The sequence below is a fragment of the Phreatobacter sp. AB_2022a genome, from assembly GCF_026847585.1.
Lineage (GTDB): Bacteria > Pseudomonadota > Alphaproteobacteria > Rhizobiales > Phreatobacteraceae > Phreatobacter.
In genome coordinates this window covers 1-107,648 of the sequence record NZ_JAPSET010000008.1, presented here as the reverse complement: position 1 = coordinate 107,648, position 107,648 = coordinate 1, and the positions used below count along the sequence as shown (strand labels likewise).

The following is a 107,648-nucleotide window of genomic DNA, read 5'->3' as shown; positions in this document are numbered from 1 at the left end:
GAGGCGCGGGCGCTGCTGACCGCCGAGGCGGCAGCCCGGCTCGGTGCCGAGCCCGCCGGCCTCGGCGTCGAGGACGGGGCCTTCACTCGTGACGGCCGGCCGACCAACCTCGACTACTGGTCGCTGGCCGATGCGGTCGACTGGACGCGCCCGCCTACCGGCACGGCGCCGGTCAAGGCGGAGGCCGACTACCGGCTGGTTGGCACCAGCCTGCCCAGGCTCGATCTCGCGGCCAAGATATCGGGCGCGCCATTCATCCACGACATCGCCGAACCCGGCATGCTGCACGGCTGGGTGCTGCGGCCGCCGCGGCGCGGCGCGGCCTTTGCAGGCCTCGACCGGGAGCGGCTGGCGCGCTTCGGAGAGCGGGTTCGATGGCATCGCGACGGCGCCGTGCTGGCGCTCGTTGCGGACAGCGAGACGATGCTGCGCGCGGCGCGCGAGATGCTGCGCGCCGATGCGCGCTGGACCGGCGGGCACACCATTCCCGATGACGCGGGAACGCCGGACTGGCTGATGGCGGCGCCGAGCCGCGACCGGGTGATCGAGACTGGCTCACCGGCGTCGGATGGCGAGCCCATGATCACGGCGACCTATGCGCGGCCTTTCCTTGCCCATGCCTCGATTGGCCTGTCCTGCGGCCTTGCGCGCTGCGATGAGGGACGGCTCACGGTCTACAGCCATTCCCAAGGGGTCTTCGCACTGCGCGGTGCCATTGCCCGCAGCTTCGGCCTCGATCCCGCCAACGTGATGGTCCTCCACCACCAGGGCGCGGGCTGCTATGGCCATAATGGCGCCGATGACGCCGCCTGCGACGCTGCATTTCTCGCCCTGCGCCATCCGGGCCGCCTCGTCAGAGTGCTGTGGACGCGCGACGACGAGTTGGGATTTTCGCCGGTCGGCGCGGCTCAGGTCGTTCGCCTGTCGACGCGGCTCGATGCGACCGGGCGGCCCGGCCATTGGACGAGCGAGATCTGGAGCCCACCGCACGCGGCCCGGCCTGGCACCAACGGCAATGTCAACCTGCAGCTCGCCGAGGCGCTGTGCACGCCGCCCGAAAGGGGGGAGGTTGCCGACATTCCCGATGCCGCCGGCGGTGGCGGCGTGCGCAATGCCGCGCTGTCCTATACGGTGCCGGGCCAGCGCATCGTCCATCATCTCATCGTCGGCCAGCCCGTGCGGGTCTCCTCGCTGCGCACGCTCGGCGCATTCGCCAATGTGTTCGCCATCGAATGTTTCATGGACGAGCTCGCCGAGGCGGCCGGGCGGGATCCCGTCGACTATCGCCTTGAGCTTCTGCCGGATCCGCGGGCGCGTGCCGTGGTCGACGCCGTCGCCCGGTCCGCCGGCTGGCGGCGGGAGGCCGCGATCGGGCTCGGGCATGCCCAGGGCATCGGCTTTTCCCGCTACAAGGGACGCGGGGCCTATTGCGCGGTGGTCGCGGAGATCGAGGTGGACGAGGCGGTCAAGCTCATCGGTCTTTGGGCCGCCGTCGATGCCGGCCTCGTCATCAATCCGGACGGTGTCCGGAACCAGATCGAGGGTGGGCTCGTGCAGGGCGCGAGCTGGACCTTGAAGGAGACCGTGGGCTTTGCCGACGGCATGATCGCCAGCCGCGACTGGTCGCTTTATCCGATCCTGCGCTTTTCCGAGGTGCCGCCGGTCGCCGTCGAGCTCGTCGGCGCGGTCGGCAACCCGTCGCTCGGCGTCGGCGAGGCGGCACAGGGGCCGGTGGCCGCGGCCATCGGCAATGCAGTGGCCCGCGCGCTGGGCGCGCGGATCCGGACCTTGCCGCTCAACCGCGAGCGGATCATGGCGAGCCTGCTCGCAAGCTGAGGCCCGTCAATTCTCGGGGCCCGCATATTTGCCGGCTGTCGCCGGGAACATGGTCTTGATGATCTTCATCCGGCTGACGTCGACGGTAGCGTCCATGTGCAGGAAGATTGCCGCGTCGCGGAACAGCTTCTCGATGCCGAATTCCAGCATGGCGCCGTTGCCGCCGTGCAGTTCCAACGCATGCTGGGCCACTTTCATGATCTCTTCCGAGGCATAGACCTTGGCCATGTTGCACAGCACGTCCATGTCGGGATGGCCCTCGTCGACCGCCTGGGCGGCCCGTTCGACCAGTGCACGCACGGCTGTGATGCGGGTCGCCATGTCGGCGAGCCGCAGTGCCACCGCCTGGTGCTTGATCAGGATGCGGCCGCCCTGCACGTAGTTCTGCACATAGTCGGCGGTGCGCTCGAAGCAGGCGACGCCGACGCCGAGATTCTTGGCCGCCTGGATGATCTTGCCAGCGCGGAAATAGACGCCTGCCTTGCCCAGCGCGTCGTTCTCCACCAGGAGGTGGTCGGCCGGCACCCGGCAGTCGTCGAAAACGAGCTCGCCGTTGTTCATGAACCGGCAGCCGAGCGTCTCGTTGCATTTGGCCACCGTCAGGCCGGGCGTGCCGCGCGGCACGAGAAAGCTGGACGTGCCCTGCAGCATGCCGACCGCCGGATCGGTGTTGGCATAGACGACGTAGAGCCCGGCGTCGTAGCCGTTGGAGATGAACTGCTTGCGGCCGTTGATCACCCAGTGATCGCCCTTGCGCACCGCGCGGGTCTGCATGGCCGCTTCCGGCACATTGTAGGGCAGCCAGCGGTCGGATGCGCCACGAGGTTCGGTGAGGCAATGGGCGAGCAGGAATTTCGGATCGGTGGTCAGGCGCTCGAACCAGATCCTGGCAAGATGGGATGGCGCCAGTTCCCGCAACAGGATCGACACCTTCCAGTTCTGCACCAGCTTGTCCGCGAGGCCCGAATCGCCGCGCGCGATTTCCTCCGCGATGAGCGCGAAGGTCCTGACCTCGGTGTCCGGCTCGAGTTCCACGCCGCCATCGGCCTCCGGCACGCCGAGCGTACGGATGCCGATCCGGTCGGCGCCTTCGAGGATCGCGTCGGGCAGCCGCCCATCCGGATCCATGTCCCACTCGCGTTTCCAGTTCGTGCGGATGAACGGGGTCACGAGGTCGTCGACGAAGGCGCGGCAGCTCCGCCGCATCAGCCGCTGCTCTTCGGTCAGGGCCGTGTCTTGGGCGTGGATCATGGTCTCGTCTCCCGGTGACTGGACGCGCCGCCATCGGGGCACGTCGTCATCGGAGGCTAGCCATGGCGCCGTCGCGCGACAGGTGCTTTCGTCCCGATCTGGTGGACAATCGTCCACCCGGGATCGTGGCTTCAGGCGCCGAGCTCCTGCTTCAGCTCCGGATATTTTTCGGTCAGCAGCGAGCCGTGATAATAGGTCGGCGCATAGGCGGGATGGGCACGGATGGCGTCGAGCCACTCTGCGACCCGCGGCTTGTCCTGCCACATCGCCACGAGGTTGATGTCGGCGAGGCGTACCAGCACCGGCATGACCGCGACGTCGGCGAGGGTGATGTCGGCGCCCATCAGCCAGGGGCCGCCGCTCGCCGCGATCGTCTCGTCCATCCGCTGGACGCCGCGGGCAAGACGTGCCAGCGCGGCGTCCATCTCCTCCTTCGGAAAGCCGGTGCGGCCCATCTTCAGGAGGAATTCCTTGCGCAGCGGCTTGGAATTGGCGAGCGCCAGGAACTCCTCCTCGCTCATCCCGCGGAAATGCCGGAGGAAGGCGAGATTGTAGGAGGGGACGCGCACTGCCGGGGTCGGAACCTCGTCGATGAAGCGCATCAGCGAGCGCATCTCGGCGCGCTTCAGCGGCGCCGCCGGCGTGAACCGGCAGGGCTCGGGAAAGACCTCGTCGAGATATTCGATGATGACGGCGGAATCGACGATGGGCGTGCCGTTGTCGATGAGCGTCGGCACGACGCCGTTCGGATTGATCCTGAGATAGGCCGGCTGCAGCTGATCGCCGGAGAAGAGGTCGAGCTTTTCCTCGGCGAAGGGCAGGCCCTTGGCGTTCAGCACGAAGCGGACGCGCTGGCTGCAGGTGGATTGCGGGGCATTGTAGAGCGTGAAGCGGGACATGGCGGCCTCGGTGGGACGGACTTGTGTCGAGGAGCCGATCAGACGATCGGCAGGCTGAGGCCGGCATCGGCGATGATGCGCTGCACCGAGCCGATGAGCGCCTGCTTCTTCGCGCGGAGCACGTCCTGCGGGAAGGTCAGCTTGCCGCGGCGCTTGCGGGCGATGCCGTCGATATAGACGCTGTCGACGTGATGGCCGCAGGCATAGCCGACAATGGTGACGACCGGATCGAAGACCGGGAACAGGTCGAGGTCGCTGGTGTCGAGAAGCACGAGATCGGCCTTCTTGCCCACCGTGAGCGAACCGATCCGATGGTCGAGCCGCATCACCTTGGCGCCGCCCATGGTCGCCCAGCGGAGCACCTCGCGGGCGCTGACCGCGATCGGCCCGGCCGGCTCGCCGCGTGCCGCCCGGGCGACGTTTTCGTAATGCCGGCAGTGCATCCAGGCGGCCCGCATCTCCGCGAACATGTCGCCGGCGCAGAGCGGCTCGGTATCGATGCCGAGCGACAGCACCGCACCGCGGTCGCGCGCCCTGACCGTCAGCGGCGGGTCCGCCTTGGCCTGCAGCTCCAGCATGACGGTCGGGGTCAGCGTCACGCCGTGATCGAGGATGAAGGCGAGGTCCTCGTCGGAGAGCGCATTGCCGTGGCAGATGTTGTGATCGGGGCCGAGCAGGCCTGCCGTGGCGAGCGCCGGCCAGCCGTTTTCCTGGACGCGCTGGCCGCTCGGATAGGAAACGTGGCAGGTCGAGACGAGGCCGAATTCGCGGGCCAGGCGATAGTCGGCAAGGCAGACCTCGGCGGTCGAGATTTCCGGTCCGAGAATGGCGAGCGCCAGGGTCACGAGACGATCGTCGCTGGCGAGCCGGCCCCTGCGAAGCGCCTCGACGCGCTCGCGCGGATGCGGGATCTGCGAGTGGTGCGTCTCGCCCGGCTTCGGCAGCGGCTTGGCGGTGCCGTGGCCGAAGACGGCGCGGATGCCGCTCTCCTCGAGCGCGTCCACAGCCCGCTCGGCCATGGCGAGATCGCGCAGGATATGGCACCAGTCGAACAGCGTCGTGACGCCGTTGTCGATCTGGTTGAGGGCGCCGACGAGATTGCCGATATAGGTGTCCTCGGCGGTGTAGCGGGTCGCCATATTGGCATGGACATGCCGGTGATAGGCGCCCGCCGGCCATTGCGCCCCGATGCCGCGCAGGCCGGCCTGCCAGGTGTGCATGTGGGCGTTGACGAGACCGGGCATGACGATCATGCCCGACGCGTCGACCACCTCGTCGGCCTGCGCCTCAAGCGCTCGGCCGACCGCGGCGATCCGGTCGCCCTCGATCAGCACATCGCCGTTTTCGATGTCGCCGATGGTGTCGTCCATCGTCACGACCCAGCCATTGCGGAACAACGTTCGTTTCATGGTCTTGCCATTGCTTGTCGGGAGGGGAGGCCGGTGCTGCCGGCGCTCACAGGAAGGGATTCTTGTCGTCGAGGCGCTTCTTCGCCTCCTCGGCGATGTCGAGCTCGAAGATCTCGGCCGGCGTCGGCACTTTCGGGATCATCTCGGCCTGGTGCCAGAAGGCCGCCTGCTCCATCACGGACTCGCGGTTCGGCATGCCGTCGGGCGCATAGCCCGACCAGCGCGGCCGCGACCGTTCGATGATGTCGGGCGGCAGCTGGGTCGCGTCCGCGAGGATCCTGATGATCTCGGGATTGCCGTCCTGGGCTGCCTGCATGAAGTCCTGCGCCGCCTGGCGCTGGACCATGGCGAAGCGCACCAGCGCGGAGCGGCGGCGGGCGCGCGCGTCGCCGCTCGCGGCCCACAGCGCGATCTGCGTGTCGGCGGCGGCCTCGTCGCCCCAGAACAGGATCTTGCCGAGGCCGCGCTTCTCGGCCGAGAAGCACATGGGCACGGGCAGGTTGGTGATGCCGATGCGATTGGCGCTCAGCATCTGCGGCGAGATATTGCTGCCGACGCCCCACTGCCATTCCACGTCGGAAGGCTTGAGCCCGCCCTTTTCCAGCGCCTTGCTGTAGAGGTACTGCGAGATCGAGCCGCGCACGCTGATGCCGATGGTGGAGCCCTTGGCCTTGGCCATGGCGGCGATCCCGGTCAGGCCCTGGGCGTGCAGTGCGTTGCTGACCATGAAGCACTGCGAGCCGACCCCCGGCCGCTCGCGGCTGCCGCCGGTGAACAGGCGAAACGGCGCCCCCTTGGCGAGCGTGTTGAACAGTCCGGCGGAACAGGTGGAGATGGTGATGTCGAGCTCGCCGGCGGTGAGGACGGGAATGGCCAACCCACCGTCGACGAAGGTCTTCACATCGACCTTGAGATTGACCTTGTCGAAATAGCCTCTGGCCAGGGCGATGAAGGTCGGTCCGGCCGAAATATAGGGGACCGAACCGATCCTGAGCGTCTCGGGAGCCATGAAATCCTGGGCCCGAAGGTTCGGGGCCGCGACGAAAGGCGCACACAGGCCCGTCGCCCAGCCGAAGCCGGCGCCGATCGCGCCCCGCCGTGTCAGTCGCATGGCCGTCATGGCCGTCCTCCCTTTGGGTTCGTCATGCAGGTCCGCGCTTCTACCGGCGCCATTGGTGTAATGCAATCGGTTGCACAATCGCGCCCGCGCGCGGCCGAGTCAAGCGTGGCGGCGTTGCGGTCCTCATGTGCGCGGTCGGCGCCCGTCCCCGGCCGCGGCCGGCCGGATGTCGCGCAGGCGGAAGGCGCGCGGCGTCGTGCCAACATGCTTTCTGAAGGCGCGCAGGAAATACTTCTCGTCGTGATAGCCGACCGCATGGGCGATCCGCCCGACCGGCTCGTCGGTCAGGATCAGCCGTTCGCAGGCGTCCTCGATGCGCATCTGCGCGACCAGTGTCTGGAACGTTCGTCCGGTATGACGGCGGATCAGCGCGCAGAGGCGGCTGCGCGACAGGCGGGTTGCCGCTGCAAGGGCCGAGAGGCTGACCGGGCGTGCATAGTTCTCGCCGATGAAGTCGGCGATCCGGCGCATATGGTCGCCGTCGCGGCCGGGCGCCGGCCGGCTTTCGGCGAGGCGTTCGACATCGCTCGCGCGATCACGGCAGATCTCGGCGAGCAGCAGGGCGAGCTCTGCCCGCAGGACGGCCTGCGTGCAGAGCCGCGGGCGATCGTGTTCGGCGCACAGGGCATCGAGCCGTCGTTCGAGCCGCAAGCGTTGCGCCTCGTCCAGGGCGAGCTCGACCTGGCTCTGCCAGACGAAGGGATAGAGTTCGGGCGCAAGGCGGGCGAGCTCTTCAGCCGGATAGGCTGCGGTCAGATCCGGACGCAGGAAGTCGAGATCGAAATAGAGCACGACGCAGCGGGTCGCGGAATCGAAACGCACCTGATGCGGCACCATCGGGCCGATGAAATAGATCGATCCCGGTTTCGGCCTGTCGCTGACGAGGCCGACGCGCAGGGCCGGCGCCTGGGTCCGGAAATAGATGATCTGGAAGTAGTCGTGCTTGTGGGTGGGATAGAAGCCGGCCACGTGGTCGGACCGCCTGATATGGAAGCGCGGCTCCCTGCCGCGCTCGCGGGCATAAGAGCGGAACGGTACGGCCGCACTCCAGGACCGGCTGCGGGGGTCGGCCGTATGGCGCGGCGCCAGAGCGGCCGCCGCTCGGTCCGCCAGGGGCTTCGACCGGCCGGTCATGCCTCACCGAGGATGTGGCGGCGCGAGGCGGCGAGCATGGTGCTCGCTTTCGCGGCATCGAAATCCTTCAGCCGTCCGCCGCGCATCCTGATCCGCCCGTCGACGATCACCGTGTCGATGTCGCGCGGGCTCGTCTGCAGCAGGACATGGGCGCATGGATCGCCGGCCACCGAGCTGCCGAACGGTCCCTTGCGCACCATGACGAGGTCCGCCCGTTTGCCTGTGGTCAGGCTGCCGACCCGCTCGTCGAGCCCGAGCACCTGGGCGGCGCCGATGGTCGCCATCTGGATCAGCCGGCGCGGCGTCAGCAGCGGCATGTCCGGGCCGACCGGCGGCCGTCGCCCGGCGACCGAGCCGAACGAGCGGGCCATGGCACCGTCGATGAAGCCCTGCACGTTGAACATGACGCGCAGCTGGCCGATCGGGTCGGAGGCGACATGGCAGGGCACGTCGCAGCCGAAGACGACCGGGACGCCGCGATCGACGGCCCGGCGCACGACATCGGCGGGTGTGCCCTGGACGTCGGCCGATGGCGTGAAGCAGATCGGCATGCCGACGGCGGCCATCCGGTCGAGTTCGGCATTGGTCAGCTGGTTGCCGTGGATCACCATGAGATCGGGCCCGATGAGGCCGCGCGCGTCGAGCGCCGTCACCGCATCGGCCTGATGCAGATGGATGCAGCTCGGTGCGCCGAGCGAGCGTGCGAAGGCGATCTGGGCATCGAGGCCGGGCGAGCCTGGCGATACCACGCCGAAATTGATGGTCGTGAGGCTGGCCGGGTCGTGAAACGCGGCGTGGATCCGCCGGGCATCGGCGAACCGGTCCTCGAGGCTTGCGAAGCCGTCGGGCTCGGCGCTCATGAAGGAATAGCTGAAGACGTGGCGGATGCCGGTACCCTGGAGAGCCCGGATCGAGGCTTCGGCATAGCCGGGGCCGCGTACATTGTGACAGTAGTCGACAACTGTCGTGGTGCCGTAGGACAGCATTTCGAAGCCGCCAATATAGGCTGCGTTGAAGTTGTCCTCGGGCCGGAAGCGTGAGCGGAGCGGCAGGAACTCGGTGAAATAGGTACCCGGCCAGAGGTCGGGCACCGCCCCCCGCAGCACGGTCTGCCATAGGCAGTTATGGGCGTCGATGATGCCAGGCAGGACGATGCTGCCTCGCCCGTCGATGACCTCGGCGCCGGGGGCGACAAGCCCGGGTCCGACCGCGGCGATCGCCCCATCCTCGATGAGGATGTCGGCTTCGGTGAAGTCGCCGAGCCGATCGTCCATGGTGACGATCTCGGCGTCCTTGACGATCAGTCGCGTGGCCATGGCGCTTCTCCAGAAGGTTCGTCGGGGCGGAAGGCTGGATGTTCACAGGAAGGGGTTGTCGGCGGCAAGGCGCTGCTGGGCTTCCGCGAGCACGCTCGTCTCGAAGAGTTGCTCGACCGGCGCCGGCCGCACCAGCAGGTCGGTGCGTTCATGCCAGAACCGCTGCTGGGCGAGGATCGCGTCCCGGTTCGGCGCGCCGTCCTCGGCCATGGTCGACCAGCGCGGCCGGGTCCGCTGCAGCAACTCCTCGGGCAGGCGCGTCTCGGCCGCAAGCAGCTTGATGATGGCGGGGTCGCCGGATGCCGCTGCGGCGTTGAACTCGCGATAGCCCTGCAGCGTCGCCATGCAGAAGCGCACGGCCGCCGAGCGGCGCTCCTTCAGGAAGCGTTCGCCGGCAGCGAAGGTCGAAAGCTGCATGCCCGGCGCGATCTCGTCGCTCCAGGTCGCGATCCGGCCGATGCCCCGGGCTTCGGCGACATGGCCGCCGGGCATCGGATCGAGGACGATGTCGACCCGGCCGCTGGCCATGAGCTGCAGCGCCGTGCTGCTGTTGAGCCCGGTGCGCAGTTCGAGATCGGCAAAGGACAGCCCGACGCGCTGCAGTGCCTGGGCATGCAGGTAATGAGCGACGCTGCCCATCACGGCGATGCTCAGCACCTTGCCTTTCGCCAGGCGATAGCCGTCGAGATTGGTGAAGCCGTCGGCATGAAGGCTGTTGCTGACCAGGATTGCCTGCGAGCCGCGGCCGCGGGCCTCGTGGCCGCGGTCCATGAAGATGCGGACGGCCGCACCCTTGGCGACCAGGTTGAAGAAGCCGGCATTGCAGGGCGCGGTGGAAATGTCGATCTCGCCCGCGGCCAGCGCCGGCATGGCGAGGCCGCCGTCGACAAAGTTGCGCACGTCGATGTCGAGGGCGAGCTTGCGATAATAGCCCTTGGCGAGCGGCACGAAGAAGCCGCCAGAGGAGAGATAGGGCACCGAGCCGCAGACGATGCGGGCGGGCGCGAGGAACGGATCGGCGCGGATGGAGGCGGGCAGGGCGATTGCGCCCGCCGCGAGCGAGAGAGCCTGCCGCCTGTTGATGCTCTGCTTCGCCATCGCGTCCCCCCTCGGATCTGCCGGTGGCCGGCCTTTGGCTTCACCTGTCGGGCAGAACCGCGACGGCCTGGATCTCGATCATCATGTCGGGATGGGCGAAGCCTGCGACGGTGATCGCGGCGCTCGCCGGGAAATCGCGTTTCAGGATGTCCTTGCGCAGATCGGTCATGGCGCGTGAATGGCGCGCGTCGATCAGGAACACCGTCATCGAGACGAGATCGGCGAGAGTGCCGCCGGCAGCGGCGAGCGTCCTTTCGATGTTGCGGAAAGTCTGGCGCGTCTGCGCTTCGAAATCGCCGGCAAGCGAGCGGCCGTCCTCGTCCTTCTGGCCGGTATGGCCGGCAAGCCAGACCGTGCGGCCGCCACGCGTCACAACGGCGGGGGAAAATGAAAAGTCCTCCTGCCAGCTGCCCTTGATGAGGCTCTTGTCCATCGCGCCGCCCTCCTGTCGATATGCTTGCAACCGATTGCACAAATTGCAAGCCCGATCTTCGGCAGCCTGTCATCGCCTCGATGCGCGACTGGGCTCAGCCGGCGCGGCTCTTGAGCCAATGGACGAGCCGCCACGATCGCCTGAGTGCGGTGACGGCAGCGCCGATCGCGACCGTCCAAAGAGCGGCTCGAGGAATTTCGTCGTGCCAGCCCCAGAGCACCGACGGGATGGAGAGGACCGCAGCGGCGGTGACGACTGCCATGCGATGCTGCTTGGCCATCGGCCCGCTGAAGTCGCTCGGCGCGCCGCAGGCGCGCCCGAGTTCGCGCACATAGGCGGTGAGAATGGCCGCGGCGGCCGCTGCCAGACCGAGCGCAGGCGCATTCGCGCCGAACCCGAGCCCGGCCAGGATCAGGATGTCCGCGACGCGATCCGGGAATTCGTTCCAGAAAGGTCCGTCCGGCTCGGCCTTGCCGCCTTCCATGGCGACCATGCCGTCGAAGAGGTTGCAGAGCAGGCGTAACTGGCAGAACAGCGCGGCTGTGGCCAGGAGAAGGGCACGCCCGAGCCCACCCGTCTGGCCGGCGAGCCAGAATGCCCCGCCCGCGAGGAACGCCGCGATGACGCTGGCCTGCGAGATCTGGTTCGGCGTGATCGTCTGGCTGGACAGCGTGCGCGCGATCGCCTGCGCCCAGGCACTGTCGCGGCTGGACAAGGGGCGCCGGTCGCCGGCGAGGGGGCTTTCATCGGTCATGGCCGTGGCCTCTTCCTGATCGGCATGGGCAGGCTGCGCGGGGCAAGCGCTGAAGGATCACGTCAGCGACCACCAGTAGCGCGTCAGATGGAAGAAGATCGGCGCGGCGAACACGACCGAGTCCAGCCGGTCGATCAGCCCGCCGTGCCCGCCGATCATGTGGCCCCAGTCCTTGACGCCCCGGTCGCGCTTGATCGCGGACATGACGAGGCCGCCGAAGAAGCCCATCATGGTGATCACGAAGGCCATGATGCCGGCCTGGACCGGCGTGAAGGGCGTGATCCACCACAGCAGAGCGCCGATGCCGGTCGCGCTTGCGACCCCGCCGACGAAACCCTCGACCGTTTTCGACGGCGACAGCTTCGGCGCGATCTTGGTGCGGCCGAACAGCTTGCCCCAGACATATTGGAGCACGTCGCTCAGCTGAACGACGATCACCAGGAAGGCGATGAGCAGCACGTTGCGGCCCTCATAGCCGGGGATCTGGAGGGTCAGCAGCGCCGGAACGTGAGAGGCGCAGAACACCGCTATCATCAAGGCCCACTGCACCTCGGCGATGCGGATCAGAAAGCCCTGCGTCTCCCCGCGCAGGACCGCGATGATCGGCATCAGCAGGAAGGCGTAGACTGGAATGAAGATCGAATAGATCCCATACTGTTCGGCCCAGATCAGCCCGTACTGGACCGGCAGCACCACGAAGAATGCGGCGGCGAGCGCCCAGTGGTCCGCCCGGCGCGTATTGGTCAGGGTCACGAATTCGCGCAGAGCGGCGAAGGAGCAGAAGGCGAACAGCAGGATGACGCCGGCCCGTCCGGCCAGGAAGGCGAGGCCGACCAGGAGCACCATCACCCACCAGGCCTTGATGCGGGCGTTGAGGTTCTCGATCGTGGCATTTTCGCCGTTGGGCGAGAGCTTGCGTTCCAGGGCGAGGCCGGTGAGCGAGGCGACGGTCAGCAGCCCGCAGGCTCCCGCCAGAAGCTTGATCATGTCGGGATCGACCATGTCAGGCGCCTCGCTCCTGGGTTTTCGGGGCGAGCGCAAGGAGCGCCTGGCGGGCTCGGTCGAGGAAATCGTCTCTCGCTTCGTTCTCCTTCAGCCGCAGCGGTTCGCCGAAGCTGACCGTGCAGATCAGCGGGATCGGGATGATCTCTCCTTTCGGCAGGACCCGGTTGAGATTGGCGATCCAGACCGGAACGAGATCGACGCCCGGCCGTCGGCCGGCAAGGTGATAGAGGCCGGTCTTGAACGGCAGGAGGAGATCCTCGGTCAGGTTGCGCGTGCCTTCCGGGAAGAGGATGAGCGAGGATCCCTCGTCGAGCGCCTCGACCATCTGCGTCACCGGGTCGGTGGTGCGCGAGCTGGCATCGCGCTCGATCAGGACGGCATTGAACACGTCGCGGCCGATGAAGGTGGTGAGGCGGGAGCGGCGCCAATAGTCCGCCCCGGCAACGGGCCGCAGCCGGCGGCGCTGGCGTGGCGGCTGCACCGCCCAGATCAGGATGAAATCGCCGTGGCTGGAGTGGTTGGCGAAGTAGACCGCCTGTCGGCGCCAGGGCCCGCTCTCCGGCCAGAGGCCGCGGACCGCGGTGATCGCCCGGGCGAACAGCAGAACCGCAAGAGCGAAGGGCCGTGCCAGCAGGCGTTCGACGACGCCCCCGCCCGGTTGCAGTCGATCGATGGACACCTCGGGCGCTCCGCGCGCTCAGTTCGCGCCCGACCGGGCGCTCGCCTGCTCCGCGTCGAAATCGAGGCCGTCGCCGATTTGGTCGAGGGTCAGCCCGCGGCGGCCCGGCGCCTGGCGCCAGACCGAACGCTCTCCTCGGCCCGATATGGTGCCGGTCGTGATCTTCATCCGGCCGGAGACGTAGTTGATCGAGACGTCGCGGGTCTCGCCGCTGTTGCGCTGCGTGCTGGTGCGGTCATAGCCGATCATCTCGATCAGGTCGCCGCGCGGCTTGAACGTATAGGTGACCGTCTCGACGCCCCAGGAACCTGCGGATGCGAAGCGGCGCAGGCGGACCTTGAAGGAGCCGTTGCCCATGCTGACGCCGCCGCCCTCGATGAAGTCGTCGAGCACCGGATCGGTCTCACGCGGGATCAGCGTGTGGTTCTGCAGCACGAGCCGGAAGCCGCCGGCATCCGCATAGGCCACGGCCAGCATGCGCGGGTTGGTGTTGAGTCGGCGCCGGCCGAGCCCGCTATTGTCGACGATATTGGCCGCGTTGGTGTCGCGCAGCACCAGGACGAGGTCCGGCCGGCCGTCGCCGTTGAGGTCGCCCGACTGGCGCTGTTCGATGGTCCAGCCGGCCGGCGCGAAGCCTTCGGCGGTGGCGGCGGTGCGGGCAAGGGGCGGATAGGTGACCGGCGGAATGACCGGCGGGGCGGCGGCCGCCGCGGTCGCGAGGCCAGTGAGGATGACGAAGGTCGGAAGCAGCGTGCGCATGCGGTTGGAATCCGGTGAGGAGCGTCGGATCGGTCTCGCGGGACCACGTTTCGGCACCATGTCGCGGAAAGCACGCGGGATTTCAATGGCTGCCGCGGATGGGCCCGCCGCCCTCCCATCGCCTCAAGCCAGGCCCGCCGATCCGCGCGGCGGGTCACGTGCAGCCGTACCGGCGCCGAAAGCCGACAAAGGCCGGCAGGCCCGGCGCTTGGCCGGAACCGGACGGGGCGACACGTCCGAACATCATGAGCATCGCGTTGCGGCCGCTTCCGTGCCAGTGTCCGGCCGTTCCATGAATCGTGACCGGCATTTGGGGAGGACCGGCATCGTGAGCCGCGGCTCAGACAACGCGAAACGGCGGGTTCTGATCGGCCTCGTCGGCGCGCCGATCGCAAGCTCGGCCTCGCCCGCCCTGCATGAGGCGGCGGCCAGGGCGGCAGGCATCGAAGCCTGGTACCACCTGATCGAGATCGCCGGTGCGGATCGCACGACGCTGCGTGCCGTTCTCGATAGCGTCCGCCTGCTGGGTTTTGCCGGCGTCAATGTCACCTATCCCTACAAGGAGGCTGTCGTCGACCTGCTCGATGAGCTCGAGCCGGGGGCTGCCGCCATGGGCGCGGTCAACACGGTCGTGGTGCGCGGGGGCAGGCTGATCGGCCACAATACCGATGCGAGCGGATTTCGGGCTGCCTACGACCGCATGGTCGCAGCCTGCGGCTCTTCCGGGGGGCCCGCGTCGGTCGCCCTGATCGGCGCGGGCGGGGTCGGCCGGGCCATCGCCTTTGCGCTCGCCCGTCCGGGCGGCCCGGAGCTCCGGCTGTTCGATGCGGAACCCGCGCGGGCCGAGGATCTCGCGCGCCGGCTCGGGCCGGACGGCCGGGCCTGCGTCGCCGGATCGGTCGAGACGGCGGTCGAAGGGGCGGGGGCGATCATCAATGCGACGCCGCTCGGCATGGCGCCCGATATCCGCAGCCCGGTCCCGGCCGGCCTGATCGCGGCCGGCCAGATCGCCGTCGACGTCGTCTATTCGCCGCTGATCACGCCGTTCCTCCGGATGGCGCGGGAGCGGGGCGCCCGCCTGATGACCGGCCGCGAATTGGTGATTCATCAGGCATTGGATGGTTTTCGCCTGTTCACCGGGCTCGAAGGATCGGAAAGTGCGATGACCGCGGCGTTCGACGCGGTGATGGCGGCGCGGCGCGCCGCCGTCGATGACATGTCTGCCGAACGAGACAAAAGCCGGCTGAATTCATAAAGAGGGGACAAGCCCGGCCAACGGGCCTTGCATCCGACACCGGGAGGAACCGACATCATGGCATCCTTGAAGTTTGCATCCTGGCTCGCGGGCTTCGCCCTTGCGGCCGCCCTCGCGCTGCCGGCCAAGGCGCAGCAGGCCGGGCAGACGGTCCGCCTCGTCAATGTCTCGGAACTGTCGGGCGCGGGCGCGACCGCCGGCACCAACTGGCGCAACGGCATCGACTTGGCGGTCAGCCAGATCAATGCCCGTGGTGGCATTCTCGGGCGGCAGATCCAGATCGTCCACTACGACACCCAGACCAATCCGGGCGCATCGCGCGCAGCGGTCCAGCGCGCGATCGACGAGGACGCCTATGCCGTGCTCGGCCCGGTCTTTTCCGGCCCGATCAGCGCCTCCATGCAGATCGCGCAGCGCGCCGAGGTGACCCAGATCGTCGGCGGCGAGGCGGCCAACCTCACCCGCCAGGGCAATCCGTTCATTTTCCGCACCTCGCTGTCGCAGGCAGCGGCCATGCCGAAGATCGCCGCCTATCTGCGCGACACGGTCAAGGCGACCAAGATTGCCGTGATCTTCGTCAACAATGATTTCGGCAAGGGCGGCCGCGACGCGATCATTCCGGAACTCACCTCGCGCGGCATGCAGGTGGTCGCCGACATTTCGACCGAGCAGGGCCAGACCGATTTCGCCGCCGATGCCATCCGCATCAAGAATTCAGGCGCCGATGCGGTCTTCGTCTACCTCAACGAGGACGAGAGCGCGCGCTTCCTCAGGGCAGCGCGCCAGCAGGGTATCAGCGTGCCGCTGGTCGGCGAGACCACGCTGCTCGGCCAGAAGGTGATCGAGCTCGCCGGCGATGCGGCCAATGGCGCGCGCGGCCATGTCGGCCTGTCGATCGACGCGCCGGTGCCGGCCTTCCAGGAGTTCGGCCGCCAGTTCCGTGAGCGCTTCAACACCACGCCCGACCACAATGGCCTGAAGGGCTACATGGCGGTGTTCATGATCAAGTGGGCGACCGAGAAGATGGGCCGCTTCGACCGCAAGGGGCTTGCCGCCGCCCTGCGCGGCGCGACCATCACGCCGGCCATGGAGCCTGGCATCCTGATCACCACCCGCATCGAGCAGAACGGCGACCTCGACCGCGAAAGCTTCCTCGGCGAGGTGGTCAACGGCCGGCAGGTGATCAACGTCACCTTGCCGATGCTGCGGCCGGCCGGCACGCAGTAAGGACCGCGGATCGACCGGCGGCGCGACCGCCGGAACCGCCGCCTTCCCGGAACCGGCGAGGCGGGCGAGGCGGCGCCTTGCGGCCGCATCCTTCCGTTGGTGCCGGGCCAAGTCCCGGCCTGTTCTTCCCGGGTTGTCCGCCATGGCCGAACTCGTCCAGATCCTCATCGCCGGCCTTGCCACGGGCGCCATCTATGCGCTTGCGGCCATCGGCTTCACGCTCGTCTGGCAGACCTCGCAGACCATCAATTTCGCCCAGGGCGAATTCGTCATGCTGCCGGCCATTCTCGTGCTGGTCTGCACCATGACCTTCGGCCTGCCGGTCTGGCTGGCACTGATCGTCGGCACGGCCGTTTTCGTGCTGCTGTTCGGTTTCGGCTTCAAGCGGTTCCTGGTCGATCCGATGATCGCGCAGGGCGTGCTGCCGCTTGCCTTCGCCACCATGGCCCTGTCGATCCTGATGAAGGAGGGCGCGAAGGACTTCTTCTCGCCCGAGGCCCAGGTTTTTCCCTCGCTCGCGCCGTCGGGCACTTTCGACCTGCTCGGCACGGCCATTTCCTGGCAGAACATCCTGGTGATCGTCGTCGCCTTCGCGGTGATCGGCCTGCTGCAATGGTTCGTCGGCGGCACCCGCACCGGCCGGCAGATGCAGGCGACCGCGCAGAACCCGCAGGTCGCGCTGCTGCTCGGCATCCCGGTCCAGCGGATGATCCTCTACACCTTCCTGATCAATGCCGGCCTTGCCGCCATGGCGAGCTTCCTGGTCTCGCCGATCTATCTCGCCAAGTTCTCCAACGGCGACGTGATCGGCCTTTCCGCCTTCATCGCCGCCATCGTCGGCGGCTTCAACCAGGTGCGCGGGGCGCTTTGGGGCGGCCTCCTCGTCGGCATCGTCGACGCGCTCGCCGCCTCCTATGTCTCGACCAGCTATCGCTCGGCGGTGCCGCTGGTGCTGCTGGTGGTCATCATCCTGGTCAAGCCCGAAGGGCTGTTCGGCTCGAAGGAGGAGCGGCGGGTATGAGCGGCATCGGCAGCTCGGGCCGTCCGGCCTCCCGCCTTGGCCAGCTCCTCGCCGGTCGTGACGCCGCGCTCGCGACCCTTCTCGTCGGCGCGGTGGTGCTCTGGTTCGCGCCATCGGGCATGGGGCGCTACGGCACCTATGTCCTCTCGCTCTGGCTGGTGACGGCGATCGCGGCCATGGGGCTCAATCTCATTCTCGGCTACGCCGGTCTCAAGGCGCTCTGCCAGGCGGCCTTCCTCGGCATCGGCGCCTATGTGACGGCGTTGATGACCAAGGCTGGCATTCCCTGGATCGCGGCCTTCGGCCTGTCCGGCCTTGCCTGCTTTGTCGTCGGCATCGTCATCGGCTTTCCGGCGCTGCGGGTCCGCGCCCACTATCTCGGCTTCGTCACGCTGGCTTTCGCGACCGTCGTCTGGCTGGTCATGCGCAACGAGCAATGGCTGACCGGCGGCACCTTCGGCCTCTCCAACATTCCGCGCCCGGTCGTTTTCGGCTTTTCGACCGACGGGGCGCTCGCCTTCCACCGCTTCGTCGTCGGCATCACGCTGGTCCTCGCGCTGGCGCTCTGGTGGCTTGTCAGGAGCCCGTGGGGGAGGGCCTTCCTGGCGCTGCGCGAGAACCCGGTGCGCGCTGCGAGCCTCGGCATCGACACGCGGCTCTATACCCTGCTCGCCTTTGCCATCGGCTCGGCCTATGGCGGGTTCGCCGGTGCGCTCTATGCTCCGCTTGTCGAGTTCATCGATCCCTCGCCCTTCTCGCTGTCGGCCTCGTTCTTCCTGGTCCTGATGGTGATCTGCGGCGGCGCCGGCACCATGATCGGACCGTTCATCGGCGCGCTGCTCGCCGTCGCCCTGCCGGAATGGCTGCGCTTCACCGGCGGTCTCTACCTCCTGATCTTCGCGGCCTCCGTGCTGGTCCTGCTCGTGCTCTGCCCGGGCGGCATTCTCGGTCTTGCCGAGCGGGCGCTGAACGCGTTGAGGAGGCGGCCATGAGCCCGGTCCTGTCGGTCCGCAACCTGACCCGCCGTTTCGGCGGCATCACCGCCGTGTCCGACGTCTCCTTCGACGTCGCGCCGGGCGAGGTGCTCGGCCTGATCGGGCCGAACGGCTCGGGCAAGTCGACGCTGTTCAACTGCATCCTCGGCCAGATCGCGCCGAGCGAGGGCGAGGTGACCCTCGACGGGCGGACCATTACCGGCCTGAGGCCGTCCGAACTGAACCGGCGCGGGGTGAGCCGGACCTTCCAGCTTCTGCAGGTGTTCCCGCAGCTGACCGTCAAGGAGAACCTGATCCTGGCCGGCCAGGAGCATGTCGGCTCGCTGGTCTCGCGGCTGTTCGGCGCGCGCGACGCCGGGCTCGGCGGCAAGGCGGAGGCCATGATCGGCTTCTTCCGCCTCGGCCATCTTGCCGATGAGAAGGCCGGGCGGCTCAGCTACGGCCAGCAGAAGCTGCTCGACGCGGCCATGGCGTTCATGGCCGGGCCGCGCCTCGTCCTGCTCGACGAGCCGGCCGGGGGTGTCAATCCGACCATGCTCGAAGGCCTGAAGGAGCGGCTTGCCGCCTATAACCGCGAGGTCGGCACGACCTTCGTGGTGATCGAGCACAACATGGACTTCGTCATGAGCCTGTGCACGCGCGTCATCGTGCTGGCCGAGGGACGGATCATCGCCGAGGGCCGGCCGGAAGACGTGCGCCGCGACCCGGCCGTCGTCGACGCTTATCTTGGAGGCTGACATGGCTGCCAGCGGCGGCGCGGCCGATGCCGTGCTCATTCTCGATCAGGTGGTGGCCGGCTACGGCCCGATCACCATTCTCAATGGCACCAGCTTCGCCGTCCGGCCGGGCACGATCACCACGGTGATCGGCCCGAACGGCGCCGGCAAGTCGACCGTGTTCAAGGCCATTTTCGGCCTGCTGAAGGTGCGGTCGGGGCATATCCGTTTCGATGGCGAGGACGTCAGCGGCCAGCCGCCGGCGCGCCTCATCGCCCGCGGCATCACCTATGTGCCGCAGGGCCGCAACGTCTTTCCGGAAATCTCCGTCCGGCACAATCTGGAACTCGGCGCGGTCGCGATCCCTGGCGTCACCGATCTCGACGGCCGCATCGAGCGGGCGATGGACCGGTTTCCGATGCTCAGGGCCAAGGCCGATGCCCAGGCCTCGACGCTGTCGGGCGGACAGCAGAAGATCCTGGAGGTCGCCCGCGGCCTCATGCTGGAGCCGAAGCTCGTCCTGATCGACGAGCCGTCGATCGGCCTGTCGCCGCTGATGGTCCAGGAGGTGTTCCAGATCCTGAAGGATCTGCGCGCGCGCGGTGTCACCATTCTGCTGATCGAGCAGAATGCCCGCAGCGCGCTGTCGATCTCCGACGAGGCCATCGTGCTCGAGCAGGGCCAGACGCGCATGCACGACACCGCGCAGGCGATCCTTGCGGATCCGCGCGTGGGCCAGCTGTTTCTCGGCGGCCATGCCGAGCCGGCCTGATCGCACGGCCGGCGCTGCCCTGGCTCGGCCCTGGACCTGCCGCGGTGCCACGCACGTCAGGGGCGCCCGGCGAGCTCCGTTCCGGCCGTCAGCCAGGCGAGATAGTCGGGCGAGCCGGCACTGACCGGCACCATCACGATCTCCGGCGTCTCGTAGCCGTGATGCGCGCGGATGAAGGTTTCGAGCGCCACGTAATGTTCGCCGCGCGTCTTGATCAGCAGCAGCCATTCCGCGTCGCGCTGCGGCTTGCCGCGCCAGACATAGAAGCTGCGGATCGGCATGACCTGCACGCAGGCGGCCAGGCGGCTCTCGACCATGGCCGAGGCCAGGCTTTCGGCATCCGCCTCGCTGCCGGCGGTGGTCATCACGATGGCCGCTTCGGCGGGCGCGGCTTTGGTCATGGCGGGCTCCTCACGGCGGCGATGGTCCATCGGCGCCGCCCGGCTCGAGCGGATAGATCGCCCGATACCAGATGGCGGTGATCTCGCGCGCGAAGGCGTCCGGATCCTCGCGCGCTTTCGCAAGCGCCGGATTGCCGATGACGAAGGCCTCGCGCAGGACGTCGTCGACCATGCATTCCAGGCACACGATGCGCAACTCGATTGCCATCTGCGGGGCGATCAGCGGGCCATGCCGGCGGACATTGGCGAGGATCCGCCGTGCCCAGGAGGCATTGATGCGCTGGCGTTCGCGCAAGAGCTCGGGGACGGCATCGCGCAGTTCGCGCACGCGCTCCATCAGCACCGCGTTGCGGGCGAAATAGTCGATGTAATAGCGGTTGGTCCGATAGATCGCGTCGAAGGCCGAGACGCTCTGCGTCGCCCCCTTCGGAAAGGCGATGGTGCGGTCGTGAAAATCGGTCAGGACGTCGCGAACGGCATCCTCCTTCGAGCGGAAATACTGATAGAGCGCGGCGCGCGACACGCCGGCGGCGCTTGCGATCTGGTCCATGCTCAGAAGCGCGAAAGGCGTCTGTTCCAGGCAGCGGGCCGTGGCGTGCCGCACCTGCCGGCGCGTGCGCTCGCCCTTCCGGAGGTCCGCGGCGCGGGCTTCCATGTCGAGGAGATCGACGAAACGCGGTGCCGCGGGTAGCGGGGCGTCGTCGGTGCGCGCGGCGGGCAGGGCGGCTGTCGGCATCGGGGCTCCATTCTCGGCCGATCCGGCCGCCGGCGATACCCGATGCACGATCTGCGTCTGAATCGGGCTTGCATATTTCTGACACACGTGTCACGTTTCAGCAAAACTGACACAAGCGTCAGAAATTTGGAGGCGACGCCATGTCCATACGATCCGACCGCCGGGCCCTGCTTGCCGCCGCCTGTGGCGCCGTCCTGGCCGCCCCCTTCGCCGTGACCGCGGCCCGCAGCCAGGCGCGGCGCATCGTGGTGCGCGATCTTGGCATCGGCACGTCCTTCCTCGACGCCTACGCGCGCCCGTTCGAAGCGGCGACCGGCATCAAGGTCGTGCCGGTCACGGCCCAGCACGAGCCGGCGGGCCTGATCCGGCAGATGGTGGAGACGCGCGCCTATACCTGGGACATGGCCATCGTCAGCCGTGCCACGGCCGACCAGCTCGCCAGCGAGGGGGGAGGCCATATCGAGCCGCTCGGCATCGAGGCCGCCGCCGGTTTCCAGGCCATGCCCGCCATGTTCAAGGCGCCCTACTATGCCGCCAACGACGTGGTCGCGACGGTGCTGGCCTATCGCACCGACAAGGTGCGGACGCCGCCGCGCAGCTGGACCGATTTCTGGGACGTGCGTGGCCGGCCGGGCGCGCGCGCCATGCGCCGCTTCCCGTTCGACACGATCGAGCAGGCGCTGCTCGCCGACGGCGTCGAACCGGCGAAGCTCTACCCTTGTGACTTCGACCGGGCCTTCAAAAGCCTCGATCGCATCAGGCGCGACGTCGCCGTGTGGTGGACCTCGGGCGCGCAGAGCTCGCAGCTCCTGCAGTCGGGCGAGGTCGACTATTGCCCGACCTGGAACGGCCGGGCCCAGGTGGCGATCAATGGCGGCGCGCCGGTCGCGCTCATGTGGGAACAGGCGCTCTGGCAGACGGAGGGCTGGGTGATCCTGAAGGGCACGCCGAACGCGGCGCTGTGCCGCGAGTTCATCGCCTTCGCGCTCGATCCCGCGCGCCAGGCCGTCTTCGCCGCGGCGACCGGCTACGGGCCCTCGCTCGCCAAGGCGATCGATCTGCTGCCCGAGGCGACCGCCAAGGCCATGCCGACCCATCCGGACAACAGCCGGTCGGCGCAGCTCATCGACGTCGCCTTCTGGGCGAAGAACCGCGATCGCGCGGCCGACCTCTTCAATCGCTGGGTGGTCGGCTGAGCCGGCGCCCGCCGCCGGCCTGGCCGCCCCTTCTTCGCTCGAAAGCCCCGCCATGCTGATGACCAATCCGCCATCCGCCGCCGACATCAAGCTCGCGATCGACGGCATCGCCAAGCGCTACGGCCCGACGGCTGCGCTCGAGCCGACGACGCTCGACGTCCGCCGCGGCGAGTTCCTGACACTGCTCGGGCCGTCCGGCTCGGGCAAGACGACCCTGCTCATGATGATCGCCGGCCTCGTCGAGCCGTCCGCCGGCCGCATCTGGCTGGACGGCGAGGACATCACCGCCCGTCCGGCCTATCGGCGGGATATCGGCCTCGTCTTCCAGAACTACGCGCTGTTTCCGCACCTGACGGTCGCCGAGAACGTCGCCTTTCCGCTGGAGATGCGGCGGCTGCCGCGCGTGGAGATCGCCAGAGCCGTGGCCGAAGCGCTCGAACTGGTGCGCCTGCCGCATCTGGGCGCTCGCTATCCGCGCGAGCTTTCCGGAGGTCAGCAGCAGCGCGTCGCCTTCGCCCGCGCCATCGTGTTCAAGCCGCGCCTCGTGCTGATGGATGAGCCGCTGGGCGCGCTCGACAAGAAGCTGCGCGAGGAACTCAAGCTGGAGCTGCGCAGGCTGCACCGCGATCTCGGCGCGACCATCGTCTACGTCACGCACGACCAGGACGAAGCCATCCTGCTTTCCGACCGCATCTGCCTGATGGCCAATGCGCGTATCGCCCAGGTCGACGCGCCCTCCGATCTCTACAACCGCCCGCGCTCGCGGTTCGCCGCCGAGTTCATCGGCGAATCGAACGTCCTGCCGGGCCGCCTGCGGCGCGCCGCCGCCGGCGCCTGGCAGATCGCCCTGGACGGTGGACCGGAGCTCGCCTGCCTCCCGCCCGATCCGCCGGGCGAGGGCAGGGTGCCCGTGCTGATCCGTCCCGAACGCATCCGTCTCGCTCCGGCTGGGGCGGCAGAGGGGTTTGCCGCCACGGTCGAGACCGTGCTCGATCTCGGCGGCATCCGCCGCATCGGGCTCGCGACATCGGGAGGCTTGCGGTTCGAGGCGATCGCGCTCGGCAGCGCCACGGGTGGCTTTGCCGTCGGCGAGGCGGTCGCCTGCGCGGTCGCGCCGGCCGATGTCGTGCCGCTCGCGCCGGGAGCGGCGTCATGACGACGACGATCCTGCGCCGGCGCGCGTCGACCGTCCTTCTCCTGCTGCCGGTCCTTGCCCTGCTCGGAGCCTTCTTCGTCTGGCCGGTGCTGGGCTTCCTCGCGCGCGGCTTCACCGGAGCGGCGGGTGGCTTCAGCGCCGAGCAGGTCGAGCGGCTGCTGGCGAGCGCCGCCTATGGCCAGGTGATGTGGATGAGCATCGTCCTGTCCTTCTGGGTCACGCTCGCCGCCATCCTGATCGGCTATCCCGTGGCCTATGTCCTGGCGACCACCGACAAGGCCAGCCGCTCCTATTGGGCGCTCTTCGTGCTGCTGCCGTTCTGGTCGAGCTTCCTCGTGCGCACCTTCGCCTGGATCGTCATCCTCGGCCGCAACGGCCCGGTCAACGCGCTGCTCACCGGAAGCGGCCTCGCCGAGCGCCAGCAGGATCTGCTCTACGGCTGGTTCGCCGTCGGCATCGGCATGACCAACGTGCTCGCGCCATTCGCCATTCTTACCATGCTCGGCGTGATGGAGGGCATCGACCGCCGTGTCGTGCGCGCCGCCGAGACGCTCGGCGCGCGTCCGATCCAGGCCTTCTTCCGTGTCTACCTGCCGCTGTCCATGCCGGGCGTGACCGCGGCCGCCCTGATGGTGTTCATCACCGCGCTCGGCTTCTTCATCGCCCCGGCGCTGCTTGGCTCGGCGCGCCAGACCATGATCGCCCAGCTCGTCATCCAGCAGATCCTGGAACTGACGAACTGGCCGTTCGCCGCCGTGCTCTGTCTCATGCTGCTGGGCGCCGCCTTCGTCATCTTCGCGCTCTATGATCGCCTGGTCGGGCTCTCGACCCTTTCGGGCGACGTCCGGGCGGCTGGCGCGCCGCGTTCGCGCCTTGCCGCCCGCGCCGCCCGCGCCGCGCGCGGACTGTTCGATGCGACCGGCGATGCGCTCGCCCGGCTGGCCGGTATCGCCGGCACCGAGAGCTGCGGCGGCGGCCAGGCCCGAGCGACCCGTTTCGCCGCCCTTGCCGTCGTCGTGTTCCTCGTCGCGCCGCTTGCCCTCCTTGTGCCGGTCTCCCTGTCCGACCAGAGCTTCGTGGCCTGGCCGCCGCGCGGCCTGACCTTCAAATGGTATGGCGAGATCCTCGCTTCGCCGCTCTGGACCGGCGCCGCCGGCCTGTCCTTCCTCGTCGCCTTCCTCACCGCCGGCCTGTGCTTTGCCGTCGTCGTACCCGCCGCCTTCGCGTTCCTCAGGCTTGGCGGCTGGACCGCGGCGACGCTCTTCGCACTCATGGTCTCGCCGCTGATCGTGCCGCGCATGGTCGTCGCCGTGTCGCTCTTCTACCTCTATGCCCGCCTCGGCCTGGTCGGCTCGACGCTCGGGCTGGTCATCGGCCATGTGGTGATCGCCCTGCCGTTCTTCTTCATTGCCGTCGTCGCCGTCCTGAAGACCTACGACCGCCGCCTCGATCAGGCTGCTGCCTCGCTCGGCGCCTCGCCCTGGATCGCGGCACGGCGGGTCACGCTGCCGCTCGTCGGCACCGGTCTGATCTCGGCGGCCCTGTTCGCCTTCGTCGTTTCCTTCGACGAGCTCAATGTCGCCCTGTTCGCCTCCGGCGGGCTCAACGCGACATTGCCCAAGTTGATGTGGGACGAGGCGACGCTGCGCTTCTCGCCCCTGCTCGCGGCCGCCTCCACCCTGGTGCTCATCGCCATGAGCGTGCTGGTGATCGCCGCGCTCCAATTGCGCAAGCCTGCAACGGAAGCCTGAACATGCCCCTGCATTATGCCAAGGACGGACCGATCGCGACCTTCACCATCGACAATGGCAAGGTGAACGTCTTCACGCCCGAAATGCACCGCGAGCTCCATGCGGCGCTGCTGGATTTCGCCGCCGATCCGGCCGTTCGCGTCGGCATCATGACGGGCGCCGCCGGCCGCTCCTTCTGCGCCGGCGACGACATCAAGACGCCGCTGCCGGAGCTCACCCCGCACGAGGCCCTGGAAGCGCATTTCTCGCCCCATGGGCACGAAGCGCGCATCGGGCTCACCCGCCCGGGCTGGGAGCAGGACGTCATGCGGCTGCGCCGGCTGAAGCCGATCATCGGCGCGGTCGACGGTTATTGCCTCGGGCAGGGGCTGATCTACCTGCTGCTGCTGACCGACATTCGGCTGGCGACCCCCGAGGCGGAGTTCGGCTTCCCCGAGATCGCCTACGGCATGGCGGGGGCCGGCGGCATGACCCGCCTGACCGCCCTGGTGCCGCAGGCGCTCGCCATGGAAATGCTGCTGCTCGGCGAGCGGATCGGCGCGGCACGCGCCCTCGACGTGCATCTGATCAACCGCGTGGTGGAGCGGCCAGGCCTGATGGCCGCCGCGCGGGCCATGGCCGAGCGCATTGCCGGCCATCCGCCGGTCGCGGTGCGCCTCGAAATGGAAGTGGCCCAGCGCGCGCTCGACATGACGCGCGAACAGGCGATGGACTATGCCGGCACGCTGTTCCGCTTCCAGCGCGTCGCCTATCAGGGGTATGGGGCAGGCACCGGCTTCTTCCGCAGCGAAGGCGAGGCCGCCGAATGACCAGGATCGATCCCGCCAAGGTGGCGGCCGCCAAGGCGCGCACGCGCGCGCTGGAGGCCGGATATGAAACCACCACGATCGGCGCTTTCGTCACGCGGCGCTGCCGGGAGCTCGGCGATGCCCCGGCGATCGACGTCTTCGATCGCGGCGAGCGCATGACCTATGCAGAGGTCGAGCGGGCGACCAACCGCATCGGCCATGCGCTGCGCGGGCTCGGGCTCGCCAGGGGCGACCGGGTCGCCATCATGCTGCCGAACCGCATGGCCTATCCGTTGACCTGGCTCGCGCTCGCCAAGATCGGCGCCGTGCATGTGCCGGTGAACACTCGCTACACGCCGCGCGAGATCGACTATGTGCTGCGCGATTCAGGAGCCCGGGCCATCGTCATCGACCGCCAGTTCCTGGACGTTTTCCTGGCGATGGAGGCGCCTCCGGAAGGGCTGGCGGATGCGCGGATCGTGATCGTCGATGGCACCGCGCCGGCCGGCATGGCCTCCTTCGAGGCGCTGGTCGCCGCGGCGCCGGAGACCTCCTGCCTCGACGGGACGGTGACGGCGGACGATCTCGCCAATCTCCAATACACCTCCGGAACGACCGGATTTCCCAAGGGCTGCATGCTCAGCCACGACTACTGGATGATCCTGTCGTTCACCGCCATGCATTGGGACCACATGCCGGCCCGGCGGCTGCTCAGCGCCCAGCCGTTCTTCTACATGGATCCGCAATGGCATCTCCTGAAGACGTTCCGGCTGGGCGGGACGCTGTTCCTGGCGCCGCAGCTTTCCGCCTCGCGCTATATCGGCTGGGTCAAGCAGCTTCGCGTCGACTGGTGCCAGTTTCCGCTGCTGGCGACCCGCCGGCCCGAGACCACCGATGATCGCGAAACCGCGCTGAAGCAGGTCGCGGCCTTCGGCTGGGACAGCGAAACCTGCCGCGCCTTCAAGCGCCGGTTCGGCGTCATGGCGCGCGAAGCCTTCGGCATGACCGAGATCGGGCTGGGCACCTGGATGCCGCCGGAACTGGAGGAGATGTACGATTCCGCCTCCGTCGGCTTCGACGGGCCGTTCCGCGAGACCAGCGTGCGCAACGAGGCGGGCGAGCCGGTGGCGCCCGGCGAGCGCGGCGAATTGTGGGTGCGCGGCCGCTCGATCCTGAAGGGCTATTGGAACAAGCCGGAAGCCAATGCCGAGGTTTTCCGCGACGGCGGCTGGTTCCGCACCGGTGACGTGTTCGAGGTGGACGAGCACGGCTTCCTATGGCTCGTCGGGCGCATCAAGGACATGATCCGCCGCTCGTCGGAAAATATCGCGGCGCGCGAGGTCGAGGCCGTGGTGCGCGAGCTGCCGGAGGTCGAGGATTGCGCCGCCGTGCCCGTGCCGGACGCGCGGCGCGGCGAGGAGGTCAAGATCTACGTGCAGCTCAAGGCGGGACTCGGTCCGGAGCACCTGCCGTTCGAGCGCCTCAGGGATCATTGCCGGAGCGGCCTCGCGGCCTTCAAGGTGCCGCGCTACTACGCCTATGTCGATGGCTTCCCGCGCACCGTGTCCAACAAGATCGAGAAGCGCAATCTCGTCGCCGGCGTCGAGGATCTGAGGCGCGGCGCGTGGGATGCCGAGGAGGGCTTGACGCACTGACGCACTGACGCACGGGCGCGCCGGGCGTCCTGCCGCTAGTGCGGCGCAGCCAGCCAGGACACCCGGGCGATTGTCTCCTCGGCGAGGTCGGCGGGCGTCCGCCCGTCTGTCTCGATCACGAGGCGGGTTCCCGCGGCCTCGCCGGCAAGCCGGCGGGCCTGGCGCAGCGAGCGTTCGGCCTGGGCGTCCTTGCCCGGCCCGATCTCGCGCCGGTCGAGCCGCTCCATCAGCGCGGCTTCGCTCGCCTTCAGGGCGATGACCGTGACCAGGGCGCCGGGAATGGCCGCGCCGATCCAGCCGAGATCGTTTTCAAGGTGGAGCATCACGCCCGACAGGATCAGCTTGTCGTGACCGAGTGCCCGATAGGTGCGCCAGAGCGCGGCGAGATTGATGGCGCTGACGTCGCGCGTGCGAGGCTCCATCAAGGCGAGCGCGTCAGGCGTGGGTTTCGGAAAGACCCGGTCGAGCTCGTCGGTCTCGATCGCCGCATGGGCGATGCCGAGGGCAGCCAGCCGGTCGCCTATCGCCCATGACAGGGTGGATTTGCCGCTCCCGGCCGGGCCAGTGATGAGCAGGATGTGCGGGCGACCCATGACTCAGGAGCCGCCGCCCGCGGTCGCGCGTGCCCTGGCCTTGGCCCTGGGCGCGACCTTGGCGGCGATCCGCGCCGCCTTTTCCCCTGTAGACGCAGCCTCGCGTCGGGCGCCGGCCGCTTTCGCGCTGGCGGTTTCGACGCAGCTCTCGGCGAGCGTGATCCAGGCCTCCAGAAGCCTGTCGTTCACCGTGTCGTCCAGGTTGAAGCTGGCATGGATCGCCATGCCGCGCAGCACGCTGAGATTGAGGTGGAAGAAGTTCTCGCGTCCGATCGCCGGGCCGAGTGCGCCCATATCGTCGTAACCGACCACATGGGCCCAGAGCGCGTCGCGCTTCCTGACCCAGACCGACAGCACGGATCTCAGCCGCTCCTGCAGCACGGCGTCGCTGCGGGCGGCCATCATCAGTTCGATGCAGGCGACATAGGTCGGTTTCTGGAAGACGTCGTACCAGAGGTGCCTGAGATAATCGGCAAAGGGGATCGGCGTGTCGTAGCGGGCGACGAAGGCCATCCGCTCGCGCTCCCATTCGGTGAGCAGGTGCTCGAAGCTGCCGACCAGCATGTCGACCTTGCTGGGGAAATGGTGCGAGAGGGCGCCGCGCGAGGCGCGGGCCCGCTGTGCCACCAGCCCCGTCGACAGGCGATCGTAGCCGACCTCGCAGAGCGTCTCGAGCACTGCCCGGGCGAGTCTCAGCCGCATCGAGGCGGTGCGCTCGGCCTGGGTGCGCCTGATCCGTTTCTGCGGCTTCGCGTCGCTCATCTCTCGTCCTGGTTCACCTCCGGTCCCACCGTTTGATCGCGACGGTGAAGGGCCGGAGGCTGTTGTTTTGTCGCGTTTTCTTCGTGCGAATCGATATCCGCTTGGCTCGAAGACGCTGTCGTCACGCGCGGCTGACGATCTCCATCAGGGCTGGCACCGTCATTTGCGCGAAGGCGGAAAGGGCAGGCATGTCGTCCTCGCGATACCATTCGGCCTGATGCAGAAGGTTGAGCGAGCCGATCGTCCGACCGTTCCAGCGCACGGGATAGTTCACCGCGCTCTCGCAGCCAAGCGAGCGGATCAGCTCATGGTCGAAAAAGGCACGCTTGACGTCATCATAGGTGCGGCAGATGCGTGGCCGCCCGGCCAGCACCACCTCCTGGAAGAACTCGCCCTGGCGGACCAGCGGCTTGGCGCCGCCAGTCGGATAGGGGCCGGGCTGGTTGGTGTAGAAGCGCTGATTCTCGTTCTTCGCCCAGTTGATGACGAGCACGGTGAAGAGCTTGTGCCCGATCGCCGCCGCCAGCGCCTTGTCGAGCGCGGCGAGGCTGGCCTCCGGCTGGCCTTCGGCGCGGCTCGCGGTCGCCACATCGATGAGATGGGGCAGGGGCGGCGCGCGCCCCGCTGCCGCGGTTTCCGCTCCCGCCGGCCGGGCCAGCGCGCCGGCCGCGAGGGTGGGCGCGCCAAGCGCCAGCGCCCGGCGGCTGAAACGCGATGCGGCGGTCGTTCCCCGATCCGGCATGGTGCCCTCCTGTTCAGTGGATGGTTTGGCTGGCGAGATCCTTCGGTGCCTTGGTCAGCACCTCCGGCGTCTTGCCGGCGACGACGGTATCGTCCTGGCGGAAGCCGCCGAGGCCCCATTCATAGATGCCAGGTTCGGCGGAATAGACCTCGCCCGCGATCAGCGGCCGGGTGTTGAAGGCCATGTCCTCCGGGAATTCGTGGCCGAGCGTGCCCATGCCGTGGCCGGTGCGATGCAGGATGAGCTCGGCGACGCCCTCGCGCTCGAACACCGCCTGCGCGGCGGCATCGATCGAGCAGACCGGCTTGCCGGCGACGACGGCCTCACATGCCGCCTCATTGGCGGCGCGGGCGGCCTCGAACAGCTTCACCTGGCGCTGGGACGGCTTGCCGCAGAACCAGGTGCGCTCGTTCTCCACCACCAGGCCGTTGACGCGCGGGATGACGATGTTGACGAGACCGTGGCCTTCCTCGATGCGTGCGCCGGAGGAGCGACCATCGCCGTGCGGAGCGCAGCTCGCCGGTCCCGACAGCGTCCAGCAGCGCAGGATCTCCAGTGCTTCGCCGGGGAAGCGCCTGGCCGATTCCTCGGCCATCAATGCCGCCATGGACATGTCGAGCTCCTGGACCAGGCGGCCCGGCCGGATGTTCTCGCGGTAGCGGTCCTGGACCCAATCGGTGAGGGAGGCGATCTCGCGCATCAGCTGGATCTCCTCGGCATGCTTGACCCAGCGCAGGCGCCGGCACTCGGCGGTTGCCGCTTCCAGTTTCAGATGCGGCAGCAGGCCAGCGGCCTTGGCGAGCGGCCCGGTGACCGCGTCGGCGCCGATGCGGGCCCGGCCGAGCCCGGCGCCCTTCAGCTTTTCGGCCACCATGTCGGCCCACTGGCCGAGCACCGGCAGGCGGGCGCCGACGCGCGGATGCTCGGAGTAGAACGCGGCGTCCGAGACCCACAGATGCTGTGCCTCGCGGGTGAAGCGCCAGTGATTGGTGGAGAGTTCGTTGAGGACCGCGAAGGGCTCGCCGTTGCGCGGCACGATGCAGACGATCGGCCGTTCCCAGACCTGCACGTCGGTGGCGAAGTTGGTGACGAACTGGAAGAAGTCGGCCTGGGTGAAGGCCAGGGCGTCATAGCCCTCGCGATCCATCATGTCGCGCATCAGCGAGAAGCGATAGTCGCGGACGGCTGTGCCGAGAAAGGCCATGGCTGTTTCCTCTATGCTTGGCGAGTGGTCGTTGAGGCGGGCAGTGGGAACCGCATCGCAGGCCTCCCGTCAGCGCCGGTAGCGCCGGCCGAGCACGGCGCTGCCGGCCGCGGTCAGGGTGAGGGTGACGATCAGCAGCAGGAAGGCGAGCGCCGCGCCGAACGGCCAGTTGTTGCTCTTGACGAACTGGTCGTAGACGGCCGGCGCCATCATCTTGAACTGCGGCCCGCCCAGCAGCACGGGCGTCGCATAGGCATTCATGCAGAGGATGAAGACGAGGACCGATCCGGCGGCGACGCCCGGCATGGCGAGCGGCAGCACGACACGGCGGAACACGGTGGCCGGCGCGGCGCCGAGATTGGCCGCCGCCTCCTCGGTCTGGCGCGGAATGCTCTCGATCACCGCCGAGAGCGTCAGGATCATATAGGGCAGGACCACCGCGACGATGCCGACGACGACGGCGCCGGTCGTGTACATCATCTGGAACGAGGAGGAAATCAGGCCGAGCCCCTTGAGGCTGGCGTTGATCGCCCCGTCGGTGCCGAACAGCGCAAGCCAGCCGGCCGAGCGGATGACGTTGCCGACGAACAGCGGGAACAGCGTCAGGATGGTGACGAGGCTCTTCCAGCGGCTCTGCATGCGGGCGAGCGAATAGGCGGCGGGAAAGCCGAGGACGAGCGCGATCAGCGTGCAGCCGAAGGCCATCAGCAGCGTCGTCGTCAGCACGCCCTGATAATAGGGATCGCTGAAGGCCTGGATGTAGTTGGCCGGCGTCAGCGCCTCCACCATCAGCTCGGTGGGGCTGAAGCGGTTGAGCGAGATGCGGAACAGGATCGCCATCGGCGCCGCGAGCAGCGCGAGAACCAGGAGACCGGCGGGGAGGATGAGCAGGGCCATGGGTTAGGTGAGGAGCGAGGGGCGAATAGCGAGCGGGGAATGAGTCGCGCTCATCGCGCGCTGCCTTCCCGATTTCATCAAGGAGCCATCTGCCTCGCGCATGTCCCTACTCCCCATTTGCCATTCGCCACCCACGACTTGCCCTAGCCCTTGAACTGCTTGTTCCAGAACTCGAGGATCTGGCTCTGGCTGCGGGTGACATAGGCGAAGTCGGGCGTCAGCAGCCGGTCGCGCTCGGCGTCGGTAAGACTGAGCTGCTGGGCGAGTTCGGGCGGCAGCGTCGCGGTGGTCACGGTCGGCACATAACCCATCCGGTCGGCGAAGCCGGCCTGGGCCTTCGGGTCCAGCATGGCGTCGAGATAGCGCCAGGCGTTGTCCTTGTTGCGCGCGTTCTTCGGCACGGCCGCCTCAAACACGATGGTGGTCGCGCCTTCCGCGGGCACGACATGCTTCAGCGGGATGCCGGCCTTCTGCCACATGAAGCCGCGCGCCAGCCACATGACGGTGAGCCAGACCTCCTCGGCCTTGAGCGCCGCCGCCAGCGCCTCGTTGGACGGATAGAGCTTCACGTCGAGCGAGCGCCATTCCATCAGCTTCTTCTGGGCAGGCTCGTAGTTCGACACGCTGCCGCCGCCGGCGAGCGCGGCCGATTCCGTATTGGCGAGATAGAGGATGTCGGAGAGGCCGACGCGGCCGCGCCATTTCGGGTCGAACAGGTCCGCATAGGACTTCGGCGGCGTGGTCACCTTGTTCGGATTGTAGAGGATCACCCGGTAGGAATAGATGTGCGGAATGGCGTAGCTCTTGCGCAGCGCCGGGATGATCGCGCCGGAGCCCTTCACCCGGTCGAGCGGCACCTCGTCGAACACGCCCTGCTGGGCGATCAGGTACATGTCGCTGTCGGAAAGGCAGGTGACGTCCATCGAGCCGCGCCGGCTCTGGCGCTCGGCGATCAGCTTGGTCTTGCGCGGATCGGCATTGGCGAGGTCCTGCAGGACCTCCACGCCTTGCGGTTTCATCAGCGGCTCGTCGATCATCTGGCGCAGCAGCTCGCCATAGTCGCCGCCCCAGGTGCCGACCACGACCTGCCCTGCGCCCTGCGCCCTGGCAAGGCCCGGCAATCCGGCGGCATAGGCGGCGAGCGCGCCGGTTCCCATCAATGCGTTGCGGCGGGTCAGGTTCATCCTCAGGCTCCCTGATGAAGGTGGTTGCCGACGCCGTGCTGATCGGCATCGCGATGGTCGGCGTCCGGCGTGGGCGGCAGAATACGGGCGGCGGCACGGTCCCAGTTCAGCGTGACCGGGGCGCCCGGCCGCAGGGCCTTCAGCGGATCGTCGCCCGACGGCGTCGACTGCACGGCGAGGAGGCTCAGGCCGCCGAGGTCGAGGTGATATTCGGTCTGCGCGCCGAGATAGGTGACGGCGGCAACCCGCGCCGCGACGCCGGCTTCGCCGCCGCGGGTGCCCGTCTCGGGCGCGCCCGGCGTCAGCGAGATCCGTTCGGGACGCAGCGCGACCGTGCCGCTGGCCGTCTTCGCCGTATCGGTCGCGCAGGGAATGACGATACCGGTGCCGGAGCGGAACCGGCCTTCGGCCTCCACCGCGCCGTCGATCAGGTTGCAGCGGCCGACGAAGCCGGCGACGAAGGCGTCGGCAGGGCGCTCGTAGAGATCCTCCGCCGTGCCGATCTGGCGGACGCGGCCGCGGTCCATCACCACCAGCCGGTCGGCCATGGTCAGCGCTTCCTCCTGATCATGGGTGACGATCAGCGTGGTGAGGCCGAGCCTTTGCTGCAGATTGCGGATCTCGAGCCGGACCTCGCCGCGCAGCTTGGCGTCGAGATTGGAGAGCGGCTCGTCGAGCAGGAAGACGGCGGGATTGATGACGAGCGCGCGGGCAAGCGCGACGCGCTGCTGCTGGCCGCCGGAAAGCTCGCGCGGCAGCCGCTGGGCGAGGTGGTCGAGCCGGACCATGCGCAGGGCCTCGGCGATCCGCGTTTCGCGCTCGGGCCGGGCGATCTTGCGCATTTCCAGCCCGAACGACACGTTCTCGGCCACCGTCATGTGCGGGAACAGCGCATAGGACTGGAACACCATGCCGGTATCGCGCGCATGCGGCGGCCGGGCGGTGACATCCTCGGCGCCGATGATCACCCGACCGGCGGTCGGCTTGATGAAGCCGGCGACCATGCGCAGCGTGGTGGTCTTGCCGCAGCCGGAGGGGCCGAGCAGGGCGACGAGCTCGCCCTCGGCGACATCGAGATCGACGCCGGCGACCGCGAGCGCATCATTGTAGCGTTTGGAAAGCTGTTCGAGCCGAAGGCTGGCCATGGGTCTCCGCCTTGCCGTTCAGAGCACGCGCGACAGCTTGACGAAGCGGTCGGTGATCAGCATCAGCGTGCCGATCAGCAGGATCTGGACGGTCGCGACCGCCGCAAGAGTAGGATCCATGCGGAACTCCAGATAGTTGAGCATTGCCACCGGCAGGGTCGTCAGGCCCGGCCCGACAAGCAGCAGGGTGATTTCGAGATTTTCGAAGCTGGCGATGAAGGAGAAGATCGCTGCGGCGACGATGCCCGGCCGCAGCATCGGCAGGGTGATGCGGGTGAACACCGTGAACGGGCTCGCGCCGAGATTGGCGGCCGCTTCCTCCGGTCCGCGGTCGAGCCCCTGCAGGCTCGCCGTGGCGAGCCGCACGGTCCACGGAATGGTCAGCAGCACATGCGCGGCGACGAGACCGGTGATGGTCGCATTGACGTCGCGGTCGATGAGGTTTTCGAGCTTCAGGTAGAACATGTAGAGCGATGCGCCCGCGACCACGCCGGGCATGGCGAGCGGCCCGAGCAGAAGGCTGTTGATCGCCGGCTTCATCCGCATGTTGGAGCGCACGAGCGCGAGCGCGGCTGCCGTGCCGAGCGGCACGCCGATCAGCGTCGCGACCAGCGCCACCTTGAGGCTCGTCTCGAAACCGCGCGCGAATTCGCGTTTGGCCCAGGCGTTGACGTACCATTGAAAGGTCAGGCCGCTCGGCGGGAACGAGACGATCTCGTCGGCGAAGAACGAGGTGGTCACCACCATCACGACCGGCGCGAAGATCAGGGCATAGGCGGCGACGACGACGAGCCGATAGGCAAGGCGCCCGAGCCCGGCGAGCATCGGCGCCTGCGCGCCTGGCAGGACGGTCGGAACGCGGTGCCCGGCGGCGACCGCGTGCAGGGGATCGTGGGATGCGGTCATGAGATGGCCCATCCTGCCGCGCGCTGGGCGCGTGGTCGCTGCAAATGTCGGAAATGTCAGGAGACGGCGGCGCTGCCATCGCCTGATACATTCAGACTGGCCTGCTTGTAAGTGCGTGTCAAGCGGATGAATGTACGGTGGTCTCGGCCGCCGGGATGGGGCTTGTCCGCAACGACGCGCGCCGTTCAGTCATCGGGAAAGGCCTCGTGGCGGGGCAGGTCGTCGGTGATCTCGTGCCAGGACGCCTTCGAGCCGACGAAGATGTGCCGGGATGGACGGATCGACGGCGTGTCGACGAGGGTGCCCATGGTGACATGGACGATGTGGCCCCCGCGCACGACCGAGCCGAGGAGCGATCCGCATGTGCCGCAGTGCAGGTCGTGCGCCGCCGCCCGGTCGCCATGGACGAGCAGGCCGGAATGGCCGCGGACCAGCCTGAAGTCGACGGCCGGAATTCCGGCGAAGGCCTTGAAGGCCGAGCCGGTGGCGCGCCGGCATTGCGAGCAGTGGCAGTTCATGGCGTAACGAAAGGCGTCGGCGACGTCATATTCGACCGCGCCGCACAGGCAGCGCCCGGTCAGGCGTCGCACGGCACCGGTCGTTTCGGCCATCTGCGCGTCCCCGGCGTGATGTTTCGTGATCTGCAGGCAACCGGCCGCGCCTGCGCCTGAAGCCGGGGCCGGCAGGGCGATGATAGTCCGGGGGCCTGCGCCGGTGTCAACCGGCGCCGGCGGAGCCAGGGGCGCTCGGCCTTTGTCCGGCCGGTCAGGCCCAGGTGAGCCGCGCCATGCCGGTCAGCAGCCGGACGAGGTCGACCTGGCGATGCGTTTTGGTCTTGAGCATGACGCTCTTGAGCTGGCTGCGCACGGTTTCGCGGCCCAGTCCGTGCTGGGCGGCAAGGCCGCTCAAGGTTTCGCCGCTGGCGAGGCCGCGCGCCACCCGCACCTCGGCCGGGGTCAGGCCGAACAGGGTCTGCAGCAGCACCGGGTCGACACCGCCGGCGTCGCCGGTCCGCGCACAGGTGACCAGCCAGCGCGCGGTGCCGAACACGTCCGGCGTGGCGGCCGGGAGCGGCGCCAGATGGACCATCAGCGCGTCGCCGCCGGTGGCGGTAACCGGCAGGGTCAGCCTGCCGGTGCCGCGGTCCGCAGGGCCGCGTTCGATCCGGTTGCGGAACGGGCGGTCGATGGCGGCATCGACGAAACCGAGCCGGTCGGGCCGGTCCTCCGCAAGACCGGGCATCAGGTCGCGGAAGGCCGCATTCGCAGCCTGCAACCGGCCGTCGGCCGCAAGCGTTGCGGCCGGCAGCCCGAGCCGTGCGAGCGCCGCGACGACGGCGTCGGCCCGCTCGCGCTCGAGCTGCGCGGAAAGCCTCACCGCCCGGACAAGATCCGGACGCAGCCGATCCAGCCGCGCGATCGCTTCGGGCGCGACGGGGCCGCGCTCGTACGGTCGATGCACCGACAGCAGGACGGGCCGATCCGCCGTCGCGTCGATGACGGTGACCGCCTGCCAGCCGAGGCCGCTCGGCCGGCGAAAGGCGCGATAGAGCGGCAGGCTGTCGATCTCGTCGGGGCTGAACAGAGCGTGGTCGTCGACGAAGCCCGTGGTGCCTGCGGCGAGCGCCCGCGTCAGGGTCGGATCGCTGGCGGCCCAGCCATCGCGGAAGAATCTGTTCATGGCGCTGGAGCTCGCGGCATTGCCGGCCCAGGCGGTGATCGCCAGGCTTTCGGCTGCGATCAGCGTGGCCGTCAGGCAATCGGCATGGGCCGCGAGCTGGTCGAGCATGTCGGGCCATTGTTCCGGCCGCATCACTGTGTCGTAGACCGCCTCGACGAGCCGGTCGTCGTCTGCTTGAAATTCCGCTGCCGCCATGACCGCTCCCCGAACCGGCCGAAAGCGCCGGCCGGTCCGGCAGGGCTTTCACGCCCGCGCCGAGTCGTCCTCCCGTTCTGTGCAGGATCTCCCGGTCCGGTTCATCCGGACAGGGTCTCGCGAACGGCCTGGTCGCCGGCGGCCGGCTGCCTTCAGGGCGTAAGGTGTTTGGCACGACGGACGGCGGCAAGGTTCGAGCGGGCCGAAACGGCAACGGGCCGCCCGGAGGCGGCCCGTTCGGGAGGGACAATCAGTAGCGGGCCGTTGCCGGCCCAGGGCCGGTATTGAACAGGTAGTTCACACCGAGCTTGATGGTGTGGATGTTCTGCGCCGTCCGGTCCCGTTCGGTGAAGCCCGGCGTGCGGTCGCCGAAGCCGTAATAGAGATATTCGACCTTGGCGCTCCAGTTCGGCATGAAGGCATATTCGATGCCGCCACCGATCGCGTAGCCGAGCCGCGTCGAGGACGAGGACAGGGTCGTATTGGCCGAGAAGTCGTAATATTTCTGCGAGAAGGTCCCAATTCCGAGACCGCCGGTCGCGTAGATCAAGGCTCGGTCGAAGGCGTAGCCCGCGCGCAGACGGACCGAAGCCAGGAACGGCACCGAGGTGCGGAAGGCGTCGCCGTTGTTGAATTCGGTGCGCTTGTTGATGCCGGCGCCGGCGACATCGCCTTCGAGACCCAGCACGAACTGGTTGATCTGCCAGTTGTAGCCGACCTGGGCGCCGCCGAAGAGACCGTTGCCGGTCGACGCCGTCTCCTGATAGACGCCCGTCGCGTCACGGTAGGTCGAGCGTGACGAACCCCAGCCGAGATGCGCACCGACATAGAAGCCGGTCCAGGTGAAGGGCGGGGGCGCCACGATGGCGGCAGGGACTTCCACCGGGCGGGCGGCGCCGAGATCGGCGGCCTGGGCGGTGGAAGCCAGCGCAGCCACGGCGCTGCCTGCGAGGAGGAGCTTCTTCATCAGATCGTTCCTTCTGCTACTGTCCAGGGACCGGGCGCACGGAGCGAATTTGCGGCCGGCCGGCTACGGTTCCCGATTGCGGCCCGCCGCCTGCTATGACGCCGTCCGGGCCAGGCCTTTCGGACCGGTCGCGTGGCACCGCGACCGACCCGGATAGGCCACCAGGAATGTGCCGGCAACGCGCCACGGTGGTGACGGTTCCGTGATACGGAAGGCTGGGAACGTTCGCGCGGGCGTTGGCGTTGTCGCCGTGGCGGATCGGCCACAGCGGCCGGGGCCACCGCCCGGTTCCCGCTTGACCGTTTCGGTCCGGACGCCAAGGATCAGCCGGCGTTCGGCATTGCAGGAGATGTTGATGACCGGAAACTTGCCCCGATCGCTGCGCGCCATGCCATTGGCCGCCATGCTGGTCCTGACCGGGGGCGCCGCCGGCGCCACGACACTGCCGCTGGAGCCCGGCCTCTATCTGCCGGCCAATGTCCGCTGCGGCAATGCCAGCGCCGAAACGGAAGTGTTCAACATCGACAGCCGCGGCGTCTCGACCAGCCGCATGACCTGCACCGTCGCGCCTCAGGCCGGACGTCCCAATTCGTTCGACGCGACCTGCCGCGAAGGCGACGAAGCCGATATCGCCACAACCAACGCGCCGGTCATCAAGCGCGTCATCCGCGTTCTGTCGCCGCGGACGATGACGCTCGACGGCGAGAACTATCGGTTCTGTCAGGCGCTCGACGACTGATCCGGCGTGTCGAGGTGGGCCGGCGCGCCCGGTCAGGGCAGCGGCGTGGTGATGAGCAGCGCATAGACCCCGGCTACCAGCACAGCCATGGCGACCGCGCCGGTCCAGAAGCGCGAGCGCTCCATGCGCGAGGGCGGCAGGCGGAAGGGCTGGTGTTCGGCATGTCGGATCATGTCGCCTCCTCAGGGGCTGTCGATGGCACCGTTTCGTTTCCACGAGGAACCGAAACGCGTGCCTTGTTCTCACCCCAGCGGATTACGTGGAGCTTACAGCGGAGCGTGGCCGGCAGATTAGGTCGCGTTCCTTGCCAAATCACTGCCGCGGGCTGCCGGCCAGCGCGCACCGATCTCGGCCTCCACATGCGCGCCCAGCGCACGGCGGATCGCCGCCTCGATCCAGCTCCAATGCGGCTCGGCCCGCCCGACCCGCGCGAACCGGCGTGTCAGGCCGCCGCCGGCCAGCGGCACGACTTCGGATGTCTCCAGATAGATCTCGACGACCTGCCAGCCGCCTTCGGCATCGACGATCACGTCGGCCGAGCCATGGGCGAAGAGATGGACATCGTGACTTCGGCCGTCACTGCCGGAGACCTGCGGCAGGATGGCGAGCTCGTCCAGGGCGAGTTCGAGGTGACGGCGCATCGGGTGTCAGACCGCTTGCATGGGTGGTGACCAGCAATGAAAGCATTGCTTTCATTGCTGGTCAAGGGCGGTGCGGCGCCAGATCACCTGGCAAGGGCTTCGACCGAGCCGGCCGGCTGTCCACATCTCATTTTTGTTCTTGATATGTTCCAAATCTTGGGCGCAAGATCGAGCCCGTCGGCGCGCGGGGCGGGGAGGCCCACGCGGCTTGCGCGATCGGCAAGGCTCGGCGGAACATGATGGGACATGGCATGGCGGTGGCGACCTGGTTTGTGGTCCAGCCCTTTGAATGGTCGAAGAAGGGGCGGATGATCCAATGCGACGCCCGGGAGTGGCAGTCGGCCGAGGCGGCTTGCCGTGAAGCCCTGCGGCTCGCAGCGCGGGGCGGCGGTGCCGTCGCGGTTGCGCGTACCGGCGATCCGGAGACCGGCGAGTTCACCGAAAGCGTCGTTCTCGGGGTCTATGGCAGCCTGCCCGACGAGATCCTGCAGACCTGAAGCGGCGACGCGGGCTGGCGCTGGCGGTTTCGCCGGCGAAGCCGTCTTGCGATTAACGTTTGGTTCCGGGCCGACGGGGCTGTCGGTAACCGTCTCGCGGCGCTCCGTCCGGCCCACAAGCGGCTGCGAAATCAGCGGCTTGTGGGCTCTGGTCGAATCGGAATCGAAGGATGAAGTCAGCGGCCCGGCGCGGCCGGCGGCCCGCCGCAGGCGCGGTCATGTGCGGCGCGCGAGCGGTAGAGATAGCCGCGCTGGGCCATGCATTGCAGGCCGCTCGCCTGATAGGGCTCGCCGGTGACGCCGCAGATCTGCTTGGCGTTCTCGAAGTCGCGCACGAGGTCGGGACGGCCGGGCGCGCGCTGGCAGTCGGCGCGGCCCCAGATCGCCGCCTCGCCGGGGGCGGGCGGTGGCGCCGGGGTCGGCGGTGGCGATGTCTGGCAGGCGGCGAGGGCGAGGATCGAAACGGCAAGTGAGGCGATGAGAGGTGTCGTGCTCAGGCGCATGAAATCGTCTCCTCGACTGACAACGTCAGGATGGCTGTCCGGTTCCCGGTGCCGCCGCGGCTGTGCCCCGGGCTGGAAGCGATGAAGGGCTCGTACCTTTCGACGGTCGTTGTTTCAGGACCGGCTGATGTGGTGGACGCGGATGTTTCCCCAGGCTCGTGAAAGTCCGGACAAATCATCGCTCGCGACAATAGGCGATTCCCTTGGTTTGTCGCCCCTTTAGCGTGGTTTTTTCGGCAGTCTCGGCATGCCGAGCCGCGCGGCCTGGCGGTCGAGGCGCTTGAGCACCGCCATCTCCGCTTGGGTCTGCCGCAGGCCTGCAAGGCCGAGGGCGCCGAGGCAGAGCAGGGTCGCCAGCACGATCAGCAGGGCGCCGTCGATATTGACGGCGGTCGGGATCAGCTCGTCCATCATATCCTCCCGGTTCGCTGCGGCCGCGCTCAGCCGCGGTCCTTGCGATCGCCCTGAGCCAGCAGGCGATCCCAGAAGAAGGTTTCGGGGGCTGCGCCCCATTCGGCGTCGAGCCGCTGCTCGACCCGGGCGATGCGGCCGCGCAGGGTCGCGATGACGCGCGTCAGGTCCTCGTCACGATCGGCCGCGCGGCGCAGCGCGCTCTCGATCGCCTGCAGGTGCGCCCGCTGCCGCGCAAGGCCGAGCACCTGCATCCAAAGCGACGCGGCGATGACCATCATGAGCAAGATGAAGATGAGAATGAGTGTGTCTGGGCCAACATCGCGCAAAAGCCAGCTCGTCATCGGGGCCTCCGGTCGCCAGGAGTCAATGAATAGATCAAATCGTCGGTGGGCAACTATCGAGCCGGCGGAAAGACACAAGAAATGTGTCCGCAAAAAGTCGGTTGGGGAAGGGATTAAATATTGATGTGAAAGATAAAATTGTCGACTTTTGCTTTACCGGATCGAAGCGCGTGGCGTGATCGGAGAGGGGCGGTTGTGGAGGACTTCCGATCACCCGCGATGGGATCAGCGCCGGTTGTACTTGCCGACCACGCGGTGGCAGATCGGCCAGTCGACGCGGGCCACCTCGAATTGCCGCTCCGGCCGGAACTGCTCGAGCTTCCAGGTCCGGTCATTCCAGCCGACAAGGTTCTTGATGATGGCCTCGGCTTCGCCGGTGGGGCCGTGATCGTAGAAGACGTGCACCTCGTCGCGGGCCGGCTGCATGTGCGGATTGATCAGGGCCATGTCGCCCCAGCGATAGGCCGGTGACATCGAGTCGCCGTAGACCAGGATGCCGTAGGCGCCCTTTACGCCTTCCAGGATGGCGGGGCGCTTCACCACCTCGATCGGGTCGAAGGTCACGATGAGGTGGCCTTCGCCGCCTTGCGCCGCGGCGTAGATCGGAAAATCGCGCGCGCCGACCAGTTCCGTGCCGGGGACGATGGCCGGTGTGAATGGCGAGACCGCCGACGCCGCTCCCTCGGTCCGATCCGGGCCGAGGCCTGAGGTCAGCCAGTCGCGCGCGACCCCCAGAAGGTCGGCCGCCATCTGCAGCCGGTCGATCTCCGGGTCCGTGCGGCCCTGCTCCCACTGCGACACGGCCTGCGAGGATACGCCGAGCGCCTCGCCGAGCTGGCCTTGCGTCCAGCCGCGCTGCCGGCGCGCGGCGCGAATGCGCTCGCCACGCGTCGTAGGCCTGTCGGGCTGTGCCATGGGGCGCCTCCGTTATCATGGCGGGGCATTGTAAAGCATTGCTTGCTTGAGTCGACAAAGTGACGCTTGATTATTCTGAAAGTGTCGCTTAAATTCACGGTCATGACACACCCAGCCGATCACGGCCAGGCGCCGGCCCAAGGGCGCCCCCTGAGCCTCACCCGGCGGCAGGCGGCCCTGCTTGCCTTCATCCGCTCCGAACTCGAACAGGGGCGGCCCGCGCCCTCCTATGCCGAAATGGCGGCACATCTCGCGCTGTCGTCGCTGTCCGGGATCCATCGCCTGGTCAGGGGATTGGAGGCGCGCGGCCTGATCCGGCGTCTTGCCGGCTGCGCGCGTTCGATCGCGCCCGCGCCGGAGACGGCCAGGCCCGGTCATGTCCTGCTCGCCTTGCCCGAATATACCTATCGACGTGCCGAAGCCTGCGCGGCCACGGCCGGGATCCCGGTCGGTGAACTGGTGGCCGGGCTCGTTCTGGACGGCCTGCGCCACCCGGCCTTCTCCCGCGCGCTGAAGGGCCCCGGGGTCGTGACGACGACGGCCGCGGAGGCGATGCCGGGTGCGGGCGACCGCGCGCCCATCAGCCTGGCCGGCAGGGGCGGTGCAGCGCCGGCGGACAAGGGAGGGGCCCGCTGATGGCCAGACGCCCCGGACGCAAACGCAAGATCGTCGTGCGACAGCCCAACGGCCAGCCCTCGCGCGCCGGCCGCACCGACGACATCCTGTCGGTCGCGCGCAATCAGCCGCATCGTCGCGGCCTTGCCGATTTCCGCGACGAACGGGCGGCCGATCCGCTCGGACGGCTGGCGCTGGCCGGCCTGATCGATGCCGATGCCTATGAGGCAGGGAAGGCCTGGCGTGTGCTGGTCGCAGCCTACCGGCGCGCTCTCGACGCGCCGATCGCCTCGCCCCGGAGCCTGCCGGCAGGGCCGATCGCGGCTGTATCGGAACTTGCCGAGCCTGGCACGGGCGGCCTGGACATGCGCACGCCCGAAGAGCGGGACCAGGCGACGCGGCGGCGCTGGGCCGCAGCGCAGCGGGTTCTCCGCGAGGCGGGCTATCAGGTGGTCGCCGAGGTCGAAAGCGTGGCCGTCGACGGTCAGGAGGCACGCAATCTGGACAGCCTCCGGCGCGGCCTTGGCGCGCTCGCCTGGCATTTCGGCATCGCCGGCCGGCGGCGGCGCGCAAGCCACGCCGCGACCCATTAGGGACGGCGGTATCGGCGCCGGCATTGGCGCGATCAGTGCCGCGGGTCTACCGTGCGGCGTCACCGAATCGAGGTTCGCCATGCGTTCGCTGTTCGCCGTTCTTGCCCTCGCACTGGCGCTGGCCGGCTGCGGCGGCGCCAACTATCACATCGGCCCATCCGGCTCGCCGCCGTCGCAGACGGGCGGCCGCGGCTGAAATGGCGGGGCCGCGTTGGTCCGGCTGGCCCGGAGCGCCGGAAGGCTCTATGCCGTGACCTCGCGGGCCCGAGGCTCGTCCCGATCTCTCCAACCGGATTCCATCATGCGTGCCGCCCTGACCGCACTGTTCCTTGCCCTGTCCCTCGCCGGCTGCGTCAGCGCCGGCTCCTATCCGTCCAACCCGCCCAATCCTTCGCCGTCCGAGCAGGAATCCGATCGCAGCCGCGAGCTGGGCGCGAGCCTTGAAGTCCCGGGCTTCGTCGCCTGACGCCTTGCACCTGTCCCGCACCTGATGCCTGGCACATGCCGTCGGTCCGGCGATCAGTCGAGCGGCTCGATGCCCTGAGCCTTCAGGCGCGCGAGGTGCTCCTTCATCTCCTGCAGGCGTTCGGGCGAATGGCCCTGCCACCGGGTGACCTCGCCCGTCACCCGGAGCGGTTCTCGGGAGCGATAGGATTGCGTCGGGTTGCCCGGAAATTTCTTGTCCGTCAGGTTGGGATCGTCCTCGATCGATCCGGTCGGCTCGACGACATAGATCCGCTCCCGCCCGTCGCCGGCCGCAAGTTCCGCCCCCCAGATCGCCGCATCCAGAGTGCCGGTGAAATAGACCCAGGACATGGGCTTCCGCGAGCCGTAGTTGGAGCGGTGGCCGGCGGCGATCAGGTCGCCTGGTTTCAGGTCCGCCCGGGTGCCGTGGAAGAATTGGCGCGCAGTGGAGTCGGAAGACATGGCCTGCTGTCCCTCTGGTGATGCGGAGCGCGGGCCCGCGTTCATAAGGCTTGGCCCCCGGTGTGCCGCAAGTCCCGTCCCAGGCCAGACAATGACAATGGGAAAGCGGGGCTTTGGCGAGTTGGCCCGCGCGATGGCGTTCGACGCTCCCGGACGTTGGCGGCGAATGGTGCTCGGATCGGGCAGCTAGCGGCCGGCCTGTCGGTTGACGAGGGCCGCGGCGACGATGCCGCATAGCCCGCCGGCCGCCTTCATCGCGAAATCGATCAGGCGACCGTGCCGCCCGGGGGCCAGTTCCTGCAGGATCTCGAGGGCTGCGGCGGAGCCGACGACAAGGACGAGCACGACAAGCCAGCGGCGCGGATAGGCAAGGCCGAAAAGGCCGCCGATCAGGGCGAAGGCGGCGAAGCGCTCGAAACCCGCGGAATGACCTGTGACCGGTCTCAGCCCGATCGGCCCGAGCGTCATGACGAGCACGGCCAGCAGCAGGCCCCATGCGGCGGCGCGCATGACGAGGGTCGCAAGGGCCGGAGCGGGCGAAGCGGGCATTGACGACATGAGATCCTGGAGTGGTGGCCTGGGTCCGTCCGGCACAGCCCGCCGCGCGCAGGCGCTTGCGATCGCCCGAACCGAGGCGCCGCTAAGGCCGCCTCAATAGCACCGGATCTCCGGCAGAACCATGGCCCTCGCACAATCGTGACTCGCGCAGGTCTCTGCTGATAGGTTAACGGCAGGCAAGGATCGCTTAAGGCTTTCGCGCCATTGTATTCACATACCGGCAACGCACAATTTGCCGCAATCGAGGCCCCGTATCCCGCATCGCTGAGAGGCTGCCTGCCATGGCCACCATCCCTCCGGGCCGTTCCTTCTCGTCGGCAGATCGCACCGCCATGCGGGCTATCTATCGGCGCTGCTGCGACGATCTCGGACTTGGGGGCGGATCGGGCCACCTGCATGAGGCTTTGGCGCGCGCCATCACGTCGCGCTACGCGGCAGGGTCGACGGATCCCGAACGTCTCGCCGCGCATGCGCTCAAGGCGGCGCGCCGGGCGGCTCAGCGGCCGCGTGGCCTGTGGACGGCGATGATCGCGGTTTTCATGCGCTCTCAGCCCGGGGCCGGGCGAGCCTGATAGGGAAGCCGGCCTGGCGAATGCCGGGAACGAGTCCCGGCGCATCCATCAGAACCACCGGCGCGGCGGGGCCGAACGCGGCGCGGGCCGGAAGGTCAGGGCCGCCCCGTCGCTGTCGCTCGGTGTCACGGTCGCAACGTAATAGGGCATGACGCCGACGCGGATCTCCGACGCGGTGATCTTGGGCTCCAGCAACGGTCGATACCCGGTTGCGTTCTGCGGCAGCGAGGCGGCGATGATCTCTGCCGGCGTCAGGTGGCTCGCCACCAGCCGTTGCAGCATCCTGATGATGCCTTTTTCCGTGAGCGTGCCGAGCTTGACCTCGGCCAGATAGATGCGTCCGTTCTTGCCTGTCCCTTCGACTGTCAGAACACGCTGGCTCGGATAGTCTCGCATGGTGCCGCCCCCCTGCAATCAAACCGACGATTCGAGATGCTGATACAACCACCGCGATGTGCAAGTGGTACGATATTCCCGCATGTCACATTCGCGTGAAAAAAAGTCCGATCAGCCGCGCAATGCCGCGAAAGGATGATTTTCGTTCCGATTTGTATCAGCATACTTACTTATTTGACTGATGATGCTTAGAACAAACGATCGTCCAAGCGCTTCTTCGCGACGAGGCATTACCCGCTTTCGGCCGCCGACTCACGTGAACGGGCATCAGCATTGTGCAATTGAGGGGACTGTGGCTGCCGCCGAAAGTTGTCCTTTCGGCAGTTGCAGTGCCACAAGCAGCACTCCCCGTGGCGGCTCCCCGTCGGCCGGCGCGGCCCACGTGTCGGTGCACGATGCGGACGGTGCCGGCAGCGGCAGGCCCCGGTCCGACAATCGCGGCTATGGGCCGGCTGAGGAGATCGTGGACGTGCGGGATTTTGTCGTTTCGGATCTGCGCGCCCAGCCGCGCTTCCTGGCCGACGTCGCCGACCGCATCTGGCGCGCCTGGTGGCGGGAGGAGGGCGTGCCGTTGGAAACACTTCGCCGCGGCGTCGAGCAAAGTCTCGTGCCGGGCGCGGTTCCGACGGCCCTGGTGGCCCATCGGGGCGACCTCTTCCTCGGAACAGCCTCGGTGATCGACAGCGATATGGAGCAGCGGCCGCTCTATCGTCCGTGGGTGGCAGCGGTCTGGGTGGAGGCGGAGCAGCGTGGCCGGGGCATCGGCGCAGCGCTGGTCGAGGCGGCCGCGACAGTCGCCTTCGCCGGCGGCGTCGAGTGCGTCTATCTTTGTGCGACGCCCCGCAACGCGGCCTTCTATGAACGGCTGGGCTGGCGGCGCATCGAGGCCGACGTCGCTGGCCTCGACATTTTCTGCCTGCCGCGCGCTGCCTGAACCCGGCTTGCGTCGCCGAACGCCTCAACAGTAAAGCCCGCGCCGGCAGGCGCGGGCTTCGGGTGTCACAGGCAGCGAAAGGCGAAAAGCGGCTCAGTAGCCGTGGCGCAGCCGGCGCCGGATGCGGCGCTCGCGCTCGCGCTCACGCTCGTAGCGGCGGATGCGGCGCTCGCGCTCGATCATCCGCTCGCGCTCCCGGAGCCGGCGCTCCCGCTCCCAGCCATAACCCTGCGCCTGGGCTTCGCTGCCGAGCGCGACGAGGCCAAGGAGGCCGGCGAGTCCGCCGAGGACCAGCGCGCGGCGGTTCTGAGTGTTGTCGGACATCAAATTTATCTCCTGGTGAGTCGCCCCGCCGGCAGCCTGTACGACGGCCATGCACCAAGGCAACTCCCTTCCGGCGGTATCGTTCCACCACGTGACGTGCCGGGCGAGGGGCCTCGTCGTCGTGGCGCTTGCATGCCGGCCCGAAATGGAACATAACGGGAACATAAGGGGCGTCAGCCAGGAGACGTGATTCCATGACCCAGGCAGCCAGGTTCGAAATGGTGCCGGTTCTGCCCATGGCCGAAGATGCGCGGCGGGAATGGGCGGTGAGCGATGGCTTGCAGGAGGACGGCACCGGCTACGATGTCGGCCTGTCGCCACCCGGTATTCCCTACGTGCCGACCGACGAGGATGTCGAAGCCGTGCTCGCCGAGTTCGACGGCGATCCGAAGCGGGCGATCCGCGCGCTGCTCGAAGATATCGGCGTTCTCGCCGACGACCGGCGCAAGAATGTCTCCTACGGGGCGATCTACGGTCATCTCGAAGTCGTCAAATAGCGGCTGCGGCCCGTCACCCCGCGGCGCTCCGGATGTCAGGCAATGGCCGGCGCCGCACCGGCAGGACGAGACCGGCAGCGCGTCCGCCCGTTCAAGCTTTGTTGATCAGCGATCTGGCCTGCGTGCCATGTCTTTGCCCGCTCCAGCGCGTCCTCTCGTCGTGGGTGGGCTCGCTGGCACCAGCGGCGGCTCCGCGGCTGGCGCAGGTCGGCCGGCGTGCGCGAGGCTCTTGACGCAGCGAATCAGCCTGTCACATTGCTTTATGAATTGTCTGCTACGTACGGCGGAGGACCGTCGGCGCAAGCCAAAAAGAGTCCATTTCAAAAAGGCCGCCGAACCAGGGAAGGGAGGCTCACCATGCGCAGCGCTCTCGCCGATCTCGATATTGACGACGTGTTCGGACCGGAAGCTCTGAACGAGATGCAACGCGTCTTCGACGCGACCTGTCGCGAACTGGGCGAGGCCGGCACCGACCCGCGCATCCGCCGCGCGGCTGCGCTTGCCATTGTCCAGCACTACGAGCTCGGCATCCGCGCGCCCTGGGCCGTCACGGCCTCGGCCGTAAACACCGGGCGGGGCGTGCACGGCCATACGCCGCAAGGCCCGCTGGTCTGGTGGCGTCCGGAGGGGGCGGCGCAGGTTGCAGCTTAGCCGATCGCCGGTCCGGCCCTTGCGGGTACCTGCTCGCTTGGGGGCTCGGCTCCTGCCTGCTGGGAGTGGCACCACACATGCCGCGACGGCGTAAGGGACGGTCTGGCGAGAACGACGATCGGGGCCTGAGGCTTCCTTCCGGGTGGTTTCTCTTGGGACTGACGCTGGCCGGATCGACCGTGCCGGCGGGCGCGTGAGGGGGCGTGGATGTCGAGCCGACCTGATCGGGCCACCGGGGCTGAGCTGGTCGCGATTTCGATACCTTCACGAGCAGTTTTGCGCGCCATATGCCGGTTCAGGCCGCGTTTCTAGTGCCGTCCATCACGGTGCGCAGCCTTGTCGCGCCTGCCCAGATCGTCAGCACGGCAGAGGCTGCGCCCTATGGCAAAGCCGCCGCGATCACAATGGTCGACTGTCCCCCCGGGGCGATGCGCGCACCACTGGCGGGCGCAATCCGGCCGGTCTGCGGTTGACCTGAACCGAACTGTCCGACGACGGCCAGCGCATCGACGAGGCCGGCCTGCCGCACGGGCGGCCAACCGCACGGGCGCCCGCGTCTTCGCGTTCCGCAACGGCGGCTGGCAACGCGTTCGGGATCTGCGTTGAGGCCGCCGAATCCGGCCTGCGGCCGTTCACGAGACGGTTCGAGCCGGGCGAGCGGGCGTCAGTCCCCGGGTTGCCGCCCAGAAGACGAGAGCGGTGGCGCTGATCGCCGCGCCCAGCAGCGTCACCCCGGTCCAGCCGAAGCGGTCATAGGTGAGGGTCGAGGCGATCGAGCCGCCGGCGCTGCCGATCGAATAGAAGATCATATAGCCTGCGGTGAGCCGGCTCTGCGCCTCCGGTCGCTCGGCATAGATCATCGCCTGGTTGGTGACATGCACGGCCTGCAGGCCGAAATCGATGATCACCACGCCAACGATCGGTCCGAGCAGCGAGACCTGCAGCAGCCCGATCGGCAACCAGGCGACCAGCATGAGCGCAAGGCCGATCAGGGTGACGCGCTGGGCAAGGCCGCGGTCGGCCCAGGCGCCCGCGCGTGATGCACCGAGCGCGCCGGCGGCGCCGGCAAGTCCGAACAGGCCGATCTCGGTATGGCTCAGTAAGAAGGGCGGCGCGCTCAGCGGCAGCACCAGCGGGGTGAGCAGGGTGACGATCGCCGCAAAGATCAGCATGGCCAGTGTCGCGCGGATGCGCAGCACCGGCAACTCGACGAACAGCCGCGCCATGGATCGGATGAGCGCGGGATAGGAGCCTGCCGCTGCCGGCTTCGCATCGCGCGGCAGCGCGCGCGCCAGTATCAGGGCGACCGCGAGGGTCAGCCCGGCCGAGACGAGATAGACGGCGCGCCAGCCGGCGAGGTCGGCAATGGTACCGGAAGCCGTGCGGGCCAGCAGAATGCCGATGACGATGCCGCTGGTGACCGTGCCGACGGCCTTGCCACGCTCCTCGGGGCGGGCAAGCCTGGCGGCATAGGCGACCAGTGCCTGGGTCACCACGGCGAGCAGACCCATGACGGCGAGCGCGGCGAAGAAGACAGCGCCGGCCCGAGCGGTCGCGACCAGCAGCAGGACCGCGGCCGAAGCGATGGTCTGGCCGACGATCATCCGCCTGCGGTCGAGCAGATCGCCGAGCGGCACGATCAGCAGGAGACCGAGACCATAGCCGATCTGCGTCGCGGTCATCACAAGGCCGATCGCACCATGGCCGATGGCAAAATCCTCGGCCATCCGATCGAGCAGGGGATGGGCAAAATAGACATTGGCCACCGCCAAGCCAGAGGCGAGGGCGAAAAGCAGTGCGAGGGGCGTGCTCAGTCCCGGCGCCCGGATCTGCGCTGTCGCGCCGGCCGAGCCCAGGGGCTCGCCGGCGGCCGTCGCTTCGTTTCCGATCGTCATGCGCATCTCCTGCCGCAAGTGGTTTAATTATGAAACCAATTGCGGCATAGACAGGCCGGTTTTATCTTGCAACCGAAAACATCGTGATCTGCCTGAGACGGAGCGAGATGAAGCGAACCAGCCTGGAAGGCGATCCATGCCCGGTGGCCCGCGCGCTCGATGCCATCGGCGACTGGTGGTCGCTCATGATCATCCGTGACGCCTTCGACGGCCTCAGCCGCTTTGGCGAATTCCAGAAGAGCCTCGGGCTTGCGAAGAACATTCTCGCCGCGCGCCTGCGCACGCTGACGGCGGCCGGCATTCTTGCCGTCGAGGCGGCGCCGGATGGCGGCGCCTATCACCGCTATGTGCTGACAGAAAGAGGACGCGGGCTGTTCCTCGTCATGGTGGCGCTCAGGCAGTGGGGGGAGGCGACCTTCTATGCGCCGGGCGAGCCGCATTCGACCATGCGCGACGCCGCGACGGGCGAAGAGGTGAAGCGGCTGGCGCTGGAAGCGGCCGACGGGCGCAGGCTCGGCCCCGACGACGTCATGATCCGGCGCGTCTGAACGGCGGGCCGGCTCAACGCTCTCCTGCCGTTTCGACGCTTCCGCCCGGCCGGGGTCCGTGCGAGGCTTCCGGGCCTCCTTCCGCGCGGACCCTGTCCATGAGCACCAGTTTCAGCCTCGGCGACATCACCATTCATCGCATCGTCGAGCAGCAGGTGCCGTTCTTCGCGGCCCTCGATACGCTCGCCGGCCTCACGCCGGAGCAGCTCGCGGAGAACCGGGCATGGCTCCGGCCAGCGGCGCTGGACGCCGACGACATGCTGGTCCTGTGCTTCCAGTCCTATGTCGTGCGCACGCCGCATCACACCATCCTCGTCGACAGCTGCATCGGCAACGACAAGCATCGGCCGACGCGTCCGACCTGGCACCAGAAGACCGACGATACCTATCTGCGCGGCCTGGCTGCCATAGGCCTTGGCGTCGAGGACATCGATATCGTCATGTGCACGCATCTCCACGCCGACCACGTCGGCTGGAACACGCGGCGCGACGGCGAACGCTGGGTGCCGACCTTTCCCAGGGCGCGCTATCTGTTCGGCGCGAGCGAATACGCCTATTGGACCGAGCAGAACGCCAGGACGCCGATCGTGGCGTTCGGCGACAGCGTTCTGCCGGTCGTGGAGGCCGGGCGCGCCGACATTGTCGGCGACGGCCACGCGATCGGCGACCATGTCAGGCTGAAACCGACGCCGGGCCATACGCCGGGCCATGTGGCGGTGGCGTTCGGCCGCGGCCGCGACGTCGCGGTGATGACCGGCGACCTCATCCATTCGCCGCTGCAGGCGCGCTATCCCGAGCTCTCCATGCGTTTCGACGCCGATCAGGCGGCGGCGGCGAAGACGCGCCGCGCCTTCCTCGAGCACTATTGCGACACCGAGACGCTCTGCTGCACGGCCCATTTTCCCTCGCCGTCGATCGGCCGCATCAAGCGCTGGGGCGAGGGCTTCAGCTGCGAGATGGTCGAGGGCTGACCGGACCCGGCCTGGAACTTTCACGTATCTGCCGTGTTGTTTATGCGGGACGCCCGGCTGCCCCGGCGATCGCCCTTGCCGGGAGTGCGGGCCGATATGTCCCGTCATTCTCCATCACCTGGCCCCGCCATCTGGCGGGGCCATTTTTATGCGCTGACGTCTCAGCGCAGGACGAGGCTCGGCGCTGCGCGGCGCTCCCAGCCGAGCCTTTCGAGTTCCGGCGTGTCGTGATCGGCAACGGGATAGCCGAGGCAGAGATAGCCGATGAACTGCCAGGCGGCGGGCACATCGAGCAGCGCGGCGATGTTCGCGGGGTCGAGGATCGACACCCAGCCGAGGCCGATGCCCTCGGCGCGGGCCGCGAGCCACAATGTGTGGATCGCCATGACCGCCGAATAGGCCGAGGTTTCCGGCATGGTCATCCGGCCGAGCCCGTGGCCCTGACCGGACGAAGGATCGGCAAAGACCGCAAGATGGATCGGAGCCTGGTCGAGGCCTTCGAGCTTCAGCCGGGCGTAGCGGGCCTGCCTGTCGGCGGGCTGCGCCGCCAGCGCGGCGGCGTTGCAGCGGGCGAAATCGGCACGGATCGCGTCGCGCCGCTCCTGGCTTTCCACGGAGACGAAGCGCCAGGGCTGGCTGAGCCCGACGGAAGGCGCCGCGGCGGCGATCGCGAGCAGGCGGGCCAGCGCCCCCTCGGGCAGGGGATCGGGGCGGAAGTGGCGGACGTCGCGGCGCCAGGCCAGGAGGCGTTCGAACGTGGCCCGGAAGTCGCTGCTGAAATGATCGGCGGTTTGCGACAAGGACGTGGGCCTTCCTCAACATGCCGATATGGCCTCGCGCGCCGAGCGGGAGAAGTCAACCTGACCCGGCGCTCATCGTGAATCACGATCGCAGCGCTTGTCGCCAAAGTCTTGTCATTGCTTGACAAATGGCTGACTTGATCCGCTCTCCGAGGCTTCCGACCGGGCGGCCGAATGGCAGATATGCCAAATAGGTCAGTATTATTGACATAAAATGTCCAAGGGAGCATGGTGCGCGCAACAATGCGACCCGAAGACCACCCGAGCGAGGACACCATGGGCTGGGATGCGAAATTTGCGAGCCGGGCGGAGCGGATGCGCGCGTCCGAGATCCGCGAGCTCCTGAAGCTCCTGGACCAGCCCGACATCATCTCGTTCGCGGGGGGCATTCCCGATCCTGCCCTGTTCCCGGACGCGGCCTTCCGGGCCGCCTATCAGGACGCGCTGACGACGGCCAATGCCGGCGCGGCCCTGCAATATTCGATCAGCGAAGGCTTTCCGCCGCTGCGCCGCTGGCTGGTCGGCGAGATGGCCAAGATCGGCGTGCCCTGCGGCATCGACAACATCGTGATCACTTCGGGCTCGCAGCAGGCGCTGGATTATCTCGGCAAGCTGCTGCTGTCGCCGGGTGATACGGCGCTGGTTACCTGGCCGACCTATCTCGGCGCGCTGCAGGCATTCAATGCCTATGAGCCGCGTTATGACCGGCTCAACCCGGCGCAGGGCAATCTAACCCCGGCGGCTTATGCCGAGGCCGCCGGGCAGGCGGGCGGGCGGGTGAAGCTCGCCTATCTGACCCCGGACTTCGCCAATCCGACCGGCGAGACGCTGGATCGCGCCGCGCGCGAGCGCGTGCTGGACCTTGCCGACGAGCTCGATATTGCTGTCATCGAGGACCAGGCCTACCAGGCGCTGCGCTATGACGGCGAGCCCGTGCCGGCGATCCTCGCGCTCGACATCGCGCGCAAGGGGCATATCGACGCGACGCGCACCATCTATTGCGGCAGCTTCTCGAAAACGCTGGCACCGGGCCTGCGCGTCGGCTGGGTCTGCGCGGCGGCGCCGGTCATCACCAAGCTGGTGCTGATGAAGCAGGCGGCCGACCTGCATAGCCCGAGCATCAACCAGATGGCGATGCACCATGTCGCGGAGCATGCCTTCGCCGACCAGGTGGCCAAGATCCGCGCCGCCTATCGCCACCGGCGGGACCGGATGCTGGCCGCTCTCGACAGGCACATGCCCGAGGGCGTCGCCTGGTCGCGTCCCGAGGGCGGCATGTTTATCTGGGTGACCCTGCCGGAAGGCATGGACGGCGCTTCACTGCTCGCCCGCGCGATCGAGACCGAGCGGGTCGCCTTCGTGCCGGGCAGCGCCTTCCATGCCGACGGCTCGGGCACCAACACGATCCGGCTGAACTTCTCGCTGGCGGGCGACGCCGCGATCGACGAAGGCATCATGCGGCTCGGCCGGCTGATCGGGGCGAGCAGGCGGGCCTGATCGCGGCGCCGCGGCCTTGGCGCGGACACATGGCGCGCCTACATCTTGCCCTGGCGCTGCCGTGGGGCAGCAGCCGGATGAGGGTGCGATGGACGTTCTGCGTTTCGCTGGCAATGTCCTGTGGTTCGTGGTCGGCGGGGTGATCGCCGGGCTCATGTGGTATCTTGCCGGACTGATCGCCGCGGCGACCATTGTCGGGCTGCCCTGGGCTTTCGCCTGCTTCCGGCTGGGCAGCTACACGTTCTTTCCGTTCGGCCGCGAGCTGGTGCCGGTCACGCATCTGACCGGCCGCGATCCGGGCGCGATGGGCCCGCTGCGCCTCCTTGGAAATATCATCTGGTTCGTGCCGCTCGGTTTCGCCCTGATGGTGGTCCACCTGATCGCGGCGGTCCTGTGGTTCGCCACCATTGTCGGCATTCCCTTCGGCTTCGCCCATCTGAAGCTTGCCCAGGCCTCGGTGTTCCCGCTGGGCAAGCGCATCGTGTCGACCGACGTCGCCGCCCTCGCGCGGCAGCACAATGCGGCGAACACCTTGGCCTCCGCGCGCTCGCGCTAGGGGGAGCGGGGCCCGTCAGGCAAGGCCGGCCTCGCCGCCGACCTGCCCCGCGATATAGCCCAGCTTGTCCGGATTGCGCATGACGTAGACGCCGACGATCTCGCCGTTTTCGATCGCGAAAATGGTGGTCTGCAGCACGCCCTGCTGCAGCGACACGATGCCTGGCAGGCCGTCGATCAGGCCACGCGCGAGAATCTGTGGTGGCTGATAGCCGGGCTTTGCCGCAAAGCTTGCGAAGAACGCGGCGACGGCTTCCGCGCCGTGGATCGGCTGCGGGGCAGCCGGCCGCTTGCCGCCGCCGTCCGCCCTCATCACGACATCGGCCGCGAGCAGGGTCTTGAGCGCCGATACGTCGCCGGACCGGCTGGCCGCGAAGAAGGCATCGGCGATTTCAAGCCCGTGGTCGCGTGGTACCGGAAAGCGCGGCCGCGCGGTGCGGACGTGCTCGCGGGCCCGCGCCGCGAGCTGGCGGCAGGCCGCCGGTGCCCGGCCGATTGCATCGGCAACGACCTCGAAGGGCTGGCCGAAGACGTCGTGCAGCAGGAAGGCAGCGCGTTCCAGCGGCGACAGGCGCTCCAGCGCCAGCATCAGCGTCAGCGTGAGGTCGTCGGCATCTTCTTCCGTTTCGGTCTCCATGATCGGCTCGGGCAGCCATTCGCCGATATAGGTCTCGCGCCGGACGCGGGCCGACTTCAGCCGGTCGAGGCAGAGCCGCGTGACAGTGCGGGTGAGAAAGGCCTCGGGATTGACCACCGCGCCGCGCCTGGTCCTGTGCCAGCGGAGATAGGCGTCCTGCACGACATCCTCCGCCTCCGCCATCACGCCGAGCATGCGATAGGCGACACGCTGGAGCCGTGGCCTGAGCCGGTCGAAGGCCTGTCCGTCGTCATTCACGATCGTCTCCTCCTCGCGGCGCGGCCGGGCCTTGTCGCGGGCCGGGCCGCGCGCCTTGCCTCAGGTGGCCCGGTCCTGCCGTGGATGGCCAAGCCCTGCTTCGGGCCGCCAAATCCCGCCTCAGGCCGTCTTTCGCGCTGGCCGCTCCACCGGGTGAACGAAGTGGAAGCCGACCGCAAAGCGGTTCCAGGCATTGATGGTGACGATCATCAAGGTGAGCTTGGCTTGTTCCTCCGGCGAGAATTCCTCCTGCAGAAGCGCATAGTCCTCGTCGGAAGGATGGCAGCCGGCGAGCTGGGTCAGGGCTTCGGTCCAGGCCAGCGCAGCCCGCTCGCGCGCCGTATAGAGCGGCGATTCCCTGAACGCGTCGAGCAGCAGGAGGCGCTCGGCCGTCTCGCCGGCCTGCAAGGCTTCCCGACCGTGCATGTGGATGCAATTGGCACAGCCGTTGATCTGTGACGCGCGCATTTTCACGAGCTCGAGGAGGCTCTTTTCGAGGCCGCTCTCGGTGGCCTTGCTGCTGACGTCCAGCATGGCCTGAAGCACGTTAGGGGCGGCGGCGAAGGGATTCTGGCGCGGTGTCATGTCTTGTCTCCGTTGATGGCGCAACCGTGCGTCCGACCCGAAGACGAGGCGTCTTCCGGGGCTGTGACATCGCCCGTCGAATCTTTCGAAAAAGAAGCCGATGCCGCGCCAGGGCGTCCGCCGCAGCGAATGGGAGGGCCGGCGCCTCCCGTTCCGAGCTCGTCCAGTTGCCGGCGTCTCCGCGCCGCTCGCGGCGCGACAGAATCGCGGTGGCGTTCCGACGGGCGGTCGCCACCGGCGTGATCGGCCGCGGGCCTGCTCCGCCTGCATCCGCGCGCCGCTCTCTCGTCCACCCCCGGTTCCAGCGGGCAAGGGCCCTGCCGGGCTTTCGGGTCGCGCGGCAAGGCTGGCCCTAGTATCGAGCAGTCCATTTTTTCAACAGAATGCGGCGCTTTGCCGTCCTGCGGCGCGCGACCAAACAAAGCGGGTGCCCTGACAGGGAAAGGGCCCTATAGTCCGGCCTCATTCGACCACAAGAGTGGAACGAATTCGGCATTGGCCTGTCTTTCGACATTGCGGGCGGCGGCCAATGCTGGAGACGGGACACTGGAGGCGGTGGCGCAGGTCGCCTCCGCCTTTGTCATTCCCGCCTGCCGCGCCATGGGGCGAGGCGGCCATGCCAGGAGGCCTGCAACTGCTCGCCGTCGACGTGCTGATGACAGACGAATTGCGCAGGCGTCCGTCGAAGCCCGCCAACCGGCAGGCCGAGGCCGAGGCGTTCCGCGAGCTGTCCGGCTTGATCGCGCGCAATCCGAAGCGGGCGATCAGCCGTTTCATGGATATTGCGGTCAGGCTGTGCCGCGCCGGCTCCGCGGGCCTGAGCCTGATCGATGAGAACGATGCGGGCGAGGAGGAACTGGTCTGGGCGGCGATCGCGGGCGCGCTGAAAGGCCATCTCGGCCAGACCATGCCGCGGCGCGCGAGCCCCTGTTCGCTTGGCATCGAGGCCGGCCGCATCGTGCTGGTCGGCCGGCCCGAGCGCGCCTTCCCGGCCTTTGCCGCCATCACTCCGCCGGTCGTCGAGGAACTGGTGGTGCCGCTGCTCGATTCGGGCGGTCTTGCGCTGGGTGCGCTCTGGATCGCCCATCACGACGCGGACAGCACGTTCGACGCCGAGGATGCCCGCATCATGGAGCACCTGGCGATCCAGCTCGTGCTCGCGCTCAAGCTGCGCGACCGGCTGGAGCGCAAGGTGGGCGCCCACCGCGCCAATGTCGCGCTGCGTGCCGCCAATATAGAGCTCGCCGAGACCTCCGCCTTCCTGCAGAGCGTGCTCGATTCGAGCACCGACTGCATCATGGTGCTGAGCCTTGCCGGCAAGATCGAGCTGGTCAATTCGGGCGGGCTCGCCCTGATGGAGGCCGATGATCTCGTCGGCCGGTGCTGGCCGACCCTGTGGGGGCTCGGCTCCGGCGATGGCGGTGACAACGATGCCGGAGCCGCCGTGCGCATCGCGGCCGCCGGCGGCGTCAGCCGCTTCCAGGGCTTCAGCCCGACGGCCCGCGGCGCGCCGAAGTGGTGGGACGTTGCGGTGACGCCGATCATCGGCGAGTTCGGCCGGCCACTGCGGCTGCTTGTCGTTTCGCGCGACATTTCCGGCGTCAAGGCGGCTGAGGAACGGCTGGCAGCGAGCGAAAGGCGGCTGCGCGTCGCGCAGAATTTCGCCGAGGTCGGAACGTTCGAGTGGAGCATCGACAGCAACATCGTCTACCCCTCCGAACAGTTCTGCCGGCTATGGGGTATCGCCCCGCAGGCGGCGATGCCCGGCGAGGTCTTCGCCGACCACATCCATCCCGACGACCGCCATCTCCTGCTGGCCCGGCGCGACGGACCGATCGAGAGCGCGGGCGACTATGTCGAATACCGGGTGATCCGCGGCGAGGAGGTGCGCTGGCTCGCCCGCAGGGGCGATGTGCTGCGCGACGCCGACGGCCGGCCGACCAGCGTGTTCGGCGCCTGTTTCGACGTCACCGACCGACGCAAGGCCGAGGAGCAGCAGCGCCTCCTCATGCAGGAACTCACCCATCGGGTGAAGAACACCATGGCGATGGTGCAGGCGATCGGGCTGCAGACCCTGCGCAGCGCCCATTCGGTCGAGGCCGCCGGCGCTGCCTTTGCCGCGCGCATGCAGGCCCTGTCCGCTGCCCACGACGTGCTCATTCATTCCAATTGGTCGAGTACGAGTCTGAAGCCGCTGATCGAGCGCGCCGTGCGCCTTCACGACGATACCGGCCGCCGGTTCCTGCTCGACGGGCCAGCCCTCATCCTCGGGCCGCGGGCCGCGTTGACCTTGGCGCTCACCCTGCACGAGCTCGGCACCAATGCCCTGAAGTATGGTGCGCTGTCGAACGACCAGGGGCGGGTCGAGCTGACCTGGCGGGTCGAGGACGCGGGATCCGACCGGCGCGTTGTCATGACCTGGCGTGAGATCGACGGGCCGATCGTGCCGCAGCCGACGGTCCAGGGTTTCGGCTCCCGGCTCATCCGGCTCGGTTTCGGCGTTCCCTCCGGCAAGGCCGAGCTGGTCTTCACGGAAACCGGCGTCGTCTGGACGGCCAGTGCTTCACTTGCCGAGATCCGCTTCCAGGGCGAGGATTGAGCGCGTGGCCGCTGGGAGCAAAAAAGAGCCCGTTCCGGGGGGCTGGAACGGGCTCGGGAAGGGGACGGGCACGGAGGCCATGCCGCGTCACGCCTGCTCAACCCGGGCGGTGGCGGAAAGTTCCCGCTCATCGCAGCCGCCATCGTTCAAGCCCTATCCCTGGTGAAAAATGCGGGCTAGGTTCGGCCGCCTGCGAATCCTTGCCGAGCTTCGCAATCTCATTCGTCGATCGTGTCGAGAACCATGCGCCTGTCGGTCGTTCCAGCCCTGTTTTTTGCCGCTGCCCTGGCCGGTTGCGCCAGCACCATGGCGCCGCCCACGGTCATCCATTCGGAACGGGCCATGGAGGAGGAGGTGGCCTGCATCACCAACCTCTTCAACACCCGGCTCGAACTCGTCCGGTCGACGCCGATCCGCAACGGCGTCGAGATCGCTTCGGTCGACCAGGCAGGCCTGATCGTGGCGCGGGTCGAGGTCGTGCGGGCCGGTCACGGCAGCACGGTCACGCTCCAGGTGCGTGAATTCGCGAGCCTGTTCTACCACGATCTGGTTCGCCGCTGCGCCGGCACGCGCTGAGAGGGGCCGGGCCCGCCTGCCGGTCCGGCTATTCCAGATAACACTGCACCAGGCGCGCCTCCGCTCGCAGTGCCTCCGCTTCGTCGGATCGGCCGAGACGCTCCAATTCGTTCGCCGCGCCCTCGCGTTCCCGCAGTTCGGAGGCGAGCACGGCGCGCACGTCGGCTCGGCTCAGGCGCAGCCGTTGAACTTCCGCTGACCCGGCCTCGAAACGATGCGGCTCATAGGTCGCCGATACTGCGCGGTTCGGTGGCGCCTCGGCATTGTCGATCGCGGCAATGAGCCCGCGAATGACCTTGGCCTCAATGGTTTTCCGGCACTTCATGGCCGAGCGCAGATCGGCCCGCAGTGCAGCCTTCACATCCCTTGCGGCATCGTCCGGCGCGTCTGACGTCCCTATGTCGGCGGTCATTCTGAATGTTCCCAATTGATCCCTATTTTAGGATATAATAGGATCAATAAGGAATAAAGAGGATCATTCGGCCATGTCGGATCAACTTGTCACCGTCGAGCAGGCGGCGGAGCAACTGAACCTGCATCCCAAGACCGTGCTCCGTTACATCAGGGACGGGCGGCTGGAAGCGACACGGGTCGGCAAGTCCTACCGCATCATGCGAGCGAAGCTGGACGCCTTCGCCGGTATCGCCGGCGGCACGGCCGCGACGGATGCGGGCGTGCGGGCGACCTGCATCGTCGACATTCCCGGCCTTTCCGTGGATCGGGCGGAGCGGCTCGCGACCTTCCTGCATGCCGCCGCCCTGACCGGTGACGGGCAGACACCGCCGCTGCAGCTTCAGACCGCGTTCGACCGGCTCAGCCGAACCATGAAGGTCGTGATCATCGGCACGCCGCCGGACGTGCGCTGCCTGCTCGAGATGTTGCAGGTCCAGATGAGTGGGCGGTCGTGAGCGACCCCGTCTATCGAAGCCGCGCGGCCGGCGTCGCTATCGCGGCGCAATACCGGCAGGTGCTGGCGGGCTGGCCGGTCCCCCGGGCCGAACTGACCTTGCCGACGTCACTCGGTTCGACCTTTGTCGTGGCCTGCGGCCCGGAGAGCGCGCCGCCCGTCCTACTGTTCCACGGCTCTCAAGCCAATTCCGCCATGTGGTTGCCCGATGTCGCCATGTGGTCGGCACGGTTCAGGCTGTTTGCGGTCGACATGGTCGGCGAGGCCGGGCTTAGCGCGCCAGTCCGGCCGCATCTTGCCGGGGATGTCCATGCCCGATGGCTCGACGACGTCTTCAAGGGGCTGGGACTGTCGCGTGCGGCCCTTGTCGGCGTGTCGCTCGGCGGCTGGCTGGCGCTCGACTATGCGCGCAGGCGGCCGGAGGCGGTGCAGGCGCTGGCCCTGCTGTGCCCTGCCGGCATCGGCCGGCAGAAGAACTTCCTGCTCAAGGTTCTGCCGCTCATCCTGCTCGGCTCGTGGGGCAGACGCCGGGCACGCACCATGGTGATGGGCCCCATGCCGCAGGTCCTGCCGGAAGCGGTTCGGCCGCTCGCGGAGCTGATGGAGGAGGTGGGCCGGGTCATCAAGCCGCGCGTCGTCCAGATCCCGAGGCTGACGGACGCGGAGCTTGCCCGGCTCGGTATCCCGATCCTGGCCATCGTCGGCGGGCGGGATGTCCTGCTCGACTCGCGCGAGACGTGCGAGCGGCTGCGGCGGCATGCGCCGCAGGCGGATATCTGCTTCATCGAGGACGGCTACCACTTCCTGCCCGATCAGGCGTCGCGCATCATGAATTTCCTGGAGCGCAACGTTCTGCAGCCCGTTCGCTGATGCCTCACGCGCGACCGGCCGCCGGCCGGTGCCGCGAGGTCGCGATGATGGCGATCCGCGACGGCAGCGAATGGCTGTGCCAGGTTCTGCAGCGGCTCGCGATCGGCTATGTTGAAACCGGGGCGGGCACCGTTTCTGTCGCGGCGGCCGCTACCCGGTTCGGAGAGGATCCCTGATGAGACAGAGCTCATCCGTCGACGCGGTGCCGGGCTGGGGCGATTTCTCCGGACGGATCTGGCTCAATACCGCCCATCAGGGTGCGATTCCCCTGCGCGCCGTCGCGGCGGCGCATGAGGCGGTCGCCTGGAAGGCCTGTCCATCCGAACTGACGCAGGCCCGCTTCGACGAAACGCCGCAGCGCCTGCGCGAAGCGATCGCCCGCCTCGTCAAAGCGCCGGCCGAGGAGATCGTTCTCGCCAACAGCGCGTCCTACGGGCTGAACGTCATCGCGCAGGCCTATCCCTGGCGGGCAGGGGACGAGATCGTCGTGATGGACGGAGATTTTCCGTCCGATATCCTGCCCTGGCTCCTGGCGGCCGAGCAGAATGGCGCGCGGGTGGTCCGCATCAAGCCGCGGCGCCATGTCGTCGAACCGGACGAACTCGCGGCGGCGATCACGCCGCGCACCCGGCTGTTCTGTTGCCCGTGGGTGCATTCGCTCTCCGGTTTCGCGGTCGACCTCACGGCCCTTGGCGCGATCTGCCGGGATCGGGGCGTGACCTTCGTCCTCAATGCTTCGCAGGCGCTGGGCGTGCGGCCGATCGATCTCGGAGCGGCGCCGGTCGATGCACTGGTCTGCGTCGGATTCAAATGGCTCTGCGGCCCCTATGGCACGGGCTTCGCCTGGATCAGTGCGGACCTGATGACGAAGCTGAAGGCGACCAAGGCCTACTGGCTGTCGATGATGACCGCGCAGGATCTTGCCGGGGCCAGGATCGAGGTGGAGCTGAAGCCACGGTCCGGCGCGCGCTCATACGACATTTTCGGCACGGCCAACTTCTTCAACACGAGACCCTTGACCGAGGCGGTCTCGTATCTGACGGAACTCGGCATCGAGCGGATCGCGGCGCACGGGCAGGCGCTGGTCGACCGGTTCGTCACCGGGCTCGATCCGAAGCGCTATCGGATCGACAGCCCGACCGAGGCCAGTGAGCGGCGGTCGACGCTGATCTTCTTCTCCGACCGTAATCCCGCGCGCAATCCGGAGGTCCACCGCGCCCTCGCCGAGAGCGGGATCGACGTCGCCTCCCGCGCCGGCTCGCTCCGGCTCGCTCCGCATCTCTACAACAGCGCGTCGGATATCGATCGGGCGCTGGCGGTACTCAACGCGCGAAGCTAGGTCCGGTTGCATGGTGAGATGCGTCAGCGGCGGCCGTGAGCCCTGCGGCGCGTCGCTCGAGCGCCTGGCGGCAATCCGCAATCTGCGGCCAGACGCTCAGCCTGTGTGGCGCGCCGCTCACTTCGGCTGCCAAAGACCGCCTGCAAGGGCCAGGGCATCGGCCCCCGCGGGGAAGCGAAGCCGGCCGGAGACATCGTTGACGGCTTGCCAGACAACTTCGGCGACATCGCTTTCGCGGGTCACCAGGGCCGGCTGCGCAAAGCCGGCAAAGATGGGCGCGGCAAAAGCGGCATAGGCCTCCGGTATCAGGTCCTCGACGCGAATGTCGGTATTTTCGGCAAAACGTGTCGTCGGCGCGTAACCCGGCTCCACGAGCTTGGCACGGATGTCGAAGGCCGCGAGCTCATGCGCCAGCGAGCCGGTGAAACCTTCGATAGCCATCTTGCTGGCGGTATAGGCGGCGGCCAGCGGCATCGGCGCCAGTGTCACGGTCGACGTGACGTTCACGATCACTCCCGAGCGCCTGGCGCGGAACTGTGGGATCACGGCCTGGCACATCGCCATGACGCCAAAGGTGTTCGTCTCGAACACCTTGCGAATATGCGCCATCGGCGTCGCCTCGAACGCTCCCACCACGCCGATACCGGCATTGTTGACGAGCGCGTCGAGCGGCCCGGCCGCTTCGACCGCGGCGGCGATGCTCTCCGGCCGGGTCACGTCGAGCTGCAGCAGCCGGACGCGTTCGTCGGTTGGCAGGACGCTGGTCGCCGGCCGGCGCATCGTCGCGACGACGGTCCAGCCCGATGCATGGAAATGGCGAGCGGTTTCAAGCCCGTAGCCGGAGGAGCAGCCGGTGATGAGGACGGTTTTCATGGCGTGGCGAACCCTATCGATTGATCTTGACAGGGGAGGAATAGCCAGCACGATCTGGACTATCATCAATGCTCAATCCATAATTCATTGGCAACAGTCCGGAATGACCGACCCGCTGGCCCAGATCGTCGCGCTGCTTCGGCCGCGTTCCGTCTTTTCGAAGGGCATCAGCGGCGCGGGGCGCTGGGCCGTGCGCTATGCCGCCTTCGGGCAGCCCGGCTTCTGCGTCGTCATGACGGGGCGCTGCCGTCTTGCGGTCGATGGCGAAGAGCCTGTCACGCTGGAGTGCGGCGACTTCGTGCTGCTGCCTGCGACACCGGCCTTCACCATGTCGGGCTTCGAGCCCGCGACGCCGGTCCGCGTCGATCCGAAAACCATGCCGGCGCCGGAGGAGGAGGTTCGGCATGGCCGCGCGGAGGGGCCGCCCGACGTGCGCCTGTTCGGCGGCTATTTCGTCTTCGAGTCTCCCGATGCGGCTCTGCTGGTGCCGCTTCTGCCGGGCATGATCCATGTCCGCGGCATCGAACGGCTGGCGCTGCTCGTCAGGCTGGTCAGCGAGGAGGCGGCTTCGGACAATCCGGGACGCGACCTCGTGCTCGGTCGGCTCGTCGAGATCATGCTGATCGAAGCTTTGCGGACCGCCCGTCCCGACGGTGCGCCCGTGGGCTTGCTGCGTGGCCTCGCCGATATGCGCATTTCGACGGCGCTGAAGCTGATGCATGGCGATGTCGGCCGGTCATGGACGGTGGCCGGGCTCGCGGCTGCGATCGGCATGTCGCGTTCGGCGTTTTTCGACCGTTTCTCGCGCGCTGTGGGGCAGCCGCCCATGGAATACCTGCTGGCGTGGCGGATGGCCGTCGCAAAGGATCTGCTGCGGTCGCAGGATCTCGCCCTGGACGAGGTGGCAAGACGGGTCGGCTACGGTTCCGCGAGCACTTTCAGCATCGCTTTCAGCCGGCATGTCGGGCAGCCGCCCGGACGCTACGCGCGCAAGGCCCGCCGGCCGCGCGATCGGCGCCACGCAGCCTTCGCGGGGGCGTAGGGCTCCAACCCGACGGATCGTCTCAGCCGTGCTGCGGCATGGGCATGCCGGCAGGCCTGCCGCGCACGAGGCCCTTCAGCCGGTTGAAGGCCCGCAGGGCGAAACCCATCGGCTGCGGCAGCGCGTGGCGGCAGAAGGCGAGCTTGCGGACATAACGGGGCACGTGCCAGCGCGCCGTCGTGCCGGCCGGGAACAGCGCGACATCGCCGGGCCCGAGCCGGCGTGGCGGCACGCCCGCGCAGCTCACTTCCACCTCGCCGTCGAGAATGTGCACGGTCTCGTCGACACCGAAATGCCAGTCGAACGTGCCGGCCGTGCAGTCCCAGACGAGACTGACGGCCGTGCCGTCGGTCGAGCGCGACAGCTCGGCGGCGCGTGCGACCGGCGCGCCCGCGACGATCCAGCCGGGCGTGATCGGCGCGGCGGCAAGTTCGGTTGTCTCGATACGGCTGACCACGATCGGCGGGTGCGGCATGGTGGTTCCCCATTTTGAGGCGAGGAGACCCGCCAAAGGTGAAGGCCGCGTTGCGCGCGGCCGCGCCGCCATCCCCGATCGTGCGAGCTGGTAAATGTCCTGCCAATGGGGCGGGCCCGGCGGTTTCCTTTGTGCTAACTCCGGACTGGCATCATCGGCGCGTCCGGAGACGAACGATGATCCCTGTCGCGCTTGACGATTGCATGGCCTGGCTGCACCCGGCGGCGGCCGACACCGCCTGCGGGCGGGCCTTCGTCCTGGTGCCGGCGCTCGGCTTCGAGGAACTGTGCACGCGGCGCAGCCTGCGCATCCTCGCCGACCGCCTCGCCCTGGCGGGGCTTGCCACGCTCCGCTTCGATTTTCATGGGACGGCGGACTCGCTCGGCGATGAGACCGCGCCCGATCGCATCATCCGCTGGCGTGCCGACACGCATCGCGCCATCGAACGCCTGAGGGAGATGACCGGCGCGGCCGAGATCGGGCTTCTCGGCCTGCGCTTCGGTGCCCTGATCGCGGCCGACGTCTCGGCCGGGCGCGACGACATCGCCATGCTCGGCCTGCTCGCACCGCCGGGATCGGGCAGACTCCATGCCCGCGAGATGGCGGCGCTGTCCCGCATCATCGCGCCGCAGCCGGAAGACGGGCAGGGCGGTGTCGCCGTGGCCGGCTTCCGCCTCGCGGCTCGGACGCTGGAGGCATTGAGGCGGCTGGACTGGCCGGTGGCGGCCCCCTGTCCGCGCCTGCTGGTCGCCGCCCAGGGGCCGGCGGCCAACGGCCTCGCCGACCGGCTGGCGGCATCGGACACGTCCCTGCAGCGGCTCGGCTTCGCCGGCTATGAGCGCATGATCTGCGATCCGACGGCGTCCGAAGTGCCCTTTGGCGTCATCGACGAAATCGTCGCCTGGGCGCGTGGGCAGGCGCCGGCGGCGACAGTGGCCCTGCCGGTGCAATCCGGCCCGGCGGTGCTGGCGGGGGACGACTTCACCGAAGAGGGGGTGACTTTCGGACCTGGCGGACGGTTGGCCGGCATTCTCTGTCGGCCGGCCTCCGCAACCGGCCAGGCGGTGATCTTCACCAATTCGGGGGGCGTTCCGCATATCGGCTGGGCCCGCATGACGGTGCGCTTCGCCCGCGCGCTGGCCGCCCGTGGCATCGCCTCGCTGCGCATGGATTTCGAGGGGCTCGGGGACAGCCGGATGGTCATGGAGCCGCCGACCCCGTCTTATTACGAAGCGGCGACGCGTGCCGACATCACCGCCGCGGTCGACCTGGTCGTGGCACAGGGGTTTGGCGAGATCGCGGTCTCGGGCAATTGCAGCGGGGCCCATCACGCCTTCCACGCGGCGCTCGCCGATCGGCGCATCCGCGCCCTGGCGCTGAGCAACCTCGAATGTTTCGTCTGGGGGCCGCGCTACAAGCTGCCGCTCGGCGCCTGGATGGCGGCGTTGCCGGTGAGCGTCGAACTGAAGAAGCGCTCGGCCGATGAAACCTTGAGCGAGACGGCGCGCTGGCAGGCCTGGCTGAAGGATCGCACCGTGACGCTGGCGCGCCGCTACGCCAAGCCGACCGTCGGCGCCCTCCAGCGGCTCGCCGCGCGCTTCGCGCCGCAGGCCCGGCCTGCCGACGGCGGCAATGCGGTCGCCGCCGGCTTCGCGGCCCTGTCGGCGCGGGGCGCGCGCGTGCGGCTGGTCTATAGCGAAGGCGATGCCGGTCTCGACGAACTCGAGCTCTATGCCGGGCCGGACGGGATCGAAGCGACACGCCTGCCCGGCATCGACAAGCAGGTCATTGCCGGGGCCGACCATCCGATGACATCGTCGGCGGCGCAGGCGGCGATGCTCGCCATGATCGTCGACATGCTCGTGGACGAGGCTTCGGCCAAGGCGGCCTGACAGCCTGCGCGGCCGCTCCTTGGCGACGGGAAGTGGTCTTGTCGATGGGGCGCGACTGGTGCTGTCGTCAAGGCCAATGTGCTCCTATGGACCGGCTTCCGCCCTTGAGGATGCTGCCATGGCGACTTCCGTCGACGCGCCCGACTGGTCCACGATTCCGGCTCCGGCCGACGACGGTGCGGCACGTCATCTCGTCGGCCGCGACCTGCCCTCGATCACTCTCGCCGCGACCGATGGACGCCGTGTCGATCTCGCCGCGCTGCGCGGCCTCACCGTCGTCTACGCTTACCCGCGCACCGGCCGGCCGGGCGTCGACAATCCCGACGGCTGGGACATGATCCCCGGCGCGCGCGGCTGCACGCCGCAGTCCTGCGCGTTCCGCGACCATTTCGCCGAGCTGCGCGCACTGGGCGTCGACCACCTCTTCGGCCTGTCGACGCAGACGCCGGCCTATCAGCAGGAGGTGGCGGCCCGCCTGCATCTGCCTTTTGCGATCCTGTCCGATGAAAGGCTGGAGCTCGCCACCGCGCTCACCCTGCCGACCTTCGCGACCTCGGGCATGACGCTCCTGAAACGCTTCACGCTCGTGATCCGCGACGGCCGCATCGACCACGTCTTCTACCCGGTCTTTCCACCTGACCGGAACGCCGCCGACGTCATCGCCTGGCTCTCGGCGAGCCGCTGACCCGATATCGTCTTCGTTCGACCAAGGACCTCTCCCGTGAACCCGATCTTTCAGGGCCTCTCCGCCTTTCCGATCACGCCGGCCGACAGCGAGGGCCGGGTCGACACCGACGCCCTGCAGCGGCTGGTCGCGCGGCTGGTCGGCGCCAAGGTCGATTCCATCGGCCTGCTCGGCAGCACCGGCAGCTATCCCTATCTCAGCCGGGCCGAACGGCGCCGCGCCATTGCGGCGGCGGTCGAGGTCGCGCGCGGCACGCCGATCCTGGTCGGCTCGGGCGCGCTGCGCACCGACGAGGCGGTCGCCCTCTCGCGCGACGCCGAGGCGGCGGGCGCCAGTGCCCTGCTGCTCGCGCCGGTCTCCTATACGCCGCTGACCGACCGCGAGGTCTTCGTGCATTTCGAAACCGTCGCCGCGGCGGTCAGGTTGCCGGTCTGCATCTACAACAATCCCGGCACCACCCATTTTTCCTTCTCGCCCGGCCTGATCGCGCGGCTCGGCCAGATCGGCAATATCGTGGCGGTGAAGAATCCGGCGCCGGAGCCGGCCCATATCCTGGCCCAGCTTGACGACCTGCGCGGACGCGTCGGCAAGGATTTCTCGCTCGGCTATTCTGCCGACTGGAAGGTGACGGAAACGCTGATCGCCGGCGCCAATGCCTGGTACAGCGTGCTCGGCGGCCTGTTCCCGGAGCCCTGCATGGCGATCGCGCGCGCGGCCAAGGCGGGCAGGGCTGCCGAAGCGCGCCGGCTGAACGCGGACCTGCAGCCGCTCTGGGACCTGTTCATGGGTCATTCCAGCCTCAGGGTCGTCTATGCCGCCGCCAATGCGCTCGGACTGGTCAAGGCGGCGCCGCCGCTGCCGATCCTGCCGCTCGAGCCGGAGGCCGACCGTCAGGTGCGGGCGGTGATCGATCGGTTGCGGCTGCGCTGAAGCGCTGCGTTCAGGCCGCCCTGGTCGCGCATGCCGCCGCGCCAGCGACGGCAATGCGTTCCGGTGGACCGAGGCCGAGGCCGCCATCGGGCGTTGCCACCAGCGTATGGATGTAGAAGCAGGTCTCGGCCGCGTCGGTCGCCTCCATGACCGGCGAGGGCGCCGAGACGATGGTGAGGCCGGCACATTCGCCGATCCAGTCGATGTGGCGATGGCCGTGCATGGCGACGATGCGATGGCCCGCATGGCTGAGGCGGCGGACGAACCAGCTGCCGTTGATCAGCGCCGTGCCGATCCGCTCCGACAGGGCTCGGGCCGGCATCGGATATTCCACGAGATGGTGGTGCAGCGCGATGATCCAGCGCGCGCCCGGATAGGCGGCGAACGCTTTCTCGATCGCCAGAACCTGCTCGGCCGAGACGAGCCCGAGCGCGTTGGTGAAGGAGAAATGCGTCTCCGCATTGGAATCGGCGAGGATCACCCCGAGCCCATCCGGTTCCCGTGGCGGCAGGACCTGCGGAAAGAGATCGGGCCAGAGCTGGCCGAAGCGGCCGGCTTCGCGCCAGGAGCCGGTGTCGGCGAAATCGGCAAGCCCTGAAAGGCGGGGGGCGAGCGTCGCGGCGAGCGTTGGGCCGAGTGTATCGGCATGCCGGTCGACGAGATGCACCTTCGGTCCCTGGATCGCCGCCATGGCCGACAGCATCCGCAACTGGCGCAGGCGTTTGGCCGGGCTCATCGGCAGGTCGAGACGCGCCGGATTGGTGCGGTCGACGACATTGACGTCATGGTTGCCGGGCAGAATCAGCATGCGCTCGGCCAGATGCGGATAGGCGCCGAGCAGATCGAAAAAGGCCGCCCATTCCGCCGAGCGGCCGGCGTCGGTGGTATCGCCGGTCAGCAGGATGAGATCGAGCGGCGTGGTCGCGTGGAGCGCGTCAAGCCGTTGCAGCACGGCGGCGATCCGGCCATTGCCGCGCGGTCCCGACCGGCCGCTCTCGATCCTCAGACCATAGGGCTCGCCAACCCCGTGCAGGTCGGAAAGATGAGCGACGCGCCAGGACTTGCCGTTCGTCGGATCTGCGACCGCAAATCCCTTCAGCGCCCGCGGTTGCGGCATCAGAGCGTCGGCGATCGACCAGACCAGGGCGACGGCGGCGAGGTAGAGGCCGATCAGCACGACGGAATTGGCGAGCGCGGTCTTGGCGAGCTGGTAGGGCGAGGCGAGATCGGCGAGCTCGCCGATCCAGGACGAGGCGCGCCAGGCCGCCGCCGCGGCGGACAGGGCAAGGCCCGACAGGACGAGGCCGGCGGCGACCGAGGTCGCCGCACGCAGCCGGGCGCGGCCGGCCTCGGTCGTATCGGTGGGCAGCAGCTTTTCGGCAAAGTGCCGGAGTGCTTCGCGGCATGCCGCGTAGAAAGGCTGGACGGCCAGCGAATTGAGCTGCCAGAAATTGCTCTCGGCGGCCCGGAACAGCGGCCGGATGCCATACCAGCCGGCGAGTGCGACGATCACCAGCAGGACGAGTGCGCCAAGCCCGGCGAAGGGCGCGGCAAGGTTGGTCCTCAGCGCGATCGCCCAGCCCAGCGCCACTTGCGGGGCAAGGCCCAGCATGATGCCCGGACCGATTATCATCACGAACCAGGCGGCGATCAGCTTGGGCAGGCTGATCTCGGCGAACAGGGTTCCGGCAAGCGACAGCAGCGAGCGGCGCTTGGTGGCGAGCGCATCGTCCTCGACGTCGCCGAAACGCGGGTCGACGATCGGCGTCAGGGCCGGCGGGCGGAGCTCGTCCGATGACATTGGGCCGGATCCCATGGCGTGCGGCGCGGGCAGGGCAAAGCCGTCATGGATTGATTTGAGCCGATCGAGGCGGCCCAGCGCAAGCGCCAGGGTGCCGCGGCGCGGCGATCGGCCGCTTGCCAGCACGGACGTCAGATGGGCGAGGGCTGCGCGAAGGCTGGCTTGCGGCATGGACGACCCGCGGCTCCGGCGCGGGCAGGGAAGCTTCCGCCGCGCCAGGCGAGTATCCAGGCGGTCCATTGCGCCGACATGATGCCGGGGCGGACGGATGCCCCGGCGGCGTGGCCGGTCGTCGCGGTCAGGCGGGCCGAGCGTCCGGCAGCCACTCCTCGAGCGTCACCTCGAAGGTCATGCAGATCGGATTGGCGCCGGCGACGAATGGTCCGCCATGCAGCGCGCCGTCGGTGCCGGCGACGACGCCCGACAGGGCGGCGCCGAGCGAACCGTCGGGCTTTTCGCGAACCTCGCCGGCGAGGCTGACGATTTCCACTGCCGGCCCGGCGACCTCGATGAGGCCGCCGTCGCGCGTCGCCAGGCAGGCATCGACCAGACTGCCGAGCGCGCCGCGTACGAAGGCGTTGCGGAAGCCCTGCGCAAGGCACAGCTTCTCGACGCCCTGGACCAGGTCTTCGTTGGGGGCGATGCGGGCATAGGCAACGCGGCCCATGCGTCCGGTTTCGACGATGGCGGGGGCCTCGCTCATATCCTCAGGGCTCCATGGTGTGCATGGGACGGATCGACCGCCTGCGGCTGCAGCAGCGGGATGTTGGTTTCCGGGTCGAAGGCCTGGCGCAGCTCGAAATCGTCGAGCGAGGTGACGAGCACCGGGATGGGCACCGGACCGACGATCGAGCGTTCGGTGAGGATGTGCCCGCCCATCATGGCGCCGTCGGCGGTGCGGATCGCGGCGTGACAATGGACCAGGGGCGCTCCGTCCAGCGCCTTGCCGATGGTGGCATTGCCGAACACCAGGAAGGCGCGGCCGGCCGGGATCGGATGCGTATAGGCGATGACCGCGCGCCCGCTCGGGTCGGGCGGTGCCACGCAATAGTCCAGCCTGTCGAAGAAGCCGCCGAGAATGGTCGTCGAGGCCGAGGTGACGCCGATCGCCGCGAGCGGCGCGACCAGCGCATCGAACAGGCTGAGGCCTGGCTGAAGCTGCAGCCGGACGTGCCGCGCAGCAGCGGAGGCAAGGCTCTGGATGCGGACCGGATTGAACCGGCCGGGATGGATCAGAGTGCGGGGGCGGGGGAAAGGCGTCACGATGGTCAAGCCACGGCCGCTTCCAGCATCCGCCCGGCGGACCGATCGGCGCCCGGCCTGCCGGCGCCGGGGCCGGCATAGGTCAGCGCCGCGATGCCCGGCAGGCGCTCGACCAGCGCAAGGAAGGTCTCGACCGAGAGCGCGCCGCGCGGCGCGAAGGCAATGGCGATCCGCGCCGGCTCGCCGTCGGCCGCCGTCATGGTCACGCCGTCCAGCCGGTAGTTGAGCTTGCGCAGGATGTCGAGCGCCCGCGGCAGGTCGTCGAGCGGATTGTCCGAGCGGAATTCGGTCCGATGCATGGAAGCCCCCAGGAATGGCGAGAGAGCCTAGCGCGAGGACGGCAGCAAGACTTGCCGAAGATGTCGCTGATGGCTGGCATGTCGAGATGATCATTTTGCTAAAAGGCGCATTGCCGGTAAGATCGTTCGGCATATTGCACTGCAGCGAGAATGCCTCCATGTCCCGTTCCCTGGACGCGATCGACCGCAAGATCCTGACCGAGCTGACCGCCAACGGCCGCCTGTCGATGAGCGAGCTCGCCGGCCGGGTCGGCCTGTCGACCAGCCCCTGCTGGCAACGCGTGAAGCGCCTCGAGCTCGACGGCACGATCCAGAGCTACGCCGCGATCCTCGATCAGTCCCGTCTCGGCCTCACCGAGACCGTCATCATCGAAGTGACGCTGGAGCGCCACGACGACGAGGTGCTGGAACGGTTCGGCGCCGCCATGGCGGAGCTGCCGGAGGTGCTGGAGGCCTATCTGACGACCGGCGAATACGACTATTTCCTCAAGGTCGCGGTCAGCGGCACGGCCGGGTACGAGGAGTTCCTCCGCAAGAAGCTCTACAAGATCCCCGGCGTCCGCCACTCGCGCTCGTGTTTCGCGCTGAAGTGCCTGAAGCGCAGCCTGTCCGTCGTGCCCGAGCACTGACGCCGCAATTCCGCGCGATCCGGATTGCCGCCGCGCGATCCGGATAGCGCCGATCGCCCGGTCCGTGCTCGCGTGGCGGCATCGGCCGGCCGGATGAAGACCGTGCCACCAGGGAGGACGACAATGACTGCGCTCGACAAGGGCATTACCGAGAACGGTACTGGCTATGCCGGCAAGACCTGGAACATTCTGGGCCAGGTCTATTTCCCGAAGGCCGTCTGCGACAGCACTTTCGCCTTCGAGACCAACAGCGAGCCCGGCCAGTTCGTGCCTGTTCATGTCCATCCGACCCAGGAGGAGTTCATCCTGGTGCAGGAGGGTGAACTCGACCTGAAGCTCGACGGCAAATGGCTGAAGGCGAAGGCCGGCGATCTCGTGCGCATGCCGCGCGGCGTCCCCCACGGCTATTTCAACAAGTCGGACAAGCCGGCGCGCGCGCTGTTCTGGGTCTCGCCCGCGCGCATGCTGGAGGAACTGTTCAACAACCTCCACAACGTCGCCGACCCGCAGGAGGTGGTGAAGATCTCGGCGCGCCACGAGGTCGAGTTCCTGCCGCCCGAGGCCAATGCGTAAAGCGGCCTGCGCCCGCGGGCGACAAGCCCGCGCGGCGCCGTCCCTCCGCAGCATCGACCCGCCCGTTCAAGGGCTGTGGCCTGTTCGATCAGGAAGACGATCATGGTTGCCCAGAAGAATGTCTGCATCATCGGCGCCGGCATTTCCGGCCTCGCCGCCGGCAAGGTGTTCAAGCAGCACGGCCACAGGATCACCATCCTCGAGCGGGCCGGCGGCATCGGCGGCGTCTGGGACCCCGCCCGTTCCTATCCGGACGTGCAGACGCAAAGTCCGAAGGAACTCTATCGTTATACCAGCAAGGCCATGCCGGCCGATTTTCCGGAATGGCCGAAGGGGCCGCAGGTCCACCGCTATCTCACCGACTTTGCCGAGGACAACGGCTTGACCGAGCATATCAGGCTCGGCGTCCGCGTGACCGGCATGGCCCGGCGCGGCGAGGGCAGGCCCGGCTGGGTGCTGGATCTGGAGACGCCCGAGGGGACGGCGCGCGAGGACTATGACTTCGTCGCCGTTTGCACCGGCCAGTTCAGCGACAAGAACGTGGTGGTTCATCCGGGCGACGAGGCCTTCAAGGCGGCCGGCGGCGTCATCGTTCATTCCTCGGACTACAACGATCCCGCTATCCTCAAGGGCAAGCGCGTGATCGTGCTCGGCGGCTCGAAATCGGCGACCGACATTGCCGTCAACGCGGTCAGGGCCGGTGCATCGGCCGTCACCAACGTGATGCGCGAACCGGTCTGGCGCATTCCCTATTTCCTCGGTGGCCTGATCAACTTCAAGCGCGTCATCTACTGCCGCGCCCAGGAGGAGATGTTCCGAGGCTGGGGCGCAGGTACGCGCTCGCGCCTTCTCCACGGAGTGAGCAGGCCTTTCACCTGGGCCAATTGGCGGGCGCTGGAAAGCCTTCTGAAGGTGCAGTTCAAGCTGAAGAAGGTCGGCATGGTGCCGAAGGTGCCGATCGAGGAGACGATCAACTGCTCGGTTCCGATCGCGACCCCGGGCTATTTTCCGATGCTCGCCGACGGGCGCCTCAAGGCGGAGCTCGGCACGATCGAGCGCTATGACGGCCGCACCGTCGTGCTCAGCAACGGCAAGCGGCTGGAGGCCGATGTCGTCATCCTCGCAACGGGATGGAAGCTCGGCGTGCCGTTCCTTCCCGAGGACTACCGCAAGCGGCTGGTCGATCCCGACGGGCAGTACCGGCTCTATCGCATCATTGCCAATCCCGACGTGCCGGATATGGGCTTCGTCGGCTTCAACTCGTCCTTCGCCACGGTCCTCTGCGCGGAAATGGCGGCCAACTGGCTGGTGCGCTACGCCGACGGCCAGCTCGCCCGCCAGCCGACCGCCGCGCAGATGCGCGACAATATCGAGATGATGCTGCATTTCCGGCGGGTCGAGCGGCCGGCCGCCGGCGTCTATGGCGGGCTCTGCGTCGCGCCCTACCATTTCCGGCATCTCGACGAACTGCTCGACGACATCGGTGCCACGGAGCGCCGCCGCAGCCCGCTGGTCGAAAAGTTCACGCCGCCCGATGCCGACGCCTTCGCACGCTATCTCGCCTCGGCGCCGCAATATCGGGTGGGGGAGTGAAGTTGCCCCGGTTTTGTGGACACCCGAACAATAGCGTTTTGAGGCGTTCACGATGCCACGAGGACGCGCGCCCTATTCGCTATTCGCCATTTGCCACTCCCCATCACCGTCTGCGCTTCGTCTGCGACGGCGTCTCGCCGTAGCGGGCGGCATAGGCCGCGGCGGCGCGGCCGGCATGGCCGAGGCCTGAGCGGAAGATCATTTCGGTCACGCTGCTGTCGTCGCTGCCGTCGGCAAGCGCCGCGCGCAGGCGTTCGAGCCTGATCTGCTGCAGCCGTTCGGTCAGGGTGTGGCCGCGATGCTGGCGAAACGCCTCCTGCAGCGCGCGCAGGCTGGTGCCGGCGGCCCGGGCGACATCGGCCATGGCGATGGCCTCGCCGGCATGGCCGACGAGATAGTCCTCGGCCCGCCTCACGGCCGCCGGGCCGGGAAGAGGCGCCGGCCGCCCGATCGACGCGCTCCTGTCATGGACGAGCCCGGTCAGCATGAGCGTCGCCAGGCCGTCCCGAAGCAGCACCTGATAGGGCTCCGGAACCGGCCCGGCGCCGTCGGCGGCGGCCCGCATCAGGTCGACATGCCGGAAGAGCGCCGCCCCGGCCGATTGGGTGAGGTCGATGCCGGTCGAGAATTCCACCGTCATGTTCGGCCGGTCGAGCATGGCGCCGCAGAGCCGTTCGAGCTCTTCGCGGCGGATCAGCACGATGATCTTCTGGCAGCCGTCCTGCCAGATCATGCGTGTCGGCAGGGTGGGTGACAGGACCGTGGCGCCGCGACCGGAGGCGGCATCGGCGACGACAGTGCCGCACCGTACCTGCGCCGCGCCGCGCACCGGCACCTGCAGCAGGAAGAAGCGGTTCAGCTCGCCGGGGTCGATCTCCACCGCACTGCCATAGGCCACGAAATTCACGGAATAGCCGGCCTGGGATGCGCTGTGGTGGCGCGCATGGAAACCGCTCGCCTCGCGCGCGAGAGGGGTCAGGAAGTGCGGGCAGAAGATGCGCCCCACCGCTTCGCGCGCCTCGTCGGGCGAGCGCGTATCGACGAGGCCGAAGCGCGCGAGCGGCGCCGGCGAGACCGGGTCGTATGTGTCTGGCTGCATGGCGTCTTCCTCCAGCCAGGCGAGCTCTCTTTTTTGAGGACTATGCAGGCAAAGCGCAGTTTCGCAAAGGCACTAGCGGCGCAGACGGGCTGCGATGTCAGCGGGACGCTGCGTTAAGCGTGACAGCCGCAAGATCTTGCTCTTCATGTCCCGATTGGAAAGGATGTGATCGGCGGGTGAGGGGTGGCAGATGGACGACACGCTGATGCTGCGCCGCAGCATCATCATCAACCATACGGCATCCGCTGCTTGCTGCATGGTGGGATCGGGCCTGCTAGTCTGGGGTTGCTGGGCGGCGCCCAGCCTTGGTTGGCCGCTGCTGGCGACAAGTAGTTTGATCCTGGCGGTCGGCTTCAGCATCGAGGTGGCAATCCATCTCGGCAGCCTGCCGTCGCTGCAATGGCGCTACCGCAGCGGGCTCGTGCTGGCGGGAGCAAATACGGAGACGCGTCGCGTCGCGCTGGTGCTCGCGCTGTTCGGAGCGACCACCTTCGGCCTGATGGGGGCGCTGTCGCTGTTTTCCGTGGAGATGCCAGCCGACACGCGCAGCGACCGGCCACGCGCCGAGACGGCGGCCGGGACGCCACCGAAGGCATCGGCCCTCCCGAAATCCCTCAAGTAACGACATTGTCCGTCCGCGGGGCGGGCAACCCTGAACAGGTTGCAGCGGGCGATTGACGCAACGCGAACGATGCGTCAATCTCGGAACATAAGAGGAACAACGGGCTGTTGGCATTGTCGAGACTGCGGCATCGGGGGGATGTTCATGCGTTCGATGGTGATCTTTATGGTGTGCCTTGCGCTGTTGGTCTTTGGCCCCGCCGTTGCCGACGACCGTGTGGTGCAGACGCCCTATGGCACGCTGATGATCCGCGAGGCGGACGACATGAAGTGCGTCTTCGCCGGCGACAGGCAGGTTCATTGCACCCAGGAGGATCTGCTGACCTTCGAGGGCAAGCCGATCCTTCTGAGGGACTATGCGGTCGTCCTGATCGGCGAGACCTGCGCCGGCAGTGCCTGCTGGTTGCCGGCGCCCAATCATTTCATCGTCCAGACGGCGCAGGGGACAACTGTCCAGAAGACGCCGTTCAACGCCTTCTGGTCTGAAACACTGCCGCAGATGGCCGGGCCGAATGCCTTCACGATGGCCTTGCCCTATTTCGACGGCAAGGTGCGCTCGCTAAGATTCGCCGACGGGCGTTTCGCTTTCGAGCAGCAGGATGCGGAAGGCCCGACCGCGCTGACGGAGACCGATTGCGGAGAGCTGTTCGAACAGGTGCTGGGCGAGTGCAGGGGATTTCAACAGGCCTGCGCCGAGGCTTTCGACGGCCTGTCGGAATTTGCGCGCCGGGCCGCCGAGAACGCGCGGTTGCGCTATGCCCGGTTCAGGACGGCCGAGCTTGGCCGCCTGTGCCAGCGCGCCTGCACGAGCCGGCGACCGCCCGAGCAGCTGGAGTTCAACAGGACCGTCTGCCAGCGCCCCGGCTGAGAGGGTGAGGCGGTTGCGGGAGCTGCCGTCACGCGCGGCCCTGCATCCGGCTGCCTTCCGGCGCGCCGTCAGTCATAGGTCAGCAGGGTATCGACGACCCGGTCGATCAGGGCGCGGCTGCGGGCACCGACCGCCACCAGCGCGTTGGCGGCGCTGGCATGGCGCATGTTGATCGCCTCGGCGCTCTTCAGCGTGCGCAGGTCGCAGACGGTCATGCCGCGGGTATAGGTGCCGGTCTTTTCGATCCGCGCGGAGGTGTGGACATAGTCGATCAGGCTGTCGTCGACATAGGGCACGATGGCGCAGACATCGTGCATGGGCGCGACCGTCAGTCCGTAGCCGACGCGCTGCTTCTCCAGGTAGAAGGCCATCAGGTCGGCGAGCGTTGCCGCCACCGAACGGCCGGAGGCGCGCATGCGGTCGATATCGCTCTGGTCGAAACCGGTCTGGCGGGTGACGTTGTAGCCGACCATGCGCAACGGAATGCCGCTCTCGAACACGGTCCAGGCCGCCTCGACATCGGCGAAGATGTTGAACTCGGCGGCCGGCGTGACGTTGCCGGTCGTGGTCGAGCCGCCCATCACGGTGATCTCGCGGATCCACGACTTCAGGCGCGGCTCGCGGCGCAGCGCCATGGCGATATTGGTCTCCGGCCCGATGGTCGCCAGGATCAGCTCCTCGCGGTGCTGCTCAGCCATGGCGATGATGAAGTCGACCGCGTGCGTGTCGATGACCGTGCGTTCCGGCACCGGAATGTCCGCGCCGTCGAGGCCGCTCTTGCCGTGCATGGCGGCGATCCCGACCGCCTCCTGCGCCAGGGGCTCGGCGCAGCCGCGCGCCACCGGCACGTCGAGCTTGCCCATCTCCACGACCGCGAGCGCATTGCGCGTGGTGTTCTCGAGCGAATTGTTGCCATGGACGCTGGTGATGCCGACGAGGTCCATGTGGCGGGCCGCGAACAGGATGGCGACGGCGTCGTCATGGCCGGGATCGCAATCGATCAGGATCTTCTGTCTGGCGGTCATGGCTGGCTCCGGCGCATCGGGGAGGCCGGCGAGCTTGGCGGGCGCGCGGCCGCCTGCCAACCGCCAATTGGGCAAGCCGGCTGCGCGCCGCCGGGGCAGCCGCCGGCTATGGACAGCAAGGCGCTGTGCATTAGGCTCTCGCGCAAACCGTTTGCCGCGAGCGCCGCCATGCCGTCCGCCGATATCGCCCTTGTCCTCGATCCCGCCGATGGGGCCCTGTGGCATGGCGACAGGCGTTTCGACCCCTGGGCGCTCGCCTGGCGGGCCGCGTCCGGCCGGCCGGCCGGCTCACCGGTCACGCCGGTCGATGCGGCCCGGCATCTTTTTTCGCGGCCGGGCGTGCGGCGCGTGCCGGTGGGCGTCATTGGCCCGCGCGATGCCAATGCAAGCGAATATCGGCGCGCCTATGAGATCGGCCTCGCGCTGGCCGGGATCGGCTTCACGGTCATCTGTGGTGGCCGGGCAGGGGCCATGGAGGCCGTCTGCAAGGGCGTCGCCGAGGGCGGCGGCCAGCCGATCGGCATCCTGCCGGATCACGACTGGCGCGAGGCCAATGATCATGTCGCTGTGCCGATCGCCACCGGTATCGGCGAGGCGCGCAACGCGATCATCGCCACCGCGTCCTTTGCGCTGGTCGCGGTCGGCGGCGGTTACGGCACCTTGTCGGAGATGGCGCTCGGGCTTCGGCTCGGAAGGCTGGTGGTCGCCATGCCCGAAACGTTCGAGGTCGAGGGGGCCGTCGCGCTCGGCACCGTACCGGAGGTGCTCGATCGGTTGTGCCAGCGCTATCTTGCGCTCGACGGCGGCTGAGCGCTGCGGCGTGCAAGATCAAGGGGTTGCGGCAGGCACCGGGCGCCGGATGCAAGCCGGAGCCGCAGAAGAAGACGGATGAACGGGAGGAAATTCGATGACCGGCAGAACAGCGAACCGCCGCGAGATCCTGCTGGCGGGGGCGGCGGCAACCGCCGCGCTCGCCGCGCCGCGCCTTGCACGGGCCCAGGGCGCCACCTTGCGGGTCGTCTGGATGGGCTGGCCGGAAAATCAGGTGACGCCGCTGTTCGACGAGGTCCAGAAACGCCAGCCGGCGATCAAGCTGCAGGTGGAGCGGATCCCGTTCACCCAGGTGTTCCAGACTATTGAGGTGAAGCTCAACGGTCGCACGCCCGACCCGGACATCTATATCTGCGACAGTCCGCTCACCGCGTCCTATGCCTCGCGCGGCCATCTGATGGCGCTCGACGGGCTAATCGACAAGAGCCGCTTCACCCCCTCGGGACTGGCGGCAGCGACCTATGACGGCAAGATCTATTCCGCGCCGTTCGGCTCGTCGATGCAGGTCCTGTTCTACAACAAGGCCCTGCTGAAGGCGGCCGGGGTCGAGGAGCCCTCGGCCGACCCGGCGCAGCGCTGGACCTGGGAGAAGCTGGTCGCGGAGGCGAAGAAGATCGCGAGGCCCGCGGACAACATCTGGGGTTTTGCCTTCGAACAGTCGGAGCGCCCCTACCAGCTCCTGCCGCTCGGCCAGTCGCTCGGCGGCAAGGCGCTCTCCGACGATGGCTTCAAGGCCAGCGGCAATCTCGATGGCCCGGCCTTCGTCGAGGCCTATACCTTCATGCAGAAGCTCTATTCCGAGTTCAAGGTGGCGCCACCGGGCCAGTTCGATCCGGCGACGACACCGGAACTGTTCGGCACGGGCAAGGTTGGTTTCTTCCTGGCTGGAACGTTCAACTTCGACACGTTCCGGTCGCGTTTCGCCGGCATCGATTTCGGCGTCGCGCCGCATCCCTTCTTCGCCAAGGGCAAGCCGGTGACGCCGACTGGTGCCTGGCATTTCGGCGTCAATCCGCGCACCGCCCACAAGGGCGCGGTGGAAGCGGTGGTCAAGGAGCTTCTGTCGGACGACCTGCAGGCCATGTGGTTCAAGTTGCGGCCCTATCCGCCGGTCGTGAAGGCGATCTGGCAGCGCGAGGCGGCGACCTTCGATACCGACATGTGGCGCATCGCCCGCCACGAGCTCGACACCACGGCGCAGCCGCGGCCGGCAACACCAGGTTTCCGCGAATATGAGGACGTGCTGCGCGTGGCGCTGCGCGACATCCAGACCGGCGCCAATGTCCAGCAGGCCCTGACCCAGGCCGCCACCCGCATCGATCGCGAGATCGCCAAATACAGGGGCTGAGCCTTGCCTGGCGCCGTGATCATTGAACGGGCGCGCCGGAGCCCGGCAAGGCGCGCGGCTGCCGTACGCCGCGGAGCGGTCCGGCCATCGGAGGCGTCGCTATGAACACGCGCTGGTGGGTGCCCTATGCCTTTCTCGCCCCGGCCTTGCTGGGGCTGGCGCTGTTCCGCTTCACGCCCATCGGCATTGCCATGGCGGGCAGCCTGTTCGGCGAGACCATCCGCGGCGACACGGTCTTCCAGGGGTTCAAGAACTACCGCGAGCTGATCGACGACCCGACCTTCTGGGGCGCGCTGTCGATCACGCTGATCTTCAACCTGATCGTCAATCCGCTGCAGGTCTTCCTGGCCTTCGTGCTGGCCATGCTGGTGCGCCGGCCCGGGCGCTTCATCGACGTGTTCCGCGCCGCCTTCCTGCTGCCGATGACCGTGTCGATCGCCATCACCTCGGTGCTCTGGAACATCCTGCTCGATCCGACGCTCGGCCCGGTCAACGGCTTCCTGCGCTGGCTCGGCCTGTCGGCGCAGCCGTTTTTCCGCTCGCCCGACCAGGCGCTGCCGACCCTGATCGCGGTGGTGAGCTGGAAAGGCGTCGGCTATTGGATGGTGTTCCTGCTGGCCGGCCTCCTCGCCATCCCGAAGGAGCTCGACGAGGCCGCCGGCCTCGACGGCGCGACCGCCTGGCAGCGGCTGCGCTATGTCACCCTGCCGATGATGCGCCGGCCGCTCGCCTTCGTGCTCGTCGCCGACACCGCGGCGAATTTCCTGCTCTTCGCGCCGGTCTATGTCATCACCCATGGCGGGCCGAACGGGGCGACCCATCTGCTGATGTTCGAGGCCTACCAGTCGGCCTTCGCCTTCCTCAACCATGGCCGGTCGCTGGCCATCTCCACCGTCATCCTGCTGATCATCCTGGTCACGGCGCTGTTCGAGATGCGGCTGTTCCGGCAACGCGAGGGCGAGGCATGAGGCCCGACGGCACCACGGCGGCCTGGCGCACGGGCCTGCGCTACCTCGCGCTCGTCCTGGTGGCAGCGCTCCTGCTGCTGCCGGTCTACTGGCTCGTCATGTCGTCGTTTCGGCCGGGCGAGCAGATCTTCGCGAGCAGCGGCCGGTTCGGCCTCGAAACGCTCGTGCCGTCGGAGCTAACGCTGGAAAACTACCGGCAGGTCCTGATCGACGGCAATTTCGGCCGCGCGCTGTTCAATTCGCTCTTCGTGTCGGTCGCAACCGTCGTGCTCGGCATCCTCGTCAACTCGATGGCGGGCTTCGCTTTCGCCGTCTTCGACTTCCCGTTCAAGCGCACGCTGTTCGTGGCGGTACTCCTGTCGTTCATGATGCCGTTCGAGGCGATCGTCATTCCGCTCTACGTGCTGATGCGCGGCCTCGGCTGGGTCGATACCTATGCCGCGCTGATCGCGCCGGATGTGGCGAGCGGCATCGTCGTCTTCCTCTTCCGGCAGTTCTTTGCCCAGATCCCGAAGGAGATCTACGAGGCGGCGCGCGTCGACGGCGCCAGCTGGTGGCAGATCTACCGGCGCATGACCATGCCGCTGTCCTGGCCGACCGCGGCCACAGCGGCGCTGATGATGTTCATCCACCAGTGGGACGCCTTCTTCTGGCCGCTGGTGGCGGCGAGCTCGCCGGATCTGGCGGTGGTGCAGGTGGCGATCGCCCGCAACATGACGCTCGAACAGTCCAACTGGGGCGCGCTTTTCGCCTCGGCCTCCACGGCCGTCCTGGTCGCGCTGATCCCGTTCCTCGTGCTGCAGCGCTACTACATCCGCACCGTCGCCTTGCAGACCGATCGCTGAGGCGAAGGCGGCCCGTCTGTCCGGCACGGCATGAGGGGGGCCGGACGGGTCGATCTGAAGGCGCTTGCCGGTCGGCCCGAACGATGGCCGGTCCGTCACGCCTGCAGCAGCGCCAGCGCCTCGGCGGCGCCGACCGGCCGGCCGATCAGGTAGCCCTGCGCCTCGCCGCAGCCGAGGCCGCGCAGCAGCAGAAGCTGGTCTTCGGTTTCCACCCCTTCGGCGGTGGTGTCGATGCCGAGGTCGTTGGCAAGGCCGATGACCGATTTGACGATGGCCGCGCTCTGCGGATTGGTCTTGAGGTCCTGCACGAAGGAGCGGTCGATCTTGATACGCTGCAGCGGCAGGCGGCGCAGATAGCTGAGCGAGGAATAGCCGGTGCCGAAATCGTCGAGCGCGACATGCACGCCCTGGGCGGAGAGATGCTGCAGGATCTCCAGGGCGAGCTCGTCGTCCGAGAGCAGGGCGCTTTCGGTCACCTCCACCTCGAAACGGTCGAGGCTGAGGCCGGCCTGGGCGATGGCATCGGTGACGCGGGCCGCGATGCCCGGCTCGCGAAACTGGACGGCCGAGAAATTCACCGCGATACGCGGTACGCCGGGCCAGGTGGCCGCGGTTCGGCAGGCCTCCTCGACCACCCATTGACCGATCGAGCGGATCAGCCCGGTCCATTCCGCGACGGGGATGAACTCGTCGGGGGGCACGTTGCCGCGGGTCGGATGCTGCCAGCGAAGCAGCGCTTCGAAGCCGACGATCCGGTTGTCGGCGAGCGACAGGATCGGCTGATAGGCGAGCTGAAACTCGCCGCGTGCGAGCGCATTGCCGAGATCGTGCTCGAGCGCCCGGCGCTTGCGCGAGACCGCATGGTCGCTCACGTCGAAGAAGCGGAACGATCCGCCGCGCGACTTCTTGGCCTGGTAGAGCGCGATGTCCGCGCTGCGGAACAGATCGCCCGGCGTATCGCCGTCGGCCGGCGCCATGGCAAGCCCGAGGCTGGCCGTATTCACCACCTCCTCGCCCTGCACCTTGAAGGGCTTGGCGAAGACGTCGAGGATGCGCCGGGCAAAGGCCGCGCCGCGATCAATGTCGCCGATATCGCTGGCGATCAGGGCGAAGGCGTCGCCGCCGAGCCGGGCCAGGGTGTCGCCGGGGCGGGCGCAGGCGCTGAGCCGGCTGGCCGCCTGAACCAGCAGATCGTCGCCGGCGGCGCGGCCGAGGCGGTCGTTGATGGCCTTGAAGCTGTCGAGGTCGAGCAGCACCAGCGTGAAGGGAGCATTCTTTTTCGCCAGTCGCTCGAAGGCTGCTTCGACGCTTTCGTTGAAGCCGATCCGGTTGGGCAGTCGGGTGAGTGGGTCGCTGCGGATCTGCCGTTCCGCCTCGAACTGGGCGACGAGGCGCCAGGCATTCTCCACCGCATAGGCGAAGACCGTGCGCAGCAGCACCAGCGCATAGACGACGAGCAGGGCGGCGACGAGCAGATAGCCGACATCGTCGGAGCGGGCGATGGCGACCGCCGACGCGATGAAGATCGGCACGGTGAAGCCGACCGCCGCCACCGGTATCGGGCCCAGGCTGAAGCCGCCGCCGGCCAGCATGCCGGCCGCAAGGCAGGCAATGATCAACTGGACGCTGTGGCTCGCATGATTGAAAAAGAACAGCGGAGCGGCAGCCCACAGGCAGCCGAGCAGGGCCGCGTAGAGAAGCGTGCGGCGGATTGCGCGCACCGAGACGGTGGTCGGCGTCGCCTGGGCCCGGCGCCCGTTCTGCCTGACATGCAGCAGCACGAGGAGCCCGGCGACGAGCAGCGCCCACACCGCCGTGCCGGCGAAGGCGGGAGTGCCCCATTGCGCGAGCAGCAGGATCAGCGCGTTGCAGAGATTGGCTGCCATGATGCCGCGCGTGTGGCGCAGCACGCCCGCAAGCTGCGCGGCGCGCAGGCGACCGGCGACGGCCTCGTCGGTGCGAGGCCCGCCGAACGGCGAAAGGTCGCCGGAAATGATCTGCCCGACCCTGCTGCGAAGCGCATCCTGCACGTCAGACCCCAGATCGAACATCCTGTGGCCGGGTCGACGCAGGCGCGATGAATGCACTTCATCGCGCCGAACGTGGTGGCGGCGCCGGGAGAATAAGCTGAAAGATGTCACCGATTTCGTAACGATGTCGGCACGTTAGCGCCCGCGGATGATCCTCGCTAGCCCGGAGTTCGCGCCCTGGCCGGTCGGGTGCCGGCAGCAGTCGCCGGACCTCTTTCGCCCCCCGCCTCTAGCCCGGGGCGGCTCCCTGGCTATTCACGTAAACCGCGTAAATCGACTGGCTCGCCGCCATGAACAGGCGATTCCGCTTCGGCCCGCCGAAGCAGACATTGCCGCAGACCTCGGGCAATCGGATCCGCCCGATCAGCTTGCCGTCGGGATTCCAGACGGTCACGCCGCTATAGCCGACGGATCGCCCGGCATTGCTCGAAGCCCAGACATTGCCGTCGACGTCGCAGCGCAAGCCGTCGGGGCCGCAGGCGATGCCGTCGACCTTGCAGGCGCTGAACAGCTTCTGATTGGTCGGCTTGTTGTCGGGCCCGACATCGAAGACATGGATGTCGCCCTTGCCTCCCGGCCCCTGGTCGCCGGGCCCCTTGCCGGTGGATGCGACGTAGAGCTTCTTGTAGTCGGGCGAGAAGCAGAGGCCGTTGGGGTCGGGCACCTGCTGTTCGCCGATCACGAGATCGATCCTTCCGCTCGGATCGATGCGGTAGCAGTTGGTCGGCAGTTCGCGCCGCCATGTTCCGATCCCCGCGGGCTGACCGAGGCGCGGATTGATCCGGCCGGCCGAATTGCTCGGGCCGCCCGGCGCGTCCGGAGCGCCTTCGTAAAGCTGGCCGCCATAGGGCGGGTCGGTGAACCAGTAGCTGCCGTCGGGATGGGCGACGACGTCGTTGGGCGAATTCAGCCGCTTGCCGTCGAAGCTTTCGGCGAGAACGGTGACCGAGCCGTCGAGCTCGTAGCGGACCACCCGGCGCATCAGGTGTTCGCAGGACAATTGGCGGCCCTGGAAGTCGAAGCTGTTGCCGTTGGAATTGTTGGACGGCTGGCGCATGACGCTGACATGGCCGTCGTCCTCGATCCAGCGCATCTGCCGGTTGTTCGGAATGTCGCTCCAGACGAGATAGCGACCCTGAGCGTTCCAGGCGGGCCCCTCGGCCCAGAGGGCGCCGGTCCACAGCCGCTGGATGGCGCTGTTCGGCTGCACGTAGGCGTCGAAGGACGGGTCGATGGAAAGAATGTCAGGGTCCGAGAAATAGGTCGTCGGTGCGCCGGAAGGGCTGAAGTCGCGCGGCGGCTGTGTCACCGTGCTGGGCGGTACCTGGGCGCCGGCGGGAGCCTGCGCCCTGGCTTGGCCGGCGCCGAGCGCGGCGATGCCGAGGCCGCCGGCTGCGACGAGCGTGCGTCGGGACAGGGCAGGAGCGGGGCGCTGCTGGGGAAGGCAAGGCGTTTCCGGCAGGCTGGTCCATTCTCTGGTCATGGTCGGTGCTCTTCGGTTTGGTGGTGCGGAAGGCAGGCCAATGATCGAGGCGGTTGTCGTTCAACCAGAAGGCGGGCACGTCCACGCAAGCGCGACCGCGCCCGGACGTGAGCCTACGCCCGCCCGCCCATGCTGGACAGCGCGGTTTTGAGATCCCGGAGGTGCCGGTTACACGGGCTTACGACGCCGCGACGGTCGCGCGTCGGCGCAGGACGAGGCGGATCAGCGGCGCGGCGATCGCTACGCCCAGGCCCATCAGGATCAGCCAGAGCGGCGTCGTGACGCCGGCAAGGAATGCCAGCATGGCGCTGATCCAGGCCGCGCCGAGCAGAATGACGACGCGCAGCGCGGCCCAACCGAAGAAGGCGAGGCGCCGGCCTGGGCCGCCTTCGCTCGGCCAGCGCAGGCGCGGCACGAGCGCCACCGCAAAGAGCGCCCCGATGCCGATGAAGGCGAGGGCGGTGCCGCCGAGCCCCATGACCTGTGCGAACTCGGCCTTCGCGATTTCGGGGAGCGTTGCCCAGCGCGTGCGAAAGCCCCAGGATTCGGCGCCGCGCTCCAGTTCCCAGATCGCCTCCTGGCGCGGGCGGATGATCTCGCCGACACGGAACGAGGCGGGGTCGACCTCATAGGCCGTCCAGTTGCCGGGATCGACGGCGACGCACTGGCGTTCACCGCTGCACGCCAGCAGCATGGCGATCGAGCTCGGCGTGCGCGCGAGCGAGCGTCCTTCCGCGTCGAGCACCACGGCGCGCGCCGGATCGGCGCCGACCACGCCATCACCCTTCAGGATGCGCAGCCGGCCGACCGTTCCGTCGGGCAGGGCAATCTCGCGGCTGTCGGTGAAATAGGGGCTGTGGGCTGCCGCGGGCTGGCTGATGGCGAGCGGCACGAGGGCGATGAGCAGCACGCGGACGAGCCAGGACATGAACGACCTCTGATGGTATCAGGTCAAATCTCATACACGATTGCGGCGCTCTCGGGCCGCGATCATGACGGAGAGCCAGCGCGCTGGCAGGCACGGTCCCGGCGGCCGGCGGCCGGCGCGATCGATCGGTTGGAACCATGCTGCACGACATCATCGCCTTCGTCGCCTCGGCAATCGTCGCTGCCATCTCCGCCATGGGATATGCCGGCGTGGCCCTGCTGATGGCGATCGAGTCGGCCTGCGTCCCGCTGCCGTCGGAGATCATCATGCCGTTCGCCGGCTATCTGGTGTCGAAGGGCGAACTCGGTCTGCTGGGCGTCGCGACCGCGGGCGCGCTCGGCTGCAATCTCGGTTCGGCATTGGCCTATGCGGTCGGCGCGCGCGGCGGCCGGCCGGCCGTGGAGCGCTGGGGCCGCTATGTGCTGCTGTCGGGCCACGACATCGACCTGGCCGAACGCTTCTTTGCCCGTTACGGCGCGATCACGGTTTTTCTCTGCCGGCTCCTGCCGGTCGTGCGCACCTTCATTGCCCTGCCGGCCGGCATCGCGCGCATGAACCTCTGGCGCTTTCACGCCTATACCTTCATCGGCTCCTGGCTCTGGTGTTACGGCCTTGCCTATCTCGGCGCGCGGCTCGGCGCCGAATGGGACAGCAATCCCACCGTCAAGGCGCTGTTCCACCAGGCGGACATCGTCATCGTCGGCCTCGGCCTGGCGGGCGTCGGCTTGGTCCTGTGGCACCGGCTGAAGCAGCGCCGCGCCTGAGCGCAGCGAGGCCGGCCACCGGCTGTCGGACCCGGCGCGGGCGGGTGCGCCAGCGCTTCCGCCCGCGCCTCGCGATCAGCCCTGCGGCGGCAGGAAGTCCACTTCGTGCTCGGCCGCGATGCGCACGACCTCGGCCGGATCGGCGACATTGTGAATGCGCTCGAACAGACCGCGCAGCGATCGGGTGGGCGACACCCAGAACAGGCAGCGCACCGTCTGGTCGCCTTTGTTGAAGATGCCGTGGGGAAGCCCCTTGGGCATGCGCACGAGCTCGCCGGCCGCCGCCGTGACGTCCTCGCCGTCGAGCCACAGATCGAGGCGGCCCTCGAAGACGAAGATGAATTCATCCTGGCTGGGATGGGTGTGCGGCGGCACGAAGGTCCCCGGCGGCAGGGTCGCGTGCCAGGCCATGGAGGCCTCGGACTGCTGCTTCAGCACATAGGTCTGGCCGAGAATGGTCCAGCGTGCGCCGTCGAATGCCTCGTCCTTGCCGGTGACGCCTTTGGGCATGGGGATCATGTCGGTTGTCTCCTCTTGCGGGGATGGGAGGTGTTCGTCGAGAAAACCGCCGAGGGCGGCGACCGCGGCCTCCGGCCGTTCCTCGAACAGGAGGTGGCCGGTCGCGGCGAGGCTGACGAGCCGGGCGTGCGGCAGATGGCGCAGCCAGGCTCCGGCCTGTGCAGCGGGGCGGATCCGGTCGTTTTCGCCCCAGATGACGAGCGTTGGAACGGCGATCCGGCCGAGCTGCGCGGCAAGGTTCGGATTGCCCTGGGGATGATCGGCGAGCAGCCGGCCCATGGCCGTCATCTCCCGGCCGAGGGCGCGGCCGAAGGCTTCGTCCGGCGCCTCGGGGAAATAGCCGAGGGCCACCTCCGGATCGTGCGTGAGATAGCCGGGCAGATCCTGCGGCGCGAGCGTCGTCAGGTCGGGCGCGGGATGTTCGGCGACAACGAGGCCGGCGGGAGCGGCGAGCACCAGCCGCCGGGCACGGCTGTCCGCGCGGGCGGCATATTCGGCGGCGATCCAGCCGCCGAGCGAGAAACCTGCAAGATCGAAGGTCTCGAGGCCGAGCGCATCGAACAGCGCAGCGTAGTGCGCGACATGATCGGCGATCGAACCGATCCGGTCATCGTCCGCGGAGAGGCCGAAGCCGGGATGGAACGGGATGATCACGCGGTGCTCGGCGGCGAGCCGGCGGGCGAAGGCGAAGCCGGGAAAGGTGCCTGCGCCGTGCAGGAAGACCAGGGGACTGCCCCGGCCGATGGCGAGCAGCGCGGTGCGGACGCCGCGGATGGTGATGTCGGACCGCTCGAAGTCGGCGATGTCGGCACCGGCCGACGGATAGCGCAGGGTCATGGTCAGGACTTTCTCAGGCGGCGCGGGCACAAGGCGCGATCAGCCGGGCGAACTGGTCGGCCGCGAGCGCGATGCGGTCGAGCAGCACCGGATTGGTCGGCACGCTCGCGGTGAAGTCGGCCTCGCTCGCATAGACGGCGGTCGGCGCGGTCGAGGCTTCGAAAAAGCCGAACAGCGGCCGCAACTGATGCTCGACCACCAGGCAGTGGCGCGGGCCGCCGCCGGTCGCGGTGATCAGCACTGGCCGGCCGGCGAGCGCATGCGGCGGCACCAGGTCGAAGACATGTTTGAACAGGCCGGAATACGAGCCCTTGTAGACCGGGCTGCCGACGATGAGGGCGTCGGCCGCTTCGATCGCCGCCACGATGCGGCCGACTGCGCCGGCGGCCGGTGATCCGCTGGCCGTGGCGAGCGACTGGCCGACCTCGACGAGATCGACGATCTCCGTCTCGCGACCGTGGCGGCCGGCAAGGCTGGCCGCCACCGCCTCCACCAGCGCGCGCGTTCGCGACGGGCGCTGCGTATTGCCGCAGACCCCAAGGATCTTCATGCCTGCCACCTGAAGCCACTCCTGCGTCGGTCCCGCCTGGCGATCTCTTCCGGATCGGTGCCGCGGCCCCCCTTGTCGGCGGGAATAGTGAAGGGCGGTGCTGCCCGGACAAGCCCCCCAGGTGGGGGTCTTGTTGGCTGGCCGGCGGGTTGGAAAGGTCCGGCATGGAACAACGGGCCGGCGTCGCACCGGCCCTCGCGCAACGGGATGGAAACGATGAACAGACCGATCGAGACGGATGGCGGCACGCCGGCGGCATCGCTCGCGGAGATGACTGCCCGGGTCGAGGCGATATTGCCCGCCATCGACGCCAATGCCGAGGACAGCGAGCGGCAGAACCGCCTGTCGGACGCAACCTTCGACCTCCTGCGCGGCGCCGGCCTCTACAGCATGCTGATGCCGCGCGAGCTCGGTGGTGCCGAGCTGGCCCATGTCGATGCGATGCGGCTCGGCGAGCGGGTCGCCTGGGCCCACGGGTCGGCGGGCTGGTGCGTCATCGTCAACAATGCCGTCGGTGGCGTCCTGTCGCTGCTGGTTCCCGACCGCGGCGCCCGCGAGATCTTTGCCGGCGGCGCCGCCACGACGGTCGCCGGCAACGGTGTGCCGCGCGGTTTCGCCAGGCCGGTCGACGGCGGCTACATGATCAAGGGGCACTGGGCCTATGGCAGCGGCATCCACCATGCGCAGTGGATTCATTCCGGCTGCTTCGTCACCGATCAGGACGGCAAGGTCGTCACCGGCGCCGATGGCCAGCCCGAGATCGTGGTGACCCATCATCCGCGCGCGACGATCGAACTGAAGGGCAATTGGGACGTGCTCGGCCTGCGCGCCACCGGCAGTTTCGACTACACGCTGAAGGAGGGGCCCGAGCTCTTCGTGCCCGCGCATTGCTGCTACAGCTTCAACGAAAGCCGGGCCAGGCGCGGCGGTCCGCAAGGCAGCCTCGGCCTCGTCGGCTACACCGCCTGGGGCCATACGACCTGGGCGCTCGGTGTCGGCCGGCGCATGCTCGACGAGCTCGCCGGGCTGGCGGGCAAGCGCGTCGATGCCTTCGGCAAGATGAACGAGAGCGCGACCTTCAGATACGAGTTCGCCCTGGCCGAAGCCCGGTTCAGGTCGGCGCGCGCCTTTGCCTATCAGGCCTGGACGAGTGTTGCGGAGACCTTCGCGGCCGGAGGCGAGGCGAGCCTCGAGCAGATCGCCGACATCAAGCTGGCGATGCGCCATGTCCATGACGTCATTTCCGACGTCGGCACTTTCGCGCATCGGGCGGCGCGCGGCGCGTCGCTGCACAACGGCGTCATGCAGCGCTTCTACCGGGACATTCATTCCGGCACGCAGCACATCCTGATGGCCGACGAGGTCGTGCAGGAATGCGGCCGGGTCTATCTCAAGGCCGTCCCCGCCGGTGCCCGGTGGGGCGTCTTCGGCGTGCAGAACCCGTAAGACAGTGCGGCCGCCGCGCGGGTTGAGCGCGAGCCGATTTGTGCCAAACTCCCAAAAAAGGTGCGCTGGCCGCAGCTTGCCGGCGCGCCAGCGCCCGGCCGCCCGAGGGCGAGCCGCGGCGTCTGGGAGGAAACGCCATGTCACCGTGCCATGCCGCGGCTGTCTCGGCGGCCGATATCGGGCACGCCGCTTTGAACGTCGCCGCGAGCCGGACGCTTCTGGCGCTCGGCGAGGCCTGCCATCGTGAGATCGTGCGGCTGATCGGCTCGCCGACCGTCGGCTTCTATCTGCTCGACGGATCGAAGCCGAACCTGTGCTTCGCGCGCCAGGCGCCTGCCGGCTTCATTCGCGAATACAGGGACGAGTTCAACAATACCGACCCGCTCCTGGACTATATCCTCGACAAGCAGGAGCCGGTCGATGGTGCGACGCTGATCGGCGAGGGCGCCTGGAAGCACTGCCGGAATTTTCAGCTGCTGAAGCGCTGGGGGCTCAGCCATTGCATGGCCGGCCCGGTCTTCATCGAGGAGAAGCTGGCCGGCCTCGTCTACACCGCCAATGCGGGCGAGGTCGGGCGCTACCGCGCGGCCGCGCTCGATCGCATGCAGATGCTGTGCCGGGCGGCGTCGTTGGCCCTGACGACAATGGCGGAGACCGGCCGCCTCGACGGACCACCCGGCGACCGGCGGGTCGAGGCCGTTGCCCCGCTGCCGAAGGACCAGGTCCCGTCCGGAGCCAGCGATCTGCCATCGCGCCTGCGCGAAGTCGCCCTGCTGCTGTGCCAGGGGCGCTCCAACAAGGAGATCGCGCGCGATCTCGGCATTTCCAGCAATACGGTCAAGGACCACATCAGCAAGCTCTGCCAGAGGCTCGGAGCTCATAATCGCACCGAGGTCGTGCATCGCCTCCTGACACGCTGAGACGGCTGCCGTCGGCCTCCAGCCAGCGCGGCGCCGCGAGCACATTGACAAAAAAATTTGTCAATGCATGATGCAGGTCATGCTCGACGTTCAGGTCATCAACGATCCCGTGGCGGCCGCGACGGCGCTGGAACCGGTGCGCAGCCGCCTGCTGGCGGAACTGGCAGAGCCGGCTTCGGCGGCGACGCTGGCCGGCCGGGTCGGCATGGCGCGGCAGAAGGTGAACTATCACCTGAGGGCTTTGGAGGCGCAGGGCCTGGTGGCGGTCGCCGAGGAACGCCAATGGGGCGGCCTGACCGAGCGGCTGCTGGTCGCGAGCGCCAGGTCCTATGTGGTGTCGCCCGACGCGCTCGGCTCTGTCGGTTCCGATCCCGCGCGCAGCGGCGACCGGCTGTCGGCGAGCTATCTCATCGCGCTGGGGGCCCGCATCGTCCGGGAGGTGGGTGATCTCTGGCGGCGCGCGGTTGCCGCCGACAAGCGGCTGGCGACCCTTGCGGTCGATACCGAGATCCGCTTTCGCTCGCCGGCCGACCGCGCCGAATTCACCCGCGAGCTGACCGGCGCCATCACCGCGCTGGTCGCCCGCTACCATGATGGCGAGGCGCCCGGCGGGCGCAGCCATCGGCTGGTGCTGGTGGCCCATCCGCTGCCGCACGCGGCGAGCCAGGGGAGCCCATCATGCCAGTGAAAGTCGATCCTTCCGGGCGGCGTTCGGTTCAGGCGGAAACCGAAGTGCCGGGCACGCCCGAGCAGGTCTGGGCGGCGATCGCGACGGGACCGGGCATCTCCGCCTGGTTCGTCCCGTCCGAGGTCGAGGAGCGGCCGGGCGGCCGGGCCGTTTCGCATTTCGGACCGGGCGACACCATGGATTCGGTCGGCACGATCACGGAATGGGCGCCGCCGCGGCGCTGGGTGGTCGAGACCCACGATCGCCCGGGACTGGTGGCGAGCGAATGGACGGTGGAAGCCCGGTCGGGCTCGACCTGCCTTGTCAGGGTGGTCCATAGCTGGTTCGCCGAAAGCGCCGATTTCGACGACGAATATGCCGGTCACAGCGAGGGCTGGCAGGCCTTCTTCCGGCTCCTGCGGCTTTATCTCACCCATTTCGCGGGCGAGACCGGGGCATCGTTCCAGGCCATGGGCGTCGCTCCCGAGCCGCGCAGCGCGGCCTGGGAGATCTTCACCCGGCCGTTCGGCTTGGCGGGCGCCAAGCTCGGCGATCGTGTCGACGCGCCGGCGGACCTGCCGCCGCTCGGCGGCACGGTCGTCTGGGCGGGCACGCCGGAATGGCCGGAAGAACTGGTCGTCCGGACCGACCGGCCGGCACCGGGCCTTGCCCATCTCGTGCCCTTTCCGATGAACGGCAAGATCTACCCGGCGATTCGTTTCTACCTCTACGGACCGGCGGCCGTGGCTGCGAAAGACAGCGCCGAAGCGGCCTGGACAAGTTGGATGGGGCGGCATTTCGGGACGGTGACGAGGGAGGACGGCGAATGGCAGTGAAGACCGACGCAAGCGGCCGGCGCGCGATCAGCCTCGAAGTGGAACTGCCGGGAACCGTCGAGCAGGTCTGGCGCGCCATCGCCACCGGACCGGGCATTTCGGCCTGGTTCGTGCCATCCACCGTCGAGGAGCGGCCGGGTGGCATGGTGAGCTTCGAGCTTGGCCCCGACATGGTGTCGACCGGCGAGGTGACGGCCTTCGAGGCGCCACGGCGCTTTGCCTATGTCGAGCCCGGCTGGAACGGCGAGGCGCCGCCGCTCGGCACCGAATTCGTCATCGAGGCTCTGTCCGGCAGCACCTGTCGGCTGCGGCTTGTCCACAGCCTGTTCACCGATGCCGACGACTGGGACAAGGAACTGGGCAGCATGGAAACCGGCTGGCCGCCCTTCTTCGGCGTTCTGGCCATCTATCTGCAGCACTTTGCCGGCCAGCCGGTTGGCTCGATCCGCCCGGGGGGCCAATTTGCCGGCACCGAGGCCGGGGCCTGGGCGGCGCTGACGGCCAAGCTCGGACTGGCCGGCGCGGCTCCGGGTGAGCGGCGGGCAGCGCCCGCCAATGGCGCGCCGCCGCTGGCCGGCACGGTCACGCGTGTCGACGAGGGGGCGCACCATCAGGTGACCCTGCTGCTCGACCGCCCCGCACCGGGTGTCGCGCTGATCGGCACCTATCAGTGGGGCGACGCGGTGAACACGGCCGCAAGCCTGTTCTTCTACGGCCCGGATGGTGCGGCCGAGGCCGCCCGCCAGCAGCCGGTCTGGGAAGCCTGGATGGCCGAGAATTTCCCGGCATCGGCCTAAGCGGCGCTCGGCCGGGGATTTTTGCGGAATCGATTGTGTCATTGTCAGCCGGCATTGACGTGCTAGCTTGCCGCCGGGGCAACGTGAAACTGGAGAACCCAATGAGCATTTTCAGCTCGATCCTGAACAAGATCCTGCCCGGCCGGGCTCAGGCGGCTGAGGCGCCGGCGGCTGCGCCGGCCGGGGGCGCGACGAGCGCTGCGCCCGCGGCGTCGGGCACCGCCACGGCGGCATCGGGTGCTTCGGCGGCTGCTGGCGCGACCGTCGACGTCGCGGCCATCCTGGACGATCTCGCGTCCAAGGCGTCGCAGCCGCTCAACTGGAAGACCTCGATCGTCGACCTGATGAAACTGCTCAATCTCGACAGCAGCCTCACCGCGCGCAAGGAGCTCGCCAAGGAGCTCAACTACACCGGCGACACCAACGACTCGGCCACGATGAACATCTGGCTGCACAAGCAGGTCATGAACAAGCTGGCCGCCAATGGCGGCAAGGTTCCCGACGACCTGAAGGACTGAGGTCCGCGAGCGGAGGGCGTTCCGCCGCCGGCATGGCCGGGCGGGGCGCCCTTGGCCGGCCTTTCGCGCGGGGGCGGGGCGCGGCCGCTCGCTTTCCGCCGTGCCGATGCCGGCACAGATTCGATTCCCGGCGCGACCGCGCGCGCCGATCAGCGGGGCCGTCGCTTCCAGCGCAAGATGAGCCCTCGCCACGGTGAGCGCCGGCAAGCGCTGACCGATCGTCGCGCACCAGGCGCGGGCCGGTTCGGATGCCGCGATGCTGTCCTCGAAACGGCCGCTGTCATGCAGCGCGGCGGCTTGGCCACCGTCGATCCGGCAGCCGATCGCTGCCAGCGAGCCGTTCCGCCGCAGTCCCGGAGGCTTGTCGCCACCGCGTCAGCGCAGCCTCGACGCCGCCATCGGCCCGGCCGGACGGCTTCGTTGGCGAGGCCTAAGGCCGGCGTTTCGTCGGGATTTCCGATCGGCTTCGCCAGGGTCCGGTTCTCCACGGATCGGCGGCATGCGGCCATGACGTGCAGCCCACTGCGGTCGTCGTGTCGAAGCGTCACTGCGCATGCCGAAGGCGCACGTTCGTTCCTGGGTGGCGCATCCGCGCGCCGGCAACGGCCCGGCCCGCGGAGGGCACGGGCCGGACGGGATGCCTGTTCGCTCACCAGCGACGGGATCAGGCGAGCACCTCTTCCATGCGGGCGTAGCTCGCCTCCATGCCGCCTTCCATGCCGCTCGCCAGCATGGCGGCGCGGGTCTCCGCATCCGGCAGGGTCATGCGCATGGTCATCAGCGTGCCCGTGCCATCCGCTTCGAAACGTGTCTCGACATGGTTGTCCGGGGTGGGGTCCGGCAGGTGCATGCGTTCGACATGGACGATCCGGCTGAACGGCTCGAGCGAGACATATTCGCCGGTCAGATGGAAGCCGCCGCCCTTGCCGTCGCTCCACTCGTAGCGGATGCGTCCGCCCGGCCGCGCCTCGTTGATGCAGGTCGGCATGGTCCAGCCGTCCGGACCGAGCATCCACTGCTGAACGAGTTTCGGTTCGGTATGGGCGCGATAGACGGCCTCCGGCTTGGCGGCAAAGCGCCTCGTGACGACGACGTGGCGATCGCCTTCGGTCTTCAGAACGAGCTTGGTCATGGTTCTTGCCTTTCTGTCAGGTTGGCTCATCGGCCTTTGGGGGCGGGGAAACGGGGTTGGCGGCGGCGGGGTCTGTCGCCTCCATGGCGGCGAGCAGGAGGTCCAGCCGGTCGTAGTTGGCGGCGAGCGCCTTGCGCAGCATGCCCAGCCACTCGTCGATTTCGGTGAGGCCGGTCGATGCCAGCCGGCACGGCCGCCTGGTGCCTTCGACACGGCGTTCGATCAGGCCGGCGCCCTCCAGCACTTTCAGGTGCCTGGAAACTGCCGGCTGCGTCATGGCGAAGGGCTCGGCGAGTTCCATCACCGTCGCTTCTCCCCGACAGAGCCGTGCGAGGATTGCGCGCCGCGTCGGATCGGCAAGCGCGGAGAATGTTGCGTCGAGGTTTGTCATTTGCATTGTCCGTTATATAAATTCAAAGTTATATAACTCATGTGTAATATACAAGCCCCCTCAGCGATTTTTTTGCACCGTGCTAGACATGGTTGCGCCGGGCTGCGGCCCATTCGGCGGAGCAGGGGGAACGGGCCATTCGCGCGTGCAAGACGGATGCAGGCCGGTGGGCCTATTGGCGTGCGGCGGCCGCCGAATTCGCCTTCTGGTCGGGCGGTGCGGCGCCCGATCTGCGGGTGCATTTCCACGACGAAGCGCAACTGACCCTGGTCCTGTCGGGCGAGCGCCGGTTCGCGCTGGGCGGGACGTCTTTTGTGGTGCGGGTAGGGGAGTGCATGGCCATACCGGCCGGCCTGCCGCATCGCAGCTTGCCGCAGGATGTCGCCGCGACCTGCTGTCTCAACATCTATGCGCCGTTCGATCTCGGCGAACCGGCCGTCCTGGCCGTTCCCGACGCGCTGGCCGTTCCGGACGCGCTGGATGTGGCGCGCCGGGCCGGTGGCGCGATGCTGCTGGATCTGTTCGCCTGTCGGGTCGGCGGAACCGGACCGGCGCATGCCGCGGGAACCGCGCGGATCGCTGCTTCGGGATGGCCGGCGGGGCGCCTGACGATCGGACGGATCGCCGCCGCGAGCGGGGTCAGCCGCGAGGAGTTCAGCCGGCGCTTCGCCCGCACGACCGGGCTGCCGCCGCACGCCTACAGGATCATCCGCCGTCTGAACGAGGCGCGGCGCCGGCTGCGCGGGAGAGAGCCGCTCGCGGTCGTCGCGGCTGATCTCGGCTTCGCCGACCAGAGCCATTTCGGGCGGCAGTTCCGCCGGGTTTTCGGCGTCTCGCCCGCCGCCTACCGGGCGGGCCGCCCGCCATCACAAATGATCCAGACCGCGCCGCCGCCTTGATCCATGCTCTGGCCTCATCCGAGGAGGCCCCATGGATCCGAGCATTGTCGCCCTTCTATTCGCTGCCGGTCTTGCCGGCGGCATCATCAATGCGGTCGCCGGCGGCGCGACGCTGATCACCTTTCCCGCCATGCTGGCCGCAGGCGTGCCGCCGGTGACCGCCAATGCGTCCAATGCCGTCGCGATCTCGCCGGGCCATCTCATCGCGGCCTTCGCGGATCGGGAGAAGCTGCCGCCCTTCGACCGGCAGCTCGGCGCGGCGCTCGCCGTGTCGATCGCGGGCGGCATTGCCGGCGCGCTGCTGCTCTTGGCGCTGCCGGACCGGATCTTCGTCCTGCCCGTGCCCGCGCTGATCGGCCTGGCGACCGCTCTCTTCGCCTTCGCGCCGGCAATCCAGGCCTGGAGCGAACGACGGCGCGCGGGCGCGCCGCCATCGGCCATGGCCGAACGCATCACGCTTGGAGCGGCCTCGGTCTATGGCGGATTCTTCGGGGCCGGCCTCGGCATCGTGCTCTCGGCGATCCTGTCGATCGCCGAGCCGAACGACATCCGCAAGGTCAAGGTGCTGAAGAACCTGCTCGCGACCGGCGTCAGCCTCGCCGCGATCGGCATCTTTGTCGTCCAGGGCATGGTGCGCTGGCCGGAGACCGCGGTCATGCTCGCCGGCGCGCTCGTCGGCGGCTATGCCGGCGGCCATCTGGTGCGCGTCCTGCCCGCACGCCTGGTCCAATGGTTCGTCATCGTCGCGGGTGCGGTGATGACGCTCGTCTATGCGCATCGCTATTGGCTTTGACCTCCCTTGCCAGTGTCCCGGGCTTCGGGCATGGTCCGCGTCGACTTCAGACGGACGCCTTCCATGTTCACCCTTCGCCTCGCCGCACGAATGCGCAGGCCCTGCCAGCAGGAGATTGGCCGGAGGGGTTGAGCGCGTGCCGTAGGCCGCGTGTGAGCGTCGGACCCAAGCCCTCCGGTTCTGCCGGAGGGCTTTTCATTGATCGGATCAGGTTCCGGCGCCTCACCCCATGACATGACCCGGAGGAGGGCATCATGGCCAAGGCTCTGATCACCAGCGCGTTGCCTTACATCAACGGCACCAAACATCTCGGAAATTTCGCCGGCTCGCTGCTGCCGGCCGACATCCATGCCCGATACCGGCGGCAGATCGGCGACGAGACGCTGTTCATCTGCGCGACCGACGAGCACGGAACGCCGGCCGAGCTTGCGGCCGCGGCCGCCGGCCAGCCGGTGGCCGATTATTGCCGCGAGCAGCATGACCGGCAGGCCGAGATCTACCGGCGGTTCGGCCTGTCTTTCGACCATTTCGGCCGGACGTCTTCGGCGCGCAACCATGCCCGCACCCAGCATTTCTTCCACGCCCTCGACGCGCGCGGCTTCATTGCCGAGCGCGTGCTCGATCAGGTCTATTCGCCTGCCGATGGCCGCTTCCTGCCGGATCGCTACATCATCGGAACCTGTCCTCATTGTGGTTTCGCCGAGGCCCGCGGCGACCAGTGCGAAAGCTGCACGCGCCCGCTCGATCCGACCGATCTGCGCGCGCCACGCTCGGCGCTGTCCGGCAGCACGGTCCTGGAGGTGCGCCCGTCACGCCACCTGTTCCTGCGGCAGTCGGCCCTGGCGGATGCGCTCGAAGGCTGGCTCGGAACGCGGCGGGGCTGGCCGCCGCTCGCCTCCTCCATCGCACGCAAATGGCTCGACGAGGGTCTGCAGGACCGCTGCATCACCCGGGATCTCGCCTGGGGCGTGCCGGTGCCGAAGCCAGGCTTCGAGGACAAGGTCTTCTATGTCTGGTTCGATGCGCCGATCGGCTATATCGCGGCGACCGAGGACTGGGCGGCGGAAGCACCGGACCGGCGCGACTGGCGCGGCTGGTGGTATGCGGCCGGCAATGTCGACTACGTGCAGTTCCTGGGCAAGGACAATGTGCCGTTCCATGCCGTGAGCTTTCCGGCGACCGAGCTCGGCTCGGGGGAGCCGTGGAAGACCGTCGACGTGATCAAGGCGGTGAACTGGCTGACCTATGAAGGCGGCAAGTTTTCGACCAGCCGCGGGCGCGGGGTGTTCCTCGACGAGGCGCTGGATCTGCTCCAGCCCGACTATTGGCGCTGGTGGCTCGCCGCCAATGCGCCGGAGAACCACGATACCGACTTCAGCTTCGCGCGTTTTGCCACCGACGTGAACAACGACCTCGCCGACACGTTCGGCAACCTCGTCCACCGCGTGCTGAGCTTCGTCGCCGGCCGCTTCGGCGGTATTGTGCCGGCGGGCGGCGCGCCCGGCGACCGCGAGGTGCGGCTTGCGCGTCAGCTCGACGGGCATCTCTCGGCCCTGCGGTCCGCACAGGAGGCCCGGGCCCTGCGCAAGAGCGCGAACGAGATCCGTGCGATCTGGCGCCTTGCCAATGGCTATCTCGCCGAAGCCGCCCCCTGGACTGCGATCCGCACCGAGCTGGATGCGTCGGCCCTGGCGACGCGGGTCGCCGTCAACCTCGTGGCCTGCGCCGCAGCCGTTGCCTGGCCGGTCATCCCGGGCACCGCCGAAACGGTGCTGGCGGCGTTCGGTCTCGCGACGGCGCCGCCGCCGCTGCCCGGCACCGCGGGCGAGGCTCTCGACCGTGTACCGGGCGGGACGCAGGTCAAGATCCCGCCCGTCCTGTTCGCGCGGCTCGACGGGGAATGGGTGGCCGCAAGCCGCGCCCGGTTCTCCGGCCGTGCCCCGGGTGCCGGCAGGGAGGCATGACGCCGGTGCCCCGCGACAGGCCCATCCTGCCGCGGGGCACGGCCCGTGTCCCGGCCGATCGATGCCCGGTTGACTTCACCGGGGCCACCGTGAGATGAAGCGGCACCATGATTTCGAACCCGCGCACCAGCCTTCGACTTGCCGGCCCGACCTCCTGAGGGGGGCGGGGCATCGTCGTTCGGGCTGCTGTTTGCGCGAGGGCCGTCATGGCTAGCGATTATTCCACACCATCATTGCCGATCTGTCGCCTGACGGCGCGCGGTGCCCCGTGCCGGCCCGCCACGCGACTTAGCGGCAGCCGTCGGGCCTGACGGCCGCCCGACGGCTGCAGCGCATCCGGAGGCTTGCCGGCGGCACACCGCCGCAGCGGCGGCTTTCCGGTTCGGACGCTCCATTGCCCGCGAAGCGACGTCCGCTTTGCTCGAAACGCGTCAGCGCGCCGGCCGCGCCACCCTTCAAGCACAACGCGAAAAATTCAGGCCCATCATCATGATGCTGAGCAATCCGGATTCGAAATATCGCCCGTTCCAGCCCCCGGTTCATCTGCCTGACCGGCAATGGCCGGCCCGCCAGATCACCGCCGCGCCGCGCTGGGTCTCCACCGACCTGCGCGACGGCAACCAGGCGCTCGCCGACCCGATGGGGGTCGAAAAGAAGCTGCGGTTCTACGACATGCTGCTGAAGATCGGCTTCAAGGAAATCGAGATCGGATTTCCATCCGCCTCGCAGACGGAATTCGACTTCGTGCGCAGCCTCATCGAGGGCGGCCGGATACCCGACGATGTCACCGTCCAGGTGCTGACCCAGGCGCGCGAGGACCTGATCGCCCGCACCTTCGAATCGCTGAAGGGCGTTCGCCAGGCCATCGTTCATCTCTACGTCGCCACCGCCCCCCTGTTCCGCAGGGTCGTGTTCGGCATGGCGAAGGAGGAGATCGTCGCCCTGTCGGTCGCCGGCGCCCGCGCCATGCTGGCCGAGAGCCGCAAGCAGCCGGAAACCCGCTGGACCTTCGAATATTCGCCGGAGACCTTTTCCTTCACCGAGCCGGAATTCGCGCTGGAGGTCTGCGAGCGCGTGCTCGACGTCTTCCAGCCGACGCCGGACCACCCTGTCATCCTCAATCTGCCGGCGACCGTCGAGGTCGCCATGCCCAATGTCTATGCCGACCAGATCGAATGGTTCTGCCGCAACATCTCACGGCGCGATTCAGTGGTCATCAGCCTGCATCCGCACAACGACCGGGGCACGGGCGTCGCCGCGACGGAGCTCGCCCTGCTCGCCGGCGCCGATCGCGTCGAAGGCTGCCTGTTCGGCAATGGCGAGCGAACGGGCAATGTCGACCTGGTCACACTGGCGCTGAATCTCTACACGCAGGGCATCGATCCAGGCCTCGATTTCTCCACGATGCGCGACGTCGTCAGCACCGTCGAGCACTGCAACGGCCTGCCGGTCCATCCGCGCCACCCCTATGCCGGCGAGCTGGTGTTCACCGCCTTTTCGGGCTCGCATCAGGACGCCATCAAGAAGGGGTTCGCGGCGCACGAAACGCGCAATGACGGTGTCTGGGAAATGCCCTATCTGCCGATCGATCCGGCCGATCTCGGCGAGACCTACGAAGCCGTGATCCGGGTGAACTCCCAGTCCGGAAAGGGCGGCGTCGCCTGGGTCATGGAACAGGATCGCGGGCTGAAGCTGCCGCGCCGCCTGCAGGTCGACTTCAGCCGGGCGGTGCAGGAGGCGGCCGATCGCACGGGGCGCGAAATGACCGCCGAGAGCATCTGGGAGATCTTCCAGAGCGCCTATCACCTGACCGGCGACCAGCGCTTCGCTCTCGTCGATTACGAGGAGGGTGGCGTTCACCGGCCGGGCGAAAGCCGGCGCTTCGTCGGCCGGATTCGCATGGACGGGCAGGACAGGGTGATTTCCGGGCGCGGCAACGGGCTCATTTCCGGTGTCGTCGCCGCGCTCGAGGAAAGCTGCGGCCTGTCGATCGAGATCGTCGACTATCAGGAGCATGCGCTGCGGCGCGGCTCCGACGCCCAGGCGGCCGCCTATGTCGAAGGCCGTCTGGCGGATGGCCGCACCGTCTTCGGCGTCGGCATCGACGCCGATGTGGCCATGGCTTCGGTCAAGGCGGTGCTGAGCGCCGCCAACGCGGCCTGACCGGCAGCCGTCGATGGGACGTCTCGCGCGGCCCATCGACGCCCCCGCCGCGCGGGCGGCAGGCCGAAGTCATGTCATCGGCCGCGGCGGGCGAATGGAATGACGAGATGCACCATGCCGACCACCATGGGCGGCACGGCGAGCGCGGTGACGGCCCAGATCGGCCAGCCGGTCGTGAGCGGCGCGATGAGGGCGAGAATGCCGTTGATCAGGAGATAGGCGCCCGCCATCAGGGTGAGCAGGAAGCGGATATGGGCGAGCTTTGCGGCGACGACGGTCATGGCGGGATCCTTGTTGTAACGGAACGATCCGTTTCGATTGTTTGATATATACGACCCGTTTCGTTATGACAAGGGCCGGGGGTGAGCGCAGGAGGGACTGCACGTGGCGACCACGTCCGACCGGGAGATTTCCGTCTCACGCCGCACCTCGGTGGGGGCCAGGCGCAATCCGGCGACCGAACGGGCGGTGCTGGATGCGGCCCGGGCGCTGATGGCCGACAAGGGCTATGCCGGCTTTTCGATCGACGAGGTGGCGCGCCGGGCGGGGGCGGGCAAGCCGACCATCTATCGCTGGTGGCCGACCAAGGCCGACCTGATCGTCGCCGTCTATTCGGAGGAAAAGGCCGCAGCCATCGTGCCGCCGGATACCGGCTCGCTCGCGCGTGATCTCGTCGACTACACCGAGGCGCTCTGGCGCTTCTGGCGCGAGACGCCGTCCGGCCGCGCCTTCCGCGGACTGGTCGCGGAGGCGCAGGCGAGCGAGGCGGCGCTGGAGGCCCTGCGCGACAAGTTCCTGCCGGCCCGCACGCGGGAGCTGAAGGGCCTGTTCGCGCGCGCCGCCGCGCGCGGCGAGATCGCGGCGGCCGACGCCGACCTGCTCCTCGTCCTGTATATCGGCTTCAACTGGTACTGGCTGCTGACCGGCAACGTCGTATTCGATCGGGAGGCGACGGCACGCGTCGCGAACATTCTCGTGCGCGGCGCCAGCGCGCGGCCGTGATCGGCCGGATCTTGCCGGAGCCGCTGCGATGCGCGATCTCGATGGGGCGCTGCGCGCACCGGAGGTTCGGCATGGCAAGGCTGGTTGTGATCTACAAGACGCCCAAGGATCCCAAGGCGTTCGACGACTACTATTTTGCGAGCCATGTGCCGCTCGCCAAGAAGATCCCGGGCCTGCGCCGCTATGAGGTGAGCGAAGGCGCGGTCGGCAGTCCGGTGGGGGCGAGCGGCGTGCACCTCGTCGCGACGCTTCATTTCGACAGCGTTCAGGCGATCCAGGATTCGTTCCGCTCGCCCGTCGGGCTGGCCGCCGCCGGCGATCTCGTCAACTTCGCCGACGGTGGCGCGGATCTCTATTTCTTCGAGACCCGCGCGGTGTGATCCGCCTTCAGGCGGGCCGTGCGGCGGGGCGCCCGCGCGCCATCATCCAGAGCGCCAGCGCCAGCGCCAGCGCGACCGGCGGCACGCCGAGCAGGGCGACCGCGGTCCAGCCGTAGAGGTTGTAGAAGGCCCCGGCGATGAAGGTGGAGAGCGACACGCAGGTGAACATGATGAATTCGTTCGCCGCCTGGACCTTGGCCTGCTCTTCCGGCTGATGATGCTCGGTCAGCAGGATGGTGGCGCCGACATACATGAAGTTCCAGCCGACGCCACTCATCAGCAGGCTCGTCCAGAAATGACCGAGGCTGGTGCCGGCTGCTCCCGCGGCCGCCGCCGACAGCGACAGCACCGCGCCCGCGAGGATCACCTTCAGCGAGCCGATCCTGGCCGACAGGCGGCCGGTCAGGAACGAGGGCGCGAACATGCCGAGCAGGTGCCACTGGATGACGGTGGCGGCCTCGCCGACCGTATAGCCGCAGCCGATGACGGCAAGCGGTGTCGCGGTCATGACGAAACCCATCACCGCATAGCCGACCGAACCCGCCGTGACCGCGACGATGAACGGCTGGGTTCGCATGATGTCCGTCAGTGGCCGGCCGCCGGAGATCCTGGCGGCTTCCGTCACGGGCGGCACTTTCAGGAAGGCGGTCAGCGTGAAGGTGAGCAGAGCCAGCACCGTGATCGCCGCAAAGGAGCCGGCAAAGACGGCCGGCGCCAGCAGGTCGCGGCTGAAGGCGGCGAGCTGCGGGCCGCCGACGGCCGCGATCACGCCGCCGGCGAGCACCAGCGAGATCGCCGAGGCGCGCTTGTCGGGCTCGGTGACCTCGCCCGCCGCGAAGCGGTAATATTGGGCAAAGGCCTTGAACATGCCCATCAGGAAGTTGCCGGCGCAGAACAGCCAGAAGCTGCCCGCCATGATGGCGAAGGTCGCGAGCGCGCCGCCTGCCATGCCGATCACGGCGCCGGTCATGAAGCCGAGCCGGCGGCCGATGCGCGCCATCAGCATGGAGGCGCCGATGGTCGTCACCGCCGAGGCTACCACCGTCAGCGAGAAGGGCAGGGTGGCGAGATTCTTGTCGGGCGCGAGGTTCTGCCCGACCAGGCTGATCAGCGTGAAGCCGATCGAGAGGTAGCAGACATAGAGTGCTTCGCAGAGGCAGAGAAGAATGACGTTGCGGTTCATGGTGGATCCCTCTGGTCGATGTCCGGGCCGGTTCTGCGCCGGCTCCGGCCCGGCGGAGCGGCGGGACCGGAACACCCCGCCGCCCGCGCCGTCATGGCTTGGCTCAGGCCGCTTCCGGCTTCCGCGCCGCGCGTTTCGCGAGAGCGCGCCGTCCCGCCTCGGCGCGTTCGCGCACCATGGTGGCCGCAGCCGTGCGGATGTCGCGGAGAAGCTCGGCCGGCGCGTTCTGGACGGTGATGTCGAAGGGAGGCTGAGGCTGATATTCGAGGAAGAGCTGCAGCCGGCGCGCAACCTCCTCGCCGCAGAGGAGCGCCGCCACCTGGAAGCCGAAATCGATGCCGGCCGTCACCCCGCCGCCGGAAATGCGGTTGCGGTCGACCACCACGCGTTCATCCACCGGAATGGCGCCGAAGGCGGCGAGCTGGTCGGCCAGCAGCCAGTGGCAGGCCGAGCGATAGCCGTCGAGCAGGCCGGCGCCGCCGAGCATCAGGCTGCCGGCGCAGACCGAGGTCAGGTAGCGCGCAGAACCGCCCTTGTCGCGCAGGAAGGCCAGAAGCTCGTCGTCGTCCATGACGGCGACCTGGCCCGGTCCGCCGCCAACGCAGAGGACGTCGAGATCGGGGCAGTCGGCGAAGGTGGTCGTCGGCACCAGCGGCAGCCCGACGTCGCTGACGACCGGCTCGATCCGCTTCCACAGCAGGTGGACGCGCGCATTGGGCAGGCGCGCGAAGACTTCGAATGGTCCGGTGACGTCGAGCTGGGTCATTCCGGGAAAGAACAGGAGGCCGATTTCGAGCGGCTTGGCCGGTATCGCGTCGGACATGGGGCACCTCGCTTTGCAATGCGTCCGAGGTTGACGAAGCCGCCAGCGTGCCGAAATGTCATAGTGGCCGCATTTCCTGCCAGACGCTGTCCTCTTGGTCCGATGTCCATCACCGCGAGACGCCTCATCTTCGTGCTGTTCGACGGCTGCCTGCTGCTCGATTTCGCGGGGCCTCTGCAGGTCTTCGAGCTCGCCTGCGAAACCGCCAGGGACGGCGAACAGCCTTATGCCTGGCAGGTCGCCTCGCGCGCCGGCGGGGCGGTGCGCACCTCCTCGGGCATGGAGGTGATGACCACCGCGCTCGCCGACTGCGATGCAAGCGATGTCGACACCCTGATCGTCGGCGGCGGCCCGGGCGTCCACAGGGCCGCCGAGGATGCCGCGCTCACCGCCTGGTTCCGCACGCACGCCCCGTCGGTGCGGCGTGTCTGCTCGGTCTGCACGGGCGCCTTCATCCTGGCCGCCGCCGGCCTGCTGCAAGGCCGGCGCGCCGTCACGCACTGGGGATCGTGCGGACTGCTCAGCGACCGCTATCCCGATATCGCCGTGTCGACCGATCCGGTCTTCGTCCGCGACGGCGAGGTCTGGACCTCGGCCGGGGTCACCGCCGGCATCGATCTTGCGCTCGCGCTGGTCGAAAGCGACCTTGGCCACCGCGAGGCGATGCGCGTCGCGCGCAGGATGGTCGTGTTCCTGAAGCGCCCCGGCGGCCAGGCGCAGTTCAGCGTGCCGCTGAGCCTGCAATCGGACGAGGATGATGCCTTCGAGAGTCTCTCGGCCTGGATCCAGGACAATCTGCGCGGCGATCTCAAGGTCGAGGCCCTGGCGGAGCGGGTCGGCATGAGCCCGCGCACCTTCGCCCGCGTATTTCGTCAGAAGACCGGCCGCACGCCCGGCAAGGTGGTCGAGGCGTTCCGCCTGGAGGCCGCCCGGCGCGCATTGGAGGAAACCGCGGCCAGCATGAAGGAGGTTGCGGCGCGCGCCGGCTTCCAGGACGAGGAGCAGATGCGCCGGGCCTTCCGCCGCCGGCTCAACGTCCTGCCGCAGGACTATCGCCTGCGCTTCCGCCGGGACGAAGAGCTGGCCGGCTAGGCTGCGGGCCGCGCCGGGCGCCGTGTGCTCAGGAGCCGGTCCATTCCGGCGTCCGCTTGGCGACGAAGGCTTCGACGCCGATCTTGAAGTCGCGGCTGCCGTAGCACTGCCGGATCAGGTCGTCGCCGTCGACGGCGACGGCGTGCAGGATGCGCCGGATGGCTTCCTTGCTGACTCGCATGGTCACCGGCGCATGGCTGGACAGCCGCGTGGTGATCTCCGCGATCCGCTCGTCGAGCGGGCCCGCGACGACGTCGAGCAGGAAGCCGGCGGCATGGGCCTCCGCCGCAGCGATCGTCTCGGCCATCAGGAGGATGCGCTTGGTGCGCGCGACGCCGAGCTCGGCGACGAGCCGCGCATAGTTGGCGGGCGACAGGCAGTTGCCGAGCGTGCGGGCGATGGGCACGCCGAACTGGGCGTCCGGCGTCGCGATGCGCAGGTCGCAGCAGGCCGCGATCGCCAGGCCGCCGCCGATACACCAGCCCTCGACCACGGCGAGGGTCGGCACCGGCAGCGTTTCCAGTGCATTGAGCACGGCCTCGATGCGCTTCTCGTAGGCAATGCCGTCATCGCCCGAGGCAAAGGTGCGGAACTGGGCGATGTCGGTGCCGGCGATGAAGGCCTTGCCGCCGGCACCGCGAAACGTCGCGGCTCTGAGGCTGCGGTCGGCCTTGATGGTGGCGCAGATCTCGGTGAGCTGTTCGTACATGGTCCAGGTCATCGCGTTGCGCGCCTGGGGGCGGTCGAACACGACATGGGCGATAGCGCCCTCTCTGGAATAGCGGACCGTTCCCTGATCCATGCGGCCTGATGTCCTCTGTGATGCGGCGCCGGCGAAGCCGGCTCGTCCCCTTACGCGCTTTTGGCGATTCTGGCGTGGTCCGACCGCAGCGCCGCCCCGAAGGCCTGGAACAGCGCGCGGTTCAGCGGGTTGGTCTGTGGATCGAATTCGGCGTGCCACTGGACGCCGAGCGCGAAGGCCGGGGCATCGGCGATGCGGATTGCCTCGATCGTGCCGTCCTCGGCGACGCCTTCGACCACGATGCGCGTGCCGGGCACGAGAATGCCCTGGCCGTGCAGCGAATTGACCCTGACGACATCGCGGCCGAACAGCCGGGCGAAGTGGCCGCCGGGCACGAGGCGCACCTCGTGGCGGTCGGCGAAGACCACCGCCGGATCCGGATGCACCTCGCCGTTCTCCAGCCGCGGCATGCGATGGTTCATCCGGCCCGGCAGGTCGCGGATCTCCGGATGCAGCGAGCCGCCATAGGCAACGTTCATTTCCTGAAAACCGCGGCAGATTCCGAACAGCGGGATGCCGCGCTCGACGCAGGCGCGGATCAGCGGCAGCGAGACGCTGTCGCGCTCGTTGTCGTAAGGCTCGTGGCGGCTGTCCGGTTCGGTGCCGAAATGGCTCGGATGGACGTTGGCGCGCGCCCCGGTGAGCAGGATGCCATCGACCGCGCCGAGCAGTGCGTCGATGTCGGTCACGTCGGGCATGCCGGCGAAGATCAGCGGCAGCGCGCCGGCGACGTCGCTCAGCGCATGCAGGTTGCGCTCGCCGGCCATCTGCACCTTGAAGCGGTTCTCGACGACATGGGCATTGCCGATGACGCCGACAACAGGTCTTTTCATCGCCGCTGTCTCCATCGCGCGGGCTTGATCTCCGAGTGGCGCCCGCTGCGGCCTATTGTTGTTCCAATGCTGCGCGGGGAGAAGCCTCGAATTGCGGCATCTGCATGGCGGCAGCAGCCGAAGACGGTGCCCGCGCTGCCGTCACGGAACCGGCGGTCATGTTCGGGCGTTGCCCTGCGGCAGATCTCCTGCTGATCTAACGGGAGCGATTCCGTTCAGGATCACATTGGCTTAGGAGCAGAGGAGAAGGTCATGAACCGTCGGGCTTTGATTCTGGGGGCCCTTGCCACCTTGCCGCTCGCCGCCTGTGCGGGCTCTTCGACCACCGACCAGCGCGTCGGCGGCGCAGCCGTCGGAGCCGGCACCGGGGCCGTCGTCGGGGGGCCGGTGGGTGCGGTGGTGGGTGGCGTTGCCGGCGCCGTCACCGGCCCGACCGTGGTGCGCG

At 68.4% G+C, this 107,648-nt stretch carries 119 protein-coding genes (1 of these 119 running past the window's edge); 59 read left to right on the top strand and 60 right to left on the bottom strand.

Going from position 1 to position 107,648, the window contains the following annotated elements:
* Positions 1-1,836, top strand: the 3' portion of a protein-coding gene (locus OZ671_RS08300; RefSeq protein ID WP_268860306.1) for a xanthine dehydrogenase family protein molybdopterin-binding subunit. It extends 282 nt beyond the left edge of the window; the window shows 1,836 of its 2,118 coding nt (coding positions 283-2,118); the start codon falls outside the window, past its left edge; the stop codon is at positions 1,834-1,836.
* Positions 1,837-1,842: 6 nt separating this feature from the next.
* On the opposite strand, the gene OZ671_RS08295 is transcribed toward OZ671_RS08300, so the two are convergent.
* The 12 genes from OZ671_RS08295 to OZ671_RS08240 all read right to left on the bottom strand — a co-directional run bounded on the left by OZ671_RS08295 (position 1,843) and on the right by OZ671_RS08240 (position 13,693).
* On the bottom strand, positions 1,843-3,087 hold the full coding sequence (locus OZ671_RS08295; protein ID WP_268860305.1) for an acyl-CoA dehydrogenase family protein: 1,245 nt from the start codon (positions 3,085-3,087) through the stop codon (positions 1,843-1,845).
* A 131-nt stretch (positions 3,088-3,218) separates the two neighbouring features.
* Positions 3,219-3,986 (bottom strand): glutathione S-transferase family protein, encoded by a 768-nt coding sequence (locus OZ671_RS08290; RefSeq protein ID WP_268860304.1) that lies wholly within the window; start codon positions 3,984-3,986, stop codon positions 3,219-3,221.
* A 38-nt stretch (positions 3,987-4,024) separates the two neighbouring features.
* Positions 4,025-5,395: an amidohydrolase family protein gene (locus tag OZ671_RS08285; RefSeq protein ID WP_268860303.1), complete on the bottom strand. Its 1,371-nt coding sequence runs from the start codon at positions 5,393-5,395 to the stop codon at positions 4,025-4,027.
* Positions 5,396-5,441: 46 nt separating this feature from the next.
* A complete protein-coding gene (locus OZ671_RS08280; protein ID WP_268860302.1) occupies positions 5,442-6,515 on the bottom strand; it encodes an ABC transporter substrate-binding protein in 1,074 nt (357 codons plus the stop codon).
* 123 nt (positions 6,516-6,638) lie between these two features.
* Complete coding sequence (locus OZ671_RS08275; RefSeq protein ID WP_268860301.1) at positions 6,639-7,484, bottom strand: helix-turn-helix transcriptional regulator; 846 nt, start codon at positions 7,482-7,484, stop codon at positions 6,639-6,641.
* Positions 7,485-7,645: 161 nt separating this feature from the next.
* Entirely contained in the window at positions 7,646-8,965 is a 1,320-nt protein-coding gene (locus OZ671_RS08270) for an amidohydrolase family protein (protein WP_268860300.1), read from the bottom strand.
* 42 nt (positions 8,966-9,007) lie between these two features.
* On the bottom strand, positions 9,008-10,063 hold the full coding sequence (locus tag OZ671_RS08265) for an ABC transporter substrate-binding protein (protein ID WP_268860299.1): 1,056 nt from the start codon (positions 10,061-10,063) through the stop codon (positions 9,008-9,010).
* A gap of 40 nt (positions 10,064-10,103) precedes the next feature.
* Positions 10,104-10,496 carry a RidA family protein gene (locus tag OZ671_RS08260; protein ID WP_268860298.1) on the bottom strand — a complete coding sequence of 131 codons (393 nt, stop codon included), beginning with the start codon at positions 10,494-10,496 and terminating at the stop codon, positions 10,104-10,106.
* 94 nt (positions 10,497-10,590) lie between these two features.
* Positions 10,591-11,250, bottom strand: a complete 660-nt coding sequence (locus tag OZ671_RS08255) for a CDP-alcohol phosphatidyltransferase family protein (RefSeq protein ID WP_268860297.1) — start codon at positions 11,248-11,250, stop codon at positions 10,591-10,593.
* A gap of 57 nt (positions 11,251-11,307) precedes the next feature.
* Entirely contained in the window at positions 11,308-12,252 is a 945-nt protein-coding gene (locus tag OZ671_RS08250; RefSeq protein ID WP_268860296.1) for a phosphatidate cytidylyltransferase, read from the bottom strand.
* A gap of 1 nt (position 12,253) precedes the next feature.
* Positions 12,254-12,934 carry a lysophospholipid acyltransferase family protein gene (locus tag OZ671_RS08245; RefSeq protein ID WP_268860295.1) on the bottom strand — a complete coding sequence of 227 codons (681 nt, stop codon included), beginning with the start codon at positions 12,932-12,934 and terminating at the stop codon, positions 12,254-12,256.
* An 18-nt stretch (positions 12,935-12,952) separates the two neighbouring features.
* Positions 12,953-13,693, bottom strand: coding sequence for a hypothetical protein (locus tag OZ671_RS08240; RefSeq protein ID WP_268860294.1), 741 nt, complete (start codon positions 13,691-13,693; stop codon positions 12,953-12,955).
* 328 nt (positions 13,694-14,021) lie between these two features.
* Between OZ671_RS08240 and OZ671_RS08235 the strand changes: the two genes are divergently transcribed.
* The 6 genes from OZ671_RS08235 (at position 14,022) to OZ671_RS08210 (ending at position 19,679) form a co-directional block, all read left to right on the top strand.
* On the top strand, positions 14,022-14,948 hold the full coding sequence (locus tag OZ671_RS08235) for a shikimate dehydrogenase (protein ID WP_442957061.1): 927 nt from the start codon (positions 14,022-14,024) through the stop codon (positions 14,946-14,948).
* A gap of 57 nt (positions 14,949-15,005) precedes the next feature.
* A complete protein-coding gene (locus tag OZ671_RS08230; RefSeq protein WP_268860293.1) occupies positions 15,006-16,175 on the top strand; it encodes an ABC transporter substrate-binding protein in 1,170 nt (389 codons plus the stop codon).
* Between the two features lie 142 nt (positions 16,176-16,317).
* Positions 16,318-17,196 carry a branched-chain amino acid ABC transporter permease gene (locus tag OZ671_RS08225; RefSeq protein WP_268860292.1) on the top strand — a complete coding sequence of 293 codons (879 nt, stop codon included), beginning with the start codon at positions 16,318-16,320 and terminating at the stop codon, positions 17,194-17,196.
* Positions 17,193-18,188, top strand: coding sequence for a branched-chain amino acid ABC transporter permease (locus OZ671_RS08220; protein ID WP_268860291.1), 996 nt, complete (start codon positions 17,193-17,195; stop codon positions 18,186-18,188). The genes OZ671_RS08225 and OZ671_RS08220 overlap by 4 nt, the downstream gene beginning before the upstream one ends.
* Positions 18,185-18,928 (top strand): ABC transporter ATP-binding protein, encoded by a 744-nt coding sequence (locus OZ671_RS08215; protein ID WP_268860290.1) that lies wholly within the window; start codon positions 18,185-18,187, stop codon positions 18,926-18,928. The genes OZ671_RS08220 and OZ671_RS08215 overlap by 4 nt, the downstream gene beginning before the upstream one ends.
* A 1-nt stretch (position 18,929) precedes the next feature.
* The gene (locus OZ671_RS08210; protein WP_268860289.1) at positions 18,930-19,679 is read left to right on the top strand and encodes an ABC transporter ATP-binding protein; all 750 of its coding nucleotides are present in this window, start codon (positions 18,930-18,932) and stop codon (positions 19,677-19,679) included.
* Positions 19,680-19,735: 56 nt separating this feature from the next.
* Here the strand turns inward: OZ671_RS08210 and cutA are convergent, their stop codons facing one another.
* Positions 19,736-20,080 (bottom strand): divalent-cation tolerance protein CutA, encoded by a 345-nt coding sequence (gene cutA, locus OZ671_RS08205; protein WP_268860288.1) that lies wholly within the window; start codon positions 20,078-20,080, stop codon positions 19,736-19,738.
* A gap of 10 nt (positions 20,081-20,090) precedes the next feature.
* Positions 20,091-20,816: a TetR/AcrR family transcriptional regulator gene (locus OZ671_RS08200; protein WP_268860287.1), complete on the bottom strand. Its 726-nt coding sequence runs from the start codon at positions 20,814-20,816 to the stop codon at positions 20,091-20,093.
* Positions 20,817-20,956: 140 nt separating this feature from the next.
* Between OZ671_RS08200 and OZ671_RS08195 the strand changes: the two genes are divergently transcribed.
* The 5 genes from OZ671_RS08195 to OZ671_RS08175 are packed head-to-tail and all read left to right on the top strand — an operon-like array spanning position 20,957 to position 27,362.
* Complete coding sequence (locus tag OZ671_RS08195; RefSeq protein ID WP_268860286.1) at positions 20,957-22,012, top strand: ABC transporter substrate-binding protein; 1,056 nt, start codon at positions 20,957-20,959, stop codon at positions 22,010-22,012.
* A 52-nt stretch (positions 22,013-22,064) separates the two neighbouring features.
* Positions 22,065-23,168 (top strand): ABC transporter ATP-binding protein, encoded by a 1,104-nt coding sequence (locus OZ671_RS08190; RefSeq protein ID WP_268860285.1) that lies wholly within the window; start codon positions 22,065-22,067, stop codon positions 23,166-23,168.
* Complete coding sequence (locus tag OZ671_RS08185; RefSeq protein ID WP_268860284.1) at positions 23,165-24,919, top strand: ABC transporter permease subunit; 1,755 nt, start codon at positions 23,165-23,167, stop codon at positions 24,917-24,919. The genes OZ671_RS08190 and OZ671_RS08185 overlap by 4 nt, the downstream gene beginning before the upstream one ends.
* 2 nt (positions 24,920-24,921) lie before the next feature.
* Positions 24,922-25,728 carry an enoyl-CoA hydratase/isomerase family protein gene (locus tag OZ671_RS08180; protein ID WP_268860283.1) on the top strand — a complete coding sequence of 269 codons (807 nt, stop codon included), beginning with the start codon at positions 24,922-24,924 and terminating at the stop codon, positions 25,726-25,728.
* Positions 25,725-27,362 carry a class I adenylate-forming enzyme family protein gene (locus OZ671_RS08175; protein WP_268860282.1) on the top strand — a complete coding sequence of 546 codons (1,638 nt, stop codon included), beginning with the start codon at positions 25,725-25,727 and terminating at the stop codon, positions 27,360-27,362. Before OZ671_RS08180 ends, OZ671_RS08175 begins: the two co-directional genes overlap by 4 nt.
* Before the next feature lie 35 nt (positions 27,363-27,397).
* Here OZ671_RS08175 and OZ671_RS08170 read toward each other — a convergent pair whose 3' ends face one another.
* From OZ671_RS08170 to OZ671_RS08120, 11 genes are all read right to left on the bottom strand, one after another.
* Positions 27,398-27,955, bottom strand: coding sequence for an AAA family ATPase (locus tag OZ671_RS08170; protein ID WP_268860281.1), 558 nt, complete (start codon positions 27,953-27,955; stop codon positions 27,398-27,400).
* A gap of 3 nt (positions 27,956-27,958) precedes the next feature.
* Entirely contained in the window at positions 27,959-28,717 is a 759-nt protein-coding gene (locus tag OZ671_RS08165; RefSeq protein ID WP_268860280.1) for a TetR/AcrR family transcriptional regulator, read from the bottom strand.
* Between the two features lie 121 nt (positions 28,718-28,838).
* Positions 28,839-29,459: a GAF domain-containing protein gene (locus OZ671_RS08160; RefSeq protein ID WP_268860279.1), complete on the bottom strand. Its 621-nt coding sequence runs from the start codon at positions 29,457-29,459 to the stop codon at positions 28,839-28,841.
* Positions 29,460-29,472: 13 nt separating this feature from the next.
* Positions 29,473-30,663 (bottom strand): M24 family metallopeptidase, encoded by a 1,191-nt coding sequence (locus OZ671_RS08155; RefSeq protein ID WP_268860278.1) that lies wholly within the window; start codon positions 30,661-30,663, stop codon positions 29,473-29,475.
* A 69-nt stretch (positions 30,664-30,732) separates the two neighbouring features.
* Positions 30,733-31,560, bottom strand: a complete 828-nt coding sequence (locus tag OZ671_RS08150) for an ABC transporter permease (RefSeq protein WP_268860277.1) — start codon at positions 31,558-31,560, stop codon at positions 30,733-30,735.
* 143 nt (positions 31,561-31,703) lie between these two features.
* A complete protein-coding gene (locus tag OZ671_RS08145) occupies positions 31,704-32,744 on the bottom strand; it encodes an extracellular solute-binding protein (RefSeq protein WP_268860276.1) in 1,041 nt (346 codons plus the stop codon).
* A gap of 2 nt (positions 32,745-32,746) precedes the next feature.
* Positions 32,747-33,889 carry an ABC transporter ATP-binding protein gene (locus tag OZ671_RS08140; RefSeq protein WP_268860275.1) on the bottom strand — a complete coding sequence of 381 codons (1,143 nt, stop codon included), beginning with the start codon at positions 33,887-33,889 and terminating at the stop codon, positions 32,747-32,749.
* 18 nt (positions 33,890-33,907) lie between these two features.
* Positions 33,908-34,714 carry an ABC transporter permease gene (locus tag OZ671_RS08135; RefSeq protein WP_328286348.1) on the bottom strand — a complete coding sequence of 269 codons (807 nt, stop codon included), beginning with the start codon at positions 34,712-34,714 and terminating at the stop codon, positions 33,908-33,910.
* A gap of 266 nt (positions 34,715-34,980) precedes the next feature.
* Complete coding sequence (locus OZ671_RS08130; protein WP_268860273.1) at positions 34,981-35,406, bottom strand: GFA family protein; 426 nt, start codon at positions 35,404-35,406, stop codon at positions 34,981-34,983.
* Positions 35,407-35,560: 154 nt separating this feature from the next.
* Complete coding sequence (locus OZ671_RS08125) at positions 35,561-36,670, bottom strand: helix-turn-helix transcriptional regulator (RefSeq protein WP_268860272.1); 1,110 nt, start codon at positions 36,668-36,670, stop codon at positions 35,561-35,563.
* A gap of 250 nt (positions 36,671-36,920) precedes the next feature.
* Positions 36,921-37,637: an outer membrane protein gene (locus OZ671_RS08120; RefSeq protein ID WP_268860271.1), complete on the bottom strand. Its 717-nt coding sequence runs from the start codon at positions 37,635-37,637 to the stop codon at positions 36,921-36,923.
* A gap of 355 nt (positions 37,638-37,992) precedes the next feature.
* On the opposite strand from OZ671_RS08120, the gene OZ671_RS08115 reads away from it, so the two are divergent.
* Positions 37,993-38,376 (top strand): hypothetical protein, encoded by a 384-nt coding sequence (locus OZ671_RS08115; RefSeq protein ID WP_268860270.1) that lies wholly within the window; start codon positions 37,993-37,995, stop codon positions 38,374-38,376.
* A gap of 32 nt (positions 38,377-38,408) precedes the next feature.
* Here the strand turns inward: OZ671_RS08115 and OZ671_RS08110 are convergent, their stop codons facing one another.
* Entirely contained in the window at positions 38,409-38,549 is a 141-nt protein-coding gene (locus tag OZ671_RS08110) for a hypothetical protein (protein WP_268860269.1), read from the bottom strand.
* A gap of 117 nt (positions 38,550-38,666) precedes the next feature.
* Positions 38,667-39,017, bottom strand: a complete 351-nt coding sequence (locus OZ671_RS08105) for a hypothetical protein (protein WP_268860268.1) — start codon at positions 39,015-39,017, stop codon at positions 38,667-38,669.
* A 251-nt stretch (positions 39,018-39,268) separates the two neighbouring features.
* Between OZ671_RS08105 and OZ671_RS08100 the strand changes: the two genes are divergently transcribed.
* Entirely contained in the window at positions 39,269-39,514 is a 246-nt protein-coding gene (locus OZ671_RS08100) for a hypothetical protein (protein WP_268860267.1), read from the top strand.
* Between the two features lie 176 nt (positions 39,515-39,690).
* Here the strand turns inward: OZ671_RS08100 and OZ671_RS08095 are convergent, their stop codons facing one another.
* The 4 genes from OZ671_RS08095 to OZ671_RS08080 all read right to left on the bottom strand — a co-directional run bounded on the left by OZ671_RS08095 (position 39,691) and on the right by OZ671_RS08080 (position 41,687).
* Positions 39,691-40,017 (bottom strand): hypothetical protein, encoded by a 327-nt coding sequence (locus OZ671_RS08095; RefSeq protein WP_038311004.1) that lies wholly within the window; start codon positions 40,015-40,017, stop codon positions 39,691-39,693.
* 219 nt (positions 40,018-40,236) lie between these two features.
* Positions 40,237-40,428, bottom strand: a complete 192-nt coding sequence (locus OZ671_RS08090; protein ID WP_268860266.1) for a hypothetical protein — start codon at positions 40,426-40,428, stop codon at positions 40,237-40,239.
* Between the two features lie 29 nt (positions 40,429-40,457).
* Positions 40,458-40,850: a hypothetical protein gene (locus OZ671_RS08085; protein WP_268860265.1), complete on the bottom strand. Its 393-nt coding sequence runs from the start codon at positions 40,848-40,850 to the stop codon at positions 40,458-40,460.
* Positions 40,851-40,997: 147 nt separating this feature from the next.
* Positions 40,998-41,687 (bottom strand): XRE family transcriptional regulator, encoded by a 690-nt coding sequence (locus tag OZ671_RS08080; RefSeq protein ID WP_268860264.1) that lies wholly within the window; start codon positions 41,685-41,687, stop codon positions 40,998-41,000.
* Between the two features lie 102 nt (positions 41,688-41,789).
* On the opposite strand from OZ671_RS08080, the gene OZ671_RS08075 reads away from it, so the two are divergent.
* The 3 genes from OZ671_RS08075 to OZ671_RS08065 all read left to right on the top strand — a co-directional run bounded on the left by OZ671_RS08075 (position 41,790) and on the right by OZ671_RS08065 (position 43,361).
* The gene (locus tag OZ671_RS08075) at positions 41,790-42,323 is read left to right on the top strand and encodes a LexA family protein (protein WP_268860263.1); all 534 of its coding nucleotides are present in this window, start codon (positions 41,790-41,792) and stop codon (positions 42,321-42,323) included.
* Complete coding sequence (locus tag OZ671_RS08070; protein WP_268860262.1) at positions 42,323-42,895, top strand: hypothetical protein; 573 nt, start codon at positions 42,323-42,325, stop codon at positions 42,893-42,895. Before OZ671_RS08075 ends, OZ671_RS08070 begins: the two co-directional genes overlap by 1 nt.
* Positions 42,896-43,196: 301 nt before the next feature.
* Positions 43,197-43,361 (top strand): hypothetical protein, encoded by a 165-nt coding sequence (locus tag OZ671_RS08065; protein ID WP_268860261.1) that lies wholly within the window; start codon positions 43,197-43,199, stop codon positions 43,359-43,361.
* Between the two features lie 53 nt (positions 43,362-43,414).
* Here the strand turns inward: OZ671_RS08065 and arr are convergent, their stop codons facing one another.
* Both arr and OZ671_RS08055 read right to left on the bottom strand, forming a co-directional pair.
* Positions 43,415-43,822 carry an NAD(+)--rifampin ADP-ribosyltransferase gene (gene arr, locus OZ671_RS08060; protein WP_268860260.1) on the bottom strand — a complete coding sequence of 136 codons (408 nt, stop codon included), beginning with the start codon at positions 43,820-43,822 and terminating at the stop codon, positions 43,415-43,417.
* Between the two features lie 186 nt (positions 43,823-44,008).
* Positions 44,009-44,371, bottom strand: coding sequence for a VanZ family protein (locus OZ671_RS08055; RefSeq protein WP_268860259.1), 363 nt, complete (start codon positions 44,369-44,371; stop codon positions 44,009-44,011).
* A 290-nt stretch (positions 44,372-44,661) separates the two neighbouring features.
* Between OZ671_RS08055 and OZ671_RS08050 the strand changes: the two genes are divergently transcribed.
* The gene (locus OZ671_RS08050; protein ID WP_268860258.1) at positions 44,662-44,952 is read left to right on the top strand and encodes a hypothetical protein; all 291 of its coding nucleotides are present in this window, start codon (positions 44,662-44,664) and stop codon (positions 44,950-44,952) included.
* 48 nt (positions 44,953-45,000) lie between these two features.
* On the opposite strand, the gene OZ671_RS08045 is transcribed toward OZ671_RS08050, so the two are convergent.
* Complete coding sequence (locus OZ671_RS08045) at positions 45,001-45,348, bottom strand: hypothetical protein (protein ID WP_268860257.1); 348 nt, start codon at positions 45,346-45,348, stop codon at positions 45,001-45,003.
* Between the two features lie 292 nt (positions 45,349-45,640).
* Between OZ671_RS08045 and OZ671_RS08040 the strand changes: the two genes are divergently transcribed.
* Complete coding sequence (locus tag OZ671_RS08040; RefSeq protein WP_328286346.1) at positions 45,641-46,282, top strand: GNAT family N-acetyltransferase; 642 nt, start codon at positions 45,641-45,643, stop codon at positions 46,280-46,282.
* 93 nt (positions 46,283-46,375) lie between these two features.
* Here the strand turns inward: OZ671_RS08040 and OZ671_RS08035 are convergent, their stop codons facing one another.
* Complete coding sequence (locus OZ671_RS08035; protein ID WP_268860256.1) at positions 46,376-46,606, bottom strand: hypothetical protein; 231 nt, start codon at positions 46,604-46,606, stop codon at positions 46,376-46,378.
* Positions 46,607-46,800: 194 nt separating this feature from the next.
* Between OZ671_RS08035 and OZ671_RS08030 the strand changes: the two genes are divergently transcribed.
* Both OZ671_RS08030 and OZ671_RS08025 read left to right on the top strand, forming a co-directional pair.
* Complete coding sequence (locus OZ671_RS08030) at positions 46,801-47,103, top strand: hypothetical protein (RefSeq protein WP_268860255.1); 303 nt, start codon at positions 46,801-46,803, stop codon at positions 47,101-47,103.
* Between the two features lie 357 nt (positions 47,104-47,460).
* Positions 47,461-47,754, top strand: a complete 294-nt coding sequence (locus tag OZ671_RS08025) for a hypothetical protein (protein WP_268860254.1) — start codon at positions 47,461-47,463, stop codon at positions 47,752-47,754.
* Positions 47,755-48,386: 632 nt separating this feature from the next.
* Here OZ671_RS08025 and OZ671_RS08020 read toward each other — a convergent pair.
* Positions 48,387-49,649 carry an MFS transporter gene (locus OZ671_RS08020; protein ID WP_268860253.1) on the bottom strand — a complete coding sequence of 421 codons (1,263 nt, stop codon included), beginning with the start codon at positions 49,647-49,649 and terminating at the stop codon, positions 48,387-48,389.
* A gap of 107 nt (positions 49,650-49,756) precedes the next feature.
* On the opposite strand from OZ671_RS08020, the gene OZ671_RS08015 reads away from it, so the two are divergent.
* On the top strand, positions 49,757-50,197 hold the full coding sequence (locus tag OZ671_RS08015; RefSeq protein WP_268860252.1) for a winged helix-turn-helix transcriptional regulator: 441 nt from the start codon (positions 49,757-49,759) through the stop codon (positions 50,195-50,197).
* Positions 50,198-50,295: 98 nt separating this feature from the next.
* On the top strand, positions 50,296-51,168 hold the full coding sequence (locus tag OZ671_RS08010) for an MBL fold metallo-hydrolase (RefSeq protein WP_268860251.1): 873 nt from the start codon (positions 50,296-50,298) through the stop codon (positions 51,166-51,168).
* Positions 51,169-51,329: 161 nt separating this feature from the next.
* Here the strand turns inward: OZ671_RS08010 and bluB are convergent, their stop codons facing one another.
* Complete coding sequence (gene bluB, locus OZ671_RS08005; RefSeq protein WP_268860250.1) at positions 51,330-51,968, bottom strand: 5,6-dimethylbenzimidazole synthase; 639 nt, start codon at positions 51,966-51,968, stop codon at positions 51,330-51,332.
* 276 nt (positions 51,969-52,244) lie between these two features.
* Between bluB and OZ671_RS08000 the strand changes: the two genes are divergently transcribed.
* Both OZ671_RS08000 and OZ671_RS07995 read left to right on the top strand, forming a co-directional pair.
* A complete protein-coding gene (locus tag OZ671_RS08000; protein ID WP_268860352.1) occupies positions 52,245-53,465 on the top strand; it encodes an aminotransferase-like domain-containing protein in 1,221 nt (406 codons plus the stop codon).
* Positions 53,466-53,553: 88 nt separating this feature from the next.
* The gene (locus OZ671_RS07995; RefSeq protein WP_268860249.1) at positions 53,554-54,021 is read left to right on the top strand and encodes a YccF domain-containing protein; all 468 of its coding nucleotides are present in this window, start codon (positions 53,554-53,556) and stop codon (positions 54,019-54,021) included.
* A gap of 15 nt (positions 54,022-54,036) precedes the next feature.
* Here the strand turns inward: OZ671_RS07995 and OZ671_RS07990 are convergent, their stop codons facing one another.
* Positions 54,037-54,918 carry a sigma-70 family RNA polymerase sigma factor gene (locus tag OZ671_RS07990; RefSeq protein WP_268860351.1) on the bottom strand — a complete coding sequence of 294 codons (882 nt, stop codon included), beginning with the start codon at positions 54,916-54,918 and terminating at the stop codon, positions 54,037-54,039.
* Positions 54,919-55,035: 117 nt separating this feature from the next.
* Positions 55,036-55,500 (bottom strand): carboxymuconolactone decarboxylase family protein, encoded by a 465-nt coding sequence (locus tag OZ671_RS07985; protein ID WP_268860248.1) that lies wholly within the window; start codon positions 55,498-55,500, stop codon positions 55,036-55,038.
* 616 nt (positions 55,501-56,116) lie between these two features.
* Here OZ671_RS07985 and OZ671_RS07980 point away from each other — a divergent pair.
* Positions 56,117-58,099, top strand: a complete 1,983-nt coding sequence (locus tag OZ671_RS07980) for an HWE histidine kinase domain-containing protein (protein ID WP_268860247.1) — start codon at positions 56,117-56,119, stop codon at positions 58,097-58,099.
* A gap of 243 nt (positions 58,100-58,342) precedes the next feature.
* Complete coding sequence (locus OZ671_RS07975) at positions 58,343-58,675, top strand: hypothetical protein (protein ID WP_268860246.1); 333 nt, start codon at positions 58,343-58,345, stop codon at positions 58,673-58,675.
* Between the two features lie 28 nt (positions 58,676-58,703).
* On the opposite strand, the gene OZ671_RS07970 is transcribed toward OZ671_RS07975, so the two are convergent.
* Positions 58,704-59,087 carry a GatB/YqeY domain-containing protein gene (locus tag OZ671_RS07970; RefSeq protein WP_268860245.1) on the bottom strand — a complete coding sequence of 128 codons (384 nt, stop codon included), beginning with the start codon at positions 59,085-59,087 and terminating at the stop codon, positions 58,704-58,706.
* Between the two features lie 73 nt (positions 59,088-59,160).
* Here OZ671_RS07970 and OZ671_RS07965 point away from each other — a divergent pair, with 73 nt between their 5' ends.
* From OZ671_RS07965 to OZ671_RS07950, 4 genes are read left to right on the top strand one after another with little or no spacing between them, the layout of a single operon-like run.
* Positions 59,161-59,583, top strand: coding sequence for a helix-turn-helix domain-containing protein (locus OZ671_RS07965; RefSeq protein WP_268860244.1), 423 nt, complete (start codon positions 59,161-59,163; stop codon positions 59,581-59,583).
* Complete coding sequence (locus OZ671_RS07960) at positions 59,580-60,452, top strand: alpha/beta fold hydrolase (protein WP_268860243.1); 873 nt, start codon at positions 59,580-59,582, stop codon at positions 60,450-60,452. The genes OZ671_RS07965 and OZ671_RS07960 overlap by 4 nt, the downstream gene beginning before the upstream one ends.
* A 44-nt stretch (positions 60,453-60,496) precedes the next feature.
* Positions 60,497-60,628, top strand: coding sequence for a hypothetical protein (locus OZ671_RS07955; protein WP_268860242.1), 132 nt, complete (start codon positions 60,497-60,499; stop codon positions 60,626-60,628).
* Positions 60,628-61,791 carry an aminotransferase class V-fold PLP-dependent enzyme gene (locus OZ671_RS07950; protein WP_268860241.1) on the top strand — a complete coding sequence of 388 codons (1,164 nt, stop codon included), beginning with the start codon at positions 60,628-60,630 and terminating at the stop codon, positions 61,789-61,791. Before OZ671_RS07955 ends, OZ671_RS07950 begins: the two co-directional genes overlap by 1 nt.
* 117 nt (positions 61,792-61,908) lie before the next feature.
* Here OZ671_RS07950 and OZ671_RS07945 read toward each other — a convergent pair whose 3' ends face one another.
* Positions 61,909-62,664, bottom strand: a complete 756-nt coding sequence (locus OZ671_RS07945) for an SDR family oxidoreductase (RefSeq protein WP_268860350.1) — start codon at positions 62,662-62,664, stop codon at positions 61,909-61,911.
* Between the two features lie 103 nt (positions 62,665-62,767).
* Between OZ671_RS07945 and OZ671_RS07940 the strand changes: the two genes are divergently transcribed.
* Positions 62,768-63,706: an AraC family transcriptional regulator gene (locus OZ671_RS07940; protein WP_268860240.1), complete on the top strand. Its 939-nt coding sequence runs from the start codon at positions 62,768-62,770 to the stop codon at positions 63,704-63,706.
* Positions 63,707-63,728: 22 nt separating this feature from the next.
* Here the strand turns inward: OZ671_RS07940 and OZ671_RS07935 are convergent, their stop codons facing one another.
* Positions 63,729-64,181, bottom strand: coding sequence for a cupin domain-containing protein (locus OZ671_RS07935; RefSeq protein WP_268860239.1), 453 nt, complete (start codon positions 64,179-64,181; stop codon positions 63,729-63,731).
* A 176-nt stretch (positions 64,182-64,357) separates the two neighbouring features.
* Here OZ671_RS07935 and OZ671_RS07930 point away from each other — a divergent pair, with 176 nt between their 5' ends.
* The 3 genes from OZ671_RS07930 (at position 64,358) to OZ671_RS07920 (ending at position 67,688) form a co-directional block, all read left to right on the top strand.
* Positions 64,358-66,073 (top strand): hypothetical protein, encoded by a 1,716-nt coding sequence (locus tag OZ671_RS07930; protein WP_268860238.1) that lies wholly within the window; start codon positions 64,358-64,360, stop codon positions 66,071-66,073.
* A gap of 118 nt (positions 66,074-66,191) precedes the next feature.
* Positions 66,192-66,758: a peroxiredoxin gene (locus OZ671_RS07925; RefSeq protein ID WP_268860237.1), complete on the top strand. Its 567-nt coding sequence runs from the start codon at positions 66,192-66,194 to the stop codon at positions 66,756-66,758.
* Positions 66,759-66,794: 36 nt separating this feature from the next.
* Positions 66,795-67,688: a dihydrodipicolinate synthase family protein gene (locus OZ671_RS07920; RefSeq protein ID WP_268860236.1), complete on the top strand. Its 894-nt coding sequence runs from the start codon at positions 66,795-66,797 to the stop codon at positions 67,686-67,688.
* Positions 67,689-67,698: 10 nt separating this feature from the next.
* Here OZ671_RS07920 and OZ671_RS07915 read toward each other — a convergent pair whose 3' ends face one another.
* The 4 genes from OZ671_RS07915 to OZ671_RS07900 form a co-directional block, all read right to left on the bottom strand.
* Complete coding sequence (locus OZ671_RS07915) at positions 67,699-69,489, bottom strand: metallophosphoesterase family protein (protein ID WP_268860235.1); 1,791 nt, start codon at positions 69,487-69,489, stop codon at positions 67,699-67,701.
* Positions 69,490-69,787: 298 nt separating this feature from the next.
* Positions 69,788-70,192, bottom strand: a complete 405-nt coding sequence (locus OZ671_RS07910; protein ID WP_268860234.1) for a PPC domain-containing DNA-binding protein — start codon at positions 70,190-70,192, stop codon at positions 69,788-69,790.
* Positions 70,189-70,761, bottom strand: a complete 573-nt coding sequence (locus tag OZ671_RS07905; protein ID WP_268860233.1) for a PPC domain-containing DNA-binding protein — start codon at positions 70,759-70,761, stop codon at positions 70,189-70,191. The genes OZ671_RS07910 and OZ671_RS07905 overlap by 4 nt, the downstream gene beginning before the upstream one ends.
* Positions 70,758-71,051 (bottom strand): hypothetical protein, encoded by a 294-nt coding sequence (locus OZ671_RS07900; RefSeq protein ID WP_268860232.1) that lies wholly within the window; start codon positions 71,049-71,051, stop codon positions 70,758-70,760. The genes OZ671_RS07905 and OZ671_RS07900 overlap by 4 nt, the downstream gene beginning before the upstream one ends.
* A gap of 158 nt (positions 71,052-71,209) precedes the next feature.
* On the opposite strand from OZ671_RS07900, the gene OZ671_RS07895 reads away from it, so the two are divergent.
* The 3 genes from OZ671_RS07895 (at position 71,210) to OZ671_RS07885 (ending at position 73,846) form a co-directional block, all read left to right on the top strand.
* Positions 71,210-71,680 (top strand): Lrp/AsnC family transcriptional regulator, encoded by a 471-nt coding sequence (locus OZ671_RS07895; protein ID WP_268860231.1) that lies wholly within the window; start codon positions 71,210-71,212, stop codon positions 71,678-71,680.
* Between the two features lie 123 nt (positions 71,681-71,803).
* Positions 71,804-72,253 (top strand): cupin domain-containing protein, encoded by a 450-nt coding sequence (locus OZ671_RS07890; RefSeq protein WP_268860230.1) that lies wholly within the window; start codon positions 71,804-71,806, stop codon positions 72,251-72,253.
* A 102-nt stretch (positions 72,254-72,355) separates the two neighbouring features.
* On the top strand, positions 72,356-73,846 hold the full coding sequence (locus OZ671_RS07885; protein WP_268860229.1) for a flavin-containing monooxygenase: 1,491 nt from the start codon (positions 72,356-72,358) through the stop codon (positions 73,844-73,846).
* 103 nt (positions 73,847-73,949) lie between these two features.
* On the opposite strand, the gene OZ671_RS07880 is transcribed toward OZ671_RS07885, so the two are convergent.
* Positions 73,950-74,945, bottom strand: coding sequence for an AraC family transcriptional regulator (locus OZ671_RS07880; protein WP_268860228.1), 996 nt, complete (start codon positions 74,943-74,945; stop codon positions 73,950-73,952).
* Positions 74,946-75,135: 190 nt separating this feature from the next.
* Between OZ671_RS07880 and OZ671_RS07875 the strand changes: the two genes are divergently transcribed.
* Together OZ671_RS07875 and OZ671_RS07870 are read left to right on the top strand one after the other, a co-directional pair.
* Positions 75,136-75,567, top strand: coding sequence for a hypothetical protein (locus tag OZ671_RS07875; protein ID WP_268860227.1), 432 nt, complete (start codon positions 75,136-75,138; stop codon positions 75,565-75,567).
* 39 nt (positions 75,568-75,606) lie between these two features.
* Positions 75,607-76,434: a hypothetical protein gene (locus tag OZ671_RS07870; RefSeq protein WP_268860226.1), complete on the top strand. Its 828-nt coding sequence runs from the start codon at positions 75,607-75,609 to the stop codon at positions 76,432-76,434.
* A 68-nt stretch (positions 76,435-76,502) separates the two neighbouring features.
* Here OZ671_RS07870 and OZ671_RS07865 read toward each other — a convergent pair whose 3' ends face one another.
* Positions 76,503-77,459 (bottom strand): nucleoside hydrolase, encoded by a 957-nt coding sequence (locus tag OZ671_RS07865; protein WP_268860225.1) that lies wholly within the window; start codon positions 77,457-77,459, stop codon positions 76,503-76,505.
* 168 nt (positions 77,460-77,627) lie between these two features.
* Between OZ671_RS07865 and OZ671_RS07860 the strand changes: the two genes are divergently transcribed.
* From OZ671_RS07860 to OZ671_RS07845, 4 genes are all read left to right on the top strand, one after another.
* The gene (locus OZ671_RS07860; RefSeq protein ID WP_268860224.1) at positions 77,628-78,269 is read left to right on the top strand and encodes an LOG family protein; all 642 of its coding nucleotides are present in this window, start codon (positions 77,628-77,630) and stop codon (positions 78,267-78,269) included.
* A 97-nt stretch (positions 78,270-78,366) separates the two neighbouring features.
* On the top strand, positions 78,367-79,638 hold the full coding sequence (locus tag OZ671_RS07855; protein ID WP_268860223.1) for an ABC transporter substrate-binding protein: 1,272 nt from the start codon (positions 78,367-78,369) through the stop codon (positions 79,636-79,638).
* 101 nt (positions 79,639-79,739) lie between these two features.
* The gene (locus OZ671_RS07850; RefSeq protein ID WP_268860222.1) at positions 79,740-80,606 is read left to right on the top strand and encodes a carbohydrate ABC transporter permease; all 867 of its coding nucleotides are present in this window, start codon (positions 79,740-79,742) and stop codon (positions 80,604-80,606) included.
* Positions 80,603-81,451, top strand: a complete 849-nt coding sequence (locus OZ671_RS07845; protein WP_268860221.1) for a carbohydrate ABC transporter permease — start codon at positions 80,603-80,605, stop codon at positions 81,449-81,451. The genes OZ671_RS07850 and OZ671_RS07845 overlap by 4 nt, the downstream gene beginning before the upstream one ends.
* A gap of 95 nt (positions 81,452-81,546) precedes the next feature.
* On the opposite strand, the gene OZ671_RS07840 is transcribed toward OZ671_RS07845, so the two are convergent.
* The 3 genes from OZ671_RS07840 to OZ671_RS07830 form a co-directional block, all read right to left on the bottom strand.
* Positions 81,547-83,481, bottom strand: coding sequence for a putative bifunctional diguanylate cyclase/phosphodiesterase (locus OZ671_RS07840; RefSeq protein WP_328286345.1), 1,935 nt, complete (start codon positions 83,479-83,481; stop codon positions 81,547-81,549).
* Between the two features lie 229 nt (positions 83,482-83,710).
* Positions 83,711-84,964, bottom strand: a complete 1,254-nt coding sequence (locus OZ671_RS07835) for an SMP-30/gluconolactonase/LRE family protein (protein WP_268860219.1) — start codon at positions 84,962-84,964, stop codon at positions 83,711-83,713.
* 178 nt (positions 84,965-85,142) lie between these two features.
* Positions 85,143-85,892 (bottom strand): hypothetical protein, encoded by a 750-nt coding sequence (locus OZ671_RS07830; protein ID WP_268860218.1) that lies wholly within the window; start codon positions 85,890-85,892, stop codon positions 85,143-85,145.
* 137 nt (positions 85,893-86,029) lie between these two features.
* On the opposite strand from OZ671_RS07830, the gene OZ671_RS07825 reads away from it, so the two are divergent.
* A complete protein-coding gene (locus tag OZ671_RS07825; RefSeq protein WP_268860217.1) occupies positions 86,030-86,656 on the top strand; it encodes a DedA family protein in 627 nt (208 codons plus the stop codon).
* Between the two features lie 75 nt (positions 86,657-86,731).
* Here OZ671_RS07825 and OZ671_RS32050 read toward each other — a convergent pair whose 3' ends face one another.
* A complete protein-coding gene (locus tag OZ671_RS32050; protein ID WP_442957060.1) occupies positions 86,732-88,012 on the bottom strand; it encodes an alpha/beta fold hydrolase in 1,281 nt (426 codons plus the stop codon).
* A 13-nt stretch (positions 88,013-88,025) separates the two neighbouring features.
* A complete protein-coding gene (gene msuE, locus OZ671_RS07810) occupies positions 88,026-88,562 on the bottom strand; it encodes an FMN reductase (protein ID WP_268860216.1) in 537 nt (178 codons plus the stop codon).
* 216 nt (positions 88,563-88,778) lie between these two features.
* Between msuE and OZ671_RS07805 the strand changes: the two genes are divergently transcribed.
* The 6 genes from OZ671_RS07805 to OZ671_RS07780 all read left to right on the top strand — a co-directional run bounded on the left by OZ671_RS07805 (position 88,779) and on the right by OZ671_RS07780 (position 93,746).
* Positions 88,779-90,008, top strand: coding sequence for an acyl-CoA dehydrogenase (locus OZ671_RS07805; protein ID WP_268860215.1), 1,230 nt, complete (start codon positions 88,779-88,781; stop codon positions 90,006-90,008).
* Between the two features lie 137 nt (positions 90,009-90,145).
* Entirely contained in the window at positions 90,146-90,928 is a 783-nt protein-coding gene (locus tag OZ671_RS07800; RefSeq protein WP_268860214.1) for a LuxR C-terminal-related transcriptional regulator, read from the top strand.
* Between the two features lie 79 nt (positions 90,929-91,007).
* On the top strand, positions 91,008-91,616 hold the full coding sequence (locus tag OZ671_RS07795; protein ID WP_268860213.1) for an ArsR/SmtB family transcription factor: 609 nt from the start codon (positions 91,008-91,010) through the stop codon (positions 91,614-91,616).
* A complete protein-coding gene (locus OZ671_RS07790; protein WP_268860212.1) occupies positions 91,607-92,431 on the top strand; it encodes an SRPBCC family protein in 825 nt (274 codons plus the stop codon). Before OZ671_RS07795 ends, OZ671_RS07790 begins: the two co-directional genes overlap by 10 nt.
* On the top strand, positions 92,422-93,228 hold the full coding sequence (locus OZ671_RS07785) for an SRPBCC family protein (RefSeq protein WP_268860211.1): 807 nt from the start codon (positions 92,422-92,424) through the stop codon (positions 93,226-93,228). The genes OZ671_RS07790 and OZ671_RS07785 overlap by 10 nt, the downstream gene beginning before the upstream one ends.
* A gap of 101 nt (positions 93,229-93,329) precedes the next feature.
* Positions 93,330-93,746, top strand: a complete 417-nt coding sequence (locus tag OZ671_RS07780) for a DUF3597 domain-containing protein (RefSeq protein WP_268860210.1) — start codon at positions 93,330-93,332, stop codon at positions 93,744-93,746.
* Between the two features lie 664 nt (positions 93,747-94,410).
* Here OZ671_RS07780 and OZ671_RS07775 read toward each other — a convergent pair.
* Together OZ671_RS07775 and OZ671_RS07770 are read right to left on the bottom strand one after the other, a co-directional pair.
* Entirely contained in the window at positions 94,411-94,878 is a 468-nt protein-coding gene (locus OZ671_RS07775) for an SRPBCC domain-containing protein (RefSeq protein ID WP_268860209.1), read from the bottom strand.
* A 16-nt stretch (positions 94,879-94,894) separates the two neighbouring features.
* On the bottom strand, positions 94,895-95,269 hold the full coding sequence (locus tag OZ671_RS07770; protein ID WP_268860208.1) for an ArsR/SmtB family transcription factor: 375 nt from the start codon (positions 95,267-95,269) through the stop codon (positions 94,895-94,897).
* Between the two features lie 92 nt (positions 95,270-95,361).
* Between OZ671_RS07770 and OZ671_RS07765 the strand changes: the two genes are divergently transcribed.
* From OZ671_RS07765 to leuA, 4 genes are all read left to right on the top strand, one after another.
* Positions 95,362-96,168 (top strand): helix-turn-helix domain-containing protein, encoded by an 807-nt coding sequence (locus OZ671_RS07765; protein WP_268860207.1) that lies wholly within the window; start codon positions 95,362-95,364, stop codon positions 96,166-96,168.
* A 31-nt stretch (positions 96,169-96,199) separates the two neighbouring features.
* Positions 96,200-96,961 carry a sulfite exporter TauE/SafE family protein gene (locus OZ671_RS07760; RefSeq protein ID WP_268860206.1) on the top strand — a complete coding sequence of 254 codons (762 nt, stop codon included), beginning with the start codon at positions 96,200-96,202 and terminating at the stop codon, positions 96,959-96,961.
* A gap of 254 nt (positions 96,962-97,215) precedes the next feature.
* The gene (gene metG / locus OZ671_RS07755) at positions 97,216-98,925 is read left to right on the top strand and encodes a methionine--tRNA ligase (RefSeq protein ID WP_268860205.1); all 1,710 of its coding nucleotides are present in this window, start codon (positions 97,216-97,218) and stop codon (positions 98,923-98,925) included.
* Between the two features lie 492 nt (positions 98,926-99,417).
* Positions 99,418-101,088 carry a 2-isopropylmalate synthase gene (gene leuA, locus OZ671_RS07750; RefSeq protein WP_268860348.1) on the top strand — a complete coding sequence of 557 codons (1,671 nt, stop codon included), beginning with the start codon at positions 99,418-99,420 and terminating at the stop codon, positions 101,086-101,088.
* Positions 101,089-101,162: 74 nt separating this feature from the next.
* Here the strand turns inward: leuA and OZ671_RS07745 are convergent, their stop codons facing one another.
* Positions 101,163-101,369, bottom strand: a complete 207-nt coding sequence (locus OZ671_RS07745) for a hypothetical protein (RefSeq protein ID WP_268860204.1) — start codon at positions 101,367-101,369, stop codon at positions 101,163-101,165.
* 103 nt (positions 101,370-101,472) lie between these two features.
* Between OZ671_RS07745 and OZ671_RS07740 the strand changes: the two genes are divergently transcribed.
* The gene (locus tag OZ671_RS07740; protein WP_268860203.1) at positions 101,473-102,090 is read left to right on the top strand and encodes a TetR/AcrR family transcriptional regulator; all 618 of its coding nucleotides are present in this window, start codon (positions 101,473-101,475) and stop codon (positions 102,088-102,090) included.
* 71 nt (positions 102,091-102,161) lie between these two features.
* Positions 102,162-102,470, top strand: a complete 309-nt coding sequence (locus OZ671_RS07735; RefSeq protein ID WP_268860202.1) for an EthD family reductase — start codon at positions 102,162-102,164, stop codon at positions 102,468-102,470.
* 7 nt (positions 102,471-102,477) lie between these two features.
* Here the strand turns inward: OZ671_RS07735 and OZ671_RS07730 are convergent, their stop codons facing one another.
* On the bottom strand, positions 102,478-103,653 hold the full coding sequence (locus OZ671_RS07730; RefSeq protein WP_268860201.1) for an MFS transporter: 1,176 nt from the start codon (positions 103,651-103,653) through the stop codon (positions 102,478-102,480).
* A gap of 103 nt (positions 103,654-103,756) precedes the next feature.
* Positions 103,757-104,476, bottom strand: a complete 720-nt coding sequence (locus OZ671_RS07725) for a DJ-1/PfpI family protein (RefSeq protein ID WP_268860200.1) — start codon at positions 104,474-104,476, stop codon at positions 103,757-103,759.
* Positions 104,477-104,578: 102 nt separating this feature from the next.
* On the opposite strand from OZ671_RS07725, the gene OZ671_RS07720 reads away from it, so the two are divergent.
* Positions 104,579-105,568 (top strand): GlxA family transcriptional regulator, encoded by a 990-nt coding sequence (locus OZ671_RS07720; RefSeq protein ID WP_268860199.1) that lies wholly within the window; start codon positions 104,579-104,581, stop codon positions 105,566-105,568.
* 28 nt (positions 105,569-105,596) lie between these two features.
* On the opposite strand, the gene OZ671_RS07715 is transcribed toward OZ671_RS07720, so the two are convergent.
* Together OZ671_RS07715 and OZ671_RS07710 are read right to left on the bottom strand one after the other, a co-directional pair.
* A complete protein-coding gene (locus OZ671_RS07715) occupies positions 105,597-106,370 on the bottom strand; it encodes an enoyl-CoA hydratase/isomerase family protein (protein WP_268860198.1) in 774 nt (257 codons plus the stop codon).
* A gap of 50 nt (positions 106,371-106,420) precedes the next feature.
* Entirely contained in the window at positions 106,421-107,203 is a 783-nt protein-coding gene (locus OZ671_RS07710) for a gamma-glutamyl-gamma-aminobutyrate hydrolase family protein (RefSeq protein WP_268860197.1), read from the bottom strand.
* Positions 107,204-107,455: 252 nt separating this feature from the next.
* Here OZ671_RS07710 and OZ671_RS07705 point away from each other — a divergent pair.
* Positions 107,456-107,648 (top strand): hypothetical protein (locus OZ671_RS07705; RefSeq protein WP_268860196.1); only part of this gene is annotated, 193 nt, incomplete at its 3' end.

Coding starts and splice junctions, on each gene's coding strand:
- OZ671_RS07875 (WP_268860227.1), top strand. CDS start 75,136: ATGGACGACACGCTGATGCTGCGCCGCAGCATCATCATCAACCATACG.
- OZ671_RS08170 (WP_268860281.1), bottom strand. CDS start 27,955: ATGGGTCGCCCGCACATCCTGCTCATCACTGGCCCGGCCGGGAGCGGC.
- OZ671_RS08030 (WP_268860255.1), top strand. CDS start 46,801: ATGACCCAGGCAGCCAGGTTCGAAATGGTGCCGGTTCTGCCCATGGCC.
- OZ671_RS08250 (WP_268860296.1), bottom strand. CDS start 12,252: ATGGTCGATCCCGACATGATCAAGCTTCTGGCGGGAGCCTGCGGGCTG.
- OZ671_RS08135 (WP_328286348.1), bottom strand. CDS start 34,714: ATGCTCGCCGGGCTCGGGCGCCTTGCCTATCGGCTCGTCGTCGTCGCC.
- OZ671_RS07835 (WP_268860219.1), bottom strand. CDS start 84,964: ATGACCAGAGAATGGACCAGCCTGCCGGAAACGCCTTGCCTTCCCCAG.
- OZ671_RS07925 (WP_268860237.1), top strand. CDS start 66,192: ATGGCGACTTCCGTCGACGCGCCCGACTGGTCCACGATTCCGGCTCCG.
- OZ671_RS07940 (WP_268860240.1), top strand. CDS start 62,768: ATGACCGACCCGCTGGCCCAGATCGTCGCGCTGCTTCGGCCGCGTTCC.
- OZ671_RS08280 (WP_268860302.1), bottom strand. CDS start 6,515: ATGACGGCCATGCGACTGACACGGCGGGGCGCGATCGGCGCCGGCTTC.
- msuE (WP_268860216.1), bottom strand. CDS start 88,562: ATGAAGATCCTTGGGGTCTGCGGCAATACGCAGCGCCCGTCGCGAACG.
- OZ671_RS08265 (WP_268860299.1), bottom strand. CDS start 10,063: ATGGCGAAGCAGAGCATCAACAGGCGGCAGGCTCTCTCGCTCGCGGCG.
- OZ671_RS07930 (WP_268860238.1), top strand. CDS start 64,358: ATGATCCCTGTCGCGCTTGACGATTGCATGGCCTGGCTGCACCCGGCG.
- OZ671_RS07775 (WP_268860209.1), bottom strand. CDS start 94,878: ATGACCAAGCTCGTTCTGAAGACCGAAGGCGATCGCCACGTCGTCGTC.
- OZ671_RS07975 (WP_268860246.1), top strand. CDS start 58,343: ATGCGCCTGTCGGTCGTTCCAGCCCTGTTTTTTGCCGCTGCCCTGGCC.
- OZ671_RS08255 (WP_268860297.1), bottom strand. CDS start 11,250: ATGACCGATGAAAGCCCCCTCGCCGGCGACCGGCGCCCCTTGTCCAGC.
- OZ671_RS07890 (WP_268860230.1), top strand. CDS start 71,804: ATGACTGCGCTCGACAAGGGCATTACCGAGAACGGTACTGGCTATGCC.
- OZ671_RS08290 (WP_268860304.1), bottom strand. CDS start 3,986: ATGTCCCGCTTCACGCTCTACAATGCCCCGCAATCCACCTGCAGCCAG.
- OZ671_RS08185 (WP_268860284.1), top strand. CDS start 23,165: ATGACGACGACGATCCTGCGCCGGCGCGCGTCGACCGTCCTTCTCCTG.
- OZ671_RS08130 (WP_268860273.1), bottom strand. CDS start 35,406: ATGGCCGAAACGACCGGTGCCGTGCGACGCCTGACCGGGCGCTGCCTG.
- OZ671_RS07935 (WP_268860239.1), bottom strand. CDS start 64,181: ATGCCGCACCCGCCGATCGTGGTCAGCCGTATCGAGACAACCGAACTT.
- OZ671_RS07885 (WP_268860229.1), top strand. CDS start 72,356: ATGGTTGCCCAGAAGAATGTCTGCATCATCGGCGCCGGCATTTCCGGC.
- OZ671_RS08075 (WP_268860263.1), top strand. CDS start 41,790: ATGACACACCCAGCCGATCACGGCCAGGCGCCGGCCCAAGGGCGCCCC.
- OZ671_RS07715 (WP_268860198.1), bottom strand. CDS start 106,370: ATGGATCAGGGAACGGTCCGCTATTCCAGAGAGGGCGCTATCGCCCAT.
- OZ671_RS08065 (WP_268860261.1), top strand. CDS start 43,197: ATGCGTGCCGCCCTGACCGCACTGTTCCTTGCCCTGTCCCTCGCCGGC.
- OZ671_RS07880 (WP_268860228.1), bottom strand. CDS start 74,945: ATGCAGCCAGACACATACGACCCGGTCTCGCCGGCGCCGCTCGCGCGC.
- OZ671_RS08195 (WP_268860286.1), top strand. CDS start 20,957: ATGTCCATACGATCCGACCGCCGGGCCCTGCTTGCCGCCGCCTGTGGC.
- OZ671_RS08220 (WP_268860291.1), top strand. CDS start 17,193: ATGAGCGGCATCGGCAGCTCGGGCCGTCCGGCCTCCCGCCTTGGCCAG.
- OZ671_RS07965 (WP_268860244.1), top strand. CDS start 59,161: ATGTCGGATCAACTTGTCACCGTCGAGCAGGCGGCGGAGCAACTGAAC.
- arr (WP_268860260.1), bottom strand. CDS start 43,822: ATGTCTTCCGACTCCACTGCGCGCCAATTCTTCCACGGCACCCGGGCG.
- OZ671_RS08285 (WP_268860303.1), bottom strand. CDS start 5,395: ATGAAACGAACGTTGTTCCGCAATGGCTGGGTCGTGACGATGGACGAC.
- OZ671_RS08120 (WP_268860271.1), bottom strand. CDS start 37,637: ATGAAGAAGCTCCTCCTCGCAGGCAGCGCCGTGGCTGCGCTGGCTTCC.
- OZ671_RS08190 (WP_268860285.1), top strand. CDS start 22,065: ATGCTGATGACCAATCCGCCATCCGCCGCCGACATCAAGCTCGCGATC.
- OZ671_RS07970 (WP_268860245.1), bottom strand. CDS start 59,087: ATGACCGCCGACATAGGGACGTCAGACGCGCCGGACGATGCCGCAAGG.
- OZ671_RS07790 (WP_268860212.1), top strand. CDS start 91,607: ATGCCAGTGAAAGTCGATCCTTCCGGGCGGCGTTCGGTTCAGGCGGAA.
- OZ671_RS08210 (WP_268860289.1), top strand. CDS start 18,930: ATGGCTGCCAGCGGCGGCGCGGCCGATGCCGTGCTCATTCTCGATCAG.
- OZ671_RS07950 (WP_268860241.1), top strand. CDS start 60,628: ATGAGACAGAGCTCATCCGTCGACGCGGTGCCGGGCTGGGGCGATTTC.
- OZ671_RS07720 (WP_268860199.1), top strand. CDS start 104,579: ATGTCCATCACCGCGAGACGCCTCATCTTCGTGCTGTTCGACGGCTGC.
- OZ671_RS08080 (WP_268860264.1), bottom strand. CDS start 41,687: ATGGCACAGCCCGACAGGCCTACGACGCGTGGCGAGCGCATTCGCGCC.
- OZ671_RS07980 (WP_268860247.1), top strand. CDS start 56,117: ATGCCAGGAGGCCTGCAACTGCTCGCCGTCGACGTGCTGATGACAGAC.
- leuA (WP_268860348.1), top strand. CDS start 99,418: ATGCTGAGCAATCCGGATTCGAAATATCGCCCGTTCCAGCCCCCGGTT.
- OZ671_RS08010 (WP_268860251.1), top strand. CDS start 50,296: ATGAGCACCAGTTTCAGCCTCGGCGACATCACCATTCATCGCATCGTC.
- OZ671_RS07895 (WP_268860231.1), top strand. CDS start 71,210: ATGTCCCGTTCCCTGGACGCGATCGACCGCAAGATCCTGACCGAGCTG.
- OZ671_RS08295 (WP_268860305.1), bottom strand. CDS start 3,087: ATGATCCACGCCCAAGACACGGCCCTGACCGAAGAGCAGCGGCTGATG.
- OZ671_RS07830 (WP_268860218.1), bottom strand. CDS start 85,892: ATGTCCTGGCTCGTCCGCGTGCTGCTCATCGCCCTCGTGCCGCTCGCC.
- OZ671_RS07915 (WP_268860235.1), bottom strand. CDS start 69,489: ATGTCATCGGACGAGCTCCGCCCGCCGGCCCTGACGCCGATCGTCGAC.
- OZ671_RS08225 (WP_268860292.1), top strand. CDS start 16,318: ATGGCCGAACTCGTCCAGATCCTCATCGCCGGCCTTGCCACGGGCGCC.
- OZ671_RS07955 (WP_268860242.1), top strand. CDS start 60,497: ATGATGGCGATCCGCGACGGCAGCGAATGGCTGTGCCAGGTTCTGCAG.
- OZ671_RS08115 (WP_268860270.1), top strand. CDS start 37,993: ATGACCGGAAACTTGCCCCGATCGCTGCGCGCCATGCCATTGGCCGCC.
- OZ671_RS08095 (WP_038311004.1), bottom strand. CDS start 40,017: ATGCGCCTGAGCACGACACCTCTCATCGCCTCACTTGCCGTTTCGATC.
- cutA (WP_268860288.1), bottom strand. CDS start 20,080: ATGACCAAAGCCGCGCCCGCCGAAGCGGCCATCGTGATGACCACCGCC.
- OZ671_RS32050 (WP_442957060.1), bottom strand. CDS start 88,012: ATGACCCTGCGCTATCCGTCGGCCGGTGCCGACATCGCCGACTTCGAG.
- OZ671_RS07795 (WP_268860213.1), top strand. CDS start 91,008: ATGCTCGACGTTCAGGTCATCAACGATCCCGTGGCGGCCGCGACGGCG.
- OZ671_RS07730 (WP_268860201.1), bottom strand. CDS start 103,653: ATGAACCGCAACGTCATTCTTCTCTGCCTCTGCGAAGCACTCTATGTC.
- OZ671_RS08240 (WP_268860294.1), bottom strand. CDS start 13,693: ATGCGCACGCTGCTTCCGACCTTCGTCATCCTCACTGGCCTCGCGACC.
- OZ671_RS08160 (WP_268860279.1), bottom strand. CDS start 29,459: ATGCCGGATCGGGGAACGACCGCCGCATCGCGTTTCAGCCGCCGGGCG.
- OZ671_RS07860 (WP_268860224.1), top strand. CDS start 77,628: ATGCCGTCCGCCGATATCGCCCTTGTCCTCGATCCCGCCGATGGGGCC.
- OZ671_RS08145 (WP_268860276.1), bottom strand. CDS start 32,744: ATGAACCTGACCCGCCGCAACGCATTGATGGGAACCGGCGCGCTCGCC.
- OZ671_RS08070 (WP_268860262.1), top strand. CDS start 42,323: ATGGCCAGACGCCCCGGACGCAAACGCAAGATCGTCGTGCGACAGCCC.
- OZ671_RS07825 (WP_268860217.1), top strand. CDS start 86,030: ATGCTGCACGACATCATCGCCTTCGTCGCCTCGGCAATCGTCGCTGCC.
- OZ671_RS08155 (WP_268860278.1), bottom strand. CDS start 30,663: ATGGCCTTTCTCGGCACAGCCGTCCGCGACTATCGCTTCTCGCTGATG.
- OZ671_RS08230 (WP_268860293.1), top strand. CDS start 15,006: ATGGCATCCTTGAAGTTTGCATCCTGGCTCGCGGGCTTCGCCCTTGCG.
- OZ671_RS07985 (WP_268860248.1), bottom strand. CDS start 55,500: ATGACACCGCGCCAGAATCCCTTCGCCGCCGCCCCTAACGTGCTTCAG.
- OZ671_RS08055 (WP_268860259.1), bottom strand. CDS start 44,371: ATGCCCGCTTCGCCCGCTCCGGCCCTTGCGACCCTCGTCATGCGCGCC.
- OZ671_RS08025 (WP_268860254.1), top strand. CDS start 47,461: ATGCGCAGCGCTCTCGCCGATCTCGATATTGACGACGTGTTCGGACCG.
- OZ671_RS08090 (WP_268860266.1), bottom strand. CDS start 40,428: ATGGACGAGCTGATCCCGACCGCCGTCAATATCGACGGCGCCCTGCTG.
- OZ671_RS08045 (WP_268860257.1), bottom strand. CDS start 45,348: ATGCGAGACTATCCGAGCCAGCGTGTTCTGACAGTCGAAGGGACAGGC.
- OZ671_RS08260 (WP_268860298.1), bottom strand. CDS start 10,496: ATGGACAAGAGCCTCATCAAGGGCAGCTGGCAGGAGGACTTTTCATTT.
- OZ671_RS08270 (WP_268860300.1), bottom strand. CDS start 8,965: ATGGCCACGCGACTGATCGTCAAGGACGCCGAGATCGTCACCATGGAC.
- OZ671_RS08140 (WP_268860275.1), bottom strand. CDS start 33,889: ATGGCCAGCCTTCGGCTCGAACAGCTTTCCAAACGCTACAATGATGCG.
- OZ671_RS08200 (WP_268860287.1), bottom strand. CDS start 20,816: ATGCCGACAGCCGCCCTGCCCGCCGCGCGCACCGACGACGCCCCGCTA.
- metG (WP_268860205.1), top strand. CDS start 97,216: ATGGCCAAGGCTCTGATCACCAGCGCGTTGCCTTACATCAACGGCACC.
- OZ671_RS07780 (WP_268860210.1), top strand. CDS start 93,330: ATGAGCATTTTCAGCTCGATCCTGAACAAGATCCTGCCCGGCCGGGCT.
- OZ671_RS08015 (WP_268860252.1), top strand. CDS start 49,757: ATGAAGCGAACCAGCCTGGAAGGCGATCCATGCCCGGTGGCCCGCGCG.
- OZ671_RS07805 (WP_268860215.1), top strand. CDS start 88,779: ATGAACAGACCGATCGAGACGGATGGCGGCACGCCGGCGGCATCGCTC.
- OZ671_RS07850 (WP_268860222.1), top strand. CDS start 79,740: ATGAACACGCGCTGGTGGGTGCCCTATGCCTTTCTCGCCCCGGCCTTG.
- OZ671_RS07785 (WP_268860211.1), top strand. CDS start 92,422: ATGGCAGTGAAGACCGACGCAAGCGGCCGGCGCGCGATCAGCCTCGAA.
- OZ671_RS07910 (WP_268860234.1), bottom strand. CDS start 70,192: ATGAGCGAGGCCCCCGCCATCGTCGAAACCGGACGCATGGGCCGCGTT.
- OZ671_RS08150 (WP_268860277.1), bottom strand. CDS start 31,560: ATGGCCCTGCTCATCCTCCCCGCCGGTCTCCTGGTTCTCGCGCTGCTC.
- OZ671_RS08035 (WP_268860256.1), bottom strand. CDS start 46,606: ATGTCCGACAACACTCAGAACCGCCGCGCGCTGGTCCTCGGCGGACTC.
- OZ671_RS07770 (WP_268860208.1), bottom strand. CDS start 95,269: ATGACAAACCTCGACGCAACATTCTCCGCGCTTGCCGATCCGACGCGG.
- OZ671_RS08105 (WP_268860268.1), bottom strand. CDS start 39,017: ATGCGCCGTCACCTCGAACTCGCCCTGGACGAGCTCGCCATCCTGCCG.
- OZ671_RS07855 (WP_268860223.1), top strand. CDS start 78,367: ATGACCGGCAGAACAGCGAACCGCCGCGAGATCCTGCTGGCGGGGGCG.
- OZ671_RS08125 (WP_268860272.1), bottom strand. CDS start 36,670: ATGGCGGCAGCGGAATTTCAAGCAGACGACGACCGGCTCGTCGAGGCG.
- OZ671_RS07760 (WP_268860206.1), top strand. CDS start 96,200: ATGGATCCGAGCATTGTCGCCCTTCTATTCGCTGCCGGTCTTGCCGGC.
- OZ671_RS07845 (WP_268860221.1), top strand. CDS start 80,603: ATGAGGCCCGACGGCACCACGGCGGCCTGGCGCACGGGCCTGCGCTAC.
- OZ671_RS07710 (WP_268860197.1), bottom strand. CDS start 107,203: ATGAAAAGACCTGTTGTCGGCGTCATCGGCAATGCCCATGTCGTCGAG.
- OZ671_RS07945 (WP_268860350.1), bottom strand. CDS start 62,664: ATGAAAACCGTCCTCATCACCGGCTGCTCCTCCGGCTACGGGCTTGAA.
- OZ671_RS08165 (WP_268860280.1), bottom strand. CDS start 28,717: ATGAGCGACGCGAAGCCGCAGAAACGGATCAGGCGCACCCAGGCCGAG.
- OZ671_RS08000 (WP_268860352.1), top strand. CDS start 52,245: ATGGGCTGGGATGCGAAATTTGCGAGCCGGGCGGAGCGGATGCGCGCG.
- OZ671_RS08020 (WP_268860253.1), bottom strand. CDS start 49,649: ATGACGATCGGAAACGAAGCGACGGCCGCCGGCGAGCCCCTGGGCTCG.
- OZ671_RS08110 (WP_268860269.1), bottom strand. CDS start 38,549: ATGATCCGACATGCCGAACACCAGCCCTTCCGCCTGCCGCCCTCGCGC.
- OZ671_RS08175 (WP_268860282.1), top strand. CDS start 25,725: ATGACCAGGATCGATCCCGCCAAGGTGGCGGCCGCCAAGGCGCGCACG.
- OZ671_RS07745 (WP_268860204.1), bottom strand. CDS start 101,369: ATGACCGTCGTCGCCGCAAAGCTCGCCCATATCCGCTTCCTGCTCACC.
- OZ671_RS07995 (WP_268860249.1), top strand. CDS start 53,554: ATGGACGTTCTGCGTTTCGCTGGCAATGTCCTGTGGTTCGTGGTCGGC.
- OZ671_RS08100 (WP_268860267.1), top strand. CDS start 39,269: ATGGCGGTGGCGACCTGGTTTGTGGTCCAGCCCTTTGAATGGTCGAAG.
- OZ671_RS08050 (WP_268860258.1), top strand. CDS start 44,662: ATGGCCACCATCCCTCCGGGCCGTTCCTTCTCGTCGGCAGATCGCACC.
- OZ671_RS07865 (WP_268860225.1), bottom strand. CDS start 77,459: ATGACCGCCAGACAGAAGATCCTGATCGATTGCGATCCCGGCCATGAC.
- OZ671_RS07735 (WP_268860202.1), top strand. CDS start 102,162: ATGGCAAGGCTGGTTGTGATCTACAAGACGCCCAAGGATCCCAAGGCG.
- OZ671_RS08180 (WP_268860283.1), top strand. CDS start 24,922: ATGCCCCTGCATTATGCCAAGGACGGACCGATCGCGACCTTCACCATC.
- OZ671_RS07900 (WP_268860232.1), bottom strand. CDS start 71,051: ATGCATCGGACCGAATTCCGCTCGGACAATCCGCTCGACGACCTGCCG.
- OZ671_RS07800 (WP_268860214.1), top strand. CDS start 90,146: ATGTCACCGTGCCATGCCGCGGCTGTCTCGGCGGCCGATATCGGGCAC.
- OZ671_RS07725 (WP_268860200.1), bottom strand. CDS start 104,476: ATGTCCGACGCGATACCGGCCAAGCCGCTCGAAATCGGCCTCCTGTTC.
- OZ671_RS08215 (WP_268860290.1), top strand. CDS start 18,185: ATGAGCCCGGTCCTGTCGGTCCGCAACCTGACCCGCCGTTTCGGCGGC.